Raw genomic sequence first — 115,343 nt, forward strand, 5'->3', positions numbered from 1 at the left:
AGCGATCAGGATCGCGCGATGGATCAGCTCAAGCGCACCGTCGAGGATCTGAGCAGAAAGGTGAAATAAGCGAGGAAAGTGGTGCCCGAGACAGGAATCGAACCTGCGACCTTCGCGTTACGAGTGCGCTGCTCTACCGGCTGAGCTACACGGGCTGTGGGCTAAACCTAGCACTGGCTTCGGGGTCCGGCAACTTGGCGCACCGCAAAATCAAAAGATCGCAGCCTTCGGCAGCTCCTACATTGGGCTTGTGTAGGAGCTGCCGAAGGCTGCGATCTTTTGATCTTCCTGCACATAAAAAAATGCCCCGCCGTTTCACGGCGGGGCATTTTTATAACGTTGAAGCGGTCAGGCTAAGGGGGTGATTAAACGCCCGAAGCCTTGGCTGCTGCTACGTCTTTGATGGACAGCTTGATACGGCCGCGGTTGTCCACGTCCAGTACCAGAACTTCCACTTCCTGGCCTTCTTTCAGAATGTCGGTCACTTTCTCTACGCGAGCATCGCTCAGCATGGAGATGTGAACCAGACCGTCCTTGCCCGGCAGGATGTTGACGAATGCGCCGAAGTCGACGATGCGCTCAACCTTACCGACATAGATCTTGCCGATTTCAGCTTCAGCGGTGATGCCCAGAACGCGCTGACGTGCCGCTTCAGCCGCTTCCTTGGTTTCGCCGAAGATCTTGATCGAGCCGTCGTCTTCGATGTCGATCGAAGCCTTGGTCTCTTCACAGATCGCACGAATGGTCGCGCCGCCTTTACCGATGACATCACGGATTTTGTCGGTGTCGATTTTCATCGCGATCATGGTCGGAGCGTTTTCCGACAGCTCGGTACGCGACTGGCCAATGATCTGGTTCATCTGACCGAGGATATTCAGGCGCGCTTCCAGGGCTTGGCCCAGAGCGATTTCCATGATTTCTTCGGTGATGCCCTTGATCTTGATGTCCATCTGCAGCGCGGTCACACCTTTGGCGGTACCCGCTACTTTGAAGTCCATGTCGCCGAGGTGATCTTCGTCGCCCAGGATGTCGGTCAGAACAGCGAATTTCTCGCCTTCTTTAACCAGACCCATGGCGATACCGGCAACCGGAGCCTTCATCGGCACACCGGCGTCCATCAGAGCCAGCGAAGCGCCGCAGACCGAAGCCATGGAGCTCGAACCGTTGGACTCGGTGATTTCCGACACTACACGGATGGTGTACGGGAACACGTCGGCAGCAGGCAGCATGGCCTGAACCGAACGACGGGCCAGACGGCCGTGACCGATTTCACGACGACCAGCGCCACCCATGCGACCACACTCGCCCACCGAGAACGGAGGGAAGTTGTAGTGCAGCATGAACGGGTCTTTTTTCTCGCCTTCCAGGGTGTCCAGCAGTTGTGCGTCACGGGCGGTGCCCAGCGTCGCGACGACCAGAGCCTGGGTTTCGCCACGGGTGAACAGCGCCGAACCGTGGGTCTTCGGCAGAACACCGACTTCGATGTTCAGTGGACGTACGGTGCGGGTGTCGCGACCGTCGATACGTGGCTTGCCGTTAACGATGTTTTCGCGAACGGTGCGGTATTCGATTTCACCGAAAGCCGCTTTGACTTCGCTGGAAGAAGGCTGACCTTCTTCACCGGACAGCTTGGCAACCACCTGGTCTTTCAGCTCGCCCAGACGTGCGTAACGGTCGGCCTTGACGGTGATGGTGTAAGCCTGGGAGATCGCCTCGCCGAACTCAGCGCGGATAGCGCCCAGCAGTTCGGTAGCTTCAGCCTGAGGAGCCCAGGTCCAGGTTGGCTTGGCAGCTTCGGCGGCCAGTTCTTTAACGGCGTTGATCACCACCTGGAACTCGTCGTGAGCAAACAGTACCGCGCCCAGCATCTGGTCTTCGGTCAGCTCTTTAGCTTCCGATTCAACCATCAATACCGCTTCCGAAGTACCGGCAACGACCATGTCCAGGCTCGACGCTTTCAGTTGTTCGTAAGTCGGGTTCAGCAGGTAGCCGGTGCTTTCGTGGAACGCAACGCGGGCAGCGCCGATCGGGCCATCGAAAGGAATGCCGGAGATGGCCAGGGCAGCCGAGGTACCGATCATCGCAGCGATGTCCGGATCGGTCTTCTTGCTGGTGGAAACGACGGTGCAGACAACCTGCACTTCGTTCATGAAACCTTCTGGGAACAGCGGACGGATCGGACGGTCGATCAGTCGGGAAGTCAGGGTTTCTTTCTCGGAAGGACGGCCTTCGCGCTTGAAGAAACCGCCAGGGATCTTACCGGCAGCGTAAGTCTTTTCCTGGTAGTGAACGGACAGAGGGAAGAAGCCCTTGCCTGGATCGGCTTGCTTGGCACCGACGACGGTCACCAATACGCTGACGTCGTCGTCAACGGTGACCAATACTGCGCCGGAGGCTTGACGGGCGATACGGCCAGTCTCGAGGGTAACGGTCGACTGACCGAACTGGAATTTTTTGATTACCGGGTTCACGGTGTCCTACCTTCTTTGTGGCTCTTGGGGAACTTGTCTTCTTGCGAAATTCTTGGGCAATGCCGGGAATCGGCCCGACTTTCATTGTCCAGGTAAAGCAGGTATCCAGATAAAACTTGAGGCTGGGAGCCTGTCATGCGCCAGCGGAAACCCGCTGACGCACGACAGACAACCAACCTCTAGCGCAATCGCTTATTAGCGACGCAGACCCAGGCGAGCGATCAGAGCGCTGTAACGGCTCACGTCCTTGCCTTTCAGGTAGTCCAGCAGCTTACGACGCTGGTTTACCATGCGGATCAGACCACGACGGGAGTGGTGATCTTTACCGTTGGCCTTGAAGTGACCTTGCAGTTTGTTGATGTTGGCGGTCAGCAGTGCAACTTGCACCTCTGGCGAACCAGTGTCACCAACAGCTTGCTGGTAGTCAGCTACGATTTGAGCTTTTTCTTGAACGTCGAGAGCCATGAGGCAATCCTTTTATCAGGAAACCATCCAAGGGACGGTTTCAACAGGCCAGGGACAAATCCCTGTATCTAAAAATGAGTAGTGACCGTGCCTGTTAACAGCCACCCTCGTCCGGTCATTCTGACCGAATCAGTCGACGCGGCGCGATGCGCCCGTCTTCGCTCACTTCACCGATACCGATGAAGCGACCATTGTGATCCTGTACCCGTACCATGCCGAACTTCGGTGCATCCGGGGCGCGTACCGGTTGGCCGTTGAGCCAGTAGAACGCGCTGTGTTCCGAGAACTGCAACAGCGGCCAATCCAGCAGGCCGCTGTCCGATGGCATCAGGAAACGGTCGACCGCTTCGTTACCGCCTTCGGCATGTACCGCTTCCAGCTCTTCCAGAGTGACGGTCTGTGCAAGCGTGAAAGGCCCGGCCTGGGTACGTCGCAATTCAGCCACGTAAGCACCACAACCGAGTTGCTCACCGATATCCTCCACCAGGGTGCGGATATAGGTGCCTTTGCTGCAATCTACCGCAAGCCGCGCAGTATCACCCTCAAAGGCCAGTAATTCCAAGCGCGCAATAGTAACAGAACGCGGTTCGCGCTCCACTACCTCACCTGCACGAGCCAGCTTGTACAGCGGCTGACCGTCGCGCTTGAGCGCCGAGTACATCGGCGGTATCTGACTGATTTGCCCACGAAATTTCGGCAGCACAGCTTCGATGTCGGCGCGACCAACGGTCACCGGGCGCTCCAGCAAAACTTCACCTTCGGCATCCGCCGTGGTGGTGGTCTTGCCCAGTTGCGCCAGGGTTTCATAACCCTTGTCGGAATCGAGCAGGTATTGCGAGAACTTGGTGGCCTCGCCGAAGCACAACGGCAGCACGCCAGTGGCCAGCGGATCGAGACTGCCGGTGTGCCCGGCTTTCTCGGCGTTCAGCAACCAGCGGACCTTCTGCAACGCCGCGTTGGAGGTGAACCCCAGCGGCTTGTCGAGCAGGATGATGCCGCTGACGTTACGACGGATACGTTTGACCTGAGCCACCGATTACTCCTTGGCGTCTTCGGGTTCAGCCGCTACCGGGTGCTGATTGTCTTCAGCCACCGCACGTTCGATCAGGGCCGACAGGTGCGCGCCACGCACGACGCTTTCGTCGTAGTGGAAGTGCAACTGTGGAACGCTGCGCAACTTCATTTCGCGGGCCAACTGCATGCGCAGGAAACCGGCGGCGGAGTTGAGCACTTTAATGCTTTGCGCGATGTCTTCAGCGTTGTCCTGCCCCATCACAGTGATGAAAATCTTGGCGTGACCGACGTCACGGCTGACTTCAACAGCGGTAATGGTGACCAGACCGACGCGCGGGTCTTTGACTTCACGACGGATCAGCTGTGCCAGCTCACGCTGCATCTGATCGCCGATACGTTGGGTACGGCTATATTCTTTTGCCATGTCTTGTTACCTGTTACTGCCCCACGGTGAAACCCGTGTGGTCTGAAAGCGGCAAACGCCCGGCCTGACAGAAGCCAGACCGGGCGTTGCGTTTAGAGTCCGACTGATGCGCCGCGCAGTTGCATGCGGCTGGCCATCACGGCTCTTGAAGTGCGCGAGTTAGAGGCTGCGAGCAACCTGAACCTTCTCGAAGACTTCGATCTTGTCACCGACCTTAACGTCGTTGTAGCTCTTCACGCCGATACCGCATTCCATGCCGGCACGTACTTCGGAAGCGTCATCCTTGAAGCGGCGCAGGGATTCCAGCTCGCCTTCGAAGATAACGATGTCTTCACGCAGTACACGGATTGGACGGTTACGGTGAACAACACCTTCGATAACCATGCAACCGGCGATCGCGCCAAACTTCGGCGAACGGAACACGTCACGCACTTCAGCGGTACCCAGGATGTTCTCGCGAACATCGCTGCCCAGCATACCGGTGAGGGCTTTCTTGACGTCTTCGATGATGTCGTAGATCACGTTGTAGTAACGCATATCCAGACCTTCCTGCTCGACGATCTTGCGAGCGCCGGCATCGGCACGCACGTTGAAGCCGAACAGTACAGCATTGGAGGCCAGTGCCAGGTTGGCGTCGGACTCGGTGATACCACCAACACCGCCACCGACCACACGCACTTGCACTTCGTCGTTACCCAGGCCGTTCAAGGCACCGTTCAACGCTTCCAGCGAACCACGGACGTCGGATTTGAGGACGATGTTGAGCGTCTTCTTCTCTTCCTGCCCCATGTTCTCGAAGATGTTTTCAAGCTTGCCAGCGTGAGCACGGGCCAGTTTGACTTCGCGGAACTTGCCTTGACGGAACAGAGCCACTTCACGGGCTTTCTTCTCGTCGGCAACCACGCTCATCTCGTCGCCAGCGTCCGGGGTACCGTCCAGGCCGAGGATCTCGACAGGGATGGAAGGACCGGCTTCCTTGATTGGCTTGCCGTTCTCGTCGAGCATGGCGCGAACGCGGCCATAGTTCGAACCGACCAGCACCATGTCGCCTTGGCGCAGAGTACCGTCCTGAACCAGAACGGTTGCAACCGGACCACGACCTTTGTCGAGACGGGATTCAACCACAACGCCACGGCCAGGAGCCGAAGGGGTCGCTTTCAGTTCGAGAACTTCAGCTTGCAGCAGAACAGCTTCGAGCAACTCGTCCACACCAGTACCGACTTTCGCCGAAACCGATACGAACGGGGTGTCGCCGCCCCACTCTTCCGAGGTCACGCCGTGAACCGACAATTCGCTACGGATGCGATCGAGATCGGCGCCCGGCTTGTCGATTTTGTTCACTGCAACAACCAGCGGAACACCGGCAGCCTTGGCGTGCTGAACGGCTTCAACGGTCTGCGGCATGACGCCGTCGTCCGCTGCAACCACCAGGATCACGATGTCGGTCGCCTTGGCACCACGGGCACGCATGGCGGTAAACGCGGCGTGACCAGGGGTGTCGAGGAAGGTGACCATGCCGCGTTCGGTTTCAACGTGGTACGCACCGATGTGCTGGGTGATACCGCCGGCTTCGCCAGCCGCTACCTTGGCACGACGGATGTAGTCGAGCAGCGAGGTCTTACCGTGGTCAACGTGGCCCATTACGGTCACAACCGGTGCACGGGAGAACGCTTCACCTTCAAATTTCAGGGACTCGGCCAGGGAATCTTCCAGGGCGGTGTCGCTGACCAGGGTCACTTTGTGGCCCAGCTCTTCGGCAACCAGCTGAGCAGTTTCCTGATCCAGTACCTGGTTGATGGTCGCTGGGGTACCCAGTTTGAACATGAACTTGATGATTTCAGCAGCCTTGACCGACATCTGCTGGGCGAGATCGCCAACAGTGATGGTCTCGCCGATCTTCACTTCGCGCACAACAGGGCCGGTTGGGCTCTGGAAACCGTGGGCGTTGCGTTTCTTCAGCTTGGCCTTGCCGCGACCACCACGACGGAAGCCATCGCTTTCTTCGTCGGTAGTACGTGGCGCAACACGTGGAGCAGGCGCTTTTTCCTTGACCGAAGCACGATGAGGAGCGTTTTTGCGCTCGCCATCGCCACTGCCACGACGATTGTTATCGTCTGCACGTGGTTTGTCCGGACGACGCTGTTCGTCGCGTTTGCGAGTGTCGGCTGCAGGTGCAGCGGCCACGACCGGCGCGCTTTCACGCACGGGTGCGGCAACCGCAACAGGCGCTGCGACAGCTTCGGTAGTCGCGGTTTGCGCAGCAGCAGGCTGGCGACGCGCTTCTTCTTCGGCGCGACGCTTGGCTTCTTCTTCAGCCTTCTGACGTGCAGCATTTTCTACTGCGCGACGTTCTTCCAGTTCGCGTTTGCGCTCGGCTTCGATTTCTTCCGGGCTGCGCTGTACGAAAACTTTCTTTTTACGGACTTCAACGCTGATGCTTTTGCTGCCAGCAACACGCAGGGTGCTAGTGGTTTTACGCTGCAGCGTGATCTTGCGTGGTTCTTCCACTTTCGCCTTGTGGCTGCTTTTCAAGTGAGTCAGCAAAGATTGCTTCTCACTGTCAGTCACATGTTCTTCGGCGGCGGTGTGCGGCAGACCTGCCTCACGCATCTGCTGCAACAGGCGCTCTACCGGTGTTTTGACCTCATCGGCCAGTTGTTTCACCGTGACTTGCGTCATGCACTTCTCTCCTCAGGCCGCGCCTAATTACTCGAACCAGTGGGCTCGGGCGGCCATGATCAACTTGCCGGCACGATCATCGTCAATGCCGTCGATGTCGAGCAGGTCGTCAATAGACTGCTCGGCCAGGTCTTCGCGGGTAATTACGCCGCGCACCGCCAGTTCCATCGCCAAATCCTTGTCCATGCCCTCAAGCGAGAGCAGGTCTTCGGCCGGATGGGCGTCTGCCAGCTTTTCCTCAGTAGCGATGGCTTTGGTCAACAAACGATCCTTGGCGCGAGCGCGAAGCTCGTTGACGGTTTCTTCGTCAAAGCCGTCGATGTTGAGCATTTCTTCCAACGGTACGTAGGCAATCTCTTCCAGGCTGGTGAAGCCTTCATCTACCAGCACCTGCGCCAGGTCTTCGTCGACTTCCAGCTCGTCGATGAAGTTGCGCAGGATGTCGCCGGTTTCTGCTTGCTGCTTAGCCTGGATGTCCGATTCGGTCATCACGTTCAGGGTCCAGCCAGTCAACTGGCTGGCCAGACGCACGTTCTGACCACCGCGACCGATGGCCTGAGCCAGATTGTCTGCGCCAACGGCGATGTCCATTGCATGGGCATCTTCGTCAACGATAATTGCCGCCACTTCAGCCGGCGACATTGCATTGATCACGAACTGAGCCGGGTTATCGTCCCACAGGACAATATCCACACGCTCACCACCCAACTCGCCGGACACTGCCTGGACGCGCGAACCGCGCATACCGATGCAAGCGCCTTGCGGGTCGATGCGTTTGTCCTTGGAGCGGACCGCAATCTTGGCGCGCGAACCCGGGTCACGGGATGCAGCCATTACTTCGATCAGGCCTTCAGCGATTTCCGGCACTTCGATTCGGAACAACTCGATCAGCATTTCCGGCGCGGTACGCGACAGGATCAGTTGCGGGCCGCGGTTCTCGGTGCGGATTTCCTTGAGCAGCGCACGCAGACGCACGCCAACCCGGAAGGTTTCACGGGAGATGATGTCTTCACGGGCCAGCAACGCTTCAGCGTTGTTGCCCAGGTCGACGATCACGTTGTCGCGGGTAACTTTCTTCACGGTGCCGGAGATGATTTCCCCCAAGCGCTCGCGATAGGCGTCAACAACTTGAGCACGCTCGGCTTCGCGAACTTTCTGCACAATGACTTGCTTGGCAGTCTGTGCAGCAATGCGGCCGAACTCGATGGACTCGATCTTTTCTTCGACAACGTCACCGACCTTGGCGCCGGGATGCGTTTCTGCAACCTTGCTCGGCCAGGTTTCAATAGCCGGATCGTCCAGATCGGCTTCTTCGACGACCGTCCAGCGACGGAATGTCTCATAAGCACCGGTGTGGCGATTGATTTCCACACGCAGATCGACTTCGTCCTCGAAACGCTTTTTGGTAGCAGTGGCCAGAGCCAGCTCCAGCGCTTCAAAAATTACGTTTGCCGGTACGCCCTTTTCATTGGATACCGACTCAACAACCAGCAGTACTTCTTTGCTCATCGTACGCCTCGCCTTTCGCAAGCCATTGGATCCGCGGGATCCGCGTCTCAGTCAAAACTGGGAATAATGTTGGCCTTGTCGATCATATCGATCGGCAACAGGAACTCATGGTCTTCAACCTGCACCACGACGTCCTGCTCTTCTACACCGCGCAGAAGGCCCTGAAAGTTGCGCCGGCCTTCAAAAGGCGAGCGCAGCTTGATCTTCACTTGTTCACCGGCAAATTTTGCAAACTGCTCAAGAGTGAACAGTGGGCGTTCCATGCCAGGCGAGGAAACTTCAAGGGTGTATTCAACGGCGATAGGATCTTCAACATCCAGCACACCGCTGATCTGGCGACTGACGATGGCACAATCGTCCACCAGTACGCCGCCTTCTTTATCGATATAAACGCGCAACATTGAGTGGCGACCTTGAGCCGAAAACTCAATACCCCAGCATTCATAGCCTAGGGCCACGACCACCGGGGCCAGCAAGGCCTGCAACTCTTCTAGCTTGCTCGACACCTGAACCCCCTCGTGCATGTATGTGCATGCTGTGCAAAATAAAAAAATGGGCGAAACGCCCATCCTTGAAAACGCCGTCGAACAGCGGCGTTGAAAGTGTCCAGCTAACAAAAAGCCCCTTAAAAGGGGCTCCTTAAACTGGTTGCGGGGGCCGGATTTGAACCGACGACCTTCGGGTTATGAGCCCGACGAGCTACCAGACTGCTCCACCCCGCGACAAAGCTGGGGCGGAAGTATACGACCGATCCCTGACAGGGTCAATGTAACCTTCCACCTACAAGAAAGCCCGCAACAGCGGGCTCTCTTGACAATTGGTACCGAGAAGGGGACTCGAACCCCTACACCCTATGGGCACAACCACCTCAAGGTTGCGTGTCTACCAATTCCACCACCTCGGCAATACTACGTTTGAAACCCTTCTTACTTCTGCTCTTGAGCTGGAGGCACGTCAGTCGCTGGAGTAGCCGACTTTTGCTCTTGAAGCACCGGAACATCATCAGAAGCCGGTTGTTGCTTTGGAACTTCCAACACTGCTGGATTTGGCAAGCCTACTTGAGTCAGCTGATGAGCCTTCTCTTTAGCAAAGTAACCTAACCCCAAGCTGGTTATGAAGAAACCGGCGGCAAGTATAGCAGTAAACTTACTAAGAAAGGTAGAGGAACCTTGGCTTCCGAACACAGTATTTGAAGCACCTGCTCCGAAAGATGCGCCAGCGTCCGCACCCTTACCCTGCTGCAGCAATACCAGAGCAACTACGCCCAATGCACCCAGCAGATGAAAAACGACTACGACTGTTTCCAGCATTTTTTCAGTTTCCCGCGGCGCGACAAATCGCACCGAACTCATCTGCATTCAGGGAAGCTCCACCAATGAGCCCCCCATCGATATCCGGCATGCCGAACAGTTCGACCGCATTGGCCGCCTTCACGCTGCCGCCGTATAGAAGCCGCACACCTTGTGCGACTTCAGAATTCTCTGCCGCCAACTGCGCGCGAATGGCTGCGTGCACATCCTGCGCTTGTTGCGGCGAAGCAGTCAGCCCGGTACCAATAGCCCAGACCGGCTCGTAAGCGATTACTGCCTTTGCAAAAGCACCGACACCCAGCTCCTCGATGATGCTACCCAGCTGACGCCCGACAACCTCAAGAGTTTTCCCGGCTTCGCGCTGCTCGAGGGTTTCCCCTACACACAACACCGGAATCAAGCCACATGCCTGCGCTGCCGCGAATTTGCGATTCAGCGTTCCGTCAAGCTCGCCCATTATCTGGCGGCGCTCGGAGTGCCCGACAAGCACCAGGGAACAACCTGCATCCACTAACTGACTCGGCGAAATCTCACCTGTCAACGCACCCTGCCCGGATTCAATCGCAGAGTTCTGCGCGCCGACCGAGATCGACTTACCTTGCAAGCCATCAATCACTTGACTGATATACAAGCTAGGCGGGAACACCGCGACATCAACACCGCTCGGCAAGGCCAGATGACGAAGGCCGTTGATCAGCTCAGCGACGCTGGCGCGGGTACCGTGCATCTTCCAGTTACCAGCTACCATAGGGCGACGCATGCTGTACCTCGTCGGTCAAAGTGGGCGCAGATGTTACCCAACACAATCATGGCTGGCAAGCCGAAATCAGGCAGAAACTTCAGTTACCAGTTTTGCCAGCTCTTCGGCGTAACCGCGAACCTGAATTTCGTCCTCACCTTCGACCATCACGCGCACCAGCGGCTCTGTCCCGGACTTGCGCAGCAGCACGCGCCCACGACCCGCCATCGCTTGAGTGACACGATCACTGGCCTCCTTGACTGTCGGATGTTCGAGCGGGCTCGCACCGCCGCCAAACCGCACATTGATCAGCACCTGAGGGCACTTGCGCAGCGCCTGGCGGGACTGAGCCAGGCCTTCTACGCGCCTCTTCAACGCCATCAGCACCTGCAACGCGGCAATGATCGCATCACCGGTGGTGGTATGACTGAAGCAGACAATGTGCCCCGAGTTTTCCCCCCCCACCTGCCAATCGCGCTCCAGCAACTCGGAAATGACGTAACGGTCGCCAACGTTGGCGCGCACAAAAGGAATCGCCAGATCCGCCAGGGCCAACTCCAGCCCCAGATTACTCATCAGCGTACCGACCACACCGCCTTGCAACTTGCCGCGTTCATGCAGATCGCGAGCAATGATGAACAGCAACTCGTCGCCGTCGACGACAGCACCAGTGTGATCAACCATCTGGACCCGGTCACCATCACCGTCAAAGGCGATACCCAAATCGGCGTGCTCGGCCAATACGGCAGCTTGCAACGGCTCCATATGGGTTGAACCGCAATTTTCATTGATGTTCAGGCCATTAGGATTCGCAGAAAGCACAACAACATCGGCCCCCAGCTCACGGAACACACTAGGCGCCACCTTATAGGTCGCGCCGTGAGCACAATCGAGCACGATCTTCAGGCCGGCAAAACTGGTGCCGGTCGGGACGCTGCTCTTGCAGAATTCGATATAACGGCCCGAAGCATCGTTGATTCGCGACACCTTGCCGATCTTGCTCGAATCAACCACAGTCATCGGGGTGTCGAGCAGCTCTTCGATCATCAGTTCGACTTCATCCGGGAGCTTGGTACCCTTTCCAGAGAAAAACTTGATGCCGTTGTCGTCATGAGGGTTGTGCGAAGCGCTGATCACGATGCCAGCTTCGGCATGAAAGGTTCGCGTCAGATAGGCGATAGCTGGCGTCGGCATCGGCCCCAACAGCATCACATCAGCACCTGCCGAGGTCAGCCCGGCCTCAAGTGCCGACTCGAACATGTAACCGGATATCCGGGTGTCCTTGCCCACGAGCACCTTGCAGGCACCCATGCTGCGAAATGCCATGCCTGCAGCCCAGCCAAGCTTGAGCATGAAATCAGGAGTAATCGGGTATTCACCGACCCGACCACGAATGCCGTCGGTGCCAAAATATTTCTTACTCATAAGTACTCCATCATTCTTATTCGGCTGATTCTACGGCAGCGATCATCCGCACCACATCGACTGTTTCGGCCACATCATGGACGCGCAATATACGCGCGCCCTTGACCAAAGCTAGCGCCGCGAGCGCCAGGCCGCCATGCAGGCGCTCTCCCACCGGCCGATTCAAGGCCTGCCCGATCATGCTCTTTCGTGAAACCCCGACCAACAGGGGCCGCCCCAAGGCATGCAAGGCCTCCATATGCTTAAACAAGCTCAGGTTGTGCTGCAAAGTTTTCGCAAAGCCGAAGCCCGGATCGAGGATGATCCGCTCAGGAGGAATACCCACCGATGCACACTGGACCATGCGTTCAGCGAGAAACTCACCGACCTCTTTCGTAACATCCCGGTACTGCGGATTGTCCTGCATGTCGCCCGGCTCGCCGAGCATATGCATCAGGCACACCGGTAAGCCGGTTGCTGCTGCTGCATCCAGGGCACCGTCTCGACGCAACGAGCGCACGTCATTGATCAATCCCGCCCCCAGCCTTGCGGTTTCACGCATGACCGCCGGCGTGGAGGTATCGACCGAAATAATCACATCGAGTTCACGATGAATACGCTCGACGATGGGCGCTACGCGCTCCAGCTCTTCAAGTGGTGAAACCGTCCTGGCACCGGGCCTGGTCGATTCGCCACCGACGTCGATCAGCGTCGCGCCAGCCACAACCATCGCTTCGGCGTGGCGCAAGGCCGCATCCAGCTGACTGTATCGGCCGCCATCGGAAAAGGAATCGGGGGTGACATTGAGAATACCCATGACATGCGTCTGGGCCAAATCAAGAACCCGGCTGCCGCAAGGCAACCGGGTCGAGGACTGAACAGAAGTCATTTCAAACCTTATACGTCAGCAGCCGGGCCACCGATTGGTGTTTCCGGACGCCCATCCTGCACCGCCGGAGGCGTGCCGGAAGCATCGTTACCGCCAGACCAGTCGCGAGGTTCGCGCGGTGTACGACCCGCCATGATGTCATCGATCTGATCGGCATCGATCGTCTCGTACTTCATCAAGGCATCCGCCATGGCGTCAAGCTTGTCACGGTTATCCGTAAGGATCTGCTTTGCCGTGCCATAGCACTGATCGATGATGCTGCGCACTTCGGAGTCGATCAGCTTGGCCGTCTCACCGGAGAAGCTGGCATGCTGACCACCGCCGCCGCGACCGAGGAACACTTCGCCCTCTTCTTCGGCATACATCAACGGGCCGAGTTTTTCCGACAAGCCCCACTTGGTCACCATGTTCCGTGCAATCTGGCTGGCACGCATGATGTCGTTGGACGCGCCGGTGGTGACACCATCGAAGCCCAAGGTCATCTCTTCAGCGATACGACCGCCGTACAGCGAGCAAATCTGGCTGATCAGCGCACGCTTGGACAGGCTGTAGCGATCTTCTTCCGGCAGGAACATGGTCACGCCGAGCGCGCGACCGCGCGGGATGATCGACACCTTGTAGACCGGGTCATGCTCAGGCACGACGCGGCCGACGATAGCGTGGCCTGCTTCGTGATAAGCAGTGTTCTGCTTCTCTTTCTCGGACATGACCATGGATTTGCGCTCGGCGCCCATCATGATCTTGTCTTTGGCCAGCTCGAACTCTTTCATCTCGACGATGCGCTTGCCGGCACGGGCAGCGAACAACGAAGCTTCGTTTACCAGGTTAGCCAAGTCAGCACCGGAGAAACCAGGAGTACCACGAGCGATTACAGCCGGAGCGACGTCGTCACCCATCGGCACTTTGCGCATGTGGACTTTGAGAATCTGCTCGCGACCACGGATGTCCGGCAGACCAACCACGACCTGACGGTCGAAGCGGCCCGGACGCAGCAAAGCAGGGTCCAGTACGTCCGGACGGTTGGTCGCGGCGATGACGATGATGCCGTCATTCATTTCGAAGCCGTCCATCTCAACCAGCAACTGGTTGAGGGTCTGCTCGCGCTCATCGTGACCGCCACCCATGCCAGCACCACGGTGGCGACCGACGGCGTCGATTTCATCGATGAAGATGATGCATGGCGCGTGTTTCTTCGCCTGCTCGAACATGTCACGAACACGGCTGGCACCGACACCGACGAACATTTCGACGAAATCGGAACCGGAAATAGTAAAGAACGGCACTTTGGCTTCGCCGGCAATTGCCTTGGCCAGCAAGGTTTTACCGGTCCCCGGAGGACCCACCATCAGCACACCGCGAGGAATGCGGCCGCCCAGGCGCTGGAACTTGCCTGGATCACGCAGGAATTCGACCAGTTCGCCGACTTCTTCCTTGGCTTCGTCACAACCTGCAACGTCAGCCAGGGTGGTTTTCACCTGATCTTCGGAGAGCAGGCGCGCCTTGCTCTTGCCGAAGCTCATCGGCCCACCCTTGCCACCGGCACCGCCCTGCATCTGCCGCATGAAGAACATGAAGACGGCGATGATCACCAGGATCGGGAAGCTTGCGACCAGGAGTTGAGTCCAGATGCTTTGCTGTTCAGGCTGCTTGCCTTCGACCACAACGTGGTTATCCACGAGGTCGCCGATCAGACCGTTATCCTGGATCGCAGGACGAATGGTCTTGAAGCTGTCGCCATCGTTGCGCTTGCCGGTAATCACGTAGCCATCAACCGCTACGCGCTCGACCTTGCCATCCTTGACCTGCTGGATGAAGTCGGAATAGTTGAGGGTCTGCGGCTCGTTAGGGCTGGAGAAGTTGTTCATCACCGTCACCAGGACAGCCGCGATGATCAACCACAGGATCAGATTCTTTGCCATATCGTTCAATTAACTACCCTCTGAAGCAAGCTCCGCTAATGGCGCGCGCTTCGCATGATATTCACCGGCCTAACTTACTACATTACCTACGGCTCTGGCAGGCGCCGTCTGTAACCCTTTGTGAAACACTTTCTACACAATATTCGCTAATGCTCACGGGGCGAAATACGAAAATCCTATCGACCCGCAAAAAAACCTCGATTTACTCACTACGGACGCGGTAGCCCCAAGCTAGCATGTATTGCTCGCGGGAACTGCCACGGGAAGAGTCCGGCTTGATCATCTGGACCTTGTCGAATTTCTGACGAGCGTCCTTCACGTAAGCATCAAACCCTTCGCCCTGAAACACCTTGATCACGAAATTACCACCCGGCTTGAGTATCCGAGCCGCCAGATCAAGAGCCAGCTCACATAGAAACATGGCTTTTGGCATGTCCACCTCAGGCGTACCACTCATATTGGGGGCCATATCGGAAATCACAAGGTCCACCTGCGAATTACCCACGGCTTCAAGGATCTGAGCGAGCACTTCGTCCTGGGTGAAGTCACCCTGGATGAAAGTCACGTCCGGAATGCTGTCCATTTCCAGGATGTCCGAGGCGATCAGACGCCCCTGACCACCGATCAGCCGACTAGTGACCTGCGACCAGCCGCCGGGCGCTGCACCCAGGTCGACAACGCTCATGCCCGGACGGATCAGCTTGTATTTCTCCTGGACCTCCAGAAGCTTGTAACTCGCACGCGAGCGGTAACCATCCTTCTGCGCCTGCTTCACATATGGATCATTGACATGTCTTTTCAGCCAACCAAGGCTTGTCTTGGAACGCGCCATTGGGCACCTCGATGATAAGGGTCGTGATTAATTGGGCGGATCCACGAACCCTCGGGTAAAATGGCCGCCATTTTACAGAATCCAGACTAAAGGGTCAGATTATGCCGCTCACTCAAGAGCAGAAGAAACAGTACAAATCCATTGGCCACCATCTGAAACCAGTTTTGATTGTGGCTGACAACGGCTTGACTGAAGGTGTGTTAGCCGAACTTGAACGCGCTCTGGCGGATCACGAGCTGATCAAAATCAAGCTCAACATCCTTGATCGCGAATCGCGCCTGGCGAGCATTGCAGAACTGTGCAAGGTCGGCAAAGCGGATCTGGTTCAGGTCATCGGCAAGATGGCACTGATTTACCGCAAGAACTTCAGCGTCAACAAGCAGCTGTCGAACGTCCATCGCTTCAAGTGATGGCAAGGGTCAAGGGTGTGCTGCGCGCACCCTGACACTCCACCCAGGCACCGGCTGCATCACTAGCACCAGCCCGGAAAAGCCCAGGACAAGATAGCTGAACAACTGCCAATGCAGCGCCTGAGGCCAACCGAAGCGCACTGCGAAATACATCGCGCACCCATACAGCGCCATCAGCAGCAGTTGCCCGCGAATATCCCGCCATAGACTGGCAAGGCCCTCGGCCTGTACCAGCACCAAAGCCTGAAAAATCACACTCGCCGTGGCGAATCCCACCATCAGCGTATTCAGCGCGCCTGCAATTTCGTCGATCAGCAGCGGCGCCAGGCCGATTTGCCCCAGCACCGGCAGCAGACCGATGTGCAACAACCACACGCCGCCAACCCACAACATTTGGGTTAGCTGCCAAAGCATGGCGCCCGCACGTAGCGGGCGCCTTCTTTCAGATGTGGCGAACTTCGACAATCTCATACTCGATAACGCCACCCGGCGTTTTCACGGCGACCACGTCACCCTCTTCCTTGGCAATCAAGGCGCGGGCCAGTGGCGAACCCACCGAAATCTTGCCGAGCTTGAAGTCAGCCTCATCCTCACCCACGATGTGGTAAGTGACGCTTTCATCAGTCTCGACGTTGGCGATTTCAACGGTGGTGCCGAAAATCACTTTGCCGGTATGAGGAATAGTCGTGACATCGATGATCACCGCGTTCTGCATGCGGCCTTCGATGTCGCGGATCCGCGCCTCGACCATACCCTGCTGCTCGCGAGCAGCGTGGTATTCGGCGTTTTCTTTCAAGTCACCCAACTCGCGGGCCGTACCGATGTCCTGGCTGAGCTTCGGACGGACGACTTTGGTCAGGTGAGCGTGCTCTTCTTCCAGGGCTTTCGCGCCCTGAACGGTCATTGGGTACTTGGTTATGCTCATGCCTTCAATCCTGCGTGTAGATCCTGCAAGCGGCGCACGGTCTTCTCAGGACCGAACTTCAGCGCTTCACAGATAGCTTCGCCAGCAGCAATGGTAGTGGTGCAGTAGATCTTGTGCTGCAAGGCATTACGACGAATGGAGTAGGAATCGGCGATCGACTGGCGACCTTCGGTGGTGTTGATGATCAGGGTGACTTCGTCATTCTTGATCATGTCGACCACGTGCGGACGACCCTCGGTCACCTTGTTCACACGACGCACTTTCAGGCCTGCGGCTTCGATCAGCTTGGCAGTACCGGCAGTGGCGACCACTTCGAAGCCCAAGTTGATCAGATCACGGGCCACGCCTGCAACCAGTGGCTTGTCATCGTCACGCACGCTGATGAACGCGGTGCCGCCGGTCGGCAGCACTTCACTGGCGCCCATCTGGGCTTTGGCAAAGGCTTCGCCGAAGGTATCGCCCACACCCATCACTTCACCGGTGGACTTCATTTCCGGGCCCAGGATCGGGTCCACACCAGGGAATTTGGCGAACGGGAACACCGCCTCTTTCACGCTGTAGAAGTTCGGAATGATTTCCTTGGTGAAGCCGATTTCCTTCAGGGTTTTACCGGCCATGACGCGTGCCGCGATCATCGCCAGGGAAACACCGATGCACTTGGAGACGAACGGCACAGTACGGGAAGCGCGCGGGTTGACTTCGATGACGTAGATGTCTTCGCCTTGCAGCGCCAACTGAACGTTCATCAGGCCGACCACACCCAGTTCCAGGGCCATTTTCTTGACCTGTTCGCGCATCTCGTCCTGGATATGTGCAGGCAGTGAGTACGGCGGCAGGGAGCATGCGGAGTCACCGGAGTGAACGCCGGCCTGCTCGATGTGCTGCATGATCGCGCCGATCACCACGTCAGTGCCGTCGCAGACCGCATCCACGTCCATTTCGATGGCACAGTTGAGGAAGTGGTCCAGCAGCACCGGGCTGTCATTGGATACTTGAACCGCTTCACGCAGGTAGCGCTTGAGTTCTTCTTCTTCGTAAACGATTTCCATCGCACGGCCGCCCAGTACGTAGGACGGACGAACCACCAGCGGGTAGCCGATTTTGGCGGCGGCACGAATCGCTTCGTCTTCGCTGCGCACGGTGGCGTTAGGCGGCTGACGCAGGTTCAGACGCTCAACCATCTGCTGGAAGCGCTCACGGTCTTCGGCACGGTCGATGGCGTCAGGGCTGGTGCCGATGATCGGCACGCCGGCCTCTTCCAAGGCGCGAGCCAGCTTCAGCGGAGTCTGGCCGCCGTACTGGACGATCACGCCTTTAGGCTTCTCGACACGGACGATTTCCAGTACGTCTTCCAGGGTCACTGGCTCGAAGTACAGGCGGTCGGAAGTGTCGTAGTCGGTGGAAACGGTTTCCGGGTTGCAGTTGACCATGATGGTCTCGTAACCGTCATCGCGCAGGGCCAGTGCCGCGTGTACGCAGCAGTAGTCGAACTCGATACCCTGGCCGATACGGTTAGGACCGCCGCCGAGGATCATGATCTTGTCGCGGCCCGACGGCGCGGCTTCGCACTCTTCCTCGTATGTCGAGTAGAGGTAGGCGGTGTCGGTGGCGAACTCGGCCGCGCAGGTATCAACGCGCTTGTAGACCGGGAACACTTCGAGCTTGTGACGATGACGACGCAGGCTCTTCTCGGTCACGCCCAGCAATTTGGCCAGACGCATGTCGGAGAAGCCCTTGCGCTTGAGACGGAACATCGTGTCGCGGTCGATGCTGGCCAGACCCAGGGTCTTGACCTTCTCTTCATCCTTGATCAGATCTTCGATTTGCACCAGGAACCACGGATCGATCATGTTCATGCCGAAGATGTCTTCGACCGACAGACCGGCGCGGAAGGCGTCAGCCACGTACCAGATACGCTCGGCACCCGGCACGGTCAGTTCACGCTTGAGGATACTCATGCTTTCCGGGTTGCTCAGGTCGAGCTTCTCGTCCAGGCCGCAAACGCCTACTTCCAGACCGCGCAGGGCTTTCTGCAGGGATTCCTGGAAGGTCCGGCCGATGGCCATGACTTCACCGACCGACTTCATTTGAGTGGTCAGGCGTGCGTCGGCTTTCGGGAACTTCTCGAAGGCGAAGCGTGGCAGCTTGGTGACGACGTAATCGATGGACGGTTCGAAGGACGCCGGGGTCTTGCCGCCGGTGATGTCGTTCGACAACTCGTCGAGGGTGTAACCGACGGCCAGTTTTGCCGCGACCTTGGCGATCGGAAAACCGGTGGCTTTCGACGCCAGGGCCGATGAACGGGATACCCGCGGGTTCATCTCGATGACCACCATGCGGCCAGTGTTCGGGCAGATGCCGAACTGGACGTTGGAGCCGCCGGTTTCCACGCCGATCTCACGCAGCACTGCCAGGGAGGCATTACGCAGGATCTGGTATTCCTTGTCGGTCAGGGTCTGTGCTGGGGCAACAGTGATCGAGTCACCGGTGTGCACGCCCATCGGGTCGAAGTTTTCAATGGAGCAGACGATGATGCAGTTGTCCTTCTTATCGCGGACAACCTCCATCTCATATTCTTTCCAGCCGATCAGCGATTCGTCGATCAACAGCTCTTTGGTCGGCGACAGGTCCAGACCGCGAGCGCAGATTTCTTCGAACTCTTCACGGTTGTAAGCGATACCGCCACCGGTGCCGCCCATGGTGAAGGACGGACGGATGATGCACGGGAAACCCAGACGATCGAGAACCGCGTTGGCCTCTTCCATGCTGTGGGCAATACCCGAACGCGGGCAGTCCAGACCGATGGATTTCATTGCCTTGTCGAAGCGCGAACGGTCTTCGGCCTTGTCGATGGTGTCAGCGTTGGCGCCAATCATCTCTACGCCGAACTTCTCCAGAACGCCTTCGCGCTCCAGGTCCAGGGCGCAGTTCAGAGCAGTCTGGCCACCCATGGTCGGCAACAGCGCGTCCGGACGCTCTTTCTCGATGATCTTGGCAACGGTCTGCCACTTGATCGGCTCGATGTAGGTGGCGTCGGCCATGGCCGGGTCGGTCATGATGGTCGCCGGGTTGGAGTTCACCAGGATGACGCGGTAACCCTCCTCGCGCAGGGCTTTACAGGCCTGGGCGCCGGAGTAGTCGAATTCGCAGGCCTGGCCGATCACGATCGGGCCAGCGCCGAGAATCAGGATGCTTTTAATGTCTGTACGTTTTGGCATGGGTTGTCACTCAAATCCGCAGGTCAGTCGGCAAGCCGTCTTGTTCAATCTCTGAAGCCTTGAGGGGGCCGCCGGTTTCGGGACCGCCCTCAGGCTTCGCTACATCAGGGCGAGCGATTAGCGTCGCTTGGCCATTTCGTTGATGAAGCGATCAAACAGTGGCGCTACGTCGTTCGGGCCAGGGCTGGCTTCAGGGTGACCCTGGAAGCTGAAGGCGCTCTTGTCGGTACGCTCGATGCCTTGCAGGGTGCCGTCGAACAGCGATTTGTGGGTCGCCCGGACGTTGGCTGGCAAGGTCGCTTCGTCTACCGCAAAACCGTGGTTCTGGCTGGTGATCATTACCACACCGGTATCCAGATCCTGGACCGGGTGGTTGGCACCGTGGTGACCATGACCCATTTTCAGGGTCTTGGCGCCGGAAGCCAAAGCCAGCAGCTGGTGGCCGAGGCAGATACCGAATACCGGAATCTCGGTTTCCAGCACGTCTTTGATTGCCTGGATCGCGTAGTCGCATGGCTCCGGATCACCAGGGCCGTTGGACAGGAACACGCCGTCCGGCTTCAGTGCCAGCGCTTCGGCGGCCGGAGTCTGTGCAGGCACCACGGTCACGCGGCAACCGCGCTCGACCAGCATGCGCAGGATGTTCAGCTTGACGCCGTAGTCGTAGGCCACCACGTGGTACGGCAACTCGGAGGCTTCGATGGTTGCGTGGCTATCGGTTTTCAGATCCCAGACAGTCGAGCGCCATTCGTACTTCTCTTTGGTGCTGACGACTTTTGCCAGGTCCATGCCTTTGAGGCCAGGGAAGCCCTGAGCGGCGGCGATGGCGGCTTCTTCGGAGATGTTGTCACCAGCCATGATGCAGCCGTTTTGTGCGCCTTTCTCACGCAGGATGCGTGTCAGGCGGCGAGTGTCGATACCGGCGATTGCCACCACATTGTTGGCTTTCAGGTAATCGGACAGTGACATCGTGTTGCGCCAGTTGCTCGCAACCAGTGGCAGGTCACGGATGACCAGGCCAGCGGACCAGACGCGATCGGACTCGGCGTCTTCCGGCGTGGTGCCGGTGTTGCCGATGTGCGGGTAAGTCAGGGTAACGATCTGTTGGGCGTAGGAAGGATCGGTAAGGATTTCCTGATAGCCGGTCATTGCGGTGTTGAACACCACCTCACCAACGGTTTGACCGTCGGCTCCAATGGCTTCGCCGCGAAAAATGCTGCCATCAGCAAGGGCGAGTATGGCTGGCTTAGTCAAGAAGACCTCCCGTAAATAAAGCCTGAAAGGGCGATCGCAGGTTGTAAAAAAGCGGAGTGACGTATGGACACGTCACCCCGCTTCTTCACTGAATTATTCTGCGCGCTTTTAGTGGACACACTAAAGCTGTAGCTTACAGAAAAAGGCATTTTTGGTCTACCGCCAATGAGCCTTAAAGACCGAGGAATGCGACAGGACGTCGCTTGGCGGTTTAAAACCGGGCTTCAAAGCTATGTTTGAACCCGGTTTCGGCTGCATCTTAACGCAGATCGAGCACGTCTTGCATGTCGTAGAGGCCTGGCTCGCGACCGTCCAGCCACAAAGCTGCACGTACCGCGCCCTTGGCGAAGGTCATGCGACTGGATGCCTTGTGCGTGATTTCCAGTCGTTCGCCTTCACAGGCGAACAGCACCGTATGATCACCGACCACATCACCACCACGAACAGTGGCGAAGCCGATCGTTTCCCGCTCGCGCACACCGGTGTGCCCCTCACGACCATAGACCGCGACTTTCTGCAGATCACGATCCAGCGCACTGGCGATCACTTCACCCATGCGCAGGGCCGTACCTGAAGGCGCATCGATCTTGTGCCGATGGTGAGCCTCGATGATTTCGATATCAGCATCATCACCCAGCACACGAGCCGCCATATCGAGCAGCTTCAGCGACAGGTTTACACCGACACTGAAATTGGCCGCGAACACAATCGCAATGTCTTTGCTCGCCTCGACCAGCAACTGCTTCTGCGCGGCGTCCAATCCCGTGGTGCCGATCACCATGGCCTTGCCCGCCTCGCGACAGAACGCCAGGTTTTTCAGCATGACTTCAGGAAGCGTGAAGTCGATCAACACATCGAACTCATCAGCCACCGCATCCAGCTTACCGGACAGCGGCACACCGATTCGCCCCAGCGATGCCAGCTCACCGGCATCCACGCCAATCAACGTGCTGCCAGGACGCACAATGGCTGCCGTCAACCCCGTCAGCGGCGCGCGTTGCTGCACCGCCTCGACCAGAATCTTGCCCATGCGGCCGGCGGCCCCCATCACAGCAATACGTCGCATGCCCGTCTCCTTACAAATCGCCGAAGAAGCGCTTCACGCCTTCGAACCAACCAGTGGTTTTCGGAGAATGGCTGTTGTCGTCCGCCAGCGAGCTGCGGAACTCTTCCAGCAATTCGCGCTGACGACGACCCAGGTTGACCGGGGTTTCGACCGCCACGCGGCACATCAGGTCGCCAGCACCACCGCCGCGAACCGGCGCAACGCCTTTGCCGCGAACACGGAACTGCTTGCCGGTCTGAGTTCCCTCAGGGATTTTTAGTTTGACCCGACCATCAAGGGTCGGAATTTCCAGCTCGCCACCCAGCGCTGCGTCGACAAAGCTGATCGGCACCTCGCAGAACAGGTGCTTGCCGTCACGCTGGAAGATCGCGTGCTCGCGCACATTGATCACTACATACAGATCACCGGTCGGACCACCCTGCGCACCCGCCTCACCTTCGCCAGACAGACGAATACGGTCACCGGTATCGACACCGGCCGGCACTTTCACCGACAGAGTCTTGTACTCTTCGACACGGCCTTCGCCGCGGCAGGAATCGCATGGGTCGGAGATGATCTTGCCCTGACCATGGCAGCGCGGGCAGGTTTGCTGCACCGAGAAGAAGCCCTGCTGCATGCGCACCTGACCGATACCGCCACAGGTCGGGCAAGTGATCGGCGAAGAGCCTTTCTTGGCACCCGAGCCGTCGCACGGCTTGCAGTTGACCAGTGTCGGAACGCGGATATTGACGGTCGTGCCGCGCACCGCCTCTTCCAGGTTCAGCTCCAGGGTGTAACGCAGATCGCTGCCGCGCTGAGCACCACCACGGGCACCGCCGCGACCACCACCGAAGAAGTCGCTGAAGACATCGCCAAAGATGTCGGAGAAGTTCTGACCGCCAAATCCGGCACCGCCGCCACCCATGCTCGGGTCGACACCTGCATGACCGTATTGGTCATAGGCTGCGCGCTTGCTGGAATCGGACAGCACTTCATAGGCCTCGTTGGCCTCTTTGAACATATCTTCCGACGCTTTGTCATCGGGATTACGGTCCGGGTGGTGCTTCATCGCCAGGCGACGGTAGGCCTTTTTCAGGTCCGACTCGCTTGAACCACGCTCAACACCCAATACTTCGTAATAGTCACGCTTTGCCATAAGTCTTTGCACTCTTAAGGACGTTCGGCAAACCTCTCCTGAGCCTCGCCAAACTCGTTGAGCCCCAATACAGGCCCGGACCCAACTCACGTCAATTCAACGATCCTGGTCTTTGATTCGATGCGGTACCTGTGGGCCGAAAAGCAGGAGCATTCCCGACCGTACCGCCAGCATCCGAGCGTTGTCGCATGCTGTAAAAATTCGCTTACTCCAGACACGCCAACGCGGGAGCAAGCTCCCGCGCGGCGACATCCTACCAGTCACCGCCTGAAGGCAGTCAACCGGGCGACCAACAACTTACTTGTGGTCTTTGACTTCTTCGAACTCGGCATCGACGACGTCGTCAGCTTTTTCAGCTTTTTCGTCGTGCGGTGCCGCGCCTTCAGCTGGCTGAGCCTGATCGGCGTACATTTTCTGAGCCACTGGCGCGGAGACCTTGGACAGCTCTTCAACCTTGGCTTCGATAGCCGCCTTGTCGTCGCCTTTAACGGCAGCTTCCAGGGCAACCACTGCGGCTTCGATTGCAGTCTTCTCTTCAGCGCTTACTTTATCGCCAGCATCGGCGACCATTTTGCGCGTCGAGTGAACCAAGGCATCGCCCTGATTACGGGCGCTGGCCAGCTCTTCGAACTTGCGGTCTTCTTCAGCGTTCACTTCAGCATCGCGAACCATCTGCTGAATTTCTTCCTCGGACAGACCGGAGTTGGCCTTGATCACGATCGACTGAGTCTTGCCGGTAGCCTTGTCTTTCGCGCCGACGTGCAGGATGCCGTTGGCGTCGATGTCAAAGGTCACTTCGATTTGTGGCACGCCACGTGGTGCTGGCGGAATCTCGGCCAGGTCGAACTTGCCCAAGGACTTGTTCTGTGCGGCTTGCTTGCGCTCACCTTGCAGCACGTGAATGGTCACGGCACCCTGATTGTCGTCGGCAGTCGAGAACACTTGCGATTTCTTGGTAGGAATCGTGGTGTTTTTCTCGATCAGCGCGGTCATCACGCCGCCCATGGTTTCGATACCCAGAGTCAGCGGGCTGACGTCGAGCAGCAGAACGTCTTTCACGTCACCAGCCAATACCGCGCCCTGGATAGCAGCACCCATGGCAACAGCTTCGTCAGGGTTGACGTCTTTACGTGCTTCTTTACCGAAGAAGTCGGTCACCAGCTTCTGAACCAGTGGCATGCGGGTCTGACCGCCGACCAGGATCACGTCGTTGATCGAACCAACGTCGATACCGGCGTCTTTCATGGCGATGCGGCAAGGTTCGATGGTGCGTTGAACCAGGTCTTCAACCAGCGCTTCGAGCTTGGCGCGGGAAATTTTCACGTTCAAGTGCTTAGGACCGGTAGCGTCTGCAGTGATGTACGGCAGGTTCACGTCGGTCGACTGGCTCGAGGACAGTTCGATCTTGGCTTTCTCAGCGGCTTCTTTCAGGCGCTGCATGGCCAGCGGGTCGCCCTTGAGGTTCATGCCGCTTTCTTTCTTGAATTCGTCGACGAGGTAGTCGATCAGACGAATGTCAAAGTCTTCACCGCCCAGGAAAGTGTCACCGTTAGTGGCCAACACTTCGAACTGGTGCTCGCCATCGACTTCAGCGATCTCGATCACGGAAACGTCGAAAGTACCGCCGCCCAAGTCGTAAACGATCACAGTGTGATCGCCCTTGGCCTTGTCCATACCGTAAGCCAGAGCAGCTGCGGTTGGTTCGTTGATGATACGTTTTACGTCCAGGCCCGCGATGCGACCGGCGTCTTTGGTGGCTTGGCGCTGGCTGTCGTTGAAGTAGGCCGGAACGGTGATCACCGCTTCGGTCACTGGCTCGCCGAGGTAGTCTTCGGCGGTCTTCTTCATTTTCTTCAGAATTTCGGCCGAGATTTGTGGCGGTGCCATTTTCTGGCCGTTCACTTCAACCCAGGCGTCGCTGTTGTCAGCCTTGACGATCTTGTAAGGGACCATCTGGATGTCTTTCTGTACGACTTCTTCGTCGAAACGACGACCGATCAGACGCTTCACCGCGTACAGGGTGTTATGCGGATTGGTCACTGCCTGACGCTTGGCCGACTGGCCAACCAGGATTTCACCGTCGTTGGCATAAGCGATGATCGACGGCGTGGTACGCGCGCCTTCAGCGTTTTCAATAACTTTGGCCTTGCCGTTTTCCAGCACGGAGACGCAGGAGTTGGTAGTCCCCAGGTCGATACCGATAATTTTGCCCATGTTCACTCTCCCGAAACTTTGGATTTGGATGCCGCAGCAGTGGTGGCTGACTGCGGTAGCACTTAAACGCTTGACTTCTAAATGGGGGCCTTGCGGCTAATTTCAAGCCTGCTCGTCAATCGAAGGCGAAACCGGTGCAGGCGCCTTGCTGACCACAACCATGGCCGGGCGCAGCAGGCGACCGTGGAGCTGGTAACCCTTCTGGAACACCTTGAGTACGCTGTTTGGCTCGACGTCGGCGCTTTCCTGCATGGCCATTGCCTGATGATGCGAAGCATTGAAGGGTTCGCCTTCAGGATCGATCGCTTCCAGGTGATAGCGCTTCAGGGTGTCCTGAAACATTTTCAGGGTCAGCTCGATCCCTTCGCGCATCGGACGAATGTTTTCGTCTTCAGGGTTGGACAGTTCCAGACCACGTTCCAGGCTGTCAATGATCGGCAGCAGGTCGCCAGCGAACTTCTCCAGCGCGAATTTGTGGGCCTTCTCAACGTCCTGCTCGGCACGACGGCGGACGTTCTGCAGATCGGCGGCTACACGCAAAGCCTGATCCTGCGCACCAGCCAATTGCTCTTCGAGCACTTGTACACGAGCCGCCAAGTCTTCACCCGAAGCCTCGGGGCCCTGGTTGGCGTCTAGATTTTGCGTATCCACTGTCTGTTCGTCAGCCATAGATTTCTCCTTCCAATATCGTCCGCGAGCTCAACTCGCGCTTCTGCCCCGGTATATGGGGCCGTAAAATTCAGCTTCAAGGGCTGTTTGATGATTGACCCTACAAAAAACAGCTGCATTGTCATTCCCAGGCGAACTAAGTATTTCTTTCAATCAAGCAAATCGACCTAAGAGAGGGCATTGTCAGCCAGAAACAAAACACTGTATAAATAACCAGACCTAAAGCCTGGGAGCGGCCTTTATGCTGGTGCACCTGTCCGTACACAACTACGCCATCGTTGAACATCTCGATCTCGAACTCGATCGCGGGATGAGCGTGATCACAGGGGAAACCGGCGCCGGCAAGTCGATCATGCTCGACGCCCTCGGTCTGACCCTGGGCGATCGCGCCGACAGCGGCGTGGTCCGCCCGGGCGCCGACAAGGCCGATATCCTGGCCACCTTCGACCTGATCGACATCCCGGAGGCCAGCGCCTGGCTGGCCGAGCGCGACCTCGAGAACGACGGCCCGTGCATCCTGCGCCGAGTGATCACCGCCGAAGGGCGATCGCGCGGCTATATCAATGGCACCCCCTGCCCCCTCGGTGACCTGAAGGCCCTGGGCGAGCTGTTGATCGATATCCACAGCCAGCACGAACACCAATCCCTGCTCAAAACCGATACCCACCGCCGCCTGCTCGACGAGTACGCCGGTGCCACGGACCTGGCCCGCCAAGTACAGCTGGCCGCCCAACGCTGGCGCCAGACCCGCCAGGAACTGGAACGCCTCTCCAATTCCGGTGACGAGCAACGCGCGCGTCATCAGTTGCTCAGTTATCAACTCGAAGAACTGGAAAACCTCGGCCTCGGCGAAAGCGAGCTGGAGCAGTTGGAACAGGAACACAAGAACCTGACCAACGCCGAAACCCTGCTGGGCATTTGCCGGCAAGTGGTCGAACAATGCAGCGAAAGCGATTCTGGCAATGTATTGAACGCACTCACCGCCAGCCTCAACCGCTTGTCGAGCGTAAACAATTCGATCGGCGCCCTGGGCGAAGCCAGCAGCCTGCTGACCAGCGCGCAGATTCAGGTTGAAGAAGCCGTGGGCGAGCTGAACCGTTTTCTCGACAATTTCGACGCTGACCCAGCCCGCCTTCAATACCTGGAAGAGCGCCTCGATGCCATCTACACCCTGGCGCGCAAACACCGCATCCAGCCGACCGAAGTCGCCGAGATGCAGCAGAAGCTACTCGATGAAATCGAAACCCTGAATGCCAACGATGAATCCATCGAACGACTGAGCGATGAGCTGGCCTCCTACGCCCGTCATTATCAGGAGAAAGCTCGAGAACTGAGCGACCTGCGTCATCAAGCCTCGAGCAGCCTGGCCAGTGCCGTGGAACAGGAAATCCAGCGCCTGGGCATGCCCGGTGGCCGCTTCACCATCGAACTGCGCCCCAACAGCAGCGATGAACTGCTGCCCAACGGGCTCGAACAGGTAGAACTATTGGTGAGCGCCAACCCGGGGCAACCCTTGAAAGCCCTGGCAAAAGTAGCATCGGGTGGCGAGCTGTCGCGTATCAGCCTGGCCATTCAGGTGATCACTGCACAGACCTCGCGCGTACCGACGCTGGTGTTCGACGAAGTGGACGTGGGCATTGGCGGCCCGACCGCCGAGATTGTCGGCCAGTTGCTGCGACGCCTCGGGGAGCGCGGACAGGTGCTGACCGTGACTCACTTGCCGCAAGTGGCAGCGCAAGGGCATCAACATCTATTTGTGCACAAGGTCCGCGGTGAAGAGGCCACGCATACGGCCGTCTCCAAGCTGAGCAAGAATGATCGCGTGGAAGAAGTGGCACGAATGCTGGGCGGCATCGACCTCACCAAGGAGTCCCTGGCACACGCGAAGAAAATGGTCGTTACCGCAAAAATCTAAGAACGGTAGAAAGCACGAAGGCGACCCTGGGGTCGCCTTCGCTCGTTTCGCGAACCTGAAATTCGCGCGACATGCTTACTTTTTCTTGCGCACGTACAGTACAAGATTGTGATCAACCATCTCGAAGCCATACTTGTCGACGATGGCTTTCTGCAGCCGCTCGATTTCTTCGTCGAAGAATTCGATCACTTCGCTGGTTTCGACGTTGACCATATGGTCGTGATGCTTGCCATCGTCCAGCTCGAAGACCGCATGGCCTCCGTCGAAGTTGTGCCGCACCACAAGGCCAGCTGCCTCGAACTGGGTCAGAACACGGTAAACCGTGGCCAGACCGACGTCCTCACCAGCCTCCATCAGCGCCTTGTAGACGTCCTCGGCACTCATGTGGCGTTGCTCGGCGGAATCGAGCATTTGCAGAATTTTGACCCGTGGAAGGGTCACTTTGAGGCCGGCTTTGCGTAGTTCGCTATTTTCAACCATGGTCAGCTTTCTCGCGATGCTGCTTCGCAGCTTCTCTTAATGCGGGTATGATCGGCGTTTACGTTGTCCCAGCCAAGATAGTGGAAGTCGCCCACCGATGCAAAACACCAAGCTCTTGCTAACCAGTTTCACCTTTGTGGGACTGCTCGCACTCGCCGGTTGTTCATTCCCCGGGGTTTACAAAATCGACATCCAGCAGGGCAATGTCGTCACGCAGGACATGATAGACCAGTTACGCCCGGGAATGACCCGCCGGCAAGTACGGTTTATCATGGGCAACCCTCTGCTGACCGACACGTTCCATGCCGATCGCTGGGATTATCTGTATAGCCTGCAACCGGGTGGCGGTGAACGCCAACAGGAACGCATTAGCGTTATCTTCAACCCAAATGACCAACTTGTCAGCCTCTCTGGCGACTTCATGCCAGGCGTGAGCCGCGACGAGGCCATTCTCGGCAAGGACAGCGGCACTACCGTGAGCGCGCCTGCAGAAAACGCCGAAAAGCCGAAGCCAGAAAAACCGGTCAAGCCAGGTTCGTTGCTGGACCAGATCCAGAAGGACGTGGACAACGTAGAAACCGTTCCAGTCCCGACGCCAGAACCGCTGGAAACCTCGCCGCAATAATTTGCGACGCATAAAAAACCCGGCATGTCCGGGTTTTTTATCGCCTGGCATTTAGCCGAATCACTGATTCCGGGCTTTTGCCTCGGCCGCTTTGGCGGCACGCAACCGGCGCACTTCTTTCGGATCGGCGAGTAGCGGCCGATAAATCTCGATGCGGTCCCCTGCCTGAACCGCTCGAATGGCCGGCTCAGCGATCACTTTGCCAAAGATCCCAACCGGACAACTGGCCAGATCCACCTCAGGGAATTCGCTGTTGAGGCCGGATTTGAGCAACGCATCCCGTACCGTTGCGCCCACTGGCACCGTTACGGTCAGCAGCACCTGACGGTCAACGGCGGCATACACCACTTCGACCTTGATCACGACCTCAACCATGCATCTGCTTCGCACGTTGGCAAAACGCGTCCATCAGCGTATTCGCCGCCTGATTAAACAGAGGCCCCAACGTCGCACGCACCAGCGGCCCCGAGTAGTCGAACGACAAATCCAGACTGATCTTGCAGGCTTTCTCGCCCAACGGCTTGAACACCCAGACGCCGTGCAACTGGCTGAACGGACCTTCCTCGAGGTTCATCTCGATCGAACGCCCGGGCACCAGGGTGTTGCGCGTCACGAAATGCTGACTGAGACCACCCTTGGCCACGCCGACGCTGGCGCGCATGAACTCAGGAGAGCTTTCCAGAACTTCGGCCGACGAGCACCACGGTAGGAATTCCGGATAGCGAGCCACGTCATTGACCAAGTCATAAAGCGCTTGTGCCGGATACGGCAGCAGGGCCGAACGTTGAATGTGTGTCGTCATGTCAGTGTTACTTCCACAACTGGGCGGCAAACACTACAAGAATGCCGATGGGCGCCACATAGCGCATCAAGAACAGGGACAGGGCGAACAATACCGGACTGCGGATCGACAACTCATCGCGCACCGCTTCACGCCCCATCACCCAACCCGCAAACACCACGAAACACAAACCACCGAGTGGCAGCATGATCCGCGAGGTGAAGAAGTCGATCACACCAAAGAAGTCGAGACCACCGGCGACTCCCCATTGGTAGAGATGGAACATCCCGCCTTCGTTCACGAAAAACTTGGCTTCCTTCCAGATATTGAAGGAAAACACAGTACCCAGACCGACGAACCAGCAGATGAATGCCAGCCAGAAGGTGACCCAGGCGCGGCTGATCTTCGTGCGTTCAACCAGGTAAGCCACCATCGGCTCGAGCAGGGAAATCGCCGAACTCCAGGCCGCAATCGCTACCAGCACGAAGAACACTACGCCCATCAACTGGCCGAACGCTACGTTACCAAAGGCAAATGGCAGGCTGACGAACATCAGGCCTGGGCCTTCACTCGGGTTCAGGCCAGCAGCGAACACAATCGGAAACAATGCCAGGCCGGCCAACAGCGAAACGAAGGTGTCGAGCAGCGCCACACCGACGATGGTTCCGGAAATAGACGAATGCTTCGGCATGTAGGCGCCGTAGATCATGATCGAGCCGACGCCCACGCTCAGGGAGAAGAACGCGTGCCCCATGGCCGGCAGCAAGCCATCAAGCACCTTGTCCGGGTGGAAGTCGAACATGAAATGCACGCCCTCCATGAAGTGCCCCGTGGTCATGCTGTAACCCAGCAGGACAATCACCATCACGAACAGCAGCGGCATCATGATCCGCAGGCTGCGCTCCAGCCCTGCGACCACGCCTTTGGCAATCACCACCGCGGAGAGGAGCATGAAAATCGTGTGCCAAAGTGTCAGACGCCACGGATCGGCGATCACATTGCCGAAATATGCGCCGACCTCGCCTGCCGTCACACCCTGGAAATCGCCACGCCCCATATCAATGATGTAATCCAGCGACCAACCGCCGACCACACTATAGAAAGACAGGATCAGCAACGCCGTGATCATCCCGGCAAATGCGCCCCAGGACCACTTCGCCGAATGCCCCGCTTCCAGCGCCAGAACCTTCAAGGCATTGGCCGGGCTCTGCCGTGCGCGGCGGCCGATCAGGGTTTCGGCCAGCATCACGGGCATACCGATCAGCGCGATACAGGCCAGGAACATCAGCACGAAGGCTCCGCCACCGTAGACGCCGACCATGTAAGGGAATTTCCAGATACTACCCAACCCCACGGCCGAACCGGTCGCGGCGAGTATGAAGACCCAGCGGCTAGCCCAACTGCCGTGGACAGAAACCTTGTCTGTCGACATCGTTATCACGCCCAAGCGTTCAAAAAAGAGGCCGCATTGTCCGGGATTCAATCAACCTGCTCAAGCACGTAGCGATACCGTAGCCGACTCGCGTGCAACTCCCTATAATGCCGCCCCTATGGCTAAACAGAAGAAACACCCAACAGGGACCATCGCGCAAAACAAAAAGGCGCGACACGATTACTTCATCGAACATCGGTTCGAGGCTGGTCTGGTCCTGGCCGGCTGGGAAGTAAAAAGTCTGCGGGCAAGCAAGCTACAACTGGTTGACAGTTACGTACTGCTCAAGGATGGCGAAGCCTGGCTGCTCGGTAGCCACATCACGCCCCTGACGACCGCCAGCACCCACGTCATTGCCGATCCGGTCCGCACCCGAAAGTTGCTGCTGAACCGGCGCGAGCTGGAGAAGCTGGCCGCGGCCGTGCAACAAAAAGGCTACGCCTGCGTGTGCCTGTCCTGGTACTGGAGCAAGCACATGGTCAAGTGCGAGATCGCTCTGGGCAAGGGCAAGAAGGAATACGACAAGCGTGATACCGAACGCGAGCGCGACGCCGGTCGTGAATTGCAGCGTGCGGTGCGGAACAAGGGCAAGGAAGATTAATCTTTCGGCCTGATCGCGGCTTTTGTGGCGAGGGAGCTTGCTCCCGCTCGGCTGGGAAGCAGTCGTAAACGATCTGCTTAACGGTGTGCTGGCCCGGGGGCCGCTTCGCGCCCCAGCGGGAGCAAGCTCCCTCGCCACAATAAACTGACTACATCCCCTTGCGCCGCTCGGCCCGAGCCATTCGCTGCACTTCCTGACGCACCTCTTCCAGCACTTCCTGCACATACAAAATGTGCCGACTGGAAACTTCCCGCGCCTGCTCTGCCCTGCCCTCGATAATCGCCAGGTACAACTCCCGATGCTGTGCGATCAGCATGTCGCGGGTTTCAGAACGTTGCTTGTACATGCCGCCAATGTTGGTCACCACGTTGCGCTTGAGCAGATCGAACAGCCCGCGGATGGTGTGCAGCAACACTGCGTTATGACTGGCCTCGGCGATCGCCAAGTGAAAATTTGCATCCGCTGTGCCCTCTTCCGCCCGGCTCACTTCATCGTGACGTGAATAGCAGTCCTGCAATTCATCGAACGCCGCCGTCAGCCGCTCGCGATCGACGTCGGTGGCGCGCAATGCCGCGTAATAAGCACAGGACGCTTCCAGGGTATGGCGAAACTCCAGCAAATCGCGCTGGGCCTCGGGGTTGCTTTCCAGCAGATGCAGCAGTGGATCGCTGAACGTCGAGCCCAGGGATTCCACCACATAATTGCCGCCGCCCTGACGACTGACCAGCAGCCCTTTGGCCACCAGTTTCTGGATCGCCTCGCGCAACGAAGGACGTGACACGCCGAACTGCTCGGCCAACGCACGCTCCGCCGGCAGGCGTTCGCCAGCCTTCAAGGTGCCCTCGAGAATCATCCCCTCGAGTTGCTCGACAATATCGTCAGACAAACGGCGCTGCCGAATCTGATCAAACCCCATTACTCAATTCTCCACGATCCCGGCGACTCGCCGGGCTCTCTATTCTGGCCTATCGGCGCTGCGCCAGCACCTACCAGACGACGCTTGATCGAACAGATCAGATGCGTTCTGCACCGCTCATTCGACAAAAGTTTTAGGGCGGCAAATTGACACACCGCCTCCAAGGCTTTTACCCTAGCCAACAGCGATTGTAAATTGGTATTACCAATTATCCAAGAACGCTGACCAGTGCCTGACCAACAACAATTAGGGGCCACCCCATATGCAAACCTGGCAACAGCTCTACAGCCCGCTCGGCAGTCTCGGCGTGTCCGCACTCGCGGCCGTCATCCCCATCGTATTTTTCTTCCTGGCCTTGGCCGTGTTCCGCCTCAAAGGCCACGTGGCCGGCAGCATTACCCTGGCGCTGTCGATTGCCGTGGCAATCTTCGCGTTCCAGATGCCGGTCGACATGGCCTTCGCGGCAGCCGGATATGGCTTCGCCTACGGCTTGTGGCCGATTGCCTGGATCATCGTGGCAGCGGTGTTCCTCTACAAACTGACGGTCAAAAGTGGCCAGTTCGAAGTGATCCGCAGCTCGGTGCTGTCGATCACCGACGACCAACGCCTGCAGGTGCTGCTGATCGGCTTCTGCTTCGGCGCGTTTCTGGAAGGTGCCGCCGGTTTCGGCGCACCGGTAGCGATTACCGCCGCGCTGCTGGTTGGCCTGGGCTTCAACCCGCTGTACGCCGCAGGCCTGTGTTTGATCGCCAACACCGCGCCGGTGGCCTTTGGCGCATTGGGGATTCCGATCATCGTCGCCGGGCAAGTCACCGGTATCGACGCGTTCAAGATTGGCGCCATGGCCGGTCGGCAACTGCCATTGCTGTCGGTGTTCGTGCCGTTCTGGCTGGTGTTCATGATGGATGGCCTGCGTGGCGTTCGGGAAACCTGGCCTGCCGCACTGGTGGCCGGTTTGAGCTTTGCCGTCACCCAATACTTCACTTCAAACTTCATTGGCCCGGAGTTGCCGGACATCACCTCGGCGCTGGTCAGCCTGATTTCTCTGACCCTGTTCCTGAAAGTCTGGCAGCCAAAACGCGCCGCAGGCGCACACATCGTCGGCGCCGTCTCGGCTTCCGTGGTGTCCAGCGCCGGTGGTTTCGGCCAACCGCGCACCACCGTGGCTTCGCCTTACAGCCTGGGGGAAATTTTCAAAGCCTGGTCGCCGTTCCTGATCCTCACCGTACTGGTCACAATCTGGACGCTGAAACCGTTCAAGGCCATGTTCGCCGCAGGTGGCTCGATGTATGGCTGGGTGTTCAACTTCGCGATCCCGCACCTGGATCAAATGGTGATCAAGATCGCACCGATCGTGACCGCCCCGACGGCGATGCCGGCGGTGTTCAAACTTGATCCGGTTTCCGCGACCGGCACGGCCATTTTCTTCTCCGCGCTGATCTCGATGCTGGTGCTGAAGATCAATTTCAAAACTGGTCTTACCACTTTAAAAGAGACGTTCTACGAACTGCGCTGGCCGATTTTGTCCATCGGCATGGTGCTGGCGTTCGCCTTCGTCACCAACTACTCGGGCATGTCGTCGACCATGGCTCTGGTATTGGCAGGCACCGGCGCGGCGTTCCCGTTCTTCTCGCCATTCCTCGGCTGGCTCGGTGTGTTCCTGACCGGCTCCGATACCTCATCCAACGCGCTGTTCAGTTCGCTGCAAGCGACCACCGCGCACCAGATCGGCGTCAACGACACCTTGCTGGTGGCGGCGAACACCAGCGGCGGGGTGACCGGCAAGATGATCTCGCCGCAATCGATCGCCGTGGCTTGCGCCGCGACCGGGCTGGTGGGCAAGGAATCGGATCTGTTCCGCTTCACCCTCAAGCACAGCCTATTCTTTGCAACGATCGTCGGCCTGATCACCTTGGCCCAGGCTTACTGGTTCACCGGCATGCTGGTGCACTAAGCACTACACACGACATGGAAAAAACCGACGCCGGATTACGCCCCCGGCGTCAGCTATTCACAACCGGGTCTGCAAGGCTGCTGAAAGCTTCCCTCTCTATATTCAGCAGCCTCAGCGGACGGATAACCGGGACCACCCGGAGACACACCTGATGAGCGAGCTTTTTTACAACGCCGTGCCGAACGCGACCCGCGTCGCCCCGCCACTGCCCGAACCTCGGCAATACCCCAGCGAAAAACCGTCACGGGTGTACCTGTTCGGAACCTGCGTGTTGGATCTGTTCTACCCCGAAGCCGGGATGGACGCGATCCACCTGCTGGAACGCGAGGGCATTCGTGTCGAATACCCGCAAGGGCAGAGCTGCTGCGGGCAACCGGCCTACACCTCGGGTTACACCGAACAGGCCCGGACCGTGGCGCGCTCGCAACTGGCATTGTTTGCCGGGGATTATCCGGTGGTGGTGCCGTCGGGTTCTTGCGCGGGCATGTTGCGCGAACACTATGCCGACTTGTTCAAGGACGAGCCGCAAACGCTGAAACAGGTTCAGGCCCTCGCGGCACGAACTTACGAACTTGCCGAGTTCCTGCTGTTTGTCTGCAAGGTGCAACTCAAGGACAGCGGCGAACCGGTGAAAGTGGCGTTGCACACGTCGTGCTCGGCACGCCGTGAAATGAACACCCACCTGCATGGCCGTGAGTTGTTGGCGCAGTTGAGCAATGTGGAGCGAGTCGACCACAGCCACGAAAGTGAATGCTGTGGCTTTGGTGGGACTTTCAGCGTCCGTATGCCAGATATTTCCGGCGCGATGGTGGCTGACAAGACCCGCGCGTTGAAGGAATCCTGTGCGCACAAGGTACTCAGTGCCGATTGCGGTTGCCTGATGAACATCAACGGCTCGCTGGAGAAACAGCAGGAAGCGTTGCGCGGTCAGCATCTGGCCAGCTTCCTTTGGCAGCGAACCGGAGGTGCCCGATGAGCAGCTCCACGATTATTCCTACGGTCGCCGTAGAAGAAGATTTCCGCAGCCGGGCTCACAAGGCTTTGGCTGACACGCAATTGCGAAACAACTTTCGCACGGCGATGGACTCACTGATGAGCAAACGGGCAGCGTCTTTCAGCGATGCCCATGAAAGAGAACATTTGCGAGCGCTGGGCAATGCGGTCCGCGCCCGTGCATTATCCAAGTTACCCGACCTGCTCGAGCAGCTTGAACAGAACCTGACCCGCAACGGTGTGACAGTGCACTGGGCGGAAACGGTGGACGAAGCCAATGGCATCGTCTTATCGATCATCCGCGCTCACGAGGGGCGGCAAGTGATCAAGGGCAAATCGATGGTCAGCGAAGAGATGGAGATGAACCATGTCCTCGAAGCTCAAGGCATTGAATGCCTGGAGTCGGACATGGGCGAATACATCGTCCAGCTCGACCACGAGAAGCCTTCACACATCATTATGCCGGCGATCCACAAGAATGCCGGTCAGGTCGCGTCCTTGTTCCACGACAAACTTGGCGTGGAGTACACCAAGGACGTTGACCAACTCATTCAGATCGGTCGCAAAGTCTTGCGGCAGAAATTCTTCGAAGCGGACATCGGCGTCTCCGGCGTCAACTTCGCCGTGGCCGAAACCGGCACCCTGCTGCTGGTGGAAAACGAAGGCAACGGGCGCATGACCACCACGGTACCGCCGGTGCACATCGCCGTCACCGGTATCGAAAAAGTCGTGGAAAACCTGCGCGACGTGGTGCCGCTCTTGTCGCTACTGACCCGCTCGGCCCTGGGCATCCCGATCACCACCTACGTCAACATGATCTCCGGCCCGCGCAAGGAACATGAGCTCGACGGCCCTCAGGAAGTGCACCTGGTACTGCTCGACAATGGTCGCAGCCAGGCGTTTGCCGACAGCGAATTGCGCCAGACCCTGAACTGCATCCGCTGCGGCGCCTGTATGAATCATTGCCCGGTCTACACCCGAATCGGCGGCCATGCCTACGGCGAGGTTTACCCTGGGCCTATCGGAAAAATCATCACCCCGCACATGGTCGGCCTGGCGAAAGTCCCCGACCACCCGAGTGCGTCTTCGCTGTGCGGCGCCTGCGGCGAAGTCTGCCCGGTAAAAATTCCGATCCCCGCATTGCTGCGTCGCCTACGGGAAGAAAACGTCAAAGCCCCGGACAGCCCGCATCAAGTGATGCGCGGTCAGGGCTGCAAGTATTCGCGCAAAGAACGGTTTATCTGGAACGCCTGGGCGAAGCTCAACAGTTCGCCAACGCTTTATCGCCTGTTCGGTTTCTTCGCCACCCGCCTGCGAGCGATGACGCCGAGCAATGTCGGCCCGTGGACCCAAAACCACAGCGCACCGAAACCCGCGGCCCGCTCACTGCATGACATGGCCCGCGAGCATCTGGCCAAACAGGGAGACCGTTGATGAACGCCAAGCAAAACATCCTCGCCAAGTTGCGCAACAGTCTGACGGGCACCACGCCGGTGGCTGACAACTTCGATGTCGAACTGCTGACCGAGCCCTACACCTACACGCCAGAGCAACGCATCCCGCAACTGCGCAAACTGATGGAAGCGGTGCACACCGAAATCCATCTGACCTCCAAAGAAGGCTGGCCCGAATTACTGGCGCAACTGCTGCAGGATCGCCAGTTGCCGAGCCTGTTGATTGCGCCGACGACACCTCACGGTCAACGTGTCACTCAGCATTGGGCGAAAAATCCTGGCCTGCCAGCGCTCAAAGCCTACGACCGTCCGGTCGAGGAATGGAAAGCCGAGTTGTTCAATGACACACCGGCCAGCCTCACCACCACCCTCGGCGCGATCGCCGCAACCGGTAGCCTGATTCTCTGGCCGACGCGGGAAGAACCGCGTCTGATGAGCCTGGTGCCGCCGGTGCATTTCGCCCTGCTCAAGGCCAGTGAAATCCGCGACAACTTCTATCAGGTGCAGCAGGAATTCGAATGGGCCCAAGGCATGCCGACCAACGCCTTGCTGGTGTCCGGCCCGTCGAAGACCGCCGACATCGAGCAAGTGCTGGCTTACGGCGCCCACGGCCCGAAAGACCTGGTGGTTCTGATTCTGGAGGACCAATGAGTCTACCGGCGGCTTTCCTGCGAGATGCGCAGCAACTGATTCCTCAAACGCGACGTTTCGACGACCCGCTGTCGACCCTGGCCTTCGGCACCGACGCCAGTTTCTACCGGCTGATTCCGAAACTGGTGATTCGCGTCGAATCCGAAGATGAAGTGGTGGCGCTGCTCAAACTGGCGCAACGGGACCAGGTCCCGGTGACCTTCCGCGCCGCCGGCACCAGCCTGTCTGGCCAGGCCATCAGTGATTCGGTGCTGATCGTGTTGGGGGATAACTGGAACGGTCGCGAGATCCGTGGCCAGGGCACGCAAATACGTCTGCAACCGGGCGTGATCGGCGCCCAGGCCAACGCCTGGCTGGCACCGTTCGGACGCAAGATCGGTCCGGATCCTGCGTCGATCAACGCCTGCAAAATCGGCGGCATCGTCGCCAACAATGCCAGCGGCATGTGCTGCGGCACGGCGCAGAACACCTATCACACCCTGGCCGGGATTCGTCTGGTACTGGCGGATGGCAGCCGTCTTGATACCGAAGACACCACAAGTGTTGCGGCATTCCGAGAGAGCCACGCCGAACTGCTGGAGCGTCTGGCGACGCTGAGCCGCGAGACCCGCGCCAATGTCGAACTGGCTGCGAGAATTCGCCACAAATACCGTCTGAAAAATACCACTGGCCTGTCACTCAATGCGCTGGTGGATTTCGACGAGCCTGTGGATATCTTGAGCCACTTGCTGGTGGGCTCCGAAGGCACCCTCGGGTTCATCAGTGCGGTGACCTACGACACAGTGATCGACCACCCGAACAAGGCGTCGGCGCTGATCGTGTTCCCGGATGTGGAAACCTGCTGCAACGCCGTCACCGTGCTGAAAAGCCAACCGGTGTCGGCCGTGGAATTGCTGGACCGTCGCAGCCTGCGCTCGGTACAGGACAAGCCCGGCATGCCGGCTTTCGTACAACAACTGTCGACCAATGCCTGCGCCCTGCTGATCGAATCCCGCGCCGCCTCTTCCACTTTGCTGCAGGAACAACTGACGCAAATCATGGCGTCACTGACGAGTTTCCCGGTGGAGAAGCAAGTCGACTTCACCGAAGACCCGGTGGAAAACGCCCGGCTCTGGGCGATCCGCAAGGACACCTTCCCTGCCGTCGGCGCGGTGCGCAAAACCGGCACCACGGTGATCATCGAAGACGTGACCTTCCCGGTGGAACAACTGGCCAGCGGCGTCAACCGCTTGATCGAGCTGTTCGACAAACATCACTACGACGAAGCGATCCTTTTCGGACACGCCCTGGAAGGCAATCTGCACTTCGTCTTCACCCAAGGCTTCAACAGCGCGGAAGAAGTCGCACGCTACCAGGCGTTCATGGACGACGTGGCGCAGTTGGTGGCCGTTGAATTCGGCGGCTCGCTGAAGGCCGAACACGGCACCGGTCGTAACATGGCGCCCTTTGTCGAACTGGAATGGGGCCGCGACGCCTACCAGTTGATGTGGCAGCTCAAACGCCTGCTCGACCCCAACGGCATTCTCAACCCGGACGTGGTGCTCAGCGACGATCCGCAGATCCACCTCAAACACCTGAAACCGCTGCCCGCCGCCGATGAGATTGTGGATAAGTGCATTGAGTGTGGCTTTTGCGAACCGGTGTGCCCGTCCAAAGGCCTGACCTTGAGCCCACGCCAGCGCATCGTGATCTGGCGCGACATCCAGGCGAAGCAACGCGCCGGCATAGACACCGCCGAACTGGAACAGGCCTACGAATATCAGGGCATCGATACCTGCGCCGCCACAGGCCTGTGTGCACAACGTTGCCCTGTAGGCATCAACACCGGCGAGCTGGTGAAAAAGCTCCGTGGCCGTAAGGCAACCCATACGAAAACTGCCAACTGGATTGAAGGCAATTTCGCCACTGCGTTGCAAGGCGCGCGGTTCACCCTGCACGTGGCCAACGGTGCGCGGATGCTGTTGGGGGCGCCACGTTTGGCAAAGCTGTCGGCAACATTGACGCGCTTATCCAAAGGCCAGGTCCCGCAATGGACCAACGCCATGCCACAGCCGGAAAGGGCCATTCGCTTCAGCCCCAGCGTGTCGGACGAACGCCCTCGGGTGGTGTACCTGGCGGCTTGCGTGTCGCGGGTCATGGGCCCGGCGGCGGGTGATAAAGAGCAAATGTCGCTGTACGACAAAACCCGTGGCCTGCTGGAAAAGGCCGGTTACCAGGTCGTATTTCCAGACAATCAGGACAACCTCTGCTGCGGTCAGCCATTCGCCTCCAAAGGCTACGCCGAACAGGCCGAACACAAACGCCAGGAACTGATCGGCGCGCTACTGCACGCCAGCCGCGGCGGGCTCGACCCGATCTATTGCGATACCAGCCCCTGTACCTTGCGGCTGGTTCAAGACCTGGGCGATGTTCGACTGGACCTGTACGACCCGGTGCGGTTCATCCGTACTCACTTGATGGATCGTCTCGATTTCACACCCCAGGAAGCGCCGATCGCGGTGCATGTCACCTGCAGCACTCAACATCTTGGCGAGAGCCAGGCGTTGATCGATCTTGCACGCAAGTGCAGTAACAACGTGGTCATTCCGGAAGGCATTCACTGTTGCGGATTTGCCGGCGACAAGGGCTTTACCACGCCGGAATTGAACGCCCATTCGTTACGCACACTGAAAGACGCGGTACAGCAATGCAGCGAAGGGATTTCCACCAGCCGCACCTGTGAGATTGGTCTGACGCAACACGGTGGGATCGACTACCACGGGCTGGTCTACCTCGTGGACCGGGTCACCCAGGCCAGAGCGGTCTGACACCGAGGCACCAAAAGAAGCGCGTTTTGGCTAATGCCAGTCAGAAAGGGCACCGCAGTCCCTGTGGGAGCGAGCCTGCTCGCGATAGCGGCGGGTCAGGCAACATAGATGCTGAATGTACCGCCGTCATCGCGAGCAGGCTCGCTCCCACAAGTTGCGCGTCTTAACTGACTGGCACCAGTCATTTTTGCCTCTTTTTCGCATCCACCTCCCGGAAAAATCTTTCACTCCGTCGCAAGCGAAAATAGAACCCTTGCACGCCGTCACAGTCCATTTGTTAAGCCCCAATCAGCGTGGCCCAATCCCACCCCCGTTCCAGGAGATACCCATGAAGCGTTCCGCCCTGGCTGGACTGCTCATCGCTGCAACAATGCTGGCCTCCTCCGCATACGCATCAAACGACAGCGACCAATGCGTAATGAAGCTCCAGGAGGTCAATAGCAAACTGTCCAGCGCCACCACGCTGGACGCCGCCACCAAAGGTGTCGTCATCACCAAAGCCGAACAAGCCAAGGCCGCCCACGCCTCCAACAACGACAGAGAGTGTGTTTCCCTGACGCAGCAAGCGCTTCAGGACATTCAAAGCCACATGAATAGCCATTAGGGCCGAGCCAGAGCCAATCCGGCGTCGGCCCTGACGTTCAGGTAAAGACAGAAGGTCGACTCGCCGCGCGCATTGGCGTACACTGCGCTTACCTGCTGGTTACACACAGCAGGTTCGGGGCCGTTTAGGATTCGACGCCGGTTGCGAAACTTTAGGTGCATGCCGAGTTGGTAACAGAACTCGTAAATCCACTGTTGCAACTACTTATAGTTGCCAATGACGAAACCTACGGCCAGGAATTCTCTCTCGCTGCGTAAGCAGCCTTAGATCCTGAGCTTCTGGTACCTTCGGGTCCAGCAATCACCAGGGGATGTCTGTAAACCCAAAGTGATTGTCATATAGAACAGAATCGCCGTGCAGTACGTTGTGGACGAAGCGGCTAAAACTTACACAACTCGCCCAAAGCACCCTGCCCGTCGGGTCGCTGAGGGTTAACTTAATAGACACGGCTACGCATGTAGTACCGACAGCGGAGTACTGGCGGACGGGGGTTCAAATCCCCCCGGCTCCACCAAATGATCAAAAAAAGACGTCCACGGACGTCTTTTTTTGTGCCTGCGACCCAGTAAATACGCGGCCTCCAGCGCTTCTGCGGACTTTTGAGAGTTTTTGAGTTCCAGCCATTCGGGTATTCCAGACGGTATTCCATCTCATCCGGTGCTAATCTTTGGAATACCGAATCAGTGCCTGAGGAGAATCTCATGCCTGCTCAAAACCTCCGTCTCTCCGATCGACAGCTCAAGGGAGTCAAACCCGCGTCCAAGGATTATGTCCTCACGGACGGTGACGGTTTGCAGCTCCGCGTACGCAGCAACGGCTCGCTGCTGTGGAATTTCAACTACCGCGAACCGGTGACCAAAAAGCGCATCAACATCGGCTTTGGGACCTACCCCGAACTGTCACTGGCGAACGCACGAAAGATGGCAGTCGATGCGCGCGAGCTGCTCGCACAGGGCATTGATCCGAAGGTGCAACGCAATACGTTGAATGAAGCCAAGCGCGCGGAAACCGAACACACCTTCGAGAACGTCGCCACCGCCTGGTTCGAGCTCAAGAAAGACTCGGTCACCCCGGCTTACGCCGAGGACATCTGGCGGTCGCTCACGCTGCATGTGTTCCCCGACTTGAGAACGACACCACTGGTGAAAATCACCGCGCCGATGGTGATCGGATTGCTGCGTCCAATCGAAGCGAAAGGCAGCCTGGAGACGGTCAAGCGTCTTAGCCAGCGGCTAAACGAGATCATGACCTACGGCGTTAATTCCGGCCTGATCTTCGCCAATCCGCTCAGCGGCATCAGGGCAGTATTCAAGAAGCCCAAGAAAGAGAACATGGCTGCGCTTCCGCCCGAAGAGCTCCCCGAGCTCATGCTAGAGATCGCGAACGCCAGTATCAAACGCACTACCCGCTGCCTGATCGAATGGCAGTTGCATACGATGACTCGCCCCGCCGAGGCGGCGACCACTCGCTGGGCAGACATCGACTTTGAAAGGCGTGTCTGGACTATCCCACCGGAGCGGATGAAGAAGCGCCGCCCTCACAGCATCCCGTTGAGTGATCACGCTGTCGCACTGTTGGATTCATTGAAGACTCACAGCGGCCATCGCGAATACGTCTTCCCGGCAGACAGAAATCCGCGCACTCACGCCAATAGCCAGACCGCCAACATGGCGTTGAAACGCATGGGGTTCCAGGATCGCTTGGTCAGCCACGGCATGCGCTCGATGGCCAGCACCATCTTGAATGAACATGGCTGGGATCCTGAGCTCATCGAAGTAGCCCTGGCGCACGTCGACAAGGATGAGGTGCGGAGCGCCTACAACCGAGCCGACTACATCGAGCGCCGGCGCCCGATGATGGCTTGGTGGAGCGAGTACATCCAGAAAGCCGCGACCGGCAGCCTGCTCGCCTCAGCATATGGCCAAGTCAGAGACAAGAACGTGGTGCCGATCCGCTAGCGCTGCACAGGCGCAAGAACTGCAGCAACAACTGAACGTTCAAGATTCGGGGCAAGCAGCCTCGCTTATCCGCTTCTAAGCGCGGGTCCATCCAAACAGGGCTGCAAAGCCGCCCTGTTTGGATGGACCTTACTTTGAAAAGCTAAAAGCGACCACGTTGTCCAGGATTTACCACGGAATTCCACCGGTGGATAACCGTGCTTCAAGTCTAAAGTGGCGCTGAACTTCGAACCTTGACCGGGTTTATCCACAGGCGTAGAACTGGCCGTGCAAGCGCTGTCGATGACAGCACCCCAGGTGACCCGAACCTTCAAGGTCACGCCGCTCCGCGGTGGTTCTCCCCAAGGGCGATTCGCATCCGGCAGCTCGCCCGGTCACCTCCTCTGGTGATGGATGCTCTCTAATCTCATGGCCCTCGTGCGCCAGCTAAACCGTATTGTGCTGCCCTGCAGCAACCTATCCGCTTGGCCGAATCTTGCGCCAACCTGTGCCCGTCTCTTTCTCCTGGAAAGAGACGGGCACTTCTACCACTGCTGCAGCCCTGATCGCACATGGCTTTGCGGCATTTCCCCTCGTGACAATCGGCGTGACAAACGCCGATGTCACCAGCAACAGCCATGTAGATGATGGTGCCGCAGACCAAGGAATGGACTGCACCTGACTGACAGTCAGGCATGCCCCGGTCATCGCATTGCTGCTTGCACCTGGCTCAGGATCTTTAGGTACTGGTCTCGTCAGCCAATGCTGCCTCCACCCGCCCACCGGTAACGGTGCTCAGGAGGCCAGATCATGAGATGCCCTTGCTCCCGGACGTAAGGAGCCGCCAGTCCCTCGTTAGAGGACATCCCCACAGGTCGCAGGGGCCTTGATCCCTGATAACACTCAGCATTCTTGGCGGGATGACGTGGGGCGAGGACTGGAGAGCAGAAGATGAGGTGATCGATATGGCATTGGTGGGTAGACGCGATGGCCGCAATTTCGGCTACGGCAGGCAACTGAGCTATGCAGGGCCGCAGGCGTTGAAAGACATGTTCTGCGGCGGCCACTACGGCACGGTGAAGGCACACAGTGATCGGTGGCAGACATTCGTTAAGTGGTGCCGCTCAGAACAGGGGCCGGGTATCAATGATGCGCGGCAGATTGATCGGAAGGTGTTGGCCGACTATGCGGCATATCTGCGTGACCTGGTTGGGCGCGGTGATCTCGCCGTCAGCACCGCACAAAACCGGCTATCCAGCGTTAACAGAACCATGGCGGCGCTTCGCGGTGATCAGTGCGTGAAATTGTCCAGCCCGAGCAAGGCACTGGGCATGCAGCGCACCGGGGTTCGACAGTCGGTGCCGCAAGGCCAAAACCGCGAACAGGTTGAGCAGATCGTCGACGCACTTTCCAGCCGTCATCAACTACGAGCCGCTGCGATCGTTCTGTTGGCGCGAGCCACCGGCATGCGCTTGCGTGAGACCATCTTGGCTGACTTGCCACGGCTAAGTCGTGAAGCTAACAACCTAGGCAGGATTAACATTCAGGACGGCACCAAAGGCGGCCGCGCCGGTGCCTCGGCGCCAAGATGGATTGCAGTGGACGACCATGTTCGCGAGGCACTTGGGCTTGCCCGACAGGTGTCGCCTGCGGGTAGCCGCAACATGATTGCGCCGCACGAAAGCTACCGGAACCTTCTACAAGAAATCATCCGCCCTGCGCGAGACATCCTGCATGCACACAACCTCAAAGGCTTCCATGATCTACGAGCGGCGTACGCGTGTGAGCGCTATGAGCAAATTACCCGGCATCGCGCGCCTATCAACGGCGGTCAGTGTTGCCAGGTAGATAGGAACCTTGATCGTGAGGCCCGGAGGCAAATCAGCAATGAGCTGGGGCACGGCCGAATTGATGTGGTCGCTGCCTACATTGGAGGGCGCGCTTGAGCAAGTCATTCGACATGGAGCTGTTCTTGTCTGCAGTGTTGACGGGCTCGCACGCAACTCGACAACGCCATTTACGGCAAGCCAAGCTCATCCAAGCTGAGATATCTGAACGTTGGCAGCTAGAAACACCTTGGGCCTGGAAGAAAAAACATGTTGCTTGGTTTCTTGGACACCGACTAGCTAGCCGATGCGAGGCGACCCGGTATTACTACCTGCTGACCGTGCGGCTGCTAGCTCGTCGGTTAGAAAAGCCATGGGTCTTCAAGTGCTGAGCGAAGGTCTGACTTTAATAGTCACGACCGATCGCAATCGACCATTGCTGCCGTTGGAGGAAGGCAGCAAACGGCCGACTTTGTTGAAAAAGCCGGTCCTTCCAGACTGCCCACATACTGACTGCTGAAAACGCCTTTTTTGCGCGCAACTATGCGAAATCCGAGCCTGGAACCCTCTGCTCAAAGTAAAGATTTCAATCTCAAGCGCGTACTCTTCTGCCGTGAAAACCATGGCCGACATTTTCAACAGAATCGGCCAAAAGCCGCCATTCAAGTCCTTGGCTGGGCTAACTCACTCAGCCCATGAAATATCAGAACAAAACCCTCGAAAGACGCTCTCCCTTCCTTCCAAGGCACGGCGCAAAATCGATGCCATCATATGGTGGCATGCGGCATTGATATCTGATTAGAATGGAACACGCCATGGATCGGCAATTGCTAGCCATCTTGCGCCCCCTTCATAGACGGTGAGAATTGGTTAGATATGGACTTATCAAGTGTAAAAATTGCTAAATATAGCGGCCAACGGATATGGATGGTAAGGGCCCATGAAGGAAAATTTTTACGTCATTTTAAAAATGGCTCCGTTGTTACAATCGGCCATCTAGATAAATTTTACAATCACACTGAATCTAGCACTTTGGATATTCCAACTGATGAGAGCATTCGAGGACTTATTTTATCGAATGCCGATTTTGTTGATACCAAATCAAAAATCAGAAAATTTAACGGAAAAGGTAGAAACTGCTTTCATCAAATTTCACACTTTATAAACGATATTAAGAAAGGTGATATAGTAGTATCACTTGACAATACAAAAGTTATGATTGGTGTTTGCCAATCGACTAAGGCTCATTTTAGTTCCCGACCAATAGCATCATCGGCAGACCCTAAAGAGCTTTCCACTGTCAAGCTAAAACATCGACTCCGCAAAAAAGTTGAATGGGGCCCAACAATTCAACGCGATAAAATTAGTGGACTCTTAAAAGAAACCTTTCAGTCTAGACACACAGTTACAAACCTAACCGATCACTGGAAAGATGTTTTTGGCCTGTTATATCCTTTTTTTAGTGATGAGAAAAACCTCTATTTCTCGACTCACATCGGAACTAGAGCAGATATAAATGGAAAAATAATAAGTAGATTTTTTGACAATCTTTCTAGTGCTCAGCTCGTTGCCGAAAAGCTTATGCTGGGAGTCATAACAGATGACTTTATAGATCGAATTTTAAACGATGAAATTGACTGGGACGAATTCGATCTTACTGCTAAGGCATTTTTCAAGTCACCTGGTGACGTGTTCAATAAGATTCCATTACCGAAGGGCTCCGATGAAGGCTTTTCACTCAAAGTACTTGCACTAGTACTATTGCTTTTATCTGGACAATCAAATGCTGACGACGCGGCCCAGCAACTTGACCCCTCCGGCAATTCGGCGTTGCTCTACACCCCGTCTGATATGATTGATGAGCGCTATCTTCCTCGGAATGGCGCGGACAATGTCGATCGATTGCTAGGAGAGCTTGCACGCAAAAACTCACAGCGTTTGGAGCGTATGAAAAAAGCTCAAAAAACGGCGAAGATCAAAACAAAACTCAAACTTTCAATTCCAAGCCATGAGACTTCCTCTTTAGAAGGTAAGGCGGGAATAAAAGTTACGAGGATTAGCTCTAATGAAGAGTAATATTATCGAAGTGGCGGGCGGTACATTTGTCGTTACAGCAATATCATACGCAACTGGAATTGCCTACTATAATGCTTTTTTTAGAAATTTAAATGGCAATCCTGATTTATTCTCAGTATCCCTTGAGCGAATTCTATTCGAGGGAGGCCGCCAACTATTAGCAATAGCATTTCAGCCGGCACTAATTTTTATAGGAATAACATTGAGCGCATCAATATTAAACTTTGCCCTCAACAAACTCGGCGTAGATTATTTCAGCAAAAAAGCCACGTCAATAATGACTTCTTCCATTTGGGCATCTATCAACCGGTTTAGCTGGGCCTATATATTTCTCGCGATGTCCATAATTACCGGGTACTCTTTTGGTTCAGGCAGGGAAGCAGGAGAGCGATATGCTCAATCGTCTGAGTGCACGGTCGCCTCCGTTAAAACCGAGAAAAAAACTTTCTCCGGGTGCTTGGTTTACAAGACTGATACGGAAATATGGTTGATTACAACTCAGAATAACGAGAAGCTGCTGATCAACATCCCAAATGATAAATATCTCACAATGGAGATTTATTAAAATTACATTAGGGGGACGGCAGGTTTGAAAAAGTGGCTCGATCCTCCTACTCGAGAGTTGCACTTGACCGATTAGTGCGCATGCAACGTTGATCAGCCGGCAGCATACAATTACACAGAGCAAATACAGTGATTGGATCAGAGAGGTGCTGAAATTAGCGCAGGAGCTCGGTTTTCGTGATTCGGACGTTCAAACTGCTCGAAAACGTTTTTATACAGCCTGGGTCATTAATGGACGTTCGCAGTAAGGGCTCTACCGGCCCTAACGGGTCGTCTTCCCAACTCGTTAGTTTTTCTCTTTCCTCGCCCCTAGCTTAAGACCAGCAATTTTAATTCGCTGCTATGCTTGTGCTTTTACAACGCAAAGTTCCGTTCCGTCATGCAGCTGGCGAACAACTGCAATAAAATGCTCTGAGGAGTCGCCCGTGATTAATGAATCATATTACTGGAAACAACCCCTCCTCCGTTCTGCTCGGTGGTTGGAAAAGGCACTAATTGCCGAGGAATCTAGCGAACGGATACTTGCTCGTGCCGAACGCGAGATTTTCGTCGGCTTTTATGCAATTAGGAAACTTCTTGAAACTTTCAAGCTATCCACTACAACAAAGCTGTTAAAAAGCGAGCTGAGTTTTTTCTCCGCGCGAGAGAACGCCAACCCCGACTATTTCAACAGGGATAGTCTTGAGAAGCACTACAACCTCGGCATTGCAACCACACAAACCCTGGACATTGAATTTATATGCAACCAGGTAATACATAGCTTCATATTCATATTCGAACTAAGCGACACCGGAAATATCGGCGGCTTTTATTTGTCATCGGACAAAATGAGAAAGCGCAAACTATACTTTATACCCATTGCCACGGTGACTCGTTTGTTCCGGACGGTGGGTCGAGACTACCCCACCGATCAGCACTTCAAACGAAACCCAGAAACTGGCCAATGGGAAGATACTTACTCCAATTAATTAAGAGTCACGATCAGGGTCGAGGTGGTGTAAATGCTCGAAGGTTTGAATAGCCAAAAAATCGCGCCAAAATCAATAGTCAAGCATGAGCGCCTGTGCGGGATTAACAGAATAAACGTAATTTCTAATGCCGTCCTTCTGCTTCTCATTTTTAGAGTTTGTGTAGGTGTGCCTTAGCTCCGCAAGTCGAACTCCACAAATGGAAATCGAGTTCTCGTTGAGGTCAATATTAAATGCAGTAATTTGTGGAGAAGGGCCTTTTAGCTTTCGCTCGTTCAACATGAGCCCAGATTTTTCGCAGCTTTCTTTAATTTTCTGAAGTGCTCGCTCACCAGCCTGTAGCGTCTGAGCCGAAATAATTATGTCGTCTACATAAACACTGATTTTAACGTCTTGGCTGCTGTGCAGCATCTCAATCGTTTTACCTAACGTACTTTTATGAAGACACAATGATGCGATGATAGTGGACTGAACAAAGCCAAATGGTAATGCGAAGGCTTGCCCCTGTTCTGTAGGAATAGACACTGTCGATTCCATTGCGATTTTTCGAGCTGCCTTATATCCAAAATATGGCTTTAGCTCGCGAGTAATTCTGCTCCGATTAATACTATTGAAAAACTTCCGAAGATCGGCATGAATGAAATATTTTCCTCCCAGGTGAGATTTTATGGCATCTACATGCCCACCATCTCGTAAGTGGTAAAAATTTCGTGGTGGCTGCCATCTAAGTTGAATTAGTTTTTTTAGACTCCTGCCTTCCACTACCGCTTCCGGAGTCGGAACGTAAACCCACGTTTCTGATTTAAGTTGAAATCGACTTAACCATTTATGAGAGTTTTGCATCGCGGGAATGCTCGGAATAGTTAAAAGCCACGCTCAAGAGCGGCAGAGCTGTTTCCAAAAGCTTCAAAATGGCCGTAACCATCACGATAACTTTGGTAACAAACTCAATACGCTTTTGAGCTTGGACGTAATCAAATTTCTTCATGATTACTACCTCATCCTAATTCCTGGCTGACCGAGCGCAAGCGCATGGCTTTACAACCAACGAGGAAAACCCATGACCCATAACGAGTAACTTAGGGCATCCCAGAGATCACTTAGTGACGCGATGAGGGACACGCTGACAAGCAGCCTGTCGCCAGGAAGACTGGATCCTATCACCTCGTCGAAACCGTATGCAATTGAGACCATCAGTTCCAAGCGCACCTTTGGTCGTATACCGTATGTGAAAGCAGGAAAGGCCTTGATTTTTGCCTGTCCACATTTTTGTCCAACCCTTGCTAAGCGCGACCATCCCTGAATGGTAAAACACCTATTGGGTCTGTTCGGAGCACTCGCAAGCCGTCTGCTTTTGGCCGACTGCTAACTGTCGCCACCGTCTGCTATGGGTTGTGGATTCAACCGGTCGATGCAACACTCCCGTTTCTTTCGATCAGTATTTCAGAAGATCGTCTGGCCGCCCGACATACGTACCTTGCAGTGCAGCGATCTGCGACTGCGCGTAAGCGACAGGGGACGCCCCGCTGAAAACGAGCCAGGACACGAGTTCGGGATCTTTGACTGATGTGAATCGTGCCAGGTCAGGAAGATTCTCTCGCGCCAGTGCAACACGCTTCAGATGCCTTTTGAGCTTGTCAGGTTTGCCCTTTATGTCTTCACCCTGATATTCGGAGAGCTGGGAAGCGACTTCTGAGTAGTTTCGAGCGAGTGAAAGGTCCTTGCATTCGACTATGAGTACTTGGTTGCGGTCCGGACGCCAAGCTAACAGATCAATATCGCCTGGGTTTGTTGGCAGATTTCTCCTCAGTATCTCAGGGAAGCTGATGCCGCGCCGAACAGTCCATCCTGCGTCTAGCAATTCTTTTTCCAAGTTTTTTTCGAAAGTGTGTCCCTCCCGAGCCTCCCCCAGCCATTCATCTCTCATCCCCTCCGTCCGGAAGAACTCCCGTTTGAGTCGCCCTGTATGTGCCCCGTTGAAGAGGTAGTGCAGAGAGTTGCCCAGTTGTCCCGGTGATACGATCACCAGCGAGTCTAGGCTGTCTTCCATCTGTAATAAAGGCCGGGCTACTACTGACAGGCGGCGACCAAAGCGCCAAGGGTAGATATCAGAGAGGTCAAACTCGTCGGTCACCTCGTCCCACTTTGGGCGAGCTTGTAAGACGAATTGGTCAAGAAAAGCGGACGTGACAGTATCGTCGAGCCCGGCGGACTTACCGACAAGCTCCAGCTGGCTCCGCTCCATCGTGAAAATTGCCGTCTGTTTCGATATGCCAATTGACTCAAGCGCATGGACGAAACGGAGGCCCTCTTCGAGCGTAAACCCCATCTCCGCCTTCCAAAGCGCCAGAAAGGTCTCGGTGTCATCATCGACCGTGGCAGGGGCACAGTATGCGTCCTCATCAGTCACTTCTTCGAAGTCATCCGCTTTTGCGTAATGCTGCTCGAATCTTGCAGCATGAGCTTCGAACCGCTCATTCGTCGCCTTAGACAGCAAAGGCTCAAGCACCATTTCTCCAAGCTCGTCGCGGAAGAGAAGGTCACCCAAGGGAGATATTTGGACCTCGGCCGGCAGCGCCCCAAAACGTACAGCGTCGGACATGCCGCCAATGCGAAAGAGTAATGCTGCTTGCGCAAGGAGGCGACCAAGCGCCATGTCGGAGGGTTCGGCCCCGCCCTTATTGGGGCAAGCGCAAAGGGCCAGTTCGATTACTAACCTGGAGGTCAGTGCTGCACCGGCAAAACGTCCCAACTGCTTGGCGATCGTATCCTCGACCCCGACTTCACCAGCATGCAGTCCGAGGACGGCAGCGGCCGTCCGATGCCAATGGTTTTCATCGCTTCGTGCCCGTTCGCAGTTCTCAAGCAGGCGGTTGAGGGTTTTCAGACGATCGAAGCGAGAAAGCTCGCCCTGCATGTCATGAAGGAGTACATCTACTACGTCGTTGAGGAGCTTGCCGACCGCCTTCTTCCCCTGGTATTGGGCCGGCGCATCGGCAGCAACCGAACGCCAACCGAGCCCAACTCTGGCCGCACCTGACTCGGTGTTCTCGACAGTCAAAAGGTGTCGCCTCAGGGAACCACGTACACGGTCACTGAAGTCGAACGTTTTCATAATATGGAAGCTACGTGCGGCGTTATTGGGAACCGCTATTCGCTCGATTGCGAACCCTTGGTCGATCGGTGCATCGATACGTAGAAGTGTGGCAAATGCAGTGCCAAGGGCGCGCACTAAAGCGCGTTCTGCACGGTTGTCCGGCGCTTGGAAGCCAGCAAGATACCCGTCTTTCAGCAAAACCCGTATAGCCCCCTGTTCACGGACACGCTCGAGTCTCCAAAAGGTATTTAGGTCAGGTGGAACCTGCTCATTGTGGAACCGGCTAATATCACCGTCACCTTCAAAGTGCAGGTAGATCTTCACGGACTTCCTTGATCTCTGCTCGCCAATGGCTTCAACCGCCTCGCCAATTCGCCCAGCCCAAGTGCGTACCATCTTCGCTAACTCAGAAAGGAGCATATGATCTTGAGCATTAGGTGCTTCAATCGTCACCCAGAGGTTGAACTGCCCTTCATACACACAACTTAGCCGATGTGCTTCAAGCTCATCGATGGATACATAGCACCTGCTTTCGCGTTCGGTTGGGAAGAAGTCAGCCGCTGACGGCCGCATAACACGGTGCCACCTGCCGGTGTTGTCACAAATGCGGTGCCAGTCATACCCCATGTCTGCTGCCAACCGCACTTCACGAAGCATATCTGTCGGAATTGTTAGCATCAGAGGGCGCTCTGGGGTGATGCGCCCTTCCGGCAGTTGATTGTGCGGAACCATATGGCCGTCATTGGCGCGTGCCCAGCCAAGAAGGTTGAGAATGCCGTTGACATTGATTATTCGCACACCTGCTCGCGCTATTATTTCTTCGGCGTCCTGCACACGCCAGAAGGCGAGTGCGGACATATCGGGCAGCGAACCTAAGCGGAAAAAGTCTGCGCTAGACATCCACTCGAACTGCCATGCCGCAGGCAGCTCGGGAACCGAGCCGAAAAAGCCCGCCCCCCAGCCACAACCTATACGCACGACTATGCCACGCTGAAAGTCGGGATGTCCGGCAAGTTCAGCAGCGGTTTTTGCAGCGCGGGCGTCGAGGAGATTCGCTGTTTCATCATCTAGCCGGAGCATGCTGCTGAAGCCTTCGTCCGAGTGCTGCTGCATGGAGGGCAAGACGAACTGGAGCACCATGAAGTGGCCCACATCGACTGAGGAGTAGACAGTCGCCGATCGGGTTGTCCTATCCTTATCCCAGGACAACCGAATCCGCGTGCCGTTACCAAACGCAGGCATTTGGGACAGAGTGCGCGCATGGGCGTTGGCCAATGCCCTGTCGAGGTTGCCCAACTCACCCTTCTGCACAGCGAACGCTATCACCGCGTGGCGAAGCGCGATGGATAGAGCAGTGGGCAGCACGACGACAAGGCCGTCACCTATTCGAAGCAGCGGACGCTGCTCCAATACCCCCGCGCTGGGCGCCTGGCTAGCTAGGGTATTGATCTGTGTGTGGTCAAGAATAAAGGGGGATAGATCTGCAATTGCTACACCAGCCGCCCTTAGCATGCGCTTCGTCAAGGTGACACGTGAACGGAGCTCGCTCGCGTCAAGGCCACCGGTCTCAAGCGAGCCGGAGTTGGTTTGACGACCCGGCTCCAACCGACGCAGACCGGAGTTGGCGCAGATAACGTCCGAAAGCTGTAGAAGCGCCTGGATGGCCCGCTTAAGAGGGATGAAGTAGCCCTCTTCGGGCATAGCGAAGACAATGTCGACCATCAGCTGTGTATAAAAGCCTGAGGCCTCCCATATTCCTTCCAGAATGCGGTAATCGCCCTTGAGGTTACCAACAATGGAGACGAACACATCCTCTGCCGGATCTTCCCCAACTACACTGCTCGATGCGCCAATAGACGTATACCAGCGGCGTGCATCGTCGACAGTGGCAACCTGAGGGCCCTGGCAGTGAATGAGGGCAAGTGCAACCAGCAACTCCAGCCGTAAACATTCTGGCTGATGTGCAGGAAGGGTTAGCAGACTAGCTAGCAAAGCCACTGTGCCAGCCCGTTCAAAGTTGGCGAGCTCGGCTACAAGTCCAGCGTTATCCTTCGCGACATCACCCAACGAGTTACTGGAAGTTGCCCAGGCAGCCTTATCGGTCATCGCCTCAAGCAGGGATTGCAAATCTGGTTGAGAGAGAGAGTCGTTCACCTGCATCTCCAGAAGAAGTGATTGAGCTTGCGAATTCTACGTGAAGGGGGAATCAGGGCCCAGCAGCAGACATCCTCTCGCAGAGCATCAATCAAAAGGGCCCAAAAATTCCCGATTCGATTCCACAGAAAGCCATAAATAGCTGATTTTTTTATAGAGAAAAAACCCACCAAATTCAGTCCCGCGAAAACCGGGACCTCACGGCCGACAACCGTCCGTCTGGCGCCGGAGGCGCGCTCAGGGTTGTTGCCGCTGAACAGTTCGGGGGAGGAAGTGTCCTGCCCCCGGCAATAATCCGTTCGTCTGGTGCCAGTTGCCATCACCTGCTAGCCAGAAACGGCCCATAATGCGGCCAGCAGAGAGCGTGTGAGAAAAAACACAAAAAAGCTGCGCAAGCAGCGAAAACTCTTACAATCTTACGCCAGATTCCCTACACATTTTTTTGCCCCCCGATACTCAAGAGATAGCCCCGTGAGTGACTCAGACAGCTCATCCGCGCCACTGGTTGACGTAGTGAAGCTTGCCGCATCCCTTCAGCGTTTCGCAGATGATCGCGACTGGCAGCAGTTCCACTCCCCAAAAAATCTCATCCTGGCGCTCACTGGCGAGATAGGAGAGCTGTGCGAGATTTTCCAATGGATGAGCGATGCCGATTCGCTCTCCGTAGCTAAAGATCCCGAAATCGGCCTAGCCGTAAAAGACGAACTGGCGGACATACTGATGTACCTGGTTCGCCTGAGCAGCGTACTCGGCATTGACCTCAACGAAGCGGTGACACGGAAGCTCGTTTCCAATGGCCAGAAGTACCCCGTGGATAAAGCCAGAAGCAACAGCAAAAAGTACGACCGACTCTGACCAACACGCATCTAAGGACAACCCGTGATCGTTTACGCTGCGACCAAACAGCAATTTCTTAAAGACAACGATAACGATGACATTGAGGAGGTGATCCTCAGGCATTACAAGGAAGCTACCGGCAAGAACGTTGGCACATCGGAAATCAGGTCGTGGCAAGGATCCCTAACGTACATGGCCAAGGTCCTTAGAGACGAGGGCCTGCCGAGCGACGCAGGCCTGGCCATTGAATTGCACATTCCGCAGTCGTCGAAGCGAATCGACTTTCTACTCACCGGTCGCGACGAAAACCAGGCAAAAAAGGCCGTACTGATAGAGCTGAAGCAATGGAGTAAGGCCAACGCCACAACCAAGGATGCCATCGTAAAAACGGCGTTGGGTGGCGGCCTCATTGAGACCATTCACCCGTCCTATCAGGTATGGTCATATGCAGCGCTGCTGGAAGGCTTCAACGAGGCGGTGTATGACAAAAGCATCGAAATCCGTCCGTGTGCCTACCTCCATAACTACGTCAGCGACGGCGTCATAGATTCAGCTCACTACGAGCCCCACATCAGCAAGGCTCCGCTGTTTCTGAAAGGCCCGGAAGAGCTCATTAAACTCAGAAGCTTTCTGAAAAAGCATATAAGTCATGGCGACAACAAAGAGGTTCTTTACGAGCTGTCCGAAGGAAAAATTCGCCCGTCCAAGGCGCTAGCCGAAGCCCTCGGGGGGTTGATGAAAGGCAAACCCGAGTTCGTATTGATTGACGATCAGAAAGCAATTTTTGAGTCGGCGCTGGCGGCGGCAAGCGAGGCCTCGGACCAAGCCCCCAAGGTGATGATCATTGAAGGTGGACCGGGCACCGGGAAGACCGTTCTAGCTATCAATCTGCTGGTGAGGCTCACCGAATTGAAGCTGATGAGCAAATACGTCTCCAAGAACGCAGCCCCGCGCAAGGTCTACGAGAGCAAACTGGTTGGCACCATCAAGCGCAGTCATTTCTCGAATTTCTTTTCAGGCTCTGGGGCATTCATCGACACTGAGCCCAACACATTCGATGCGCTTATCGTAGACGAAGCTCACCGGCTGAATGAGAAAAGCGGGCTTTATGGAAACCTTGGGGAAAACCAGATCAAGGAGCTGATTGATTCAGCGAAATGCTCAATTTTCTTCATTGATGAAGACCAGCGCGTAACCTTGAGCGATATCGGCAGCAAGCAGGCGATACGCGCCTTTGCAAAAGCCAAGGGTGCTGTGGTTGAAGAACACGTGCTGTCTTCGCAGTTTCGCTGCAGTGGTTCTGACGGTTACCTGGCATGGCTGGATGACACACTACGCATTCGCTCGACGGCAAATCCGACGCTCGAGACTCAAGAGTACGAGTTTAAGGTGTTCGACTCACCTCAGGCGATGCATGAAGCAATCAACGAGAAAAACCACGGAAACAAAGCTCGTGTGGTCGCGGGCTATTGTTGGCCTTGGTTGAGCAAGAAAGACCCCACCGCTGCTGATATCGTCATTGGTGACTACAAACGCCAATGGAACCTGGATCAGGATGGCAGCCTATGGATCATCGCTGAGAACTCCATTGAGCAGGTTGGCTGTATTCATACCTGCCAAGGTTTGGAGGTCGACTATATCGGGGTGATCATCGGGCCAGACCTAATCGTACGTGACGGTAAGGTAGTGACATCCCCGGACGAGCGCGACAAGCACGATAAATCGATTCGCGGCTGGAAAAAAATGATGAAAGAGCAACCTACCCTGGCGAAAAAAGAAACAGACCTGATCATCAAAAATACATACCGAACTCTGATGACACGTGGGATGAAGGGTTGCTACCTGTACTGCACCGACAAAGAGACTGCGCAGTACTTCGAGAGTCGGCTTAGCCAACACAGCAATCATTGACGGTATCGTTTACTAGGAACCCCTGTACCTGCGAGTGGGGACATCGTACGCGCAGGGGCAACAATCAACAGCGCGACCATTTGCTTGATAGACTCGATCCCGACTCGTTTTTTGGGCGGAGCTCAAAAAGCACCGTCCATCGGAATCCAGACCACTCAGCGTTCCAACTGGTATTCCAGGCAAGTTGACCAATAAATTATTAATCAGAAAAAACAGATAGATACCGTCTTGTTTCAAATTACCCCGGCCCACCAATCCGAAAACGACAAGGCCCGCCAAGTGCGGGCTCTGTTGCATCTGGGGTTTGGCAATCGATGGCTCCCCCCCTGTGGGAGATTCTATGGTTGAGGGGAAGCCCTCAACCGGCTTTTGGTTGGTATTCGCTCTGCCCTTTCAGCAGAGCGAATACGATCCGAGCAAGCTTGCGAGCCAGTATCACCAGCGCCTGAGTGGTGCTGAAGCCTCGAGCTCTTTGCTCTTCGTAAAAGCCTTTCCAGGCGGGCGTACGGCTGGCCGACATGGCTGCATTGTGCAAAAGCCGGCGGGCTTCCGGGTCACCTCGCTTGGTCAGACTCCGACGACCATCCTTTTGTCCTGACTTCGACACGCGCAGATCCATTCCCAGGAAGGCAATAAAGGCATCCGCGTTTCTGAAGTCGCCCCGCTGAAACGCCGTGAGCAAGCGGGCTCCGGTCAAAAAACCAATGCCTTCAACTTTCACGCAACGCTTCAACTGACTGAGCAAGCCGGCTTCCTTCAGATGATCATTAATCGTCTTTTCGACCAGCGCCTCAAGCTGCTGCATGGATTTCACTTGCTCGGCGAAAGCTGTCTTCAACAGCGGCTCATTCGCCCAGCTTTGCACCAGGCCGACCCGCGCCTGAACCAAGGCTGCGCGACGACGGAAGAGGCTCAGGAGCTGGCGGTACAGCGGTGATGGCGGGGTCCACGGATGAAGATCATCACCTTCGTTCTTCAGATAGCGAGCGAGCAGCCTGGCATCCAGCGCATCGGTTTTGGCACGGATATTCACCCCTTTGCGGTAATGGCTGAGCTCATAGCCACCCACCATGTAAATCGTGCAGCCGGCCTCATAGGCCAGATCAGCGAACTCCAAGTGATAGATATTGGTCGATTCAATAGCTACCGCGACTGTCCCTGGCAAGGCCTTCAACCACGTCTTGATGGCTGCTTTGTTGTTGGGAATCTCTTCAAGCAGGTCAAGTTCGGCGTGATAGATCACCAGTTCGTTCTTGGCGACATCCACACCTACGATCGGCTGTGTGACAGAAACCGGCATTGCCATTGTATTTCCTCCGGGATATGGTTTTGAACACTTGAAGGGCTCACCCAGAGGCGCAGGCTTGTTCCTATCGTCGGTCTAGCCAGATGCATTCTTTATCGGCGCTTGGGTGAAAGGAGGAGGGGCGAAATCTCCCACGGATCTGTACTGCGTCAACAGTCAGAATCGGGCTTTGTCCCTCCTCCTCCCTTCAAGTCCTACCATACAAGCGGGCTTACCCGCGAAGAGGCCAACCAGACCAGCACAAATCCCCCGCGGCCAAAAATGCAACCGCCGCCGCGACCGCCCTCGGAAATGCCCTGCGCCAAGCCCTTCTGATCATCGACATGCAACCCAGCTTCGCCCCTTCCCAATGGCTCATCGACGGTATCCAGGCACTCATCGGAACCCTGCCCGGAGACCTGCTGCCTGGCGGCTGGGCTTGCGCTGTTTGAAGAGAGGTTACAGACGACGCTGATTACCGATTTGACGGTGGGTTTGTCACTGGATCGGGCGACGTGGTGAGTGAGGTGCGATGGGAGCTGCCGTAGAGTGTTCAGGAGCAGGACACGATTGGATGATCATGCCGGTACTGAATTAATCGTGGTCTGGCCCCGTTTTTTTGGCCATCGCCAAGGCCCTGGATTACAGCCTCAAACGCTGGATAGCGCTGACGCGCTATCTCTATGACGGCGCTGTACCCATCGATAATGACTGGTGCGACAATCAAATTCGGCCGTAGGCTCTTGGGCGTTCGAACTGGCTGTTTGCGGGCTTATTACGCAGTGGTAAACGTGCGGCTGCGATCATGAGTTTGATCCAGTCGGCACGGCTCAATGGACATGATCCGTATGCTTACCTGAAAGACGTTCTCACGCGCCTGCCGACGCAGCAGGCGAGTGAAGTTGCTGACCTGTTACCGAATAATTAGGCAATCAAATCACAGGATTAAAGGGAATTAACGATGGAAATAGATCACATTTTTATCTGTGTGAATGATGACGGTCGAGGCGCTGACGCACTGAAAGCTCTCGGGCTTGCTGAAGGGACACCAAACGTACACCCAGGCCAAGGCACTGCCAATAGAAGGTTTTTCTTCCGAAATTCTTTCATTGAGCTTTTACATCTCACCGATGAGTTAGAAGCTCAAAGTCCGTTAACAGCGCCAACCCAACTCTTTGACCGCCTCAAGTGCGCAGATGGAGTCGCCGCGCCCTTTGGAATTTGCTTCAGACCATCCACCGTAGGCGAGAAGCCAATGTTTCCGGTTTGGGAATATCGACCTGTTTACTTACCAGCTACCCTGAAAGTCGACGTGGGACATGCGCCTATATCCGAACCGATGTGGTTTTTTCTTTCGTTTGCCAAGAGACCAGATGAGGCTCCGATTGAACGAGCGCAGCCGTTTGAACATCCCAACGGCTTTCGCGACATTACATCTGTGCAAGTTACCACCCCCAACAGCCAAGCTTTTTCTACCCCTGCCAACTGCGCAAACCAGCTGAAAGGATTTGAAATTGTTCACGGTGATGAGCATCTGGTCGTATTGGAAATCGATCATGGCGTAAGCGGCCAGACACACGATTTCCGTCCAGGGTTGCCGATGATTATGAACTGGTGATGCATTGACCTAACCATTCAGCCAACATCTCGTTCTGATCCCAACGCTGGGGGCACTGCTGTGTGCTTCACTGAGGTTTGGATTCAGGAGGGTGTGTTGGCCGGGCGCTTACGAACTCATCGGCACCCTGCCCTATCAAAACAGCTCGCCCATCAGGAATCATCGTGACGATGGTCATATGCAAATTCAGCGATCAGCGCACACTGGAACTGATCGGAGTGTGAACTCAGAATTTAATTGTGTTGCATCGACCAGTTGAATCCACAACCTATCGCGGACATCCCTCAGGATTACCCTTCAGGTATCACGATATTCGATTCGATTTTTTTCCCCATGCTGATGCGTGGCTCGGTCGAGTAGCCCAGAGATTCGTAGAAGGTTTTGACGCCTTCATTTGCGCTGACAATTTGCAGGTTGATTTTCATGCACCCTCGCGCCGTCAAGGCGCCCTCTGCATGACGGACCAGTTTTACCCCGATGCCTTTTCTGCGATGTGATGGATGCACCGCAACCGAATACAACCATCCACGATGGCCGTCGTATCCTGCGAGGACGGTGCCTTTTTTTTTCAAGCTTAAAATCGAAGAAATCTAAAACCCTCACTGCAAGCTCACAGCCTGCTGGCGATTTCCTTCCAGATGTAGGCGTAGTTGTATTTCAGCCAGCGAACCAGCACTTTATCGAACTGCCGGCGAAACCAATTACATTCTCTTGCCGCCAGCCTTTCCTCTATCGATTCTCTAAGTATGTCGGGATCGAAGCCCGTCCATACTGGGGGCACCGCGGCCACCAGATTGGTGAAACACACCGGTGCGACTTCTGAATAGAGGATTTCGTACAGTATGTCAGGATCAACGCCTCTGACCTCATTCGCTACATAGTCATATTCGACTGGGAGATCGTTGAATGGCTCGGAGAGTGCGGCTCGGACCTTTGTCAGTTGCGGTTCAGTAAGAAGATGTCCCAATGTGTAAATTCCTCCAGCTCTTCATCCAGTGAGCTCGCCACCGCTTCGCCTGCGACACCACCGACGATGATGCCTTGGCGCGCAGCTTCTTTGGGTTTGTTTTCAGCATTCAATATTTGATAGGTCGCCAGAACGGCGGTTCAAACGAACACGGCACCACTTCAACATCTAAAGACGTCCACGGACGTCTTTTTTTATGCCTGAAATCCATCAATGAAATCTGGTTCGCCCCTCTTGTGCGAGCCTATCCTCAAGCATTAACAAAGCCCGTCTTGCACGGGCTTTGTTGCATCTGGGATTTTGTCTATTGCGTGCATGCTCAAGCCGCGGGGGCCAACGCCATATCAGCTCGCCCAACGCCCGGCACCTCGACGGGACTGGCACAGGCGACAAAATCCTCCTTGCGCAACAGCACCAACGCAATCAACGACACCACCCCCGTACCTATGTAAAAGTACCAGGGCGACGTAATGTCTCCGGTCAGCTTGATCAGCCAGGTAGAAATCAGCGGCGCGCTACCACCGAATACCGCCACCGGAATGTTGTACGCCACCGCGATACCGGTGGAGCGGATTCGGGTGGGCAACAACTCGCTCATTAATGCGTAAGTCGACGAGGCATACAGGCCGAACAGGATGGCCACCGCCATCAACGGGTAGATAAACGAAGCAGGCGTCGCCGTGGGGGCCGATATGAAGAGCCAGTACATCGCCAAGGTGGCCAAGGTGCCGACCACTAACAGAAACGGCTTACGCCCGTTTCTATCCGTGAACGCACCGCCGAATGGCATGACGACTGCGGCCGATAAGCTGGCAACGAAGACGTAGAGCAAGGTCGTGCCGCTGTCGAACTTGAGAATGCTCGACATGTAGGTCGAGACAAAGGTCAGCACCAGATAGAAGATCGAGCTGTGCAGGGTAATGATGAAGAACACCAGGGCAATCGCCCGTTTCCACTGCCAGACTTCTCGCAGAGGCGCCTTGGAGGTTTCCCCCGCGCGCTGCAATGCCAGGAACTCGGGACTGTCTTCAAGCTTCAGGCGAATGTACATCGAGATCAGGCCCAGAGGCGCCGCAATCAGAAATGGAATGCGCCAACCCCAGGCTTGCATCAGGTCGGCGCCCATGACCCAAGTCATGCCGTTGGCCACGGCACCGCCCAGTAACAGTCCGAGCACCGCCGTTACCATCAACCAGCATGTGGCGAAGCCGCGTCGCCCAGGCCCGGCGTACTCGGAGATGAAACTGGTGATGGTGCCGATCTCGCCACCGGCCGAGAAGCCCTGTACACAGCGGATCAACACCAGAATGATCGGCGCTGCAATCCCTATCGAGGCATAGGTCGGCAGCACCCCCAGCAAGAAGGTCGAACCGGCCATCATCACCAGCACGGTGATCAGGGTTTTGCGCCGACCGATCTTGTCCGCCAGCGGACCGAAAAACAGCCCTCCCAGAGGCCGGATGAAAAAGCTCAAGGCAAAAGCCGCAAAACTGGCGAGCAGGCTGGTGGTCGGGTCATCAGAGACGAAGAACGCCTTGCCGATATAGACGGCGAGAAAACCATAGACGCCGTAGTCGTACCACTCGATCAGGTGGCCGGACGTTGCACCGATAAACGCCCGACGCCGTTGCCGGGCCGGTTTTTTCTGTTGAATGCCCACGTGAGGGACTCCTGTCTGATTTTATCCATGGGAAACACAACTCAGGGAACTGCAGTGCCGTTCGCGACCTCCTTCAACCAGAGGCGCAGCTCGCTCTTGAGGATCTTGCCGTAACTGTTCTTGGGCAGCTCCGTGCAAAATACGTACTTCTTCGGTTTTTTGAATGACGCCATGCGTTCGACGAACCATGCGTTGAGCAACGATTCATCGAGCGATCCTGCTGCACGGGGAACGACGAACGCTACCACCATTTCCCCCCACTGCACATCCGGCTCGCCAACCACACAGACCTCAAATACTTCCGGGTGCTGCGCCAACACTTCTTCTACTTCCCGAGGGTACACGTTGCAGCCGCCGGAAATGATCACATCCTTGGAGCGATCGGTCAGCGTCAGATAACCCACGTGATCAAGAAAGCCGATGTCGCCGGTTAACAGCCAGCCATCCACCAAGGTCTGCCGAGTCGCCTCGTCGTTGCGCCAGTAGCCTTGCATGACGGTAGGACCACGCACGGCGATTTCCCCTGACTGGCCGGGAGACAACGGCCGGTGCTCAGGATCCAGAATCCTGATCTCCATGCACGAATGTGCCCGCCCGACGGAAGCTGCCAGAGACGCCCAGTCGGGATGGTTTCGATCCGCAATCAACTCACGCGACAAAGCGCTGATCGTCATCGGGCTCTCCCCCTGACCATAGATCTGCACCAGCCGCGCGCCAAAGGTCTCGACCGCTTCTTGCAGATCCCTCAGGTACATCGGCGCGCCACCGTAGACAATTGTTTTGATCCCGTCGCCGCCGTAGCCTTGGCGCCGCGCCTGTTCAACCATGCGCTTGACCATGGTTGGCGCGGCGAACAACATGATATCGCGCAGCCCGCTCGCCAGCTCGAACAGCTCGTCGGCCTTGAAACCACGGGATTCGGGGACCACATGGCGAGCCCCGCAACGCACATGGATAAAGTTGTAGAGGCCGGCGCCATGGGACATCGGGGCCGCGTACACCACCGCATCATCCGGACTGACCGGATTAACGTCGAGCGGATAACACAGCGACATGGCCATCAGGTTGCCGTGGGATAGCATCACCCCCTTGGATCGCCCGGTGGTGCCGGAGGTGTAGAACAGCCAGGCAAGGTCATCGGCATCACGAGAGCAAGGATCTTCCAACGTCGTCGCACCGAACGAAGCACACACCACACTGTCCGTTTCATTCAGTTCACGACAGCCCTGCGGCAACATCTCGGGCGAGAACACCTTGCCGCACTCGGTGAAGATCAGACGGGCTTGCGCATCGTCGGCGATCCAGCCAGCTTCAACAGGGTGCAGCTTGCAGTTGATCGGCACCGCGACCGCGCCAATCCACCAGACGCAATAGAGTAATTCGAGATATTCGCAACTGTTCTTCATGAACAGCGCCACACGGTCGCCGGGCGCAATGCCGTGCTCGCCTATGAGCTGCGCGGCACGGCTACGGACATGAGCGACAAACGTGGCGTAATCGGCGACTTGCCGCTGCCCCTCAAATAACGCTGGGCGTTCTGGCCAGCGTCGACCGGCGTCGTTCAACCAGTTGGCAATGTTCATGCTCAAGCCCTGTGAGCCTGAAGCACCGAGGCGTAATTGGCGACCGCCATGCCACCCATGTTGAACAACAGACCGAACTCGGGGTTCGGCACGGCCAGGCCGACAGGCTCGCCCGTCAACTGCCAAAAGGCCATAGCGTGCATCGATACCCCCGTGGCGCCCACAGGATGCCCCTTGGCCTTGAGCCCGCCAGACAAGTTCACCGGCAAACGCCCGCCCACCCGCACAATACCGTCATCCAGCGCTCGGTGCCCCTCGCCTCTGGGGGCCAGGCCCATGGCTTCGTAGATCAGCAGTTCGGCAATGGTGAAACAGTCATGGACCTCGGCAAAACTCAGATCGCCCAAGGTGACATTAGCCTCGCGCAAAGCCGCATAGATCGCGCGCCGTGGGCCTTCAAACGCGATGATGTCACGCTGGGCAATCGGCAGGAAATCGTTGACTTGAGCCACCGAGCGAATCAGCACCTCACGACGAAACTGCCTGGCTCGCCTGGACGAGGCCAGCACAATGGCGGCAGCCCCATCGCTGATTAGCGAACAGTCGGTCAGGCGCAGCGCCTGCGCCACATACGGATTGGTTTTGGACACATTGTTGCAATGTTCGAAATCCATGACCCGGTGCATCTGCGCCAAGGGGTTGGCCATGGCGTTGGAGTGGTTTTTGGTGGCGATGGCGGCCATCGATGCCATCGGGCACTGGTAGCGGTCACGGTACTGTTGCGCAGCCAGGCCGAACAACTGCGGAAAACTGAGCCCGGCCTCTTGGGCGGCGTTCTGATAACCGGCACCGGTCAGGGCCTTGGTGACCTCGGCTGTAGAGTTGGAAGTCATCTTCTCGGCGCCCACGATCAACACCAGCTCAGCAGAGCCTGAAAGGATCGCGTTGATCCCCGCGTGAATCGCCGCCGAGCCCGAGGCGCAGGCGTTTTCACAGCGGGTGGCAGGCTTGAAGCGCAAGCCTGCGTCGGCTTGCAGCATCAATGAAGAGGGAAAACCATCCGCAACCATCCCCGAATTGAAATGCCCGAGGAACAGGGCGTCGACTTCTGAGGCGTCGATGGCGGCATCCGCCAGGGCTTCGCGGGTAACCTGCACGATAAGGTCTTCCAGCGTAGAACCGTCCAGACGACCAAAACGGGAGTGAGCGGCAGCGACGATGGAAACGGAATGGGGCATGGAGATTTTCTTCTGTGCTTGGATCAGGTATTCATTACAATGACCTATCGTCCGGATCACTCGCTAGTTCGTACAACTACGTACTCGCATAAGTAACCGCACTGACCCACGGTATCGTTAGTAAGGGATTGTAAGTCGAGGCAGGATGCCCAATGACCGTCTTCGCAAAGCAACTCAAAGACCTTGAACGTCTGGCGTTCCAGGTGTCACCCGCCCCGCAGCTCATCACCGGCAGCCGCGTGATGCTCGACTGCAACGAGGCATTTCTGGAGCTGTTCGGTTACGCTCGCGAGGAGCTTCTGGGTCATCTGACCCTGCTGATCTACCCCTCCCAGGCGGACTACAAGGCCATTGGCAACCGCAGCCAGAACTGGTTGCTCAACAGCCAGAGCGGCTCCTACTCCGATGAACGCTTCATGCAACATAAAAGCGGCGAGGTGTTCTGGGCCAGGTCCCACGGCTATACCCTGACTCTGGACGATCCGTTCAAACTGATGGTCTGGCACTTCGAACGCATGGACCGACCGCACCACGCGACAGTAAACCTCACTCCCCGCGAACGAGAAATCTCGATGCACATCGTCAATGGACTGACCTGCAAGGAAGTGGCAAAAAAACTGGCGATTTCCCACAGAACCGTGGAAGTCCATCGCGCACGCCTAATGAAAAAGCTACAGGCCAAGAACAGCGCGGAGCTGGTTTCGAAGATTATTGTTGTGAGTTGACGGGCAAGTAATAGAGAGAAGTTCTTTCATATACATCGGGAGGTCGAGATTCAAGGAAATACGTTCAGGGAACTTCCCGCGAAAGCCTCCAGTCACGGCTATATGTGGCATGCAGTGGCCTGCACCCGCGCGGCACCGTCAAAGTGAACTGGCCAACCGATAGTGCTGCTGCCTGCGCCGTATTCCTTCGAGACTTGTTGCGATGATCCGCATCGATGCCATCTGGCTCGCCACCGAGCCCATGGATATGCGCGCCGGCACTGAAACGGCGCTGGCCAGGGTTATCGCGGTATTCGGTGCGGCGAAGCCGCACCGCAAGACGGGATTGCCGGGCGCGTACTTTTTTTGAAAGCAGGCTGAGCAAATAAGAAAACCGGAATACTGAAAAAGGGCCTTTAAAGGCCCTTTTCTCTTTCTACCTGATGACTTTATTTTTTTCTGCACATCTCAATATCGCTCTGCGTTTTCAGATCCGTATCGATTCCCAGCCGATACCGGCAGTAGTCAATGATCCACTTTCGCTCTTCGTCCGTGAGTCGTTCGACGTGCCTGATCTCTCCATCGTTGGCGTGGATGTTGTAAAACTTCATCTGGAACGTGGGGTGTTTCTTGATGAACGGTATGGTCTCAATGTCGCCATCTTCAAGGGCTTCGTAGTAGCCGACGTAGAGCACAGCCAATACCGCCAACACTGCAGCAATCAATAGCCTTTTCATTCTTGCGGCACCGGTGGAGGCAACAGTTGACAACTCGGGACGACTTTACAAGGCTGGTGTCGATAAAATTGACTACCATATACCTGAGCGCCACACGCGGGCCGATCTAGAGGCCGAGCTCGGGTTACCATCAGGAGCGCATTCATGATTTCGATTAAGCTAGGCTTAGCCAAGGGTGTTAAAAGCCCATTTGCCGACTTTATTCGTAACGCGAAGTCAGAGCAAAAAAAAGCGCGTTTACAGTGAAGTTTTGACCGAGGCGACCAAGCAACAAAACCTCGTGATGATGCAGGCCGAGGCAAAGCAAGCCTGATAGACCTGCATAGAATCGAAGAGAAGCCCGGCCAGATGCCGGGTTTTTTATTGCCTGACAGACTCGCACTCACCGTCCTAGGAAATTTCCCTCAAAACGTATCGCCTTCCATGAACTAGCAGGCGCTGCTCGTCGAGGATAGCCTTCAGGTGTCGCTGCAAATCAGCGATTGGGCTTTGACAGGCCGAAAAGTGTAACCTTTCACTCCTCCTGATCAGGCAGCATGCTCACGCGCATGCAGTCTCGTTTATGGCGGCTGTGCGTGGGGCATCTTCGGGTGCACCGGGTTCCTACACTACCGGTCTGTCAACCCGCGCACAGCTGCCACCCAATCCTGTTTGACAGCAGAGGGGTGGCCGCCTCCAAAACTAGTGTAGGAGCATCAACATGAAGAAGATCACCCCCAACCCTCCAGAATCCGATACCCCCTCAGAACCCGAAACCCTCGACCTGACCCAACTCTCCAAAGCCACCCAACGCGCCGTCAGCGCCCGCTTGCGCAACCCGAAACAGCCCGATCCCGTGAGCCATGTGTTCACCATCCTCCCCGACGTCGACACCCCCACCCTGCTCGCTCACGCCAGCGAAACCCTGGCCTCCCTGAACGTCATGACCACCGACCTGGCCGACCAGCTCGAAGGCTCGCATCGCAACGCGGCATTGGCGATGCAGCAACTGGCCGTGCTGGCCGAGATGTTGATCAATCGAGCGCTGGACAACCTCGACTCGCCCATGCCGGCGGTCACGCCCGTCTGCCACTGAGTGAGCTCGCTCGTTGATCGAATGGAGTTTTTGTCATGGATCGATACATGCCGATCACCGGCATCGACTGCACTATCGCGTCGCTGCTGATCGACACCGAAGCGCCGCTGGATGTGCTGCATGAAACGGCGGCCTACCGCATCCGCACCGCGACTCAATTGCTGGAGAGTTTCGCTGTGAACGAAGGCGTTCACAGCGAGCTGGCGCGGGTGTTGGTGACTTCGTTGCGCGATGGTTGCGATTTGCTGGATGTGGTGGGGCGGCGGTTGCAGAGGCAGGTTTCAGCGTCTTAACGAATCCGGCATAGGACATCGTTGCCGCAACCCAACGCAAAAAGGCACCTGACGAGCCTATCGCTGGTGCCTTTTTTGTGGATTCGATTCAATGCGCTATCGATGCATGACGAGTATTGTGTTTCTCAACATTGCCTTTGGCTACGGAACAGATGATGAACAAAAGCGTTTTATACGCCCTGGGGGCTGCAGCGCTCTTCGGTGCCAGCACACCGCTTGCCAAGGTCCTGGGGCTGAACGTCTCCCCCGTCTTGCTCGCCGGTTTGCTTTACCTGGGAAGCGGCTTGGGTCTCACGGTCACCAGGCTGATCCGTGATCGCGGCTGGCAGCCTGTCGGTTTAACAATATCCGAATGGCCATGGCTCATTGGCGCTATCGCGTTCGGCGGTGTGCTGGGGCCGGTGTCTTTAATGTTCGGCCTTACCCTCACATCGGGTACCACGGCTTCGCTGTTGCTAAACCTTGAAGCGGTGTTAACCGCTCTGCTTGCCTGGGTGGTGTTCAAGGAGAACGCCGACCGGCGGATCGTCGCTGGAATGATCGCTATAGTGGCGGGTGGCGTGCTCTTGGGCTGGCCTCAAACTTCCGCACAGACCCATGGTTGGGTTGGCCCGGTCGCCGTGGCGATTGCATGTTTTTGCTGGGCCATCGATAACAACCTGACCCGGAAGGTTTCCGCATCGGATGCATTGTTCATCGCTGGTATCAAAGGATTGGTCGCCGGGGTCGTCAACTGCGGTTTAGGGATTGCTCTTGGCATGCATCTCCCTGAGTTATCTCTATTGGGGCCAACGCTACTCGTCGGCTTTTTAGGCTACGGCGTTAGCCTGGTGCTATTCGTTTTGGCTTTACGGGGGCTTGGAACAGCACGCACAGGTGCGTACTTCTCTACTGCACCGTTCTTGGGGGCCGCCATTTCAATCCTGTTGTTAGGCGAAGCCGTGACGTGGGTGTTTTGGATTGCAGCAGGCCTGATGGGGCTTGGCGTCTGGATACACCTTACCGAGAGCCATTCTCACGAACACAAACATGATCCGCAAACCCATGACCATCCGCATGTTCACGATGAGCACCATCAACATGAACATGCCTTTGAATGGGACGGCACTCAACCTCATAGCCATTTACACGACCACGCTCCCATCCAACACAGTCATCCGCACTTTCCCGATATCCATCACAGGCACAAACACTGAGTGACTGGGACGGCACGGCGGTTGCTCAGGGCCAAAAGCAGTGAAAAGGATTTCTCTGACGGATTTGAGCCACGTCTGCCTGGGAAATTTCCCGCAACCCGTAGCGACTGCCATGAACTGGCGAACAATATTTCTGGAAGATAGTCTTCACCCTTCGCTGCGACCCTGCGGATGGTTTTAACAAGCCGAAATCACGTAAGGATCCCTAAACCAATGGAACGCCCTTATGAAGAAGATCACTCGAATCCCACTGAAAAATCCGGCCACTTCACAGCCTGAAACCCTCGACCCAACCCAACGCCCCAAAGCCACTGAACGCACCGCCAGCGCCCGCCTGCGCAACCCGAACAGGAACATCTTCAGCGTCCGCCCCGACGTCGACACGCTCACCCTGCTCGCTCATGCCAGCGAAACACTGGCGTCCCTCAACGTCATGACGTTGGACTTTGCCAACCAGCTCGAAGGCCCACAGCGCAATGTGGCACTGGCGCTTCAGCAGTTGACCATGCTGACCGAGCTTTTGGTCAACCGCGCGCGGGATAACCTCGATCCGAACGCGTCGTTGCCCGTAGACACGTCTCCTGTCTTTCACTGAGTGATCGCGCTCCTTGATCGAATGGAAGTCTTTACCGCTCCCCCAACACAAAAAGGCACCTGACGAGAATATCGCAGGTGCCTTTTTTGGATTTGAACGGGTAGAGATGTTCTGTATGCGTGACAATTGAAGCTGAATGTTACTTATACGAGACAATGCGGTGTCAGATGACTCAACAGTAGGTTTCATAATCTGTAACTTACTGTCGACTCAATAGGCGACAGAGTAGCCACGCTTTCGCCCAAGCGACTTACAGGACAGGCTTTTCAGAAATTTCCTGCAAGCCGTGACGACTCCGAGCTGATTGTGTAGCTCAAGCTTCAAACCTAATCTGCCCAAACAAAACAGCTGTTCGTCCCCGACCAGTTGCTTGAGTTCACCCTTACGACCAGAATCCATCCATCGGATCACCTGCTGACAAGGAGGCCAACATGCACAACATCAAACTGCCTAGCCGCCTTGTCGGCATTGGCTTGTACACTCCAGCAGAAGCTTCGCTTTACACCGGGATTCCAGCTACCGATATTCGCCGCTGGTTATTTGGATACACCGCGCACGGTGCTCAGCATCCGGGGCTTTGGGACTCAGAGCTTTCTGATGTGAACGAGTGCGTTCTAGGTTTTCATGACTTACTGGAAATTCGTTTCGTTCATGCGTTTCGCCAACACGGCGTAAGCCTGCAAGCCATCCGTAGTGCCTCGCAGCAAGCAAAAGAGCTGTTTAACCAAGCGTACCCATTCACCTGCAAACGCTTTCAAACCGACGGACGAAGCATCTTCGCCACGGTTATGGGTGAAACAGGAGATGAGGCACTTCTGGACTTGATCAAGCGGCAGTATGCATTCGAACAAGTCATCAAACCTTCGCTTTATGAAGGCATCGACTACACAGGATCAGGCTCAGCGCAGCGCTGGTATCCGGTCAAACGCAGCAAAGCCATCGTTCTCGACCCCTCTCGAAATTTTGGAAAACCTGTCCTGTCAGGTACGGGAATCGACACAGCGGCCATTTTTAGCGCCTACCGAGCTGAAGGCAGCGACGTCAAACGTGTAGCCCGCCTCTACGAAATACCTATTGCTGCAGTTGAGGCAGCGGTCAGCTTTGAGCAAAGGAATGCGGCTTGAAGTTCCTATTGGATAACAACCTTCCCCCTGCACTGGCCCGAGCCCTGAACGAACTGACTAAAGCTGAGGGCCATTCGGTGCTGTCTTTAAGGGATAAATTTCCGCAAAGCACCGCTGATGTGGCATGGATATCAGTGCTGAGGGAAGAAGGCGGATGGGCCGTCATCTCTCAAGACAAATTCACAAAAGGTGATATTGAAAAGAGAGCGTTCCGCGAGTGCGGACTGCCGGTTTTTTGTTTGGCCAAGCATTGGGGAAACGAGTCCTACTGGAACAAAGCGCATAACCTGGTGCGCTGGTGGCCGTCGATCATGAATCAGGCACATCTGAACGGAGGTGGCGCTGCGTTCCGCGTACCGTGGAAATGTCCGGCGCACGGAAAATTTGATCAAATAAAAATGTAAACCCCGGACCGCCTCTGGGCTATTTTTCATTTCATACCTTTGGTGAAGCTACGAACGACTGGCGCACTCCATCCACATGAACTTTTCTTCACCCCACCGCCTCCCTCCAACCTGTACATTCCCCTCGCTCATTCAAGAAACTACGGTTTGCCCGCCCTCCCGCGGGCTTTTTTTTGTCTGCGATTTGGTTAACGGTCAGTTCAAGTGACCGCACCCACAATCATTTCAACCGATACAAATACGTATCCTGCTCCTCATGCGGCTGCAAATAAGGCCTCTGATAACACCTTCTGATCAAACCAAAACCAGTCGCTTCGGCCAGTCGCTGGCTCGCCACATTGGCCGAGGCGATGGTCAGGTAAAACGTGAAACCGGGCATGCTTTTGATCAACGCTTCAAGCGCCGTGCGCATATAGCCCTTGCCCGAATACTCGGTATTGACCCAGTAGCCAACGACATATCGGCTACGGCGCCGGGGCTTCAAGCCAATGCAGCCGATGATCGCGTGCGCAGTATCGTCGACGATGAACAGCCGCCGCTCACCGGTTTCGCTTTTGAATTCTTCGACCGCCCGTGCGAGGAACGATCGGGCCTCGTCCTCGGTGGTGTAGGGTTTGGCCCAGGGTAGAAATTCGCAATGGGCGGTAAAACTGGCATTCAGCGCGTGCTGCAACGCTTTACACCATTCGGGGTCGGGGGCGCTCAATCTCAATGTGTGAGTGCCCACCGTCAGCGCAAGCTCCATTGCATCGTCCTTAAGTACAAACTCCATGACGTCAGACAGTAACAGCGCCAGGACGGACGCTGCTACTCAGGGGTGCAACTCACATTGTTTCGATCACCATGAAGCTGGGACGTCAGGCTTACCACTTTGTAACCCTGTAAACGGCTCAACGACGGGGAGCGCATCCTTCTGCAACAACGGCAGCTCCAGCCGCGCCCGCCCATAGAACGCCAATGCTGTCAGCAAACACGTCAGCCACACGAAGATCCCGGCCCAGAAGGTGTGGGACATGTAGTGCCAGCCTTGTAGAACCCGTGTCGTGCCGTAGACGAAACCGAGCAGCAGCGAGCCGTACATCACCGCTTTGGCGTACCGCCAGCGGTAGCGGCGGGCCACGAAGTACAGCGCGAGCATCGTGAAGCCGCCCGACGCATGCCCACCCGGCCAGCAGCGACCGTCGCCGGCGACTTTCAGCAGGTCGAAATTCTGGTACCACTCCTTGTGTTCGATTTTCCCGGCGTACTGGGTTGTTTCGACCGGGCAATACACACTGGTGTGGCCCTTGAGGTAGTGGATAACGCCGGTACTGATGGAAAACGCGAACACCACATACAGGAAGTCCCGACGGTGTTTGGTAGCGAACCGAAGCACCGGCGCAACTTTGATTTTCTCCAGGAACGCGATGATCTTCGAATGCTTTTCAGCCTTCAATCGCGGCCAGAGAAACGACAGCAAGGCACCGATGATCGCGACCTCACCGGTCCAGTTCGGGATGATCCGCGCCCACTTATGGGTGATCTGCTCGAACAGACGGACATGCTCCAACGGGAACACTTGGGTCACCGGATCATAAAAAAGATCGCTGAAGGCGATGTCGATTCTAGTCATGTCAAACAGCAGGAACACCACGACCGCACAGGCCAGTGGAATACCAAAGTTCACCCAGTAAAAGCGGTAACGGGAAGAAGTCAGCATCGTACGTCCTGATCCAGAGGGATGATGAAGAAGCTCATTCGGTGCTCACCGAATGCCAGTCAGAGGCTTCAATGGAACCGAGCATGCGTGGTGCCTGAGGTTTTTCAGCGGAGATAAACAGAGAAGCGCCGTAGCCGAGCGTAGCAGTTGGCAGCTTGAGGTCTTTTTCGAGTTGCGCCATGCACTCGCTGTGGGTCACCAGAATCAGGTTACGCCCGGCCACTTTATGTGCCAGGGCATCGCGCAACATGGTGCCCTTGCAATTGATCAACCAGTCTTCGCCGACGCCGACCTTGTTGAACATGTAACTCGAGGTCTGTGCCGCACGGATGATCGGACTGTTATAGATGTCGGCTCTGCCCAGGCCCAGATGTTCAAACCGCGCGCCGACACTCGCCGCCACGCTGCGTGAGCGATCCGTAATGCCATCGTTACCAATCAGGCAGGCTGCGGTGGAGTGATCGCAGCGCTCGACGTGACGCACCAGCACGATCATGTCTCCCTTGGCCCAGCCGGCAGCCAACGCGCGGCCCCCCGTCACATTGCCATGGGCCAGGTCCGGGACAGCGGCGGGTCGCAGTAGCCACACGGTCAGGGGAATCACCAGCAGCAGCGAGGCCACGATGACCGCGGCGTTTCGATAACGGGCCAAGCGGCTCAGATCGATCGAGCGTTTTACCCCGAACAGACTCAGTCTCAATTCCACGTCTAGCCGCCTCGCCGGCATGCATCACAATCATACAAAGCCGCGAGAGTAGAGAGCCTCGCGTTGGCATCCGGTGAAACCCATGTGAAAAAAAGCTTAAGAACGGCCTGAAAACCTTATTACAAGCATCTGCCCGACAAAATCCATTCAGCTCTCGGAATTGCTGCCGATATATACCTGTTACATACCTTGCTGGCTCCTAATAACAAAAATCTTCCAGCCAACCGACGATCAAAAGCGCAACGTTCCTGGAGGAATTTGATGAATAGCTGGTTCGGCAACATCAGCGTGAACCTGAAGCTGGGCCTGGGATTCGGCCTGGTCCTGGCCCTGACCTGCGTACTCGCCCTGACTGGCTGGACCAGCCTGGGCGGGTTGATTGACCGCAGCAACTGGATGAGCGACATCACTCAGCTCAACGCCGGCCTGACCAAGCTGCGCGTGGTTCGCCTGCAATACATGCTGACCAACGGTGACGAAACCGCCGCACAGAATGTGCAGACCACCCTGGACAGTTTTGTTGCTCAGCAAACAGCACTGTTGGGCAGCTTCAAAAACCCTGAAAACGTCAAAATGCTCAAAGAGCAGGCCGCGACCATCGCCGCTTATCAGACGTCGCTGAACAAGATGCGCAGCGCGTACCGCACCGGCAACAGCGCCCGCGACGCCATGGGCGCCAATGCCGAAACCGCCAGCAAGCTGATCGACGCGATCAATACCCGTGTAAAGCAAATGCCCTTGAGCGATCAGCGCTTCGAACAGTTCCAGGCCATCACCGCCGCCAAGGAAGCGTTCATGCTGGCCCGCTACGAAGTGCGCGGCTACACCGCCAACACCAACGCCGAGACCGAGCAAAAAGCCGTCGGCCAACTGGATGTGGCCATCGCCAGCCTGACGCCACTGAACGTGTATTTCGCCGAGACCCAGCAAGACGCCCTGCGCCAGCTGGAAACCGCGCTGAGCAACTACCGCAGCGCCTTGCAGGCTTACAAAGCCGCCAACAGCGATGCGGTGCAGGCGCGCAAGGAAATGACCGACCAGGGCGCCGTCATCGTGACCCTGAGCGATCAGCTGTATCAATTCCAGCTCGACCGCCGTGATGCCGAAAGCGCCCAGGCCCGCACGCTGCAACTGATCAGCACCTTGCTGGCGTTGCTGGTGGGCATCGTTGCCGCCGTGCTCATCACCCGCCAGATCACAGGCCCGTTGCGCGATACCCTGGCAGTGGTCGAGCGCATCGCCGGTGGCGATCTGTCTCAGGACATCAAAGTGACTCGCCGTGACGAACTCGGCGTGTTGCAGCAAGGCATCGCGCGTATGGGTGTGACCCTGCGGGACTTGATCAGCGGCATCCGCAACGGCGTCACCCAGATCGCCAGCGCCGCCGAAGAGCTGTCGGCCGTGACCGAGCAAACCAGCGCGGGTGTGAACAGCCAGAAAGTGGAAACCGATCAGGTGGCCACCGCCATGCACGAGATGACGGCCACCGTGCAGGAAGTCGCACGCAACGCCGAAGAAGCCTCCCGGGCCGCAGCCGCCGCTGACGGCGAAGCTCGCGAAGGCGACAAAGTGGTCAACGAAGCCATCGCCCAGATCGAACGCCTGGCCAGCGAAGTGGAGCGCTCCACCGAAGCCATGAGCGTGTTGCAGAAGGAAAGCGACAAGATCGGCAGCGTCATGGACGTGATCAAGGCCGTGGCCGAACAGACCAACCTGCTGGCCCTCAACGCCGCCATCGAAGCCGCTCGCGCCGGTGAAGCCGGTCGCGGTTTTGCCGTGGTGGCCGACGAAGTCCGTGGCCTGGCGCAGCGTACGCAGAAATCCACCGAGGAAATCGAAGGCCTGGTGGCCGGCTTGCAGAACGGCACTCAACAAGTGTCGGCGGTGATGAACAACAGCCGCACCCTGACCGACAGCAGCGTGGCGCTGACCCGCAAGGCTGGCGCATCACTGGAAAACATCACCCGCACGGTGTCCAACATCCAGTCGATGAACCAGCAGATCGCTGCCGCCGCCGAGCAACAAAGCGCCGTGGCTGAAGAGATCAGCCGCAGCATCATCAATGTCCGCGACGTGTCCGAACAGACCGCCGCCGCCAGCGACGAAACCGCTGCGTCCAGTGTTGAACTGGCGCGGCTGGGCAATCAGTTGCAGATGATGGTGAGTCACTTCCGGGTATAAAGCCTGCGCCCTTGCCCCGTCAGTGCCGGTACTGGCGGGGATCTCGGGGACGTCCGGCCATACCGTGTTTGAAAATCCTACAGTTTCCCCTTCCCCCTTCCCCAGCCAAGCAGCGAAAGTTCTGGCCCCCGCCCCATGGAGTGGCTGACAGCGCTCCCCCATGCCATGTCGTAGTGTCGTCAGCTCTATCAAAGGAGGCTCATCGGCATGGACGACAATCCCTTACTCCAGTCACTGCTCGGGGCCTACGGCACCGAGCAAACAAAAGCAGCACTTGAAAAGTTTTTTAAAGACACACTGAAACTCACCTCAGTATTCGATATCACTCGGCTCACCGAAGCCGAATTCAAGGATCGCTTCAATACTGCAATCCAAAACAGCCCGCTCAAAGATCACGCGTCCAGCATTGACACAAGAACGCTCTACGACAACGTCAAATGCCTCGCCGCCCAGATCAGCCACCTGTATCGGGAGCAGCAAACTTCAGACGGAAACGTACAGCACCAGTGGCACCCTCCAGGCATTCGCGCTATCGAGAACCAAGGCCCCACTTACACCAATCTGTTCAAGGAGAACTGGAACGACGCCTGCAAAGTCGATTCGATCGCCGCCATCGACTCACCGGTCGCCTACCTCAGAGCGCTGTACCTGTTTGCCCTGCAACTGGAATCCAGCGTCTCGGAATCGGTGCCTGAAAAAGACAACCGAATCCTGTTGGGCAAACGGCGCCCCGATCTGGCAAAGCTCTCGATTGATCAGCAAAGCACTTTCACTGCGCAACCGATGCTCAAGATTGTCAACGACATTCTGGACAAAAGTATTCAGGCGGGGCTGGACTCCACCGACGACAAAGGCAAATCGACCTATGAAGTGCTGGCGCAAACGCGCTACCCCTTCGCCCTTCCGTATGAGTTTTTCCACCATCAGTGCCTGTTGGGCCTTGGCGCAAAAAAAACGGCGCTGGGAGAGCTGAACTACCTCGTCAGCGACAATCTTCCTGTCACCCAGAGCGTCAATACGCTTTATGGCAGTGTGCTGAGCGCCTCCTCTGCCGAAGCTCAAATGCTGATGTCCGGGCTTGGCCCAAAACGGCAGGCACTGCTGACAGATACGCCGAACACTCATCTCCCCCCCGAGGAAAAGAACAACTGGAAAGACATCTACGGCACCGCGTCAGCTTCCGACCTGAAGAAAATAAACATCTTTCTGGAGCGAACCGAACTTAAAGCCGAACAAATGGAGGCATTGCTGGCGCAAGGCAAATATGCACCACGCACATCGCCTCACTACCCATTGTCGGCGCCTTATTCCCAGCCCTATGGAGCCCGTTACGTAAACGGTTCTGTCGCTGACAACGCCAGCATCATGTTTCTGGACAGAGGCGAAAGGCCCGGGGAAATCACTAACGCGACCGCGGAACGACTCGAACGCTTGCATCGAATGATCCGCCTTCAACGCTGGCTCGATATCCCGTTCACCGAACTGGATACGCTGATCTGCAGCGTTTTTGAATCGCAACGGCCACTCAATACATCGATGCAGCTCGATCGCCATGTCATGCGTGCCCTCGGGGTCTATCGCTATCTGAACCGCCGGTACTCCCTCTCGGCCGAGGAGTTCGGGGCGCTGCTGCACCAGATATCACCCTATGCCTGCGGCGATCACACCGCCCTGTTCGATCAGCTATTCAACCAGGCCCGGCTGTTCGATACACCCTTGATACTCGATGGTCGCGCCTTCAAGGCGGATGACTCGGATCCTGTCTCGCACACCATTCTCCAGCACTTGAGCGCCTGCCTTGGCCTGCCTTTGACCGAAGACTCGCTCTTGCGAGTCGTCAAAAACACGGAGAAATTCCTTGGCTCGCTCAAGTGTGACTTGCCCACACTCTCATCGATTTATCGGCAGGCACGCATTGCCCGAATGTTCGGCCTTTCGATTGCCGAGAGTTCAACGCTGGCAAGTTTGCTGGGCGGGGAATCCATTTTCAGATGCCTGGCGAGTGGTGACTCAGGTATGCGCCGCCTTCGAATAAAAGCCAGCAAAGACGTTGAAAATGCCGAGCTGACCGTACGCTTTCGGCTGTCGGCACAAGGTGATGCGCAATATTCTGACCTGCTTTGCGGGTCAACCCTGCGGATGAACACGTCACGGTTCGCCAGGAAAGACACAATCAATGAGTTCCGCGTCCTGATGACCCCGACTCAAGCCGGGGATCTCCCCTTTATCAGCATCAGCCAGATCCCGACCGTTAGCGCAAATAAAGAAACGACTCTGGAAGAGGCTGTCATCCAGTTCAAGGGTGGCACCCTTGATGAACTCCTGCGTCGAAACCCTGTGTATGTTCAGCTGATCACAACACCGCGCAATAACATAGACATAACGACTACCTACCTGACTGTCACCCTGAGAGAAGAGGAACACCAGGGGCTTGATGCATTCAACCTGCTCGACGTGCTGATGCAAATGGACTGGATTACCCGCTGGATCAAGGAATCGGTCTACGACATCCCCAAACTGCAACAACTTCTTGAGCCGACGACCGACAATGATCATGCCCCGGGAGATTTGCAGCAGCACCTCACCAAACTGCGCGCCGAGACGCTCCAGTGCGCAGTAACACCACAAGAGTTGGCAGCATTGTCATTGCCGGAAAATATCAGCTGGCGCACAACGCTGGCTCGAACCCTGCTCGATACAACAGGCCTGGTGAAAGCTTTCGCATCGGCAATCAATGACGATGTTCCACAGAAGCTGGCCGCTGAGCTGGACAACGTCGTCGATGCGTTAAAGCTGGATGCCAACTCCGGCAAAAACCTGAAGCTCCAGGCCGACTGCAAGCAGAAACTCAAACGCCTTCTACTACTGGCCCATGATCGACAGCAGCATCTGATCGAGAAGTTTTTGCAGGAAACCACTCTGCTGCCCATGAATTGTGCAAAGGGGGTGTTGGTTTGGGCGCAAACCTCTGTACACCAGGTCCTCGTCGCTGCTCTGCAAACAGAAGAACCACTCAACCTTCACAAGATACTGCGTCCGGTTTTACGCCACGCCGAGGCCGCTGTCCGGCTGCAATTTAGCAACAGGGCTTTGCGCGTGTTCCTGCACCGCCCGCACTTGCTGGATAAGCCGAACACAGCACTGACACTGACGCTCAGCAGCCTGTACCTGCTCGATCGTTTCAACCATTGCAGGGTGACCTACCAGCAGACAGAAGAAAGCCTTCTGAGCTACCTGGAATTCGCCAACGACTCCGCTTCCACAACACCCGCCATCAATGACCGCCTGGCCCAGCTTCTGAACTGGACGACGACTGAGGTCACCGTACTGACCGCGCGGCTGGATCTTGCGAAGGCCCGAACAATGAAGGACATCGATTGGGTCATGCGCTGCCATAAAACCTGCAAAGCCACAGGGCTTGGCGCAGCCGCCCTGCTCAATGCCACGGCGCTCAAAAACGACAGCCCGGCCACGGCCTGGAAAACGGTCGGTGAAGCGGTCATGGCGGCCAGTCATTGATCCCACTGCATGCTCAAGGAATGAACATGTCTGCAACCATTGAAAAACAATTGAACGAAAGCCTGCGTGATGCGCAGCTCGGGCTCTATCTGTCAGCGATCGTTCCTCAAGACGAGACACTGAAAGCCCTGAAAATCGCAGAGCACCTCAAGACGGCCAATGACCTGTATCACTACTGGCTGCTCGACGTGTCGGTCTCCCAGGAGGTGCCCACTACCCTCGTGGCCTGCGCCACTGCCAGCCTGCAGCAATACATCAACAGCATTCTGACCAACATGGAACCGGGATATCACACGGCGCAGATTCCGTCCGATCAGGTCGAAACCTGGCGCACCGTCATGCATCACTATCCGACCTGGGTAACCCATCAGCGGTTGCACTATTTCCCTGCGGTCTATCTTGACCCGACCCTTCGCAAGACAAAAACCGACAGTTTTCAGCAACTGGAAAACGACATCGACCAGAACCAACTGACAACCGAGTCGGTTCAAACTGCGGTACTGGCCTATCTGGCAAGGCTTGAAGAAGTGGCCAATCTGACCACGATCAATGGCTATATCAACGGGGATGATTTTGCCAACAGCACCTATTACTTCATCGCCAAATCCACCATCGCCAACACCTACTACTGGCGTTCGCTGGACATGGCGTGCCGCCCTTCGGTCTCAGGTGTTTCCGGCGCTAAATACGATGCCCCCGAACCACAGGCCTGGTCGGACTGGAAACGCGCCAACCTGCCGATCTCCGAAAGCGCCATCGAACACACTATTCGCCCGGTCGTGTTCAACAATCGCCTGTACGTGATTTGGGCCGAATGCATCGTCCAGGACAAGGCGGCTGTAACCAAGACGGCGCAGAGCCAAAACGACAGAATCAACCCGCTGTTCCGTTTGAACCTCTGCTACAAAAAATACGACGAAAGCTGGAGCACACCGCAGGCCTGCCTGCAGGGTTACGGTTCGCACGATTTGCTTCACGACCTGACCTCGAGCGAGCTCAGGAAAAAAACACGAACCATTGCCATTCATGAAAAGTCGGGGACTACGGATTCACTTTTCATTGCACTCTATGTTGATGGCGAGCACTACCAAGCAAGGTCCGGCCCGCCGCTCCTGGTTTCGATGTCAGCCCATATAGATAAAGACTCGAAAACCACGCAAGAGCTTAACCTCACACCCGATGACTTGAGCAAATCAAAAGCCTCGGATACGTCACAGTTTGCATTGGTACGAAACCGGTCTTCCGGCACGGAAAAGAAACTTCAATTCAAGTACTCGACCACAGACAAGACACTGTCCCCACCCAAAATCAGCTCACGTAAGGACACAGCCTCAGGTACGGCAGAGTTCATCGACTTTGCAGGCTCAACAATCGAACTCAGTGACGACAGAAACCGTTCGAACGGGAAGCGTGCGCCCATCCGAATGAACATCACGTTCGCCAAACACTTGATCGAGCGCGCCGAATCGAGCATGGACACGTTGCTGAGCTGGGGTTCCCAGCACTTGCCGGAGCCATCTTTAAAAGAAGGAGGCGCGACAGAACCAATGGATTTCTACGGCGCCTATGGTCGCTACTTTGTCGAGTTGTTCTTGTACCTTCCATGGCTGGTAGCGCACCGCTTCAAGGCTGAGCGCCAATACAGCGAAGCCGAACGCTGGCTGCATTACCTGTTCAATCCCGGCCGCAAAAAGGTCACTGGCATGAACCCCGACTACTGGAATGCGGTGCCGTTGATCAGCTCCACCATTCCAGCCCCCGGTCAAACCACCTACGCCATCCAGGGCCCACAAGATCCGCATCAAATTGCCCTCAGTCATCCGGTGCACTTTCGCAAAGCGTTGTACCTGCTCCATGTCGATATCCTGCTCAACCGCGGTGACACGGCGTTCCGAACGCTGACCCCAGAGGGTCTGACGGAAGCGAAATCATGGTACATCCGCGCCCTGGACCTGATGGGCCCCCGTCCGGACCTCAAACAAACCGATCCCTGGACTACTGTCCCGCTGGAAAATTTCAGTGGCGATACCAACGAGGGACTGCGAACGTTTGAACAACTACTTGGCAAAGACAAAAAACACCAGTCCGCTTCCTCCGCAGTAGTGCCGCAAATATGTGTGCGTCCTTATGCATCCCCTCCCTCGGTCCATGCCATTGATACCCCCCATTTGCGTTTACCGTTCAACCCGGTACTGATCGCGCGCTGGGAGAAACTGGAAAGCCGTCTGCATAACCTCAGGCACAATCTCGATATCGTCGGTCGTCCATTGAAGCTCCCACTCTTCGCCCCCCCCATAGCACCCGGCGACCTGCTCGGCTCCAATCCCCCACGCGCCGCGGAGCCCGGCATCGCCCAGCACCTGGGCTCAGAGATTCCGGCGTACCGTTTCAGTGCCCTGTATGCCCATGCCATGAGCGCGGTCGACACGGTGATTCAATTCGGCACCACCCTGCTGTCGTACATCGAACGCCGCGAGCAGGCCAGTTATCAAGAGTTTCAGCAGCACCATGTCTGGGACATCGCCAACATGGCAGTAGACCTGCAGACCCAGGCCCTGAAGGTCGACGAGAAAAACCGGGCAGCCTTGCTGGCCAGTAAAGCCATCGTCGAATGCCGGCGGGATTACTACAGTCAGCGGGTCAACGAGGTCATCAATCCGGAAGAAGTGGCAGCTGCCGTTTCACATCTGACGGGGCGCATCGCAGAAGCAAGCGCCCACGCGGCCCAGGCACTCGGTCAAGGCCTGAAAGTCGCGCCCAACATTTTTGGCCTGGCAGACGGTGGTCATCGCCTGGAGGGTGTGCCCTTCGCCATGATGGCCGGGGCTCAAGGCGTGGCGGCCGCCGCCCATGGCGCTGGTGAGGCCCTCGAACGGGCCGCGCAATACCGTCGTCGCCATCAGGAATGGACGCTCGCCCACGACCAGGCAAAGCTGGAGATCGAACAGATTGATGCACAACTGGCGCTGGAGGCCGAAAGAGAGACCGCCTCGCGACTGCTGTTACGACAGACTCAAGCGTCCCTGACCCAAGCCCGGGCCTCCTACGACTTTCTCAGCAAGCGCTTTACCAATGCGCAGCTTTACCAGTGGTTCACCAATCAACTCTCAAGCTTCTACTACCAGGTGTATGACTCGACCTTTTCGCTGTGCCAGTTCACCGAACTGAGTTGGCGCTACGAGATGATCGACTACACCACACAACCGTTCTTCCAGCACCAGACCTGGAACAGCACCTATCGTGGGCTCGGCCCTGGCGAGCGTATGAAGTTGAGTTTGCTCAAGATGAAGAACGCTTATCTTCTGGGCAACGAACGCGAGCTGGAAATCCGCAAGACCGTGTCGTTACGTCAGCTCAAGGCGAAGGAGGAGAGCAAGGGCACGCCCCCGACATCGATCAATAAACCCTGGGAAGATACGCCCGGAGCAGACGGCACGGCGACAACCGACGGGATCAAGTCGGAGCTTGTAAAGACCGGCTCATGCGAGTTTGAACTGACGCAGTCCCTGTTCGACAACGACTACCCCGGCCACTGCCTGCGCCGGATCAAGAGCATCGGCATTTCCCTGCCGGCCGTCCTGAGCCCTTATGAAGACATCCGCGCCACGCTGACCCAGACGGGTAGCGAAGTCGTCATGCCGGGTACCGACAAGCCCCCCATTAAAAGTCTGCGGGCCAATCAGCAAATAGCGCTCTCGACGGGCATCGACGATAACGGCCTGTTCACCCTGAGTTTCCAGGACGAACGTTACCTGCCTTTCGAATACACGGGCGCGATTTCGAAGTGGAAGCTGTCGTTTCCCAATCATGCTGCTCAGAAGTCCATGCTCGAATCGCTCACCGACATCATCGTGCACGTGAGCTACACGGCCAGAGCAGGCGGAGGTTCGCAATGAGCGAACAAACAGCATTGCCTGTTATCACGCCGTCACTGCCCAAGGGTGGCGGTGCCATCCAGAGCATTGGCAAAGGCTGGGGTGCCATCGGCGCCCACGGCGCAGCCTCTTATGAGATTGCCTTGCCGATTTCACCAGGTCGCGGCTTTGCACCTTCCTTGTCACTCAGTTACGGCAGTTCGGTCGGCAACAGTGTGTTTGGCATCGGCTGGGGGATGTCATTGCCCACTGTTGCGCGACGCACCAGCAAGGGTGTACCGGCTTATGCCGAGGATGACGAGATTGTCGGCCCCAGCGGTGTCGTGTGGCTGCCCGAGCGCGATCAAAAGGGCGTCATCACCTCAACCCGCATCGATCGTTACAACGAGCTGGAACTGGGTACAACCTATACTGTTGTGCGCCACTTCCCGAGAATCGAAAGCAGCTTCGACCGGATTGAACATTGGTCTTCGGAGAGCGACAAACCGGGTTTTTGGTTGGTGCACGGTGCCGATGGCAGCCTTCACCTGTACGGAAAAAATCCGGCATCGCGTCGTGCCGATCCCCAGGACACGAGCCGCGTCGGCGAATGGTTGCTAGAGGAGAGTCTGAATTCACACGGCGAGCACATCCTTTACCAGTACAAGAGAGGCGCAACAGCCCAGCGCTACTTGAGCCGTGTGAGCTACGGCAATTTCAAGGCCGATGCACACCTTTACTCATGGCAAGCAGATCGGCTGAAGCCTGTGCAATGGCATTTCGAGTTGATACTCGACTACGGCGAACGGAGTACAGAGTACGAACACAAACCGCTATATGAAGGCCAACAGTGGCAAGCCCGTAGCGACGCGTTTTCCAGCTTCGCCTACGGTTTTGAATTACGTACCGAACGCCTGTGCCGCCAGGTTCTGATGTTTCACCGCTTTCCCGATGAGTTAGGCACCGCACCCGTTCTGATCCGACGCCTGCTACTCGATTACCGCCAGACGCCTCTGGGTTACCACCACCTGAGCGCTGCCCATGACCAGGCGTTTGGCAACTCGGCAACCGCCGATAGCCGTCCCCCCATTGAATTCAGCTACAGCGAGTTCAAGCGCCTGCCTGATACCCACGCCTGGCAGCGCTTTCAGAACATGCCGGGGCTCAACGACAGCCAAGGTTATCAACTGGTGGACTTGTACGGCGAGGGCCTGCCGGGCGTGCTCTATCGAAATGACAGTGGCTGGTATTACCGCGAACCCATGCGAGCCGAAGCCAAAAGCGATGAAGTGGCTTACGATCAGTGGCGAGCGTTACCCAACATTCCCGTTGCCGACACCGCAAAACCTGTGCGCCAGTCACTGAGTGACCTCACGGGCGACGGTCGGCTGGACTGGGTCATTGCTCAGCCGGGGTTGAGCGGTTTTTTCTCCCTCGGCCCCGACCGAAACTGGTCGGATTTCGCCACGTTCAATGCGTTCCCTGTGGATTTTTTCAATCCGCAAGGGCAGTTGGCCGATCTGATCGGCGAAGGGCTCAATGATCTGACGCTGATAGGCCCACGCAGTGTTCGCTTGTACGCCAATCAACGAGAACAAGGTTTTTCAGCTGCCCGTGACGTGGCTCGTAAAGAGGACGAAGACGCCCTTCCTTTACTTACCTCTTCGCCCACCGAACTGGTGGCCTTCAGCGACATCCTGGGCAGTGGCCAGCAGCACCTGGTGCGCATTCGTCACAACGAGGTGAAGTGCTGGCCAAACCTGGGTCGTGGACGTTTCGGTAAAGGCATCGTGCTGGGCTCTCCTGGCCTTGCATACGAAACATTCGACGCCTCGCGAATCCGTCTGGCGGATCTGGACGGCTCTGGCGCCGCCGACCTGATCTATCTGGAAACGGATCAGGCGCGGATTTTCATGAACCGCAGCGGCAATGGTTTCGCCCCTTCAGTGGCCCTGCCATGGCCGGAAGGTGTGCGCTACGACCGTTTCTGCCAGGTGAGCATCGCCGACCTGCAAGGACTTGGCTGCTCCAGCCTGATTCTGAGCCTGCCGCACATGACACCCCGTCATTGGCGCTACGACTTCGTCAGTGCAAAACCGTATTTACTCACCGACACCAATAACAATATGGGCGCCGCCGGCAGCATCAGCTACCGCAGCTCGGCGCAGGAATGGCTGGATGAAAAAGCGGAGAAAATCAAAGCCGACAAGCCCCGCACCTGTCATGTGCCAATGGCCCTGCATCTGGTATCGAAACAGACCCGGCTCGACGAGATTACCGGTAATCGACTGACCCAGAGCTTCTCCTACCGCCAAGGCTACTACGACGGCATCGAGCGGGAATTTCGCGGATTCGGCCTGTTGCTGCAAACCGACAGTGAAACCAACCCCGATGATGCCGACTCGCAAGGTTTCACCACGCCATGCCAGACAAAGAGCTGGTTCCACACCGGGCAAGCGGTGGATCTGCCCCGCACCGGTTATCACAGCGCTGACAAAGCAGCAGTCGCATTGGGTAAGGCACTGCTTTGCCAATACCAGCCAGAGCTCAAGAACGACACACGCATCACATCCCCAGACACGGCAACAACCCTCGAAATGGCCCGCGCCCTGAGTGGGCATTTATTGCGCATCGAGACCCTCGGAATCGATAAGCGCCTGAAAACCAGAACGCTTTATTCGGTTCAGGAAAACCGCTATCAGGTACGTTTGCTACAAACACTTGAGGGTAATCGGCGCTATGCCCGGATGTTGCCGCTGCTGTTGGAATCCATCAGTTATCAGTACGAAGGCATTGCCGATGATCCGCAATGCCGGCACACCCTTAATCTGCAGCACGACCTGTTCGGCACATTGACCCACAGCGTGAACGCCCATTACGCCCGACGTAAAACCCGCAGCAATACACCGCCGTTCAGCGATGCCGACCAGCAACAGTGGTGGCGCGATGCTCATGATCCGGCACAGCAGTTCTACTACGTGAACGAAAGCCTTGCCGAATTCATTCATCTGGATAGCCCCCAGGAATGGCGGCTGGGTCTGCCTTATCGCCAGCGTACCAATGCGTTGAAGCGACCCAAGGCGCCCGAGGCTGGAGGGCTGACCACAAAGGATATGACTTACGAAAAGCTCATCGAACTCGTCAAACAAACCGCCTGGACGACCCAACACGTCCTCACCGGACTGTCCGTGCAACGCTACAAAAACACCTCAACCGCAGAAGCCCTGCCGGACGGCGTCGCCCACTTCGAAGCCTTGGCCGACCATCTGGAAACCGCCGAGCTGGACGAAACAGCCCTAAAAGCCTTCGACGTGTTGTCGCCAGCGGCTCGCCCCAAGGGAAGACTGCTCGAACGAAGTGGCTATTACCGGATGAACGATTTCCTTCCCGTAGCCACGTCTCCCAGAAAACTCTGGTCAGTCAAAAGCAGTTTCTCGACCTACGCCGCACTGGAGGGTTTTTACAAGACACAGACCCTGCGGTCGAGTAAGAGCCATGGTGTGACCGAGGTCAGCTACGACAACTATCACTGTCTCATCACCGCGCTCAAACGGCCCGATGGCTGTGTCACCAAGGCTACCTACGATTACCGCTCACTCCAGCCCCGGTGCATCACTGACCCGAACGGGAACATTCAAGAAGGGCTCCATGATGGTTTCGGCCAAGTGCTGGCCACCAGCATTTACAGCAACAAGAGCAATGCGCTCATAGGTTTCAAACCTATCGCTCAATACAAGCGTCCGGAGTTCACCAGCCCGACCGAAGCGATCAACAATGCAAAGGGCGCGCTGCTGGACGCCGCCAATGCCATCTACTACGCGCCATTCAGCTGGATGGGGCGCGTCTCGGACGCAGCGCTGAAGGACCACGACTGGCTAATGCGCTGCGTGGCCAACGGTGATGTGCTGCCAACCGGATACATCTGCGCTTCGGTCCGCAGTCGCCTGGCAGGCCTTGAAACACTCTTGGCCGATGAAGCGAAACTGAAAACCGAACTCGCAACCTCGGCCCGTGAGCCGATACACATCGCCACCCTGGTCGCCGATCGCTACCCCAGTGACAACCAGAGACAAATCCGCATCACCGTCACCTGCTGCGATGGCTTCGGCCGAACACTGCAAAGCAAGCAACAAGTCGAATCGGGTACGGCCTACGTCGTCAACGCCAAGGGAGAACTGACCCTCGAGGACGGAACACCGAAGGAGCTGACCGCAGCAAAGCGCTGGCGTATCAGCGAACGGGTGGAATACAACAACAAGGGATTGGCGATCCGGACCTACCGCCCTTACTTCGCCGATCAGCATGACTACATCAACGATGTGTCCTTGCGACAGTTCGGCCATTGCGATCTGCAGTTTTACGATGCGTTGGGGCGCCCTACGCGTACACGTCTGGCAAAACAAAATGGCCTTTCCTATCTGCGGCGGCAAACCCGTCATCCCTGGTACACCGTGGATGAAGACGAGAACGACACGCTGCAAGAGGTCATGTCCGAACAACTCCCGACAACCGGAGGTGAGGCATGAGCGCACGCCTTCACTGCAAGACACCGACGATCAACGTAGTCGACAGCCGAGACCTGACGGTCCGGCATGTCGCTTATTGGCGTAGTGATGCAGCCAAGGCTGCGCAGGCGCGCATTACCCGTCAGCAGTACGACACTGCCGGACGCCAGATTGCGCAGTGGGACCCTCGACTGTTTGGTAAAACGCCAAAGGCCAATCTGACGACCCTCTACAGCCTGTCCGGCAAAGCGCTGTTAGTGGACAGCGTCGACGCCGGGTGGCGCCTGAGTTTGCCTGGCGACGCCGGACAGACACTGCGTAGCTGGGATCAGCGTGGCAATCATTGGCAAACAACCTACGACAATCAGCTAAGACCGACCGAAATCCAGGAGCAGGCAGCAGGCCAGGATCTGCGGGTGGTCGAACGCTTCAGCTATGGCGATAGCTCATCTGAATCCGCCAGACACAACCGCTGTGGCGCGCTGACTCGCCACGATGACAGCGCCGGTACCCTGCTCATCGATGAGTACGCACTCTGCGCCAAACCTTTGAGCCAGACACGACACTTCCTTCTGGACGCTGAACGGCCGAACTGGCCAGCGGATGAGCAGGAACGCAATGGATTGCGCAAAGAGGGCGATGGCTACAAAACGGTCTGGGACTACGACACACAGGGAGAAATCATCCGACAGATCGATGCCGGCCAACACCAACAGCGCTTCTCGTTTGATGTCGCCGGCCAGCTCAAGTCCGTGAACCTGAAAATAAAAGACGCTGCGAGCGAAAAAAACATCGTGAAGGATCTCGTCTACAACGCGTTTGGCCAGGTCGAATCCCAGACGGCCGGGAACGGTGTGATCAGTCGCGCCGTGTTCGATTCGGCCAGCGGCCGCTTGATCTCACTCACCGCATCCGTATCTGCCAACACCTTGCAGGATTTGCACTACACCTATGACGCGGTGGGCAATGTGACGCGCATCGAGGACAAGGCCCAACCGGTGCAGTTCGGCAGTAACCAACGGGTCGAAGCGGTCAGCACCTTCACCTATGACAGCCTCTACCAACTGACCGGCGCGACGGGCCGTGAAGCGGCGGGACCGCACAACCAACCCCACCTGCCCATCTTCAGCAGAACACCGATCGACGCCCGGCAACTGTTCAACTTTACCGAGCACTACAAGTACGACACCGGCGGCAATCTGACCGAACTGCGCCATGTTCGCGACCGCAGCAACTACACCCGGACCCTGAACGTTGCCGCCGCAAACAATCGCCTTCTGTCCTGGAGCAAGGGCGACTCAACACCTGACATTGCAGCAAGCTACGATGACAACGGTAACCAGCAGGCGTTACATCCGGGTCAGGCGCTGGAATGGAACCCCCACAATCAGCTTGCCAGCGTGATGCTGATCCAGCGTGAAGAGGGACGCGATGACATTGAGCGCTACTGCTACGACAGCAGCGGTCAACGTGTACGCAAGATTCAAACGACTTATGCTGCATCAGTGACTCACACCCGGGAAGTCCGTTATCTGCCGGGCATCGAGATACGTACCCGCACTAACGAGCGACTGGAAGTCATCACCCTGCAAGCCGGCCGCTGTAGCGTACGTTACCTGCACTGGACCCAAGGCCGGCCGGCCGGTATCGCGGCAAACCAGCTGCGCTATAGCCTTGACGACCATCTGGGCTCCAGCTCACTGGAACTCGACGACCAGGCCTGGCTCATTAGCCAGGAAAGCTATTTGCCTTATGGCGGGACTGCCTGGACGGCATCCCGTTCGGCTGTGGAGGCCGACTACAAAACCATTCGGTATTCCGGCAAGGAGCGCGACGCCAGTGGCCTCTATTACTACGGACACAGGTATTACGCACCGTGGTTGCAGCGGTGGATCAGCGCCGACCCGGCGGGCACGGTCGACGGGCTGAACTTGTATTGCATGGTTGGGAATAATCCGCTGCGTTACATCGATCATCACGGCACTCAAAAAGACGAAGCCGCCATCAAGGAAGAATTAGGGGCCTATTCCAACATTTTGAGCGAAGTGAACAAAAGGGTGGGCACGCTGAACCATCAGCTCTACAACAGCATGAGAAAAAGAGACATCGTAAAAAGACTGTTTCAGAGTTACGGCTATAACGCAGTGAGGCATGTGATGGCATTGGGGGCGGGCCTGCTGGCCGCACCAACCGGACCGACTGGTATCGTGGGGGCGACAGTCGCCACTTCTTTAACGACTGACTCGCTTGCCGGGAAATTCAATGCAACACGGCATATGCCCGTCGCCATGTATCCCCAGGCCAGGCGACTAGAGCCTGACGATATAGAATACACAGCACGGACGGCTTTCTATGACGCGAACGAAAAGTTACAGCACGCAAAAAAGAAGGACCTGAATCCGCAGCACGAGATCGGGCGGAAAAATCTGTCGGTGATGGCAACCGGCTTCGTTCTGACAAAGGTGCTTGAGGTCAAAGGAGCGTGGATTCCAAACTTTGAATCGTCGACCCAAGCTACCAAAGCCCTCGACGGTCTGCCGGGACAGAAAATCGAGCGTTTGAACAATGCCCTGATCGAACTCGACAACTTTCTGGAGCACGATACTCACGCCATCAACGCAGCATTTGACGAATTGGGGGTGGATGAGTTTTATGCCTCGGGTGTGAAAGGCCAGCTGGGTCGAGCCACTGATCGCATGGCCAACCGTATAGGCATAGAAAGCTCAAGCCTCATAAGCCGCACCTCAATGCAAAGTGAGATGGCCATCTCGCGCGCAACGATACAAAGAGGACGGGAGTTACTGTTCAAGCTTAATGAACACAACAAATCGCAAGGTAAGTTTTTTGTTTGAAACTGGCCAGGCGAGGCCTCTCGGGACATCGGCAGCTCTCGCTTAACCTCGCTCAATCAAACACTGATCGCATTGGTAAACACCAACCGATTGCCGAACGGATCACTAATGGTCATGTCCTGGCTCCCCCATGGCATGGCCTGAATCTGTGGACGAGCGAAAGAATATTCCTTGGCCAGCAATTGCTGCTGGAACGCCTCCAACTCATCGGTCTCGATGCGCAGGGCTGATCCCGGTGTCGCGTCGCCGTGGTGTTCGGACAAGTGCAGCACGCATTCGCCACGGGAGATTTGCAAGTACAACGGGAAGTCCACTTCGAAGCGATGCTGCCAGTCGATCTTGAACCCCAGGAACTCGACGTAGAACTCCAATGCCTTGGTTTCATCGAAAATCCGCAGGATCGGGGTGGTTTTGCCGAAACTCATGGGGTAGCTCCCTGACTGAATGAGCCCAGTGTAGCTGGGCTGGATGTCAGCGCTTCGGCTTGGTAGCGGCTTTCTTTAACCCCAATGTGCCACCATGAGACACAGATCAAAGGATCGAAGCCTTCGGCAGCTCCTGCGGGCGTTCACATGTCTCTGTAGCTGCCGAAGATGCAATCTTTTCTATCAATGAAACCCTTTGCGCAATTCCCCTTCCCGCGCCAGAAACCGCCCTTCCCTTCTGCCGTTCGCCTGACCGTCGCAGTAACTCAAGACACCGTTGACCCACACCCCATCAATCCCTTGCGCCGCCCGTTGCGGATCGTTGAAGTCCGCCACATCGCGAATCGTCGCTGGATCGAACAACACCAGGTCCGCCCAATACCCTTCACGAATCTCGCCACGCGCCGTCAAGCCAAATCGCGCCGCCGACAGCCCGGTCATCTTGTGCACGGCGGTGTGCAGCGGAAACAGACCAACGTCGCGACTGAAATGCCCGAGCACTCGTGGGAACGCCCCCCATAAACGCGGATGCGGAAACGGGGCTTCCGGCAATCCGTCGGAGCCAACCATCGACAGCGGATGCGCGAGGATGCTTCGTAAACTTGACAATGACATTGTCGTAGCTGAAGTCGTACATCTCTATTCCTTGAAAAGTCACGATGCAGTGAGCCGAGATCAAATCGAGCTCTGTATCGAGATCAAGTCATCAGAGATTGCGCGATAGCGCCCTGCGCACGCTATCGCTGTTCAGCACAGGGCTTTCAGTCTCGACAGGGGGTTGCGCCGGTGCAGGACTTTCGACCTGGAAAGAGATTTCAGCCTGGACCGGGCTTTCAACTTGAACAGGGTTTGGTGCCCGACCGCGACTGGCGACCTGATTGTCCAGCTTCTCGATGTAGGCGTTCAAATCGCTAATCAGCCGTTTCTTGCGCTGGGAGCCTTGATACCACGCGTAGCAAAAATAGCCCGCTGCCGCCAGGAAGCCTAGCCCGGCTGTAGCAAAACCAGCGATGCACAATCCAAGCACGATCAGCACTGTCTTCCAGTTAAAGGGCGACAGCTCCAGCTCGGTATTCAGTACGTTCGCGTCACGCAACACCCAGCGCTTGGACGCCGTGTGGTTCTGCAAAATGGTGTGCAGAGGCGAACCATCCTTTTTCAAGGCACTGATCAAAGAGATTTCCTGACCTGTGCGCAAAGGAATGTCCACACCGCGCAGCTTTACATCGTGCTCGACGCCGTCCGGGGTTTTGACCCAGATCTCATGATTGATGATTGAAACAGAACTGATGCGCACAGGCGTCACATCACCGTCGTTACCGTTCACCTGAACGCCGCCCGTGGATGTCACACGGGTCTCGCTCAGTTTTTCGCTGCCCACCACTTCACCGCTCAAGACAGTGAAAGAAACGGTTCTATCGCCATGGGTGAAGTTGAGCATTTCGATTCCTTGATAGACCCACGTCGATCGACGTGCAGGAGAAAATCCGTATGCGGCGGATGCTACTAAGTAGCCATTATGCTGTCCAGAATTCGCCCGCACCAGTGACGCGGAGTATGGGAACGATCACTCATCGATTTCAGTCGTGATGCTCGCTGGCGCGTTTGAGCAGTTTCTTGCAGCGTTCGGACAGGTGCAGTACGCGTAGCTGCTTGCCAGCCTTGGCGTAGCGCTCGCGCAATGTCTTCAGCGCGGCGATAGCCGAGTAGTCGACAAAGCTCAGGTGGCGACAATCAAGGGTCACCTGGGCCGGGTCATTGGCGGGGTCGAACTGGTTGAGGAACGGCGTGGTAGAGGCGAAAAACAGTGTGCCGTGCAGGCGGTAGAGTTTGCTGCCGTCGCTTTCCTGATGACTGTCGGCATACAGCTCGCGAGCCTGCTGCCAGGCAAAGTTGAGCGCCGCAATGATGATCCCGCATAACACGGCGACGGCCAGATCGGTGAACACCGTAATCACCGTTACCGCGATGATCACCAAGACATCGTTCAGCGGCACCTTGTCCAGCACCCGCAGCGAGGCCCAGGCGAACGTCTGCTGCGACACCACGAACATCACCCCGACCAGCGCGGCCAGCGGGATGCGCTCGATCAGCGGCGAAAGGAACAGCACGAACAGCAGAATCATCCCCCCGGCCACCGCACCGGACAGCCGACCGCGACCGCCGGAGCTGAGGTTGATCATGGTTTGCCCGATCATCGCGCAGCCACCCATGCCGCCGAACACGCCAGAGACGATGTTGGCAGCGCCCAATGCCACGCACTCACGATCCGGGAAGCCACGGCTCTCGGTGATCTCGTCGGCCAGGCTCAGGGTCAGCAGGGTTTCCAGCAGGCCAACCAACGCCATCAATATCGCGTAAGGGGCGATGATGCGCAGGGTTTCCAGGTTCCAGGGGATGTCTGGCAGCGCAACACCCGGCAAGCCGCCAGCAATGTGCGCCATGTCACCCAGGGTGCGGGTCGGCAGGCCGAGCAGGTAAACCGCCAGCCCAACGCTCAGAATCGCCACCAGCGCCGGCGGCACGGCACGGGTCAGGCGCGGCATCAGGTAGACGATGGCCATCGTCAGCGCCACCAGCCCGATCATCATGTACAGCGGTGTGCCACTCAACCAGGCTTCACCGCTCTTGAAGTGCTCCAACTGGGCCAGGGCAATGACGATCGCCAGACCGTTGACGAAGCCGAGCATCACCGGGTACGGCACCATGCGCACCAGCTTGCCCAGCCTCAACAGACCGAACGCCAGCATGATCAGCCCGCCCAGCAGCACCGTCGCCAGCAAGTACTGGACACCGTGCTGCACCACCAGCGCGACGATCACCACGGCCATCGAGCCGGCGGCGCCGGACACCATCCCCGGCCGTCCGCCGAAGAGCGCAGTCAGGGTGCAGATGATGAAGGCGCCGTAAAGCCCCATCAGTGGATTGAGGTGAGCCACCAGCGCGAAGGCGATGCATTCGGGTAGCAGGGCGAAAGAGGTCGTGAGTCCGGCCAGGACATCGGCACGCAGACGTATGGGTTTCATGGCTTACCTAAAAATGCAGGCGGGAGAAGAGCGGCGGATGTTACGGAATTGAAGGTGGGCCGGCCAGTTAATGGGCTGCCGGAAATGCAATCGCGAGCAGGCTCGCTCCCACAATGGACTTGCATCGATTCACAATAATGGGATCAACACAGAACCAATGTGGGAGCGAGCCTGCTCGCGAAGAACGATGACGCGGTCTGGGAATCAGCCCCTGAAGTCCGCAATCGCATAAACCGCCAACTTGCCCTGGATGAAGTCCAGGAAGCACTGAATTCGTAGGGCCAGTTGCGAGTTTCGGTAGTACACCGCGTTGATGGGCTGGCGATATCCGCTGTTGAACTCCGCCAGCAGCACCTGCAAGCGACCGGCGCGGATGTCGTCGATGGTCATGAAGTGCGAAAGACAGGCAATGCCCTGGCCGGCCAGCGCCAGGTGCCTGACCGTCTCGCCACTGGACGCGCTGATCGACGCCTGGATCGGCCAGCGATCACCGTGGACATAGCGCAGCGGCCATTGGTTGAGGCCTTCGTTATGGGTAAAACCCAGCAGCGCGTGCTCGCTCAAATCCGCGACAGCGCTCGGTACGCCGCGCTGCTCCAGATACGCCGGGCTGGCGACGATGTGCAGCGGGCTGCAACCCAGGGAACGGGCATGCAAGGTCGAGTCGGCCAGCGTGCCGATGCGAATGGCGATGTCGGTGCTTTGTTCAAGCAGGTCGATAATCAGGTCGTTGCTGTTGAGTTCGAGCTGGATGTCCGGGTAGAGACGGCGGAATTCTTCGATGTGCGGCACGATGGCATGCAGCATGAACGGCGAGGCGGCGTTGATCCGCAGGCGCCCGGACGGGGTTTGCTGGCGTGAGGACAGGCGCTCTTCGAGTTCTTCCATCTGATCGAGAATCAGCTTGGCGTGCTCGAAAAAATACTTGCCCTCCTCGGTCAGGTCCATGCGCCGTGTGGTGCGGTTGATCAGCGTGGTGTCGAGCTTGGCCTCCAGGCGCGAGAGCGTGCGGCTGACCGCCGACGGCGTTTGCCCGACCTGTTCGGCGGCAGCTGAAATCGACCCGCATTCAATTACGCAGACGAAAATCTGCAACTCATCGGATCTGGCTTTCACGTGTGTACCTTATCGATAGTCCCACGCCGCCGTTTTACTGTGGCGAGGGAGCTTGCTCCCGCTGGTGCGCGAAGCGGACCCAAAACAATGCAGTGATTCAGCAAACCACGTCGACTGACTTTACGACGGCTTCGCCGCCGAGCGGGAGCAAGCTCCCTCGCCACGGATTCGGTGCCCGCTTCAGATATCGATAGTAGCTGAGCGTTATGCCTTAAGGCCAAACACCTCGGTCAAGTGCTGCTCATAACGCGCCACATCGGCTTCGACATTCGGACGCTTCATCACATCGACGCACAGGAAGGTCGGCAAACCGGTCATACCGAGGAAGGTGTTGGCTTTGTGGAACGGGAAGTACACCGCATCCACGCCCTTGGCTTCGAAGAAATCGGTCGGGTCGTCGAAGGCTTGCTGCGGCGCGTTCCAGGTCAGCGACAGCATGTATTTCTTACCGTGCAACAGACCGCCGCTGCCGTATTTTTGCGACGCGTCGGAGCGCGTGCGGCCATCGCTGGCGTAGAGGCTGCCGTGGCCTTCGGTGAAGACTTCATCGACGTATTTCTTGACGGTCCAGGGTGCGCCCATCCACCAGCCCGGCATCTGATAAATGATCACATCGGCCCAGAGGAATTTGGCGACCTCTTCGGCGACGTCGTAACCCTCGTCGATGAATGTGGCTTTCACATCCACACCACCGCGATCCAGCACGCTCAGCGCCGCTTCGTGCAGCGTCGTGTTGTAGCGACCATCGGAGTGGGCAAATTTTTTTCCGCCATTGAGCAACAGGACTTTTTTCATGAGAAATCTCGCAAGGTTGAAATTCGATGGCGGCAGAGTAGCGATCAGCCTCGCGTGGAATAAGCGCTCGATCAGCAAAATTCATTTGACCAATACGCACGAATCGACAAGCGATTGTTGCCATAAACTTGCGCCGATTCAGACTTTCAAGGACACCCTGATGAGCGAACTGCAAGGCTTCATCCTGTACGCCAAGACCCGCCCGGAAAAAGCCGAGGCTTTCGAAGCGTTCTTCCGTGCCTATGTCGAACCGAGTCGCGCCGAGCCCGGTTGCATCGAGTACCACATGCTGCGAGACCAACAGGACCCGACGCTGTTTATCTTCTACGAGATCTGGCAATCCCAGGCCCATCTGGACGAGCACTCGAACCTGCCGCACATGAAGCAGTTCCTCGACCAGCGCATGGAGTATCTGGAGCGGAATTTCGATATCCGCTCGATCGAGATGCTCAGCACTTCGTCCGCTAGCCGCTGATCAGCAAATGGCTGCCGAGCGCGCCAAGGCCGATGAAGAACACCCGCTTGAACAACACGGCGCTGATCCGCTGGCGCAGCCATTGGCCCAGCAACATACCGAGCACCGCCGGGATCAGCGCCAGCAGTGATGCACTCAATTCACCACCGCCGAGGGCGCCGCGCCATAACAGGCCGGCGGCCAACGCGAGGGTCGAGACGGTGAACGACAGGCCCAGCGCCTGCACCAGTTCATCCTTGTTCAAGCCCAGCGCTTGCAGGTAAGGCACCGCCGGAATCACGAAGACACCGGTGGCCGAGGTGATGACGCCCGTCAGCACACCGCAGAGCGGACCGAGCCAACGCTCGGTGCGACCGCCGACGCGCAAGGTCGGCAGGAACAACCCACTCAAGGCGTAAATCAACAGCGCCGCCCCCAGCCCCCGCACCACCCAGTGTCCACCGGCCATGCCGATCCATACTGTGCCGGCGCCGGTGCCGATGAAAATCGCCAGCAGCATCGACCATAGCCGGTTAAGCAGCCCGCGCAAATGACCGCCGAATGCCAGTTGCCAGACGTTGGTCAGCGTCGCGGGAATAATCAGCAATGCCGCAGCCTGCGACGGCGCCATAGCCAGACCGAGCAAGCCCATGGCAATGGTCGGTAGTCCGAGGCCGATCACGCCTTTGATCATCCCGGCCAGCAGGAAGGTGGCGATAACCAATAAGGACAGGGCCAAACCCAGGTGTTGGTAGAACGCGGCGAGTGTATTCATGGGGCTATGGTGAGCCCTGAAGGTTGCGCTGAAAATCTGCCATATACTGAGGCTGCCTCTTGATTTGGTAGAGGCTAAAGTTCTTCGTTGCGGCTGCTGACGCCTTCGCGGGCAAGCCTCGCTCCCACAGTTGAAATGTATCGAACACAAATTTGTGTGTCCGCCAAAGATCCCTGTGGGAGCGGGCTTGCCCGCGAAGGCGCCCGTCCAGACAACAAACATCCAGAGGTTGCCGATGCACTTCGACCTGACCGACCTGCGCCTCTACCTGAACATCCTCGACACCGGCAACATCACCGCCGGCGCCGCCCGCAGTCATTTGTCGCTGGCGGCGGCGAGTGCACGCATCCGCGCCATGGAAGCTTCATTGGGCATCGAGTTTCTTGAACGAGGTCGCCGTGGTATCAGTCCGACCCCAGCCGGCAAAGCGTTGGCGCAACATGCCCGAGTCCTGTTGCAGCAGGCCGAGCGCATGCAGCAGGATTTGGCCGAATACGCCAATGGCGTCAAAGGCCAGGTTCGGCTGCTGTGCAATACCACAGCGATCACCGAATACCTGCCGGAGTTGCTTGCAGACTTTTTGCGCGATCACCCCAACCTCGACATCGATCTGCAAGAACGGCCCAGTGCACGCATCACCCACGCCTTGCGCCAAGGTGCGGCAGACTTGGGTATCGTCTCTGATGCCGTGGAGACCGATGACCTGCAGACCCGCCCGTTTCGCGACGATCCGCTGGTGCTGATCATGCCCCGCGATCATCCCTTGGCCCACGCAGGTGTAGTGAGCTTCAGCAACACTTTGCACCACGACTACGTCGGCCTGAACGCCAACAGCGCGTTGGCGGTGTACCTGGAAGAACAGGCGCTGCACACCGGATCACGCATGCAAATCCGCATCCGCGCCGACGGTTTCGACGGCGTGATGCGCATGGTTGCCCGGGGGACGGGGCTGGCGATCGTCCCCCTGGCGGCAGTTGAGCGCTGGCGCGGCGAACAAACCTTCAAGCACTTCGCCCTGCAAGAACCTTGGGCCACACGCAAACTGTTGCTCTGCGCTCGGGATTTCAGCGCATTGCCCGGTTACGCCAAGGCCTTGCTGCACGCCTTGACTCTCCCCTGAGGGGCAGACTTTACCCTTGTGCTTTCATCTTCAAGGACAGAGGCGATGGGCAAACGAATTTTGGTGATCCTCGGGCATCCTTCAAGTAACAGTTTTTGCGGCGCACTTGCCGAACGCTACGCACAATCGGCGCTGCGTGCCGGGCATGAGGTGCGCCAGTTGTTTCTAGGCAGAATGGATTTTGATCCGGTGCTGCGCGAAGGGTATCAGCAGGTTCAGCCACTGGAAGCCGACTTGTGCCATGCCCAGGCTGAAATTTTATGGGCCGAGCACCTGACGCTGGTTTATCCGATCTGGTGGGGCGGAATTCCGGCGTTGCTCAAGGGCTTTTTCGATCGGGTGTTCCTGCCGGGTTTCGCTTTCAAATACCGCAAAGGCAAAGCCTTTCCCGACAAACTCCTGCACGGTCGCAGCGCCCATTTGCTGGTGACCATGGACACGCCACCCTGGTATTACCGCTGGGTCTATCGCATGCCTGGACTGCATCAGGTACGCAAAACCACGCTCGCGTTCTGCGGCATCGAGCCACAACGCACGCTCACGTTCGGCCCGATTCTTGGTTCCAGCGCTGACCAGCGTGAAATCTGGTTACGCCAGGCCCAGGCTATCGTCAGCCGCTGAGTCTGCCGATAATGCACCGGGCAACCACGGCGAAAAGGGATTTTCCATGTACATCGGCCAAGCCGCGCAGCGCTCCGGAACCACGATCAAAAGCATCCGCCATTACGAGTCGATCGGCCTGCTGCCCGCCGCTCAGCGGTTGGGAAAATACCGCGTCTACGACCAGAAAAGCGTTGACCTGCTGATCTTCATCAAGTGCGCGCAGCAGCTGGGTTTCAGGCTCAAGGAATTGCAGTCGGTCTTCGCCGGGCATCAGGGGCCGCAAATGCCGTGGGAACGGGCCCATCAGGTCATCGCCGCCAAGAAGCAGGAAATCAGCGAGCGGATCGCTGTGCTGTCGCAGCAGCATTCACAATTGGTCGAGTTCGAAGCCAGCCTCGAACAGAGCCGGCTCGATTGCCCGCTGAACAGCCTTTGAGGGCAATGCGCGTTTCTGGACAGCTCAATGTCGAGCACAGACAACTGACCGGTGGACAGGCGCTATAGGGTGCGACTTCAGTTCTCTAGTCCACCGCCCCGGAGTCCACATGACCGCACCTATTACCGTTCTTCGCGATACCCACCCACTGCCGGTGCTCGACGCCTGCAAATGGGAAAAACTCGAAGGCGACCCGCACACCGTCAACCTCAACGCCTACACCAGCGAAGACGGCAGCAAAATCATGGGCACCTGGATCTGCACGCCAGGCAAATGGTATGTGGAATACGTGAAGTGGGAATACTGCGATTTCCGCGAAGGGTATTGCATCATCACCCCGGAAGGAAAGGAGCCGATCCATCTGCGTGCCGGTGATATTTTCGTCATTGAGCCGGGGATGAAAGGTACGTGGGAAGTGGTTGAAACCGTACGCAAGTATTTCGTGTTTGCCTGATGCAAAAAACCGAGAGACCACCCGACGTGGTCTCCCGGTAAATAGGTTTTCAAGAACAATACAAGACCCTGTGGCGAGGGAGCTTGCTCCCGCTCGGCGGCGAAGCCGTCGTAAACCAGTCCAGTGCGCCCTGGCTGATAGCCCCAATTGGGTCCGCTTCGCGCACCAGCGGGAGCAAGCTCCCTCGCCACAAAAGCCCGCTTGCCGAAAAGTTTTACTGCGGTTTGCGATAGCTGTTGATGATCGCCGAGAAGTCCTTACCCCCTTCCCCACGCTGACTCATCGCCTGATACAACTGCTGCGCCAGCGCGCCGAGCATCACCGGTTGGTGCGCCTGACGTGCCGCCTCAGTGGCCAACCCCAGATCCTTGAGCATCAGTTCGGCACCGAAACCGCCGGTATACCCGCGCGAGGCCGGCGCCGTTTCGACGATGCCGGGCCACGGGTTGTACATCTCCGAACTCCAGCAACGCCCGGTGGAACTGTTGATGATCCCCGCCAGCACCGTCGTGTCGATCCCCAGCGCATCGCCCAAGGCCATGGCTTCGCTGACGCCGACCATGGAAATCGCCAGCAGCAGGTTATTGCAGATCTTGGCGATTTGCCCGGTGCCGACTTCGCCACAGTGGACAATGTTGCGGCCCATCTGCGCCAGCACCGGTTGCAGGGTGGCGAACAATTCAGGCGTGGCGCCGACCATGAAGGTCAGCGTCCCGGCCGCTGCACCGCCGGTACCGCCGGAGACCGGGGCATCGGCCATGGCCACACCTTGTTTGGCGGCAGCTGCAGCCACATCACGCGCCGTCTGCGGATCAATGGTGCTGCAATCCACCGCCGGCACGCCTTTGGCGATCCCCGCCAGCACGCCATCTTCGCCCAGCCAGACGCTGCGCACATGCACAGCGGCGGGCAGCATGGTAATCACCAGCTCTGCACCTTGAGCCGCTTCACGGGCCGAAGCGCTGATGCTGCCGCCCAGTTGCTCGAGCTCTGCCAGTACAGCTTTGTTCAGGTCGACCAGCCGCAGTGAATGGCCGGCCTTGATCAGGTTGCGCGCCATCGGCGCACCCATGTTGCCGAGACCGATAAAAGCGATTTTCATGTCCGGCTCCTTAACGCAAGTGGATGGTGGTGTTCACACCGTCGTTGACGCTGTCATCGTCGAACCAGCGCGCGGTGACGGTCTTGGTTTGAGTGTAGAACTGCACCACTTGCTTGCCATACGGACCGAGGTCGCCGAGCTTCGAACCACGGGAACCGGTGAAACTGAAGAACGGCACTGGCACCGGAATCGGAATGTTGATGCCGACCTGGCCAACGTCGATTTCCGTCTGGAATTTACGCGCCGCCGCACCGCTCTGGGTAAACAGGCCCGTGCCGTTGCCGAACGGGTTGGCGTTGACCAGGGCGATGGCTTCATCAAGGGTGTTGACTTCCAGTACCACCAGCACTGGACCGAAGATTTCCTGGGTGTAGATCTGCATCTCAGGGGTTACGCCGGAGAACAGAGTCGGCCCCACAAAGTTGCCCTGCTCAAAACCCGGAACGCTGATGTCGCGACCGTCCAGCTCCAGCTTGGCACCCTCCTTGATGCCGCTTTCGATCAGCTCGAGAATCCGCGCCTTGGCCCGTTTGGAAATCACCGGACCAACATCAGTGCCCGGCTCGCTGCCGGCATTGACCTTGAGTTTCTGCGCCAGCGCTTTCAAATCCGGCAGCCATTGTTTGGCCGCGCCCACCAACACCACCACCGAGGTGGCCATGCAGCGCTGCCCGGCTGCGCCGAAACCGGCGCCGACCAGTGCATTGAGCGCCTGCTCGCGATTGGCATCGGGTAGCACAACGGCGTGGTTCTTCGCGCCCATCATCGATTGCACGCGCTTGCCGTGTTTGCCGGCCAAGTCGTAGACGTGAGTGCCGACCGCGGTCGAACCGACGAACGAAACAGCCTTGATGTCCTTATGGGTGCAGAGCGCGTCCACTACATCCTTGCCGCCGTGAACGACGTTGAGCACGCCCGGCGGAATGCCGGCTTCGATGGCCAGCTCCACCAGCAGCATGGTCGACATCGGATCCTGTTCGGACGGCTTGAGCACGAAGGTGTTGCCGCAGGCGATGGCCATCGGGAACATCCACAGCGGAATCATCGCCGGAAAGTTGAACGGGGTAATGCCGGCACAGACGCCGATTGGCTGACGCAGGGTGTAGGTGTCTACACCGCCAGCGACGTTCTCGGCGAACTCGCCCATTTGCAGGCTGCCAATAGAGCAAGCGTGTTCGACCACTTCCAGGCCGCGGAAGATATCACCTTCAGCGTCGGCGATAGTTTTGCCCTGCTCATTGCTGAGCACCACGGCAATACGCTTGGAGTGTTCACGAATCAACGCCTGAAGCTTGAGCATGATGCGCATCCGCGCGCCGATCGGCGTCAGCTTCCAGGTCTGGAAGGCACGATGGGCAGCACTGATAGCGGCATCGACTTCGGCAGCCGTCGCGAATGGGACTTTGGCCAACACTTGTTGGGTCGCCGGGTTGACGATGTCGTGCCATTCGGTGGTCTGGGACTCGACCCACTCGCCATCGATCAACAACTTGACCTTTTGCACGGTGGTTTCTAGCGATGCGTTCATGTTGGTCTCCGGGACGTTGTTCTTATGTAGAGAGCTATCTGGGGAGCCAAGGCGAGAAAGTCGCCTTGAGATGAGGCGTGTGTCGCGAATTGGTTGTCGGACTGTTTTTGGAGTATAGATGTGCAAACTTCTAATAAGAACGCACATAAAAGCCGGTCCATCATGCAAAAAAACATCACGTCTTTAGGCTCGTTGAACTGGGATGACCTCAAGTTTTTCCTCGAGGTTGCCCGCACTCGCAAGGCCAGCACCGCAGCCAAGCGCCTGGCGGTGGACTACACCACCGTGTCGCGACGCATCAGTTCGCTGGAAGCGGCATTGGGTACGTTGCTGTTCGAAAAATCCCGCACCAGTGGTTTCGTCCTGACCGCCGAAGGCCAGCGTCTATTGGGTTACGCCGAGTCGATCGAAAGTACCCTGCACATGGCTTGCGAGCAGGTTTCCGGCTCCGGCGTGGCGTTGTCCGGGCATGTGCGCATGGGCTGCACCGAAGGGTTCGGCAGCTTTTTCATCACCCCGCAGCTGAGCCATTTCGTCGACGCCTACCCGGCGATCTCGGTGGACATCCTGCCGCTGCCGCACTTCATCAGCCTGTCCAAGCGCGAGGCAGACATCGTCATCGCCCTGGAACGGCCGGAACACGGCCCCTATGTCTGCTGCAAACTCTGCGACTATCGATTGCAGCTGTATGCGACCCAGGATTATCTGGACAAGCACCCACCCATCCGCCGCCCGGCAGACTTGGGCAAGCATCAATTCATCAGTTATGTGGACGATCTGGCGTTCAGCTCGGAGTTGCTGTACCTGGCGAATATGTTGCCCGGTGCCAGTGCCAACCTGCGCAGCACCAGCGTGATCGCGCAGTTTGTGGCAGCCCAGCAAGGACGATCACTGGCGATTCTGCCGTGCTTCCTTGCCGCTCAGGATCCGCGATTGCTGCCGGTGTTGCCGCAAGAAATCACCATTACCCGGCAGTTCTGGATGTACTGCCGGGAGGACTTGCGCAAGCTCAAGCGGATCACGTTGCTATGGGATTACATCCGTGCCGTCACCGAGCAGAATCAAGGGCTGTTGATGGGGGAAAGTCGGAAGATGCTGTTCGCCGACTGACAGTTCTTCAAGGAATCAGGTAGCGGCATCGTAACGAGGCCAGCAGGCCTTTGCCAACGGTTTGTATCAGTGGTTGGCACTCGACTTGTAACACTGAGAGGTACTCGCAGACACCGAAAAGGACCAATTTCCAGAGGCCTGCGCGAGCGCGATAAGGACCCACGCGGACACGCGATAAGGCTCAGGCGCGAGGGCCTACGGGGGAACCTGCGCACGTATGCGTAGTGAGGTGGTCATTCAGATTTTTCTGCCAGATCCTCAAAGAGACCGTCCCGGCCAAGATTGAGACTTTCCTACAGACTCCTCCATCCGTTTCCGGTAGCCTCCCGCGCGCCAGAATAAGACTGGTCACTGTCCATGGATGAAAGAGACAAGGATGATGCAGGATGATTTCTTCTGCTCGATTGGGTGACAAGCATGTCTGCCCATTACCGGGTCACGGTACAACCCCAATAGCCTCAGCTTCAGCCGATACCAACATCAACTTCATGGGTGCTGCTCGTGTTGGGGATAAGTGCGGATGTGGTGCGGTAATTACCACGGGCTTTCCTTCTATTAAGATAAATGGCCGACCCATGGCCCACTTAGGGAGCCCTACCAGTCACGGTGGGACAATCATCACAGGGTCAGGTGATGTCGGTGGTGGTTTTGTCATGGAGATCGCCCCGGACTCACCGATCATCAACTTTGCAGCGCTCGGAGCATTTCGCCCTGATGGCTCTATGGACGATGAGAAAATGGCGACCTTATTGGCCGACCCGAAGCTCACAGAGAAGGCCATAGCTGCGAATGCCCTGGTTGACCCTAAGGCAGTCCCTAAGGAGCTTGGAGGGAAACCTGAAGAGAAAGTGGAACCTGCCGTCTGCAAAGACCCTGACATGATGGAAGAACTGGCGGCATATATTGCCGGCGAGATGAATACCAACATCCACCACCCGTCAGTCTTGCAAATGAAGGAGCTGGTCAGCTACGACGTTGCTGAAGAAACCCGCAAACAAATGGCCCTGCCTTGGTATGCCCAAATTGGCGGCACCAGTCCCCAAGCTATTGGTGCTTCAAAAGGCGCGGCTGCTATGGCTCTTTTTACTGAGCGTGTGGGGCAAGGGCGCCCGTGGGACCACAAACCGATACTCGCCGAGAAATACAATGGCGTCGTCTACCACAAACAGGGTGACTACGATTACTTCTACGATATTTGGTCGAACATTCACTATGGATACGTCGGGCGAGCTGGTGGGCTTTCCGAAAGCATCCTCTTGGACGGTGCAGGTGCCGAGCAGATCGCGTCAGACGCACTCAGAAAAGTAGGCGAGGTCCTAAGGAAACCTAAAGAGGAAAGAAAACTTCCGGGACCTAATCGCTCGGCCGACATTGACGGACTCCGTGCGTGGGATGACGCCCCGGACCGGACTTCGATTAGCATTGGGATAAAGCTGTTCAGCCAACATCCGAATGGGGGAATCACGGCAAAAATGGTAATGACCGAAGTTCTTGCGGTAAGACCCGAGGCATGGGGGAAAGGCATCCGTGAACACAAATGCAAGCAATACTAAAATCAGATACGGCCGCTGGCTGCTTGTCGCCCTATTAGTCTGCCCTATTGCGTTTTGGTACTTGGCTTCTCCAGTCGTAGCAGTCAATTTTTCGCATGAAGGAAAGGAAGAGTTTCGATACATCTGGAACACTCAGCATCGAATCTATAAGGGTGACATGCCCGAAGGGGGGGGCTCATCCGTCGAGTGGGGCCATATTTTTCCTGATAAAGATTTCTTCATGAGGTTCGATTGGTGGACCGACAAGGGTGCTCAGAGGTGTTTCTATGTAACGCCGAAATGGGGGCGGATGATAGATATCTACCTTGATGCTAAAGGTCGAATCGATACTGCTCTCACTGACCCTGACGTTATCACTCGTTTAAAACAGTGTGCAGGCGAACCTGATCCCTTCCGCTCATAAGGTGCCTAATCAACATCACAGCAAGCTTACCCGGCGCAGCCCCCAAGTAGGACACACACGACATTCCCAAAGCCTTCGACCAGCGGACCACCTTGAGCAACTCCCAGAGTGACAAGGAGCAAACCAAGAAATCGATAGGTGACACGATGGGTAGTTGATGGGGGAAAGCCGGGAGATGCTGTTCGCCGATTAGTCCGCGCTCACCACGATCGACACCCGACGGTTCTCGGTGCGTCCGGCCGCGGTGTCGTTGGACGCAACGGGCTTGCTGCTGCCCAGGCCGCGAAACTGAATGTTTTCTTCTTTTAGGCCGACAGCGCTCAGCACCTTGCCAACGCTTTTCGCGCGACGCAGGGAAAGCTGTTCGTTATAGGGCTCTTTGCCCGAGGTATCGGTGTGGCCGTCAACCCTCACCCGCTCGATTCCCACACTCAACAACGCCTTGCCAATACGCTCGACGATCTCGGTACTGGCAGGGTTGAGGCTCTCGACATCACTGCTGAACAGCACTTTGTCGGACAGGCCAAAGGCCCACCCCTCGTCGGTCATCTCGAACCCTTGCTGCTTGAGCATGGCGATCTGCGCCGCAGTCAGGCCCTTTTGCGGTGCCGTCTGGCAACCGGTCAATGCCAACAAGGCCATAAACAGGGTGATCGTGAAAAATCGCAGGGAACGCTGAGTGAGTGTGAACACAGAAATTAGCTCCTGGTTTGAACATGAGCGACAGGGTACTCCGACCCCGACGTGTGCTGGGCGCCTCGGGAAAGGCGTTTGGCCTGGTACATCGCGGCGTCGGCCGCATCGAGCAGCGCACCCGGTGTGACCCCATGATCCGGATACACGGCGATGCCAATACTGAGTGAAGTCAACACCTGAGTACTGCCCGGCAACGGGATGGGTACTTCCATGCTGGCGATGATTTTGTCGGCAATCCATTCAGCGTCTTCGGTCTTGTGCAACGGCGTCAGCAGGACGGCAAACTCGTCGCCGCCCAGACGCGCGACCAGATCCTCTTCACGCAGCTGTGCACGAACCCGGGTTGCCACGGCGATCAGCACCGCATCGCCGGCGGCATGGCCGAAGTTATCGTTGATCTCCTTGAACCGGTCGCTGTCGAGAAACAGCACGGCCACTCGCTCATCCAGCTTGCCGGCATTGCGCAAGGCACGCATCAGGCGGCCTTCGAAAAACGCCCGATTCGGCAGTCCGGTAAGGCTGTCATGGCTGGCCTGATGGGCCAGGGTTTCGTTTTCGCTTTGCAGGTGGGTCTGCCAGGACTCAAGCTCATCGAGCAAGGCATTGAAGTCGTTGCCCAGGTTGTCGAGTTCGGCAATGTCGGCGGGCGGCACGCGCCGGTCGAAGGCTCGCTCGCTGCGGGCGGCGTGAGCCACGGCGGCCAGGCTGCGCAACGGGCCAATGATCCCCCGCAACTGCCGACGCGCCAGATAGAGCGCAACCCAGGCACTGACAGCGGTACACAAGACGATCCCCACCAGACCACTGAGCAAAAAGCGCATCAGGCTGCCGCCGTGACCGGTGAGCAGAATGCTGCCGATTTCCTGACCTTGATGGACGATCGGCATGCTGATGGGTTTTTCCAGAATCGCCCGGGCGATCTGCATTTCAAGATCAGAAAGCAACCCCGTTTCCGGTCGTTGCCAACGTGCGAGCACCTCGCCTTGCTCGTCCATCACCTGTGCATCAGCCACTTCTTCGGTGGATGCGATCAACGCCAGCGCTTCGGTAGCCGCGACCCTGTCGTTGAACACCACCGCGGCTTCCACGGTGTAGTTGATCGAACGGGCGATCAGATGCAGGTTGTGATCGGCGTAGACCCGCAAGGCCAGAACGCCCAGCAGGGTCAATGAAACACTGGCCATGGCCACGCCCACCAAGGCGACGATCAAATGTCCACGGCCGATAACCGACCCCAGGGTCGGACGTATACGAAGTTTGAACAGGCTCATGGTGCCGCCGGCTTGCGGCGTGACAGTTGCAGCACACTGGGATGAATGCGCACGCCGCTGCGGGCGACCGAGTCGAGGTTGACCTCGAAGGACACCTGCTCATCGCCGACCCGCAGGCAGAACAGACTGCCGACGGTGCATTGATCACCGCCTTCGCTGATGCTCACCACCGGGCGCCCTGTCAACGAGGTGAATAGCTGACTGCGTTCGTCGCTGGTCAGCTTGCCGATGTACACCGCATCGCACTCACCGGCAATGGCCGGGTTGTCGGCCAAAAGCCGTCGCACGGTAACCGGCCGACCAGTGGCCTGGGTGGGGCCTTTGACCAGGTCGTCTGTGTATTCGGTGGGGCCGACCACGCACAGACGCAGCTGTTGGGGCTCAACAGGCCACCGGGCATAACTGAGGATCCCGAGCACCACTTGAGTGACTGATCTGGCACGCTGGTCAGCCTTGCTCACGGCGGTTTCCGGCTCAGCGCAGACAACGCCCGTCAACAAACAGAGAAGGCCGGCAAGTAGTACTTGCTTGCAGCCAACGACGCGCTCTGTCGCCCAGACAGCCACCTTCATGCAGGGATTCTCTTCGATTACAACGAAATGATGCCGCAACGATAGCACAGCACCGAAACACCCGCGAGGCCACGCACTACGGCACTTCGGACAGATTCCGTCGTCTGGCGCGCCTCCGTCAGTGACTCGGCTCGATCCCCTCTTCCAGCTCCAGCATCAACCCGCTCAAGCGCTTGACCTTGCGCTGCACGGCCTCTTCGAATACGCCGGCGCGAGGCTCAATCAGGGTGAACCAGTCTTTGGCCCGGGTAATCCCGGTATAGATCAGCTCCTTGGTGAGCACAGGGTTCAGGGCATCCGGCAGAATCAACGCGGTATGGGCAAATTCCGAGCCCTGGGATTTGTGTACGGTCATGGCGTACACGGTGTCGACATCGTTGAGCCGGCTTGGCAGGACAAAGCGCACACCGCCCTGACCATCGTTGCGCGGGAAGGCCACACGCAACACTTGCCGGCCGGCCTCGGGGCCTTCACGCTCCGGCAGCCTAAGGGCAATGCCAATGTCGCCGTTCATCAAACCCAGGCCATAGTCGTTGCGGGTCATCAGCACGGGCCGCCCTTCGTACCACTGGTGGTCGCTGTCGATCAGCCGAGCCTTGAGCAGCGCGTCGGTCACTCGCTGATTCAAGCCTTCCACACCCCAAGGCCCTTTGCGTACCGCGCACAATAGCTGGAAAGCGTCGAAGGCTTGCAGCACCACTCGAGCCCAATGGGTCCAGCGTGGATCGTCGAGCGGGCTGTCGAGCGGTGGCCGCTGACTGCGTAAAAGACTCAGATAATGTCGATAGCCTTGCGGTCCCTCGCCATGGCCTTCGAGCAGCAAGCGCTCCAGAGCACGGTCCTGCTCCCCCTTGAGGACCAGGGAAAATACGTCGTCATGACTTGCAGCGGCCAATAACTTGCGCGCGCCCTCGGGATGCTGCTGGTTGACCCAACGGGCCAACTGACCAATGCCGCTACCCTCGCCGAAGCGCCGTGAGTGGCGCAGCATCACGACTTGCTGGGCCAGTGGATGCGCTCCGTGGGTGTCTTCCCGCAAACCGCTGGCATCGAGGTTTTCACCGCTGACCGCCTCCAGCCACTGGCGGGTCTGCGGGCTGTACCAACCGGCTTCGGCATCGCGACACAGATCACCCAGGACGGCACCGGCCTCTACCGACGCCAGTTGGTCCTTGTCACCGAGCAGTACCAAACGGGCATGGGCCGGCAACGCGTCGAGCAGGTTGGCCATCATCTCCAGGTCGATCATCGAGGCTTCGTCCACCACCAATACATCCAGCGGTAAGCGATTACCGGCGTGGTGGCGGAAATGCCGGGTGCCGGGACGACTGCCGAGCAAACGGTGCACGGTGGTCACATCCGACGGGATCTTCTCCCGTACGGCTTCAGCAACTTTCAGGGTTTGAACCTGCTGACTGATGGACTCGGTCAATCGTGCGGCAGCTTTGCCGGTGGGGGCCGCGAGACGAATGCGCAGCGGTTTGCCGGCCTCCACCGCAGGTGCCTGGAGCAATGCAAGCAAGCGCACGACCGTGGTGGTTTTACCGGTTCCCGGGCCGCCAGTGACGATGCTGAATGCGCTACGGGTTGCCAGGGCGCAAGCGAGCTTCTGCCAGTCGATCACTTCATCAGACTTGGCTGGACCGAACAGGCCGGTCAGGCGTTGTGGTAAGTCATTCGGTGTTGTTTCGTGTGCCGCCAGACGCTGACGCAGGGCGTTGTCGATCCGCCGCTCGTAAGCCCAGTAGCGGCGCAGGTACAGGCGTTTACCCGACAGCACCAATGGTCGGTGCTGCGCGGCCTCACGCCCGTCAACGGCCAGAGCCACCAGACGGCTGGACGCCAGGACCTTGCACCAATGGGCACCCTCCAGTGCCTCAAGCAATTGCGACGGCAGCAACATCGCACCGCTTTGCAGATCACCTTCCGGCGGCAGCGACAGAGCGAAGTCTGGTTCTTTCAGCGTTTCGAACAGATCCAGACAGACATGGCCATGGCCCAACTGGTGACTGGTCAACGCGGCGGCCAGCAGCACCAGTGGATCATCGTCAGGAGCGAGCTCGTGGAGAAACGCAACGAAGGCCTTGTCCAGCGGCCGCAACCAACCGCGTTCGACCCAGCGCGTGAGCAGCAGCAACAAATCATCAGCGCGACTCAACGGGGCCAGACCCGCCAGACTTTCGGCCGCCAACGGCATGGGCAGCAAATCGGCGAAGGTGCGACTCATAGCAGTACTCCCTGTTCCCAGGCGGGTTCAGCCTTGGGCTCTGGCTTGCCTTGGAACAACCGGTCCAGGCGCTCGATCAGCTGCCGTGGTGGACGGGCGAAATACACGCCCTGGCTGGCCGCGCAAGTACCGCGAAGGAACAGGTACAACGCCCCACCGACATGTCGGTCGTAATCGTAATCGGCAAGCCGCGCCTTGAGCTGGCGATGCAGGGCGAGCAGGTACAACACATATTGCAGGTCATAGCGGTTATCGAGAATCGACTGCTCCATGGCCTGCTCGGTATAGGCCGCATCATCGACGCCCAGCCAGTTGGATTTGTAGTCAGCGACGTAATAGCGGCCATCATGCTCGAACGTCAGGTCGATGAAACCTTTGAACATGCCATTGAGCAACACCGGTTCAGCGGCCACCCGGGCCACACCGTTGTGAGTGTATTGACACACCAGCTCATCGAGTTTGAGCACATCGACCTTGTGGCTGGCGAACCAGAACTCCATCTCGACCCGGTATTGAGTCAGTTTCTCGAACACCACCGGTGCCTGCCCATCACCGATGTGCAGCGAGGATTTGAGCAAGTGCTGCAGCCAGTCGCTCAGCGTGGTGATCCAGCCTTCCCAGCCACGGCGGTTGCAGCGGCGGGCGATGGCATCTTCCACGTTTTGCGTTGCGGCGGAAAAACCTTCGTCACCGGCCCATTCGAGTAATCCATGGAGAAAAGTGCCAGGGTTCGGGCCACGAGGGAATCGATGGATATCAGCACCGCCAGCGATCACTTCTCGCGGCGTTTGCGGATCGAGACGTTCGTCGTCAAAAAGCTTTTGTGCTTGCGGGCTCTCCGGGGCTTCGTCACTGCCCACGCTCAGACTGTCGCCAATGCGCAAAGCGCTGTAGGAGGCGATCCACCAGTTTTCACTGGCTTTGCGCTTGGGTATCAGCGGGGCAAGCAAGGTCGCTTCATTGCGCGGCGGATGGTAATGCTCGGCGGTCGCTTCAGGCATTTCACCGTAGTTCAGCGCCGGACAGCCCTGCTGCAAATCTTCCAGCCAACGCCGCAATCCTGCCGACTCGGCCAATGGCGCACCACCGCCCAGCAGATAACCCAACGCAGAGAGGTGCAGAACCGAGCCGTTGTTATTGCCGCGTTTGAGGTCGGTCACACCGAGCCAGCAAGCATGCTGTGCCCGGGTCAGGGCTACATAGAGCAGACGCAGGTCTTCGGCCAAACGCTCATCATCGGCCTGGGCGATCAACTCGGTCGTTGGCTTCAAGCTCACCTGAGCCTTACCCGTCGCGTCGTGGTAATGCAACGGCAAACGGCTGCCATCCACCGGTTTTGCCGAGCAGATGAACGGCAGAAACACCAACGGATATTCAAGCCCTTTGGATTTGTGGATGGTCACGACCTTGACCAGTTGCTCGTCGCTTTCCAGGCGCAGGATCTGCTCTTCGCCAGCCTGGCCGGACAACGCCAGATGCTCGGACAAATGACGGATCAGCGCTTGCTCGCCATCGAGTTCGGCGGCGGCCTGCTGCAGCAACTCGGACAGATGCAACAGGTTGGTCAATACCCGCTCGCCATCGCTGCGCGCGATCAATGCCTGGGGCAGCTGGAAATCGTGCAGCAAACGCCGCAGCATTGGCAATACGCCCTGCTTGCGCCAGAGCTCGCGATAACCGCGGAACTGCATGACCCGTGCTTCCCAGGCCAGTTCATCCTGATTCAGTCGTTCCAGCTCTGCCAGCGAAAGGTTCAGCGTGATGCAAGCCAGCGCAGCCCGCAGTGGACGCTCGACATCCGGCTCGGCACACGCCTTGAGCCAGGTCAGGAGGTCATGGGCTTCCTGCGCGGCGAATACTGAATCCTTGTCTGACAGGTAAACACTGCGCACACCCCGGGCGGCAAGTTCGCCGCGCACGGCCTGGGCCTCTTTGCCGTCACGCACCAGAATCGCGATATCCGCCGGCAGCAGACCTCTTAAGTCCTTACCGTCCTGGATGAAGCCCGCACGGCCTTGCTGACCGCCATTGAGCAGTGCGGTGATTTCGCTGGCGCAGGCGGCGGCCAACTGTTGTCGATACACGGCGCCAGACAGTGGCTGATCGGCGGACAGGTGCCAGATATTCAGGGCAGGTACAACCTGACCATCAATACGCAGAACTTCTTTGCGTCCCTGGGACTCGACGGGCAGAAACGGTACAGGATTTTCGCCATTCTTCTCACGAAACAGGAATGCTCCACGCCCCTGCTCCCGAGATTCGGCGCGCTCGAACACATGATTCACCGCACCGACCATGCCATGACTGGAACGGAAGTTGGTGCCCAGGGTATGCAGGCGGCCAGCGGTAGCCTGGCGAGCGCGCAGGTAGGTGTAAATGTCGGCACCGCGAAAGGCATAGATTGCCTGCTTCGGATCGCCGATCAGAAACAGACCGGATTCAGGATTGTTATCTTCGATGCGATAAATGCTCTCGAAGATTCGGTATTGCACCGGGTCGGTGTCCTGGAATTCGTCGATCAGCGCGACCGGGAACTGCTCGCGGATGAGGGTTGCCAGGCGCTCACCGCCATCGGACTGCAAGGCCGCATCAAGGCGCAGCAGCATGTCATCGAAGCCCATTTTCGCGCGGCGACGCTTTTCTTCCTCGAACCGAGCACCGACCCAGTGGGCAGCGTGTTGCAGCACGGCGGCATCGGGGGTCGGCAAGCCATCGAGGCTGGCCTTGAGGCCGGGCATGGCATCCAGACCCGGATGGCGGGGGGCTTCACCCTTCCAGGCTTCTGCCATGCCATCAGGAGTCAGGCGAGTGAAGCCGGTGCCAATGTCAAGCTGCTCCAGAGATTCATCTTCGGCCCAGGTCCGAAGTTTTTCGAACCAGGGTTCGAAGTAGCGTGCCTGCATCTTGCGACCATCGACGCTCTTGCTCGCGACGCCCTGGTGACAGATGGCAAGCAACTCATCGGCCCATTGACGCCAGGGCATCTTGAGCTCGAGCAAAGCGGCCCGTCGTTCCTCCAGGCACTCGGCAATCAACTCGGCAGGTTCTTTACCTTCAACGCTGTCACGCTCGCTGGCGAACAACCCACGCACTCGCGGCAACAACGCCGCCGGGCCACCCCAGTTACCGCGAACCCAGTTCAGCGCATCGCCTTGCATCGGGTAGCAGAACAGTCGCCAGTAGTCGCGCAGGACTTCGCCGAGCAAATCGCTGTGATCGGTTTCCAGGGTCTGGGTAAACAGGCTGCCACTGTCGAATGCATGTTCGCGCAACATACGCTGGCACCAACTGTGGATGGTCGATACCGCCGCTTCATCCATCCACTGAGCGGCGATGTCCAGACGGTTTGCGCAACTGGACCACTGTTCGGGCAGGTACTGCTCGCGCAGTTCGGCAATGAGGCCATCCGGTGCCGGTGTCTCTTCACGGAAAAACCGTGCTGCTTCGGCCAGCCGAGTGCGAATACGCTCGCGCAGTTCTTTGGTCGCGGCATCGGTGAAGGTCACCACGAGGATTTGCGGCGGCAACAATTCACGCCCAAAACCACTCGATTCGTCACCGTGCCCCAGGACCAGACGCAAGTAAAGCGCAGAAATGGTGAAGGTCTTGCCGGTCCCGGCGCTGGCTTCGATCAGTTGGCTGCCACGCAGGGGGAATGCCAGGGCCAACGGTGTTTTCGTGGTCATGAGCGCGCCTCCTCGCTGCTCAATGAACGCCAGGAAGCCTCAAACAGCGGCCGATACAAAGCGTCGCACCAATCGGGGAAGGTCTCATCGGCAACCAGTGCATCGTAATCGGCAAATTGCCGAGCCAGTGCCGGGCTTTCGCGGCGCTCGCCGTCAGTGGTCTGGCCGTCGCCTTCATAAGCCTTGCGAGCAGCGGCGTCAGCTTTGGCCGGGTCGGTTTGAGCGAGCCAGGCGAAGGCCGTTTTTACTGCAATCGGCAGCGGCTGGCGCATGCCTGTTTGCCAGGCCAGTAACAGGTTATTCAGGACATCAAGTGCTGCACCCTTCTCCAAGGGGGCCAATAGCAAACTGTCATCGCTGGCCACCAGTGCGGTTGTCATCGACATACCGCTGGCACAGGCAACCAGGTGATTGACCCATGGCCGCGTCAGGCGATGCCATTTGCGGGCCTTGATTGAACCGATGCTGTTGGGAATCGTAGAAACCGACAATAAGCCGCCATCTGCGCGTTGATGCAGGCCACCGAGCCAACCCTCCAGATGTAGTCCATGCAGTTCCAGATTCACCGGCAACGCGCTGGTGAGCGGGGTCGGCCATAGCGCCAGAAGCTGCTGATAGCGCAGCAGCAGATCCGGCAGCGGCTCGATCAACTCGCGCTGCAGACACTCGCCAAAACCGGCCATGGGCAAGAGCCCGCTGTTTTGCAGGCGTTTTGCCTGCGCCTCCAGCGCCTGATCGGTTTGGTCCAGTTGCCCGAGTGCCGCCTCGAGCAAGCTGTCGCTGAGGCTATAGCGTTGCAGCGCGTCGAGAACAAACGGCTCTTCATCCGCCAAAGGCACTTCAGCAGCCTCGAAGAACACTTTGAGCCGCTGACTGAAGAAATGCCTCACAGGATTGCGCAAAAAATCCTGCAACTGCCCCAGGCTCAACGGCTCGTCCTGAACGTAGGGTTCGAGAACCTCGGTATGAGTCGTTAGATCACTGGCTTGATGAAGTAACTGCCACTCGCTGGCGTAGCTGAACAAATTATCGCCTTCATGGAAATAGCGAGCACTGAAGGGTTGCAGGGGATGTTCCTGAGTCATGGACTCAAGCAGATCATCATTGTCATCGTGCGATTGCCAGCC

Annotated in this window: 95 protein-coding genes, 3 tRNA genes, 1 other RNA gene and 5 pseudogenes (2 of these 104 only partly in view); 45 read left to right on the plus strand and 59 right to left on the minus strand. The window is 57.2% G+C overall.

Annotation, left to right across the window (positions count from 1 at the left end):
• On the plus strand, positions 1–69 hold the 3' end of the coding sequence (locus tag QMK51_RS24385) for a hypothetical protein (RefSeq protein WP_320392269.1). It extends 477 nt beyond the left edge of the window; only the last 69 of its 546 coding nucleotides appear in the window; its start codon lies off the left edge, out of view; the stop codon is at positions 67–69.
• A gap of 10 nt (positions 70–79) precedes the next feature.
• Here the strand turns inward: QMK51_RS24385 and QMK51_RS24390 are convergent.
• From QMK51_RS24390 to rlmE, 16 genes are all read right to left on the minus strand, one after another.
• A tRNA-Thr gene (locus QMK51_RS24390) sits at positions 80–155 on the minus strand.
• Positions 156–365: 210 nt separating this feature from the next.
• Positions 366–2,471, minus strand: a complete 2,106-nt coding sequence (gene pnp / locus QMK51_RS24395) for a polyribonucleotide nucleotidyltransferase (RefSeq protein WP_258697606.1) — start codon at positions 2,469–2,471, stop codon at positions 366–368.
• 195 nt (positions 2,472–2,666) lie between these two features.
• Positions 2,667–2,936 carry a 30S ribosomal protein S15 gene (gene rpsO / locus QMK51_RS24400; RefSeq protein WP_011332409.1) on the minus strand — a complete coding sequence of 90 codons (270 nt, stop codon included), beginning with the start codon at positions 2,934–2,936 and terminating at the stop codon, positions 2,667–2,669.
• 115 nt (positions 2,937–3,051) lie between these two features.
• Positions 3,052–3,969 carry a tRNA pseudouridine(55) synthase TruB gene (truB, locus tag QMK51_RS24405; RefSeq protein WP_320392270.1) on the minus strand — a complete coding sequence of 306 codons (918 nt, stop codon included), beginning with the start codon at positions 3,967–3,969 and terminating at the stop codon, positions 3,052–3,054.
• Positions 3,970–3,972: 3 nt separating this feature from the next.
• A complete protein-coding gene (gene rbfA / locus QMK51_RS24410) occupies positions 3,973–4,374 on the minus strand; it encodes a 30S ribosome-binding factor RbfA (RefSeq protein ID WP_007942872.1) in 402 nt (133 codons plus the stop codon).
• A 159-nt stretch (positions 4,375–4,533) separates the two neighbouring features.
• A complete protein-coding gene (gene infB, locus QMK51_RS24415) occupies positions 4,534–7,053 on the minus strand; it encodes a translation initiation factor IF-2 (protein ID WP_320392271.1) in 2,520 nt (839 codons plus the stop codon).
• A gap of 27 nt (positions 7,054–7,080) precedes the next feature.
• The gene (nusA, locus tag QMK51_RS24420) at positions 7,081–8,562 is read right to left on the minus strand and encodes a transcription termination factor NusA (protein ID WP_007900474.1); all 1,482 of its coding nucleotides are present in this window, start codon (positions 8,560–8,562) and stop codon (positions 7,081–7,083) included.
• Between the two features lie 47 nt (positions 8,563–8,609).
• Complete coding sequence (rimP, locus tag QMK51_RS24425; protein WP_007993601.1) at positions 8,610–9,068, minus strand: ribosome maturation factor RimP; 459 nt, start codon at positions 9,066–9,068, stop codon at positions 8,610–8,612.
• Between the two features lie 139 nt (positions 9,069–9,207).
• Positions 9,208–9,284, minus strand: a tRNA-Met gene (locus QMK51_RS24430).
• Positions 9,285–9,380: 96 nt separating this feature from the next.
• A tRNA-Leu gene (locus tag QMK51_RS24435) sits at positions 9,381–9,466 on the minus strand.
• Between the two features lie 22 nt (positions 9,467–9,488).
• The gene (gene secG, locus QMK51_RS24440) at positions 9,489–9,872 is read right to left on the minus strand and encodes a preprotein translocase subunit SecG (RefSeq protein ID WP_017336473.1); all 384 of its coding nucleotides are present in this window, start codon (positions 9,870–9,872) and stop codon (positions 9,489–9,491) included.
• Positions 9,873–9,876: 4 nt separating this feature from the next.
• Positions 9,877–10,632 (minus strand): triose-phosphate isomerase, encoded by a 756-nt coding sequence (tpiA, locus tag QMK51_RS24445; RefSeq protein ID WP_320392272.1) that lies wholly within the window; start codon positions 10,630–10,632, stop codon positions 9,877–9,879.
• A gap of 66 nt (positions 10,633–10,698) precedes the next feature.
• Positions 10,699–12,036, minus strand: a complete 1,338-nt coding sequence (gene glmM / locus QMK51_RS24450) for a phosphoglucosamine mutase (RefSeq protein ID WP_320392273.1) — start codon at positions 12,034–12,036, stop codon at positions 10,699–10,701.
• Positions 12,037–12,052: 16 nt separating this feature from the next.
• Complete coding sequence (folP, locus tag QMK51_RS24455) at positions 12,053–12,904, minus strand: dihydropteroate synthase (protein WP_258697611.1); 852 nt, start codon at positions 12,902–12,904, stop codon at positions 12,053–12,055.
• An 8-nt stretch (positions 12,905–12,912) separates the two neighbouring features.
• Positions 12,913–14,823 (minus strand): ATP-dependent zinc metalloprotease FtsH, encoded by a 1,911-nt coding sequence (gene ftsH, locus QMK51_RS24460; RefSeq protein WP_258697612.1) that lies wholly within the window; start codon positions 14,821–14,823, stop codon positions 12,913–12,915.
• Positions 14,824–15,025: 202 nt separating this feature from the next.
• Complete coding sequence (gene rlmE / locus QMK51_RS24465; RefSeq protein WP_320392274.1) at positions 15,026–15,655, minus strand: 23S rRNA (uridine(2552)-2'-O)-methyltransferase RlmE; 630 nt, start codon at positions 15,653–15,655, stop codon at positions 15,026–15,028.
• Between the two features lie 101 nt (positions 15,656–15,756).
• Here rlmE and QMK51_RS24470 point away from each other — a divergent pair, with 101 nt between their 5' ends.
• A complete protein-coding gene (locus QMK51_RS24470; RefSeq protein WP_007942889.1) occupies positions 15,757–16,065 on the plus strand; it encodes a YhbY family RNA-binding protein in 309 nt (102 codons plus the stop codon).
• Between the two features lie 9 nt (positions 16,066–16,074).
• On the opposite strand, the gene QMK51_RS24475 is transcribed toward QMK51_RS24470, so the two are convergent.
• The 8 genes from QMK51_RS24475 to grpE all read right to left on the minus strand — a co-directional run bounded on the left by QMK51_RS24475 (position 16,075) and on the right by grpE (position 26,546).
• Positions 16,075–16,479 (minus strand): MFS transporter, encoded by a 405-nt coding sequence (locus QMK51_RS24475; RefSeq protein ID WP_320394561.1) that lies wholly within the window; start codon positions 16,477–16,479, stop codon positions 16,075–16,077.
• Positions 16,480–16,507: 28 nt separating this feature from the next.
• Positions 16,508–16,984, minus strand: coding sequence for a transcription elongation factor GreA (gene greA / locus QMK51_RS24480; RefSeq protein ID WP_033058235.1), 477 nt, complete (start codon positions 16,982–16,984; stop codon positions 16,508–16,510).
• Between the two features lie 2 nt (positions 16,985–16,986).
• Positions 16,987–20,208 carry a carbamoyl-phosphate synthase large subunit gene (gene carB / locus QMK51_RS24485; RefSeq protein WP_258697614.1) on the minus strand — a complete coding sequence of 1,074 codons (3,222 nt, stop codon included), beginning with the start codon at positions 20,206–20,208 and terminating at the stop codon, positions 16,987–16,989.
• 117 nt (positions 20,209–20,325) lie between these two features.
• Positions 20,326–21,462, minus strand: coding sequence for a glutamine-hydrolyzing carbamoyl-phosphate synthase small subunit (gene carA / locus QMK51_RS24490; RefSeq protein ID WP_320392275.1), 1,137 nt, complete (start codon positions 21,460–21,462; stop codon positions 20,326–20,328).
• A 259-nt stretch (positions 21,463–21,721) separates the two neighbouring features.
• Positions 21,722–22,528, minus strand: a complete 807-nt coding sequence (dapB, locus tag QMK51_RS24495; protein WP_320392276.1) for a 4-hydroxy-tetrahydrodipicolinate reductase — start codon at positions 22,526–22,528, stop codon at positions 21,722–21,724.
• Positions 22,529–22,538: 10 nt separating this feature from the next.
• Positions 22,539–23,663, minus strand: coding sequence for a molecular chaperone DnaJ (gene dnaJ, locus QMK51_RS24500; protein WP_320392277.1), 1,125 nt, complete (start codon positions 23,661–23,663; stop codon positions 22,539–22,541).
• A 297-nt stretch (positions 23,664–23,960) separates the two neighbouring features.
• On the minus strand, positions 23,961–25,877 hold the full coding sequence (dnaK, locus tag QMK51_RS24505) for a molecular chaperone DnaK (protein ID WP_258697618.1): 1,917 nt from the start codon (positions 25,875–25,877) through the stop codon (positions 23,961–23,963).
• A 102-nt stretch (positions 25,878–25,979) separates the two neighbouring features.
• The gene (gene grpE, locus QMK51_RS24510; RefSeq protein WP_258697619.1) at positions 25,980–26,546 is read right to left on the minus strand and encodes a nucleotide exchange factor GrpE; all 567 of its coding nucleotides are present in this window, start codon (positions 26,544–26,546) and stop codon (positions 25,980–25,982) included.
• A 241-nt stretch (positions 26,547–26,787) separates the two neighbouring features.
• Here grpE and recN point away from each other — a divergent pair, with 241 nt between their 5' ends.
• Positions 26,788–28,461, plus strand: a complete 1,674-nt coding sequence (gene recN / locus QMK51_RS24515) for a DNA repair protein RecN (RefSeq protein ID WP_320392278.1) — start codon at positions 26,788–26,790, stop codon at positions 28,459–28,461.
• A 75-nt stretch (positions 28,462–28,536) separates the two neighbouring features.
• On the opposite strand, the gene fur is transcribed toward recN, so the two are convergent.
• A complete protein-coding gene (gene fur, locus QMK51_RS24520) occupies positions 28,537–28,941 on the minus strand; it encodes a ferric iron uptake transcriptional regulator (RefSeq protein WP_003197684.1) in 405 nt (134 codons plus the stop codon).
• A 97-nt stretch (positions 28,942–29,038) separates the two neighbouring features.
• Here fur and QMK51_RS24525 point away from each other — a divergent pair, with 97 nt between their 5' ends.
• Positions 29,039–29,566, plus strand: coding sequence for an outer membrane protein assembly factor BamE (locus QMK51_RS24525; protein ID WP_320392279.1), 528 nt, complete (start codon positions 29,039–29,041; stop codon positions 29,564–29,566).
• Between the two features lie 60 nt (positions 29,567–29,626).
• On the opposite strand, the gene QMK51_RS24530 is transcribed toward QMK51_RS24525, so the two are convergent.
• Genes QMK51_RS24530 through QMK51_RS24540 form a run of 3 tightly spaced genes read right to left on the minus strand, consistent with a single transcriptional unit; the run spans position 29,627 to position 31,779 of the window.
• Positions 29,627–29,941 carry an RnfH family protein gene (locus QMK51_RS24530; protein ID WP_258697622.1) on the minus strand — a complete coding sequence of 105 codons (315 nt, stop codon included), beginning with the start codon at positions 29,939–29,941 and terminating at the stop codon, positions 29,627–29,629.
• Complete coding sequence (locus QMK51_RS24535; protein WP_258697623.1) at positions 29,934–30,368, minus strand: type II toxin-antitoxin system RatA family toxin; 435 nt, start codon at positions 30,366–30,368, stop codon at positions 29,934–29,936. The genes QMK51_RS24530 and QMK51_RS24535 overlap by 8 nt, the downstream gene beginning before the upstream one ends.
• A gap of 7 nt (positions 30,369–30,375) precedes the next feature.
• Positions 30,376–31,779: a sodium-dependent transporter gene (locus tag QMK51_RS24540; RefSeq protein ID WP_258697624.1), complete on the minus strand. Its 1,404-nt coding sequence runs from the start codon at positions 31,777–31,779 to the stop codon at positions 30,376–30,378.
• A gap of 118 nt (positions 31,780–31,897) precedes the next feature.
• On the opposite strand from QMK51_RS24540, the gene smpB reads away from it, so the two are divergent.
• Positions 31,898–32,380 (plus strand): SsrA-binding protein SmpB, encoded by a 483-nt coding sequence (gene smpB, locus QMK51_RS24545; protein ID WP_008057382.1) that lies wholly within the window; start codon positions 31,898–31,900, stop codon positions 32,378–32,380.
• A 148-nt stretch (positions 32,381–32,528) separates the two neighbouring features.
• On the opposite strand, the gene QMK51_RS24550 is transcribed toward smpB, so the two are convergent.
• Entirely contained in the window at positions 32,529–33,296 is a 768-nt protein-coding gene (locus tag QMK51_RS24550; protein WP_258697625.1) for a GntR family transcriptional regulator, read from the minus strand.
• Positions 33,297–33,558: 262 nt separating this feature from the next.
• Here QMK51_RS24550 and QMK51_RS24555 point away from each other — a divergent pair, with 262 nt between their 5' ends.
• The 13 genes from QMK51_RS24555 to QMK51_RS24615 all read left to right on the plus strand — a co-directional run bounded on the left by QMK51_RS24555 (position 33,559) and on the right by QMK51_RS24615 (position 49,130).
• On the plus strand, positions 33,559–35,250 hold the full coding sequence (locus QMK51_RS24555) for a lactate permease LctP family transporter (RefSeq protein ID WP_320392280.1): 1,692 nt from the start codon (positions 33,559–33,561) through the stop codon (positions 35,248–35,250).
• A 151-nt stretch (positions 35,251–35,401) separates the two neighbouring features.
• Entirely contained in the window at positions 35,402–36,226 is an 825-nt protein-coding gene (locus tag QMK51_RS24560) for a (Fe-S)-binding protein (protein ID WP_320392281.1), read from the plus strand.
• Complete coding sequence (locus QMK51_RS24565) at positions 36,223–37,677, plus strand: LutB/LldF family L-lactate oxidation iron-sulfur protein (protein ID WP_320392282.1); 1,455 nt, start codon at positions 36,223–36,225, stop codon at positions 37,675–37,677. The genes QMK51_RS24560 and QMK51_RS24565 overlap by 4 nt, the downstream gene beginning before the upstream one ends.
• Positions 37,677–38,348 (plus strand): LutC/YkgG family protein, encoded by a 672-nt coding sequence (locus tag QMK51_RS24570; protein ID WP_258697628.1) that lies wholly within the window; start codon positions 37,677–37,679, stop codon positions 38,346–38,348. The genes QMK51_RS24565 and QMK51_RS24570 overlap by 1 nt, the downstream gene beginning before the upstream one ends.
• Entirely contained in the window at positions 38,345–41,155 is a 2,811-nt protein-coding gene (locus QMK51_RS24575) for an FAD-binding and (Fe-S)-binding domain-containing protein (protein WP_320392283.1), read from the plus strand. Before QMK51_RS24570 ends, QMK51_RS24575 begins: the two co-directional genes overlap by 4 nt.
• 328 nt (positions 41,156–41,483) lie before the next feature.
• The gene (locus QMK51_RS24580) at positions 41,484–41,759 is read left to right on the plus strand and encodes a hypothetical protein (protein WP_258697630.1); all 276 of its coding nucleotides are present in this window, start codon (positions 41,484–41,486) and stop codon (positions 41,757–41,759) included.
• Positions 41,760–41,875: 116 nt separating this feature from the next.
• Positions 41,876–42,273: a transfer-messenger RNA gene (gene ssrA / locus QMK51_RS24585) on the plus strand.
• A gap of 187 nt (positions 42,274–42,460) precedes the next feature.
• A complete protein-coding gene (locus tag QMK51_RS24590) occupies positions 42,461–43,717 on the plus strand; it encodes an integrase domain-containing protein (protein ID WP_320392284.1) in 1,257 nt (418 codons plus the stop codon).
• A gap of 944 nt (positions 43,718–44,661) precedes the next feature.
• Entirely contained in the window at positions 44,662–45,642 is a 981-nt protein-coding gene (locus tag QMK51_RS24595) for an integrase domain-containing protein (protein ID WP_320392285.1), read from the plus strand.
• Positions 45,639–45,914, plus strand: a complete 276-nt coding sequence (locus QMK51_RS24600; RefSeq protein WP_320392286.1) for a hypothetical protein — start codon at positions 45,639–45,641, stop codon at positions 45,912–45,914. Before QMK51_RS24595 ends, QMK51_RS24600 begins: the two co-directional genes overlap by 4 nt.
• A 484-nt stretch (positions 45,915–46,398) precedes the next feature.
• The gene (locus QMK51_RS24605) at positions 46,399–47,598 is read left to right on the plus strand and encodes a hypothetical protein (RefSeq protein WP_320392287.1); all 1,200 of its coding nucleotides are present in this window, start codon (positions 46,399–46,401) and stop codon (positions 47,596–47,598) included.
• Positions 47,588–48,163 (plus strand): hypothetical protein, encoded by a 576-nt coding sequence (locus tag QMK51_RS24610; RefSeq protein WP_320392288.1) that lies wholly within the window; start codon positions 47,588–47,590, stop codon positions 48,161–48,163. The genes QMK51_RS24605 and QMK51_RS24610 overlap by 11 nt, the downstream gene beginning before the upstream one ends.
• Positions 48,164–48,587: 424 nt before the next feature.
• Complete coding sequence (locus tag QMK51_RS24615; protein WP_320392289.1) at positions 48,588–49,130, plus strand: hypothetical protein; 543 nt, start codon at positions 48,588–48,590, stop codon at positions 49,128–49,130.
• Between the two features lie 72 nt (positions 49,131–49,202).
• Here QMK51_RS24615 and QMK51_RS24620 read toward each other — a convergent pair whose 3' ends face one another.
• From QMK51_RS24620 to upx, 3 genes are all read right to left on the minus strand, one after another.
• Positions 49,203–49,973, minus strand: coding sequence for a reverse transcriptase domain-containing protein (locus QMK51_RS24620; protein ID WP_320392290.1), 771 nt, complete (start codon positions 49,971–49,973; stop codon positions 49,203–49,205).
• A complete protein-coding gene (locus QMK51_RS24625) occupies positions 49,957–50,118 on the minus strand; it encodes a hypothetical protein (protein ID WP_320392291.1) in 162 nt (53 codons plus the stop codon). The genes QMK51_RS24620 and QMK51_RS24625 overlap by 17 nt, the downstream gene beginning before the upstream one ends.
• Positions 50,119–50,565: 447 nt before the next feature.
• Positions 50,566–54,381: an anti-phage protein Upx gene (gene upx / locus QMK51_RS24630; RefSeq protein WP_320392292.1), complete on the minus strand. Its 3,816-nt coding sequence runs from the start codon at positions 54,379–54,381 to the stop codon at positions 50,566–50,568.
• A gap of 471 nt (positions 54,382–54,852) precedes the next feature.
• Between upx and QMK51_RS24635 the strand changes: the two genes are divergently transcribed.
• On the plus strand, positions 54,853–55,236 hold the full coding sequence (locus QMK51_RS24635; protein WP_320392293.1) for a nucleotide pyrophosphohydrolase: 384 nt from the start codon (positions 54,853–54,855) through the stop codon (positions 55,234–55,236).
• A gap of 24 nt (positions 55,237–55,260) precedes the next feature.
• The gene (locus QMK51_RS24640; protein ID WP_320392294.1) at positions 55,261–57,129 is read left to right on the plus strand and encodes a DUF2075 domain-containing protein; all 1,869 of its coding nucleotides are present in this window, start codon (positions 55,261–55,263) and stop codon (positions 57,127–57,129) included.
• 358 nt (positions 57,130–57,487) lie between these two features.
• On the opposite strand, the gene QMK51_RS24645 is transcribed toward QMK51_RS24640, so the two are convergent.
• On the minus strand, positions 57,488–58,435 hold the full coding sequence (locus QMK51_RS24645; RefSeq protein WP_320390752.1) for an IS110 family transposase: 948 nt from the start codon (positions 58,433–58,435) through the stop codon (positions 57,488–57,490).
• A gap of 296 nt (positions 58,436–58,731) precedes the next feature.
• Here QMK51_RS24645 and QMK51_RS24650 point away from each other — a divergent pair.
• From QMK51_RS24650 to QMK51_RS24660, 3 genes and pseudogenes are all read left to right on the plus strand, one after another.
• Positions 58,732–58,924 (plus strand): annotated as a pseudogene (locus tag QMK51_RS24650) (hypothetical protein); the annotation flags it as partial.
• A gap of 112 nt (positions 58,925–59,036) precedes the next feature.
• Positions 59,037–59,342: pseudogene (locus QMK51_RS24655) on the plus strand (transposase domain-containing protein); the annotation flags it as partial.
• A 33-nt stretch (positions 59,343–59,375) separates the two neighbouring features.
• A complete protein-coding gene (locus QMK51_RS24660; RefSeq protein ID WP_258697631.1) occupies positions 59,376–60,032 on the plus strand; it encodes a VOC family protein in 657 nt (218 codons plus the stop codon).
• Positions 60,033–60,322: 290 nt separating this feature from the next.
• Here the strand turns inward: QMK51_RS24660 and QMK51_RS24665 are convergent, their stop codons facing one another.
• The 6 genes from QMK51_RS24665 to QMK51_RS24690 all read right to left on the minus strand — a co-directional run bounded on the left by QMK51_RS24665 (position 60,323) and on the right by QMK51_RS24690 (position 65,420).
• Complete coding sequence (locus tag QMK51_RS24665; RefSeq protein WP_320392295.1) at positions 60,323–60,604, minus strand: GNAT family N-acetyltransferase; 282 nt, start codon at positions 60,602–60,604, stop codon at positions 60,323–60,325.
• A gap of 38 nt (positions 60,605–60,642) precedes the next feature.
• Entirely contained in the window at positions 60,643–60,999 is a 357-nt protein-coding gene (locus QMK51_RS24670) for a hypothetical protein (protein WP_320392296.1), read from the minus strand.
• On the minus strand, positions 60,969–61,112 hold the full coding sequence (locus QMK51_RS24675; protein WP_258700831.1) for a hypothetical protein: 144 nt from the start codon (positions 61,110–61,112) through the stop codon (positions 60,969–60,971). Before QMK51_RS24675 ends, QMK51_RS24670 begins: the two co-directional genes overlap by 31 nt.
• 206 nt (positions 61,113–61,318) lie before the next feature.
• Positions 61,319–62,659 carry an MFS transporter gene (locus tag QMK51_RS24680; RefSeq protein ID WP_320392297.1) on the minus strand — a complete coding sequence of 447 codons (1,341 nt, stop codon included), beginning with the start codon at positions 62,657–62,659 and terminating at the stop codon, positions 61,319–61,321.
• Positions 62,660–62,700: 41 nt separating this feature from the next.
• Complete coding sequence (locus QMK51_RS24685) at positions 62,701–64,242, minus strand: class I adenylate-forming enzyme family protein (protein ID WP_320392298.1); 1,542 nt, start codon at positions 64,240–64,242, stop codon at positions 62,701–62,703.
• A gap of 2 nt (positions 64,243–64,244) precedes the next feature.
• Positions 64,245–65,420, minus strand: a complete 1,176-nt coding sequence (locus tag QMK51_RS24690; protein WP_320392299.1) for an acetyl-CoA acetyltransferase — start codon at positions 65,418–65,420, stop codon at positions 64,245–64,247.
• A gap of 152 nt (positions 65,421–65,572) precedes the next feature.
• Between QMK51_RS24690 and QMK51_RS24695 the strand changes: the two genes are divergently transcribed.
• On the plus strand, positions 65,573–66,145 hold the full coding sequence (locus QMK51_RS24695; RefSeq protein ID WP_258697636.1) for a LuxR C-terminal-related transcriptional regulator: 573 nt from the start codon (positions 65,573–65,575) through the stop codon (positions 66,143–66,145).
• Between the two features lie 202 nt (positions 66,146–66,347).
• Positions 66,348–66,494 (plus strand): hypothetical protein, encoded by a 147-nt coding sequence (locus tag QMK51_RS24700; protein ID WP_320392300.1) that lies wholly within the window; start codon positions 66,348–66,350, stop codon positions 66,492–66,494.
• A 79-nt stretch (positions 66,495–66,573) separates the two neighbouring features.
• Here QMK51_RS24700 and QMK51_RS24705 read toward each other — a convergent pair whose 3' ends face one another.
• Positions 66,574–66,861, minus strand: coding sequence for a hypothetical protein (locus tag QMK51_RS24705; protein WP_258697638.1), 288 nt, complete (start codon positions 66,859–66,861; stop codon positions 66,574–66,576).
• A 700-nt stretch (positions 66,862–67,561) separates the two neighbouring features.
• Between QMK51_RS24705 and QMK51_RS24710 the strand changes: the two genes are divergently transcribed.
• The 6 genes from QMK51_RS24710 (at position 67,562) to QMK51_RS24735 (ending at position 71,548) form a co-directional block, all read left to right on the plus strand.
• Positions 67,562–67,936 carry a DUF6124 family protein gene (locus tag QMK51_RS24710; RefSeq protein WP_320392301.1) on the plus strand — a complete coding sequence of 125 codons (375 nt, stop codon included), beginning with the start codon at positions 67,562–67,564 and terminating at the stop codon, positions 67,934–67,936.
• Between the two features lie 35 nt (positions 67,937–67,971).
• The gene (locus QMK51_RS24715; RefSeq protein WP_028939924.1) at positions 67,972–68,229 is read left to right on the plus strand and encodes a hypothetical protein; all 258 of its coding nucleotides are present in this window, start codon (positions 67,972–67,974) and stop codon (positions 68,227–68,229) included.
• Between the two features lie 155 nt (positions 68,230–68,384).
• Positions 68,385–69,425 (plus strand): DMT family transporter, encoded by a 1,041-nt coding sequence (locus tag QMK51_RS24720; protein ID WP_320392302.1) that lies wholly within the window; start codon positions 68,385–68,387, stop codon positions 69,423–69,425.
• A gap of 226 nt (positions 69,426–69,651) precedes the next feature.
• On the plus strand, positions 69,652–70,020 hold the full coding sequence (locus QMK51_RS24725; RefSeq protein WP_320392303.1) for a DUF6124 family protein: 369 nt from the start codon (positions 69,652–69,654) through the stop codon (positions 70,018–70,020).
• Positions 70,021–70,451: 431 nt separating this feature from the next.
• Positions 70,452–71,144: a DUF433 domain-containing protein gene (locus tag QMK51_RS24730; RefSeq protein WP_320392304.1), complete on the plus strand. Its 693-nt coding sequence runs from the start codon at positions 70,452–70,454 to the stop codon at positions 71,142–71,144.
• A complete protein-coding gene (locus tag QMK51_RS24735; RefSeq protein WP_320392305.1) occupies positions 71,141–71,548 on the plus strand; it encodes a hypothetical protein in 408 nt (135 codons plus the stop codon). Before QMK51_RS24730 ends, QMK51_RS24735 begins: the two co-directional genes overlap by 4 nt.
• 220 nt (positions 71,549–71,768) lie before the next feature.
• Here QMK51_RS24735 and QMK51_RS24740 read toward each other — a convergent pair whose 3' ends face one another.
• The 3 genes from QMK51_RS24740 to QMK51_RS24750 form a co-directional block, all read right to left on the minus strand.
• Complete coding sequence (locus QMK51_RS24740) at positions 71,769–72,293, minus strand: GNAT family N-acetyltransferase (RefSeq protein WP_320392306.1); 525 nt, start codon at positions 72,291–72,293, stop codon at positions 71,769–71,771.
• A 93-nt stretch (positions 72,294–72,386) separates the two neighbouring features.
• Complete coding sequence (locus QMK51_RS24745; protein WP_320392307.1) at positions 72,387–73,247, minus strand: phosphatase PAP2 family protein; 861 nt, start codon at positions 73,245–73,247, stop codon at positions 72,387–72,389.
• 34 nt (positions 73,248–73,281) lie between these two features.
• Positions 73,282–73,953: a histidine phosphatase family protein gene (locus QMK51_RS24750; RefSeq protein WP_320392308.1), complete on the minus strand. Its 672-nt coding sequence runs from the start codon at positions 73,951–73,953 to the stop codon at positions 73,282–73,284.
• Positions 73,954–74,349: 396 nt separating this feature from the next.
• On the opposite strand from QMK51_RS24750, the pseudogene QMK51_RS29045 reads away from it, so the two are divergent.
• The 6 genes and pseudogenes from QMK51_RS29045 to QMK51_RS24775 all read left to right on the plus strand — a co-directional run.
• A pseudogene (locus QMK51_RS29045) lies at positions 74,350–75,228 on the plus strand (methyl-accepting chemotaxis protein); the annotation flags it as partial.
• Positions 75,229–75,429: 201 nt separating this feature from the next.
• Positions 75,430–76,134 carry a methyl-accepting chemotaxis protein gene (locus tag QMK51_RS29050; protein WP_413817543.1) on the plus strand — a complete coding sequence of 235 codons (705 nt, stop codon included), beginning with the start codon at positions 75,430–75,432 and terminating at the stop codon, positions 76,132–76,134.
• A gap of 207 nt (positions 76,135–76,341) precedes the next feature.
• The gene (locus tag QMK51_RS24760; protein WP_320392310.1) at positions 76,342–79,653 is read left to right on the plus strand and encodes a Tc toxin subunit A; all 3,312 of its coding nucleotides are present in this window, start codon (positions 76,342–76,344) and stop codon (positions 79,651–79,653) included.
• Between the two features lie 26 nt (positions 79,654–79,679).
• Complete coding sequence (locus QMK51_RS24765; protein WP_320392311.1) at positions 79,680–83,549, plus strand: neuraminidase-like domain-containing protein; 3,870 nt, start codon at positions 79,680–79,682, stop codon at positions 83,547–83,549.
• Positions 83,546–88,033, plus strand: a complete 4,488-nt coding sequence (locus QMK51_RS24770; protein ID WP_320392312.1) for a SpvB/TcaC N-terminal domain-containing protein — start codon at positions 83,546–83,548, stop codon at positions 88,031–88,033. Before QMK51_RS24765 ends, QMK51_RS24770 begins: the two co-directional genes overlap by 4 nt.
• Positions 88,030–90,864, plus strand: coding sequence for an RHS repeat-associated core domain-containing protein (locus QMK51_RS24775; protein WP_320392313.1), 2,835 nt, complete (start codon positions 88,030–88,032; stop codon positions 90,862–90,864). Before QMK51_RS24770 ends, QMK51_RS24775 begins: the two co-directional genes overlap by 4 nt.
• 56 nt (positions 90,865–90,920) lie before the next feature.
• On the opposite strand, the gene QMK51_RS24780 is transcribed toward QMK51_RS24775, so the two are convergent.
• The 6 genes and pseudogenes from QMK51_RS24780 to QMK51_RS24805 form a co-directional block, all read right to left on the minus strand.
• On the minus strand, positions 90,921–91,289 hold the full coding sequence (locus QMK51_RS24780; protein WP_258697653.1) for a VOC family protein: 369 nt from the start codon (positions 91,287–91,289) through the stop codon (positions 90,921–90,923).
• Between the two features lie 183 nt (positions 91,290–91,472).
• Positions 91,473–91,886: pseudogene (locus QMK51_RS24785) on the minus strand (amidohydrolase family protein); the annotation flags it as partial.
• 109 nt (positions 91,887–91,995) lie between these two features.
• On the minus strand, positions 91,996–92,730 hold the full coding sequence (locus QMK51_RS24790; protein ID WP_320392314.1) for a hypothetical protein: 735 nt from the start codon (positions 92,728–92,730) through the stop codon (positions 91,996–91,998).
• Positions 92,731–92,869: 139 nt separating this feature from the next.
• Entirely contained in the window at positions 92,870–94,315 is a 1,446-nt protein-coding gene (locus QMK51_RS24795) for a SulP family inorganic anion transporter (RefSeq protein ID WP_320392315.1), read from the minus strand.
• A 204-nt stretch (positions 94,316–94,519) separates the two neighbouring features.
• Entirely contained in the window at positions 94,520–95,431 is a 912-nt protein-coding gene (locus tag QMK51_RS24800) for a LysR family transcriptional regulator (protein ID WP_320392316.1), read from the minus strand.
• Positions 95,432–95,635: 204 nt separating this feature from the next.
• Positions 95,636–96,226, minus strand: coding sequence for an NAD(P)H-dependent oxidoreductase (locus QMK51_RS24805; RefSeq protein ID WP_320392317.1), 591 nt, complete (start codon positions 96,224–96,226; stop codon positions 95,636–95,638).
• Between the two features lie 160 nt (positions 96,227–96,386).
• On the opposite strand from QMK51_RS24805, the gene QMK51_RS24810 reads away from it, so the two are divergent.
• Positions 96,387–96,701 carry a putative quinol monooxygenase gene (locus tag QMK51_RS24810; protein WP_320392318.1) on the plus strand — a complete coding sequence of 105 codons (315 nt, stop codon included), beginning with the start codon at positions 96,387–96,389 and terminating at the stop codon, positions 96,699–96,701.
• Here the strand turns inward: QMK51_RS24810 and QMK51_RS24815 are convergent.
• Positions 96,691–97,455 (minus strand): sulfite exporter TauE/SafE family protein, encoded by a 765-nt coding sequence (locus tag QMK51_RS24815; protein ID WP_320392319.1) that lies wholly within the window; start codon positions 97,453–97,455, stop codon positions 96,691–96,693. The genes QMK51_RS24810 and QMK51_RS24815 overlap by 11 nt on opposite strands.
• Positions 97,456–97,690: 235 nt before the next feature.
• Here QMK51_RS24815 and QMK51_RS24820 point away from each other — a divergent pair, with 235 nt between their 5' ends.
• The 4 genes from QMK51_RS24820 to QMK51_RS24835 all read left to right on the plus strand — a co-directional run bounded on the left by QMK51_RS24820 (position 97,691) and on the right by QMK51_RS24835 (position 100,068).
• A complete protein-coding gene (locus QMK51_RS24820) occupies positions 97,691–98,575 on the plus strand; it encodes a LysR substrate-binding domain-containing protein (protein WP_320392320.1) in 885 nt (294 codons plus the stop codon).
• A 45-nt stretch (positions 98,576–98,620) separates the two neighbouring features.
• Entirely contained in the window at positions 98,621–99,196 is a 576-nt protein-coding gene (locus tag QMK51_RS24825) for an NAD(P)H-dependent oxidoreductase (protein ID WP_320392321.1), read from the plus strand.
• Positions 99,197–99,242: 46 nt separating this feature from the next.
• Positions 99,243–99,614: a MerR family transcriptional regulator gene (locus QMK51_RS24830; RefSeq protein WP_320392322.1), complete on the plus strand. Its 372-nt coding sequence runs from the start codon at positions 99,243–99,245 to the stop codon at positions 99,612–99,614.
• Positions 99,615–99,723: 109 nt separating this feature from the next.
• Entirely contained in the window at positions 99,724–100,068 is a 345-nt protein-coding gene (locus QMK51_RS24835) for a cupin domain-containing protein (protein ID WP_007946320.1), read from the plus strand.
• A 214-nt stretch (positions 100,069–100,282) separates the two neighbouring features.
• Here the strand turns inward: QMK51_RS24835 and mmsB are convergent, their stop codons facing one another.
• Both mmsB and QMK51_RS24845 read right to left on the minus strand, forming a co-directional pair.
• Positions 100,283–101,170: a 3-hydroxyisobutyrate dehydrogenase gene (gene mmsB, locus QMK51_RS24840; protein ID WP_320392323.1), complete on the minus strand. Its 888-nt coding sequence runs from the start codon at positions 101,168–101,170 to the stop codon at positions 100,283–100,285.
• A gap of 10 nt (positions 101,171–101,180) precedes the next feature.
• Positions 101,181–102,698 (minus strand): CoA-acylating methylmalonate-semialdehyde dehydrogenase, encoded by a 1,518-nt coding sequence (locus QMK51_RS24845; protein ID WP_258697671.1) that lies wholly within the window; start codon positions 102,696–102,698, stop codon positions 101,181–101,183.
• 162 nt (positions 102,699–102,860) lie between these two features.
• Here QMK51_RS24845 and QMK51_RS24850 point away from each other — a divergent pair, with 162 nt between their 5' ends.
• From QMK51_RS24850 to QMK51_RS24860, 3 genes are all read left to right on the plus strand, one after another.
• Entirely contained in the window at positions 102,861–103,808 is a 948-nt protein-coding gene (locus QMK51_RS24850; protein ID WP_320392324.1) for a LysR family transcriptional regulator, read from the plus strand.
• A 386-nt stretch (positions 103,809–104,194) separates the two neighbouring features.
• The gene (locus tag QMK51_RS24855) at positions 104,195–105,361 is read left to right on the plus strand and encodes a polymorphic toxin type 44 domain-containing protein (protein WP_320392325.1); all 1,167 of its coding nucleotides are present in this window, start codon (positions 104,195–104,197) and stop codon (positions 105,359–105,361) included.
• A gap of 46 nt (positions 105,362–105,407) precedes the next feature.
• Entirely contained in the window at positions 105,408–105,764 is a 357-nt protein-coding gene (locus tag QMK51_RS24860; protein WP_413817544.1) for a hypothetical protein, read from the plus strand.
• A 26-nt stretch (positions 105,765–105,790) separates the two neighbouring features.
• Here the strand turns inward: QMK51_RS24860 and QMK51_RS29055 are convergent.
• From QMK51_RS29055 to recC, 7 genes and pseudogenes are all read right to left on the minus strand, one after another.
• Positions 105,791–105,904, minus strand: a pseudogene (locus tag QMK51_RS29055) (hypothetical protein); the annotation flags it as partial.
• A 49-nt stretch (positions 105,905–105,953) separates the two neighbouring features.
• Positions 105,954–106,457 (minus strand): OmpA family protein, encoded by a 504-nt coding sequence (locus tag QMK51_RS24865; protein ID WP_320392326.1) that lies wholly within the window; start codon positions 106,455–106,457, stop codon positions 105,954–105,956.
• A 5-nt stretch (positions 106,458–106,462) separates the two neighbouring features.
• The gene (locus QMK51_RS24870) at positions 106,463–107,731 is read right to left on the minus strand and encodes a diguanylate cyclase domain-containing protein (protein WP_320392327.1); all 1,269 of its coding nucleotides are present in this window, start codon (positions 107,729–107,731) and stop codon (positions 106,463–106,465) included.
• Positions 107,728–108,303 (minus strand): YfiR family protein, encoded by a 576-nt coding sequence (locus tag QMK51_RS24875; RefSeq protein ID WP_320392328.1) that lies wholly within the window; start codon positions 108,301–108,303, stop codon positions 107,728–107,730. The genes QMK51_RS24870 and QMK51_RS24875 overlap by 4 nt, the downstream gene beginning before the upstream one ends.
• A gap of 118 nt (positions 108,304–108,421) precedes the next feature.
• Positions 108,422–110,530: an exodeoxyribonuclease V subunit alpha gene (recD, locus tag QMK51_RS24880; RefSeq protein ID WP_320392329.1), complete on the minus strand. Its 2,109-nt coding sequence runs from the start codon at positions 110,528–110,530 to the stop codon at positions 108,422–108,424.
• Entirely contained in the window at positions 110,527–114,216 is a 3,690-nt protein-coding gene (gene recB / locus QMK51_RS24885) for an exodeoxyribonuclease V subunit beta (RefSeq protein WP_320392330.1), read from the minus strand. Before recB ends, recD begins: the two co-directional genes overlap by 4 nt.
• Positions 114,213–115,343, minus strand: partial view of an exodeoxyribonuclease V subunit gamma gene (recC, locus tag QMK51_RS24890; RefSeq protein ID WP_320392331.1) — the 3' end only. The gene runs 2,322 nt beyond the window's last position; only the last 1,131 of its 3,453 coding nucleotides appear in the window; its start codon lies beyond the right edge, outside the window — the gene reads right to left on this strand; it ends in the stop codon at positions 114,213–114,215. The genes recB and recC overlap by 4 nt, the downstream gene beginning before the upstream one ends.

The organism is Pseudomonas sp. P9_31, assembly GCF_034008235.1.
Classification (GTDB): Bacteria; Pseudomonadota; Gammaproteobacteria; order Pseudomonadales; family Pseudomonadaceae; genus Aquipseudomonas.

Excerpts from the sequence above, each read along its gene's own strand:
- QMK51_RS24720 (WP_320392302.1), top strand. The coding sequence starts at position 68,385 with ATGAACAAAAGCGTTTTATACGCCCTGGGGGCTGCAGCGCTCTTCGGT.
- glmM (WP_320392273.1), bottom strand. The coding sequence starts at position 12,036 with ATGAGTAAGAAATATTTTGGCACCGACGGCATTCGTGGTCGGGTCGGT.
- QMK51_RS24700 (WP_320392300.1), top strand. The coding sequence starts at position 66,348 with ATGATCCGCATCGATGCCATCTGGCTCGCCACCGAGCCCATGGATATG.
- QMK51_RS24565 (WP_320392282.1), top strand. The coding sequence starts at position 36,223 with ATGAGCAGCTCCACGATTATTCCTACGGTCGCCGTAGAAGAAGATTTC.
- QMK51_RS24830 (WP_320392322.1), top strand. The coding sequence starts at position 99,243 with ATGTACATCGGCCAAGCCGCGCAGCGCTCCGGAACCACGATCAAAAGC.
- QMK51_RS24850 (WP_320392324.1), top strand. The coding sequence starts at position 102,861 with ATGCAAAAAAACATCACGTCTTTAGGCTCGTTGAACTGGGATGACCTC.
- secG (WP_017336473.1), bottom strand. The coding sequence starts at position 9,872 with ATGCTGGAAACAGTCGTAGTCGTTTTTCATCTGCTGGGTGCATTGGGC.
- mmsB (WP_320392323.1), bottom strand. The coding sequence starts at position 101,170 with ATGAAAATCGCTTTTATCGGTCTCGGCAACATGGGTGCGCCGATGGCG.
- QMK51_RS24530 (WP_258697622.1), bottom strand. The coding sequence starts at position 29,941 with ATGGTTGAGGTCGTGATCAAGGTCGAAGTGGTGTATGCCGCCGTTGAC.
- QMK51_RS24835 (WP_007946320.1), top strand. The coding sequence starts at position 99,724 with ATGACCGCACCTATTACCGTTCTTCGCGATACCCACCCACTGCCGGTG.
- QMK51_RS24540 (WP_258697624.1), bottom strand. The coding sequence starts at position 31,779 with ATGTCGACAGACAAGGTTTCTGTCCACGGCAGTTGGGCTAGCCGCTGG.
- rbfA (WP_007942872.1), bottom strand. The coding sequence starts at position 4,374 with ATGGCAAAAGAATATAGCCGTACCCAACGTATCGGCGATCAGATGCAG.
- carB (WP_258697614.1), bottom strand. The coding sequence starts at position 20,208 with ATGCCAAAACGTACAGACATTAAAAGCATCCTGATTCTCGGCGCTGGC.
- smpB (WP_008057382.1), top strand. The coding sequence starts at position 31,898 with ATGGCTAAACAGAAGAAACACCCAACAGGGACCATCGCGCAAAACAAA.
- QMK51_RS24810 (WP_320392318.1), top strand. The coding sequence starts at position 96,387 with ATGAGCGAACTGCAAGGCTTCATCCTGTACGCCAAGACCCGCCCGGAA.
- QMK51_RS24740 (WP_320392306.1), bottom strand. The coding sequence starts at position 72,293 with ATGGAGCTTGCGCTGACGGTGGGCACTCACACATTGAGATTGAGCGCC.
- QMK51_RS24790 (WP_320392314.1), bottom strand. The coding sequence starts at position 92,730 with ATGCTCAACTTCACCCATGGCGATAGAACCGTTTCTTTCACTGTCTTG.
- QMK51_RS24625 (WP_320392291.1), bottom strand. The coding sequence starts at position 50,118 with ATGAAGAAATTTGATTACGTCCAAGCTCAAAAGCGTATTGAGTTTGTT.
- recB (WP_320392330.1), bottom strand. The coding sequence starts at position 114,216 with ATGACCACGAAAACACCGTTGGCCCTGGCATTCCCCCTGCGTGGCAGC.
- QMK51_RS24475 (WP_320394561.1), bottom strand. The coding sequence starts at position 16,479 with ATGCTTTGGCAGCTAACCCAAATGTTGTGGGTTGGCGGCGTGTGGTTG.
- QMK51_RS24715 (WP_028939924.1), top strand. The coding sequence starts at position 67,972 with ATGGATCGATACATGCCGATCACCGGCATCGACTGCACTATCGCGTCG.
- QMK51_RS24620 (WP_320392290.1), bottom strand. The coding sequence starts at position 49,973 with ATGCAAAACTCTCATAAATGGTTAAGTCGATTTCAACTTAAATCAGAA.
- QMK51_RS24825 (WP_320392321.1), top strand. The coding sequence starts at position 98,621 with ATGGGCAAACGAATTTTGGTGATCCTCGGGCATCCTTCAAGTAACAGT.
- QMK51_RS29050 (WP_413817543.1), top strand. The coding sequence starts at position 75,430 with ATGACGGCCACCGTGCAGGAAGTCGCACGCAACGCCGAAGAAGCCTCC.
- QMK51_RS24725 (WP_320392303.1), top strand. The coding sequence starts at position 69,652 with ATGAAGAAGATCACTCGAATCCCACTGAAAAATCCGGCCACTTCACAG.
- QMK51_RS24695 (WP_258697636.1), top strand. The coding sequence starts at position 65,573 with ATGACCGTCTTCGCAAAGCAACTCAAAGACCTTGAACGTCTGGCGTTC.
- QMK51_RS24820 (WP_320392320.1), top strand. The coding sequence starts at position 97,691 with ATGCACTTCGACCTGACCGACCTGCGCCTCTACCTGAACATCCTCGAC.
- QMK51_RS24560 (WP_320392281.1), top strand. The coding sequence starts at position 35,402 with ATGAGCGAGCTTTTTTACAACGCCGTGCCGAACGCGACCCGCGTCGCC.
- dnaK (WP_258697618.1), bottom strand. The coding sequence starts at position 25,877 with ATGGGCAAAATTATCGGTATCGACCTGGGGACTACCAACTCCTGCGTC.
- QMK51_RS24770 (WP_320392312.1), top strand. The coding sequence starts at position 83,546 with ATGAGCGAACAAACAGCATTGCCTGTTATCACGCCGTCACTGCCCAAG.
- QMK51_RS24815 (WP_320392319.1), bottom strand. The coding sequence starts at position 97,455 with ATGAATACACTCGCCGCGTTCTACCAACACCTGGGTTTGGCCCTGTCC.
- QMK51_RS24710 (WP_320392301.1), top strand. The coding sequence starts at position 67,562 with ATGAAGAAGATCACCCCCAACCCTCCAGAATCCGATACCCCCTCAGAA.
- grpE (WP_258697619.1), bottom strand. The coding sequence starts at position 26,546 with ATGGCTGACGAACAGACAGTGGATACGCAAAATCTAGACGCCAACCAG.
- folP (WP_258697611.1), bottom strand. The coding sequence starts at position 12,904 with ATGACTTCTGTTCAGTCCTCGACCCGGTTGCCTTGCGGCAGCCGGGTT.
- QMK51_RS24535 (WP_258697623.1), bottom strand. The coding sequence starts at position 30,368 with ATGACGACACACATTCAACGTTCGGCCCTGCTGCCGTATCCGGCACAA.
- QMK51_RS24525 (WP_320392279.1), top strand. The coding sequence starts at position 29,039 with ATGCAAAACACCAAGCTCTTGCTAACCAGTTTCACCTTTGTGGGACTG.
- QMK51_RS24760 (WP_320392310.1), top strand. The coding sequence starts at position 76,342 with ATGGACGACAATCCCTTACTCCAGTCACTGCTCGGGGCCTACGGCACC.
- QMK51_RS24660 (WP_258697631.1), top strand. The coding sequence starts at position 59,376 with ATGGAAATAGATCACATTTTTATCTGTGTGAATGATGACGGTCGAGGC.
- QMK51_RS24705 (WP_258697638.1), bottom strand. The coding sequence starts at position 66,861 with ATGAAAAGGCTATTGATTGCTGCAGTGTTGGCGGTATTGGCTGTGCTC.
- QMK51_RS24855 (WP_320392325.1), top strand. The coding sequence starts at position 104,195 with ATGATTTCTTCTGCTCGATTGGGTGACAAGCATGTCTGCCCATTACCG.
- QMK51_RS24575 (WP_320392283.1), top strand. The coding sequence starts at position 38,345 with ATGAGTCTACCGGCGGCTTTCCTGCGAGATGCGCAGCAACTGATTCCT.
- QMK51_RS24875 (WP_320392328.1), bottom strand. The coding sequence starts at position 108,303 with ATGAAGGTGGCTGTCTGGGCGACAGAGCGCGTCGTTGGCTGCAAGCAA.
- QMK51_RS24570 (WP_258697628.1), top strand. The coding sequence starts at position 37,677 with ATGAACGCCAAGCAAAACATCCTCGCCAAGTTGCGCAACAGTCTGACG.
- QMK51_RS24605 (WP_320392287.1), top strand. The coding sequence starts at position 46,399 with ATGGACTTATCAAGTGTAAAAATTGCTAAATATAGCGGCCAACGGATA.
- QMK51_RS24845 (WP_258697671.1), bottom strand. The coding sequence starts at position 102,698 with ATGAACGCATCGCTAGAAACCACCGTGCAAAAGGTCAAGTTGTTGATC.
- fur (WP_003197684.1), bottom strand. The coding sequence starts at position 28,941 with ATGGTTGAAAATAGCGAACTACGCAAAGCCGGCCTCAAAGTGACCCTT.
- infB (WP_320392271.1), bottom strand. The coding sequence starts at position 7,053 with ATGACGCAAGTCACGGTGAAACAACTGGCCGATGAGGTCAAAACACCG.
- QMK51_RS24780 (WP_258697653.1), bottom strand. The coding sequence starts at position 91,289 with ATGAGTTTCGGCAAAACCACCCCGATCCTGCGGATTTTCGATGAAACC.
- QMK51_RS24690 (WP_320392299.1), bottom strand. The coding sequence starts at position 65,420 with ATGCCCCATTCCGTTTCCATCGTCGCTGCCGCTCACTCCCGTTTTGGT.
- QMK51_RS24610 (WP_320392288.1), top strand. The coding sequence starts at position 47,588 with ATGAAGAGTAATATTATCGAAGTGGCGGGCGGTACATTTGTCGTTACA.
- QMK51_RS24550 (WP_258697625.1), bottom strand. The coding sequence starts at position 33,296 with ATGGGGTTTGATCAGATTCGGCAGCGCCGTTTGTCTGACGATATTGTC.
- QMK51_RS24470 (WP_007942889.1), top strand. The coding sequence starts at position 15,757 with ATGCCGCTCACTCAAGAGCAGAAGAAACAGTACAAATCCATTGGCCAC.
- nusA (WP_007900474.1), bottom strand. The coding sequence starts at position 8,562 with ATGAGCAAAGAAGTACTGCTGGTTGTTGAGTCGGTATCCAATGAAAAG.
- QMK51_RS24730 (WP_320392304.1), top strand. The coding sequence starts at position 70,452 with ATGCACAACATCAAACTGCCTAGCCGCCTTGTCGGCATTGGCTTGTAC.
- QMK51_RS24775 (WP_320392313.1), top strand. The coding sequence starts at position 88,030 with ATGAGCGCACGCCTTCACTGCAAGACACCGACGATCAACGTAGTCGAC.
- ftsH (WP_258697612.1), bottom strand. The coding sequence starts at position 14,823 with ATGGCAAAGAATCTGATCCTGTGGTTGATCATCGCGGCTGTCCTGGTG.
- QMK51_RS24745 (WP_320392307.1), bottom strand. The coding sequence starts at position 73,247 with ATGCTGACTTCTTCCCGTTACCGCTTTTACTGGGTGAACTTTGGTATT.
- tpiA (WP_320392272.1), bottom strand. The coding sequence starts at position 10,632 with ATGCGTCGCCCTATGGTAGCTGGTAACTGGAAGATGCACGGTACCCGC.
- dapB (WP_320392276.1), bottom strand. The coding sequence starts at position 22,528 with ATGCGACGTATTGCTGTGATGGGGGCCGCCGGCCGCATGGGCAAGATT.
- recN (WP_320392278.1), top strand. The coding sequence starts at position 26,788 with ATGCTGGTGCACCTGTCCGTACACAACTACGCCATCGTTGAACATCTC.
- rlmE (WP_320392274.1), bottom strand. The coding sequence starts at position 15,655 with ATGGCGCGTTCCAAGACAAGCCTTGGTTGGCTGAAAAGACATGTCAAT.
- QMK51_RS24645 (WP_320390752.1), bottom strand. The coding sequence starts at position 58,435 with ATGGCAATGCCGGTTTCTGTCACACAGCCGATCGTAGGTGTGGATGTC.
- QMK51_RS24765 (WP_320392311.1), top strand. The coding sequence starts at position 79,680 with ATGTCTGCAACCATTGAAAAACAATTGAACGAAAGCCTGCGTGATGCG.
- QMK51_RS24590 (WP_320392284.1), top strand. The coding sequence starts at position 42,461 with ATGCCTGCTCAAAACCTCCGTCTCTCCGATCGACAGCTCAAGGGAGTC.
- QMK51_RS24805 (WP_320392317.1), bottom strand. The coding sequence starts at position 96,226 with ATGAAAAAAGTCCTGTTGCTCAATGGCGGAAAAAAATTTGCCCACTCC.
- rpsO (WP_011332409.1), bottom strand. The coding sequence starts at position 2,936 with ATGGCTCTCGACGTTCAAGAAAAAGCTCAAATCGTAGCTGACTACCAG.
- dnaJ (WP_320392277.1), bottom strand. The coding sequence starts at position 23,663 with ATGGCAAAGCGTGACTATTACGAAGTATTGGGTGTTGAGCGTGGTTCA.
- recD (WP_320392329.1), bottom strand. The coding sequence starts at position 110,530 with ATGAGTCGCACCTTCGCCGATTTGCTGCCCATGCCGTTGGCGGCCGAA.
- QMK51_RS24555 (WP_320392280.1), top strand. The coding sequence starts at position 33,559 with ATGCAAACCTGGCAACAGCTCTACAGCCCGCTCGGCAGTCTCGGCGTG.
- QMK51_RS24685 (WP_320392298.1), bottom strand. The coding sequence starts at position 64,242 with ATGAACATTGCCAACTGGTTGAACGACGCCGGTCGACGCTGGCCAGAA.
- QMK51_RS24595 (WP_320392285.1), top strand. The coding sequence starts at position 44,662 with ATGGCATTGGTGGGTAGACGCGATGGCCGCAATTTCGGCTACGGCAGG.
- QMK51_RS24580 (WP_258697630.1), top strand. The coding sequence starts at position 41,484 with ATGAAGCGTTCCGCCCTGGCTGGACTGCTCATCGCTGCAACAATGCTG.
- QMK51_RS24870 (WP_320392327.1), bottom strand. The coding sequence starts at position 107,731 with ATGAGCCTGTTCAAACTTCGTATACGTCCGACCCTGGGGTCGGTTATC.
- QMK51_RS24795 (WP_320392315.1), bottom strand. The coding sequence starts at position 94,315 with ATGAAACCCATACGTCTGCGTGCCGATGTCCTGGCCGGACTCACGACC.